Source organism: Kitasatospora sp. NPDC057500, assembly GCF_042802195.1.
GTDB lineage: Bacteria > Actinomycetota > Actinomycetes > Streptomycetales > Streptomycetaceae > Kitasatospora.
In genome coordinates this window covers 1-83,552 of sequence record NZ_JBHVER010000012.1, presented here as the reverse complement: position 1 = coordinate 83,552, position 83,552 = coordinate 1, and the positions used below count along the sequence as shown (strand labels likewise).

The following is an 83,552-nucleotide window of genomic DNA, read 5'->3' as shown; positions in this document are numbered from 1 at the left end:
GGGATGATCGAGATGTTCGCGCCGTCCTTGATCTCCGTCGCCAGGCCCTCGGCGAAGCGCACGTCGTCGTCGTTCACGTAGACGTTGACGAAGCGGCGCAGCTTGCCGGTGTCGTCCAGGATGCGCGCGGCGATCCCGGCGTGGTTCTTCTCCAGGTCGGCGATGACCTCGCCGAGCGTGGCGCCCTCGGCGGGCACCTCGCTGGCGCCGCCGGTGTAGGTGCGCAGGATGGTCGGGATTCGGACGTTGGCGCTCATGGGGGTCTCCTCGTTGCGGGGCGCGCGGGGCGGGGCGGGGACGGGCGGGTGGAGCCTGCGGGGGGGGGGCGGGGGCCCGGGGGTCAGGCGGTGGCCAGGCCGGCGTCCCGGAAGGACTCCAGGGTCGGCCGGATCACGGCGGTCATCCCGGCGTCCGAGACCGCGTCGAGGGTCTTCAGGCCGTCACCGGTGTTGATCGCGACGGTCTCCTTCGACGGGTCCAGCTGACCGGTCTCGACCAGCTTCTTGAGCACGCCGATCGTCACGCCGCCCGCGGTCTCCGCGAAGATGCCCTCGGTGCGGGCCAGCAGCCGGATCGCGGCCACGACCTCCTCGTCCGTCACGTCCTCCACCGCGCCGCCGGTGCGCCGGGCGATGTCCAGCACGTACGGGCCGTCGGCCGGGTTGCCGATCGCCAGCGACTTGGCGATGGTGTCCGGCTTGACCGGCCGGATCACGTCGTGGCCGGCCTTGAACGCGGCCGAGACCGGCGAGCAGCCCGCCGCCTGGGCGCCGAAGATCCGGTACGGCCGGTCCTCGACCAGGCCGAGCTTGATCAGCTCCTGCAGGCCCTTGTCGATCTTGGTGAGCTGCGAGCCCGAGGCGATCGGGATCACGATCTGCTCCGGCAGCCGCCAGCCCAGCTGCTCGCAGATCTCGTAGGCGAGCGTCTTGGAGCCCTCGCCGTAGTACGGCCGCAGGTTGACGTTGACGAAGCCCCAGCCCTCGCCGGCCGGGTCGCCGATCAGCTCCGAGCAGAACCGGTTCACGTCGTCGTAGTTGCCCTGGATGCCGACCAGCTCGCCGCCGTACACCCCGGCCATCACGACCTTGCCCTGCTCCAGGTCGTGCGGGATGAACACGCAGGACCGGAAGCCCGCCCTGGCCGCCGCCGCGCCCACCGCGCCGGCCAGGTTGCCGGTCGAGGAGCAGGACAGCGTGGTGTAGCCGAACGCGCGGGCCGCCTCGATGGCGCAGGCCACCACGCGGTCCTTGAAGGAGTGGGTCGGGTTGCCGGAGTCGTCCTTGACGTGCAGCTGCGCGGTGAAGCCCAGCTCACGGCCCAGGTTGTCGGCCTTCACCAGCGGGGTCCACCCCGGGTTGAGGTTCGGCTTGGACGCGACGTCGGCGGGCACCGGCAGCAGCGGCGCGTAGCGCCAGATGGAGGCGGGACCGGCCTCGATCCGCTTGCGCAGCTCCTCGGCGCCCTCGCTGCCGAACTCGTAGGCGATCTCCAGCGGGCCGAAGCACTCCAGGCAGGCGAAGCTGGGGCCGAGCGGGAACCTGGTGCCGCATTCCCGACAGGAAAGCTGGGCGGCGGGACCGAGGTCGACGGTGACGGGTGCGGCGGTGTCGATAGCCATGAGTGGAGGCCTCTCTCCTCATCTTCCCCGTGACGCGGTCGCGCCCGGGCCGGAATTGGCACCTGTCCCGCCGGGGCATATGCCGACCGCGCGAGAAGGTTGCCGGGACGTCAACGGGCCGTTCCCTCAGTCCCTCTGGATGAGCTCTGTGAAGTTGTGGTCCTGCTCAGCGGCGACCCCGGCGTGCGAAGGTCCGACCGCTGTACGAAGACTGTATCCGAAGGCGTCAACCCCGAACGGCACCGTCCGCCACGCGAGATGCCCCGTCCCACGGACCCCGTACCCGACCCCGCCGAGGAGAGCACCTTGCCCGCCGAACCGACCCCCGAGCTCCTCCCCGAGACGGCGTCCTGGCTGCGCCGTCGCTCGTGGAGCGCGGCCGACCGCCCGGTGCACACCCTGCCGGCGGCCAAGCGGGCGCTCGGCCCGGCCGGCACGGTCAGCGTCGTGCTGCCCGCGCTGGACGAGGAGGCCACCGTCGGCGAGATCGTCCGGGTCATCCGCCGCGAGCTGATGGAGCGGCTGCCGCTGGTCGACGAGCTGGTGGTGGTCGACTCCGGCTCCGCCGACGCCACCGCCGCGGTCGCCGCCGAGGCGGGCGCCACCGTGGTCCACCGCGACGCGATCCTGCCCCGGCTGCCCGCCGCCCCCGGCAAGGGCGAGGTGCTCTGGCGCTCGCTGCTGGTCACCCGCGGCGAGATCGTCTGCTTCGTCGACGCCGACCTGCGCGAGTTCGACCCCGCCCTGGTCTCCGGCATCATCGGCCCGCTGCTCACCGAGCCGGACATCCAGCTGGTCAAGGCGATGTACGACCGGCCGCTGGAGACCGACGGCGCGGTCGTGCCGGCCGGCGGCGGCCGGGTCACCGAGCTGGTCGCCCGCCCGCTGCTCAACCTGCACTGGCCGGAACTCGCCGGTTTCGTCCAGCCGCTCGGCGGTGAGTACGCCGCCCGGCGCTCGCTGCTCGAACGGCTGCCCTTCCCCACCGGGTACGGCGTCGAGCTCGGCCTGCTGGTCGACGCCCTGGAGACGGTCGGCCTGGACGCGCTCGCCCAGGTGGACGTCGGCGTGCGCCACCACCGCCACCAGGACGGCCAGGCGCTCGGCCGGATGGCCGCCACCATCTACCGCACCGCGCTGGAACGGCTCGACCGCACCCACCGGCTCAAGGCCTCCGCCGATCTGGTCCACCCGCGGCTCACCCAGTTCACCCGCGACCCGGGCACCCGCGCCTTCACCGCCCACACCCACCCCGTCACCGCCACCGAACGCCCCCCGATGCACACCGTCCCCGAGTACGCCACCCGGCGCTGACGGGCCCTGTCCCGTGGGCCGGCCCGGGTCCGCCCTGACGCACGAGACGGGCCCGACGGGTTTGCCGCCCCGGACCCCCGGCAACCAACCAACCATGGGCCCTGACACGACCGAGCGTTCGAATCCGACCGGCGCCGCCGCCGTCCTGGTGGCGTCCAACCGGGGGCCGGTGTCCTTCGGCACCGCGGACGACGGCACGCTGACCCTCCGCAGAGGCGGCGGAGGCCTGGTCTCCGGGCTCTCCGCCATCGACGACCCGGACGCCGTCTGGGTCTGCGCCGCCCTCTCCGACGCCGACCGACGAGCCGCCCGGGAGGCCCCGGACGGCCGCCTCGACCGGGCCGGCCACGATGTCGGCGGGCAGGCCGTGCGGATGCTGGACATAGACCCGGAGACCTTCGCCCGCGCCTACAACGGCATCGCCAACTCGACCCTCTGGTTCGTCCACCACCTGCTCTGGAACACCCCGACCGCCCCCGCCTTCGACGCCGGCTTCCGCACCGAGTGGGAGGCCTACACCGCCTACAACGCCGCCTTCGCCGAGGCGCTCGCCGCCGAGGCCGCCCCCGGCGCCGCCGTCCTGGTGCAGGACTACCACCTCTCACTGGTCCCGGCGCTGCTCCGGGCCGCCCGCCCCGACCTGCGGATCGGCCACTTCTCGCACACCCCCTGGGCGCCGCCCGAGTACCTGCGGCTGCTGCCCGACGACATCGCCGCCACCGTCCTCACCGGCATCCTCGGCGCCGACCGGGCGGGCTTCCTGACCCGCCGCTGGGCGCTCGCCTTCGCCGACTGCTGCGAACGGTTCCTCGGCGCGGCGGTCGACCGCGAGGCGCTCACCGTCACGTACGCCGGCCGCACCACCGCGCTCGGCGTGCACGGCCTCGGCGCCGACGCCGGCTTCCTGCGCGAACGCGCCCACCGCCCGGACGTCGAGGAGCGGCTCGCCGCCCTGCGCACCGCCGTCGGCGAGCGCCGCACCGTGGTGCGGGTCGACCGCACCGAACTGAGCAAGAACATCGTCCGCGGCTTCCTGGCCTACCGGCACCTGCTGCGCACCCGCCCCGAGTGGCGCGACCGGGTGGTGCACATCGCCTTCGCCTACCCGTCCCGCACCGACCTCGCCGAGTACCGCGCCTACACCGAGCAGGTGCGGGCGCTGGCCGCCGAGATCGTCGCGGAGTTCGGCACGCCGGACTGGACGCCGCTGATCCTGCACGTCGACGACGACTTCCCGCGTTCGCTGGCCGCCTACCGGATGGCCGACGTGGCCCTGGTCAACCCGATCCGGGACGGCATGAACCTGGTCGCCAAGGAGGTCCCGGTGGTCTCCGACGGGGGCTGCGCGCTCGTCCTGTCCCGGGAGGCCGGCGCGCACGCCGAACTCGGCGAGGACGCGCTGAGCGTCAACCCGTACGACATCGTGGCCACCGCCGAAGCGCTGCACGCCGGGCTCACCATGCCGGCCGGCGAGCGAGCCGACCGCACCAAGCGGCTGGCCGCCGCCTCGACGGCGCTGCCGCCCCAGCAGTGGTTCCTGGACCAGCTCAACGCCCTGCGCTGAGCTCCTCCCCCAGCGCGCCGAGCAGTTCCACCACGCCGGCCGGGCCCTGGACCACCAGGTCCGCCCGGTCGGCGAGCTCGCGAACCGGCGCGTCCGGCACGTCGCCCACCGCGCCGCTGCACACCAGCAGCCCGGCCAGGCCCTCGCCGCGCAGCTTCTCCACCGCCGCGAAGGCCGGGACGTCCCCCAGGTCGTCGCCCGCGTAGAGCACCGAGCGGGCGCCGCGCTCGCGCAGCAGCCCGGTCAGCGCCGCCCCCTTGTCCACCCCCGGCGGCCGCAGCTCCAGCACCAGCCGTCCCGGTTCCACCACCAGCCCGTGCCCGGCCGCCAGCCCCTCCAGCGGCCCGCGCAGCAGCTCGAACGCGGCGGCCGGGGCGGCGGCGCGCCGAGTGTGCACGGCCACCGAGCGGCCCTTGTCCTCCACCGAGGTGCCCTCCGGCGCCCCGAGCTCCGCCAGCAGCCGCGGCAGCCGCTCGCGCACCGCGGCCACGCCCGGGTGCGGCGGCGGCGCGGTCAGCGCGCCGCCCTCCCAGCGCTCCGCGCCGTAGTGCCCGAGCACCACCACCCCGGCGAGGCCGGCGAGCCCGCCGTACTCCACGGCCAGCTCGGCCGGGCGGCCGGTCACCACGGCGACCGTGCCGACGTGCGGTGCCAGCGCGCGCAGCGCGGGCACCACGCCCGGGTGCGCCCTGGCCCGGCTCGGGTCGGGGACGATCGGTGCCAGCGTCCCGTCGAAGTCGAGGGCGATCACGGCGTCGCGCGGTGCGGCGAGCAGCGCCGCCAGCCCCGCGCGCCCGGCATCCGTCAGCGGTCGCGTCATCTCGGCAAGGCCCATGCCTGGCACCGTACCCACCCCGGCCCGAGGTCACCCGTCGGGCCGTGCCGCCCGGCTAGCGGGCCGCCCGGCGGGCGTCCCGCACCCGGCGCAGCCGGTTGACCAGGACCGGCGCGTGCGCCAGCGCCTCCGGCCGGTCCAGCAGGGCGTTCAGCAGCTGGTAGTACCGGGTGCTGGAGAGCCCCAGCTCCTCCCGGACGGCGCGCTCCTTGGCGCCGGCCGTCCGCCAGGAGCGGGCCTCCAGCGCCAGCACGGCCCGGTCCCGCTCGTCCAGGCCGCCGGGCGCGCCCGGCTCCGGTGCCGTCTCCTCGTCCGCGCCCATCGGGCCCACCTCCGTCCATCGCTACGGAGTGTCATTCTCCCCCGCGGACCCGACACACTCTGCGTCCTGTGCGGCCCCGGGCCGGCCGCTAGCGTCGGCCCCATGACCAGCATGCCGACCACCGCCTTCGCCCTGCACGTCCCGACCGCCGCACTCGTCCCCGACCCGCTCGACCCGGCGCAGATCGTCTCCGGGACCCCCGAGGTGTCCGCCCTGGTGCTCACCGGGTCCGCCGCCGGGGAGAGCGGCGTCTGGCAGATCACCCCGGGCGTGGCCACCGACGTCGAGGCGGACGAGGTGTTCACGGTGCTGAGCGGCCGGGCCACCGTCGAGGTCGAGGGCGGCCCGACGCTGGAGCTCGGCCCGGGCGTCTGCGGGGTGCTGCGGGCGGGCGACCGCACCACCTGGACCGTGCACGAGACGCTCCGCAAGGTCTACACGATCAGCTACTGACGCCCGCGGACGCCCGCCCGGCCCGGACTCACTTGCGGAGCCGGGCCGCCTCCTTGACCGCCGCCTGCTGGAGCTCCTCCAGCACCGGCCTGGCGTCGCCGGTCACCGCCGGACCGATGCCGGCCTTGATCCGGTTGGAGACCTCCACCCAGGCCGGGTCGCCGAACGGGTAGAAGCTCGCGTTGCCCAGGCCCGCCGCGAACTGCTTGAGGTCCTCGTGCCCGGGGTCCTCGGTCATCGCGTCGAAGGCGTCCTGGGTGACCGGCAGCAGGTTGTAGGTCTCGTCGAACTTGAGCTGGTTCTCCTTCGTGTAGACGAAGGAGAGGAAGCTGCGGATCTCGTTCCGGTGCCCGTTGGCCTTGAACGCCATCATCCAGTCGGCCACCCCGAGGCTGCCGGTCTTCGCCAGGCCGTCCTTCTTCGGGATCGGCGCGGTGCCGAAGTCGATCCCGCCCTTGGCCGCCATCCGCAGCAGTGTCGGGTGGCCGTTGAGCATCGCCACCTTGCCGGCCGCGAAGTCGCTGAACACCGGGGTGCGATTCATCTTGCCGGGCTCGGGGTAGGTCAGACCGGTGGTGACCAGATTGGTCCTCAGCCAGTTGAAGGTGGCCTGGTTCTGGGAGCTGTCGATGGTGTAGTTGCCGACGTCGTCGGAGAGGCTGCCACCGCCGCTCAGCGTCCAGAGCATCGACTCGGCGGGCGCCTCCTCGGGCCCGAGCGGCAGCCCGTACGGCACCACGCCCGGGACCTTGGCCTTGATCTTCTCGGCGGCCGCCTTGAGCTCGTTCCAGGTGGCCGGCGGCTGGGTGACACCGGCCTTCTGGAAGACCGCCTTGTTGTAGAAGAGCACCCGGGAGGAGGAGACGAAGGGGATGCCGTACGGCGTGCCGAGCACCTGCCCCGCGTGCGAGAACGACTCCTTGAGGTTGGCCTGGGTCTCCAGCGAGAGCACGTCCGCGGCGGGGTACAGCCGGTCGGCGGCGACCTGGTCGGCGAAGCCGCCGGTCTGCACCAGGTCGGGCGACTTGCCGCTGCGCACCAGGTCGTCGACCCGCTTGCCGATGTCGGTCCAGCTCGACACCTCGACGTTCACCCTGATCCCCGGGTTGGCGGCCTCGAAGCGGCGGGCGAGGTCGTCCCAGTACAGCTTGGAGCTGGTCTCCGCGCTCTCGCCGTAGTCGGCCGCGACCAGCCTGAGGGTGACGGGGCCGTCGTCCTGGCCGCCGCAGCCGGTGAGCACCAGTGCTCCGGCCAGGGTTCCGGCCAGCACGACGCCGAACGACCGGGTGGGGACCTGGGCGCGTCTGTCCAACGCGGGTACCGCCTTCGAGGGGGATCCTGGGGTGGAACGAACCGGATCGGAGGGGGGCGGATCCGGCCGTGGGAGGCCGCAAGGGTGCCAAACCGGGCACACGGTGGTCCACACCTCCGGGGCCCGGACGCCGGGTAGTTATCGAAGTGCGGGAGTTGTTGCGCAGCACGCAACGAAATCCGCGGATCCGACCCGCCAAACCCGTCCCCGCCTCCACCCGGGGGCCCGTCGAGGGGTTCGCGCAAAGTGCCTCACACCGCACGCTTCTGCGACAAAGCTCACCCCTTTGGACCAGACCAATCCGACAACTGGACTAGACCTCTTAGACCTGGTCAAGGGAAACTGTCCTCCGTGAAGCACGTCATCGCACTCGATGTGGGGGGCACCGGCATGAAAGCCGCGCTGCTCGCCCAGGACGGCTCCGTGCTGTTCGAAGCACGCCGCCCGACCGGGCGGGAGCACGGCACGGACGCCGTGGTCGCCGCCATCCTCGACTTCGCCGCCGACCTGGCGGACGAAGGCCGCAGCCGTTTCGGCGCCGCGCCCCTTGCGGCGGGTGTCGCCGTCCCGGGGACGATCGACGAGAAGCACGGCATCGCGGTCTTCTCCGCCAACCTCGGCTGGCGCGACCTGCCGCTGCGCAAGCTGCTCGGTGAGCGCCTGGCCGGTCCGGACGGCAGCACGATGCCGGTCGCGCTGGGCCATGACGTGCGCACCGGCGGCCTCGCCGAGGGCCGGCTCGGCGGCGGCCGGGGCGTCGGGCGCTTCCTGTTCATCGCCCTCGGCACCGGCATCGCCGGCGCCATCGGCATCGACGGCCGGATCGAGGGCGGCGCCCACGGCTACGGCGGCGAGATCGGCCACGTGGTGGTCCGCCCCGGCGGGCCGCAGTGCGGCTGCGGCGCCCGCGGCTGCCTGGAGACCCTCGCCTCCGCCTCCGCCGTCTCCCGCGCCTGGGCCGAGGCCGTGGGCGACCCCGACGCCGACGCGGCATCCTGCGCCGTCGCGGTGGACGCCGGGGATCCGCGCGCGGTCGAGGTCTGGCGGAACGCGGTGGACGCCCTGGCCGACGGCATCGTCCTCGCCCAGAGCCTGCTCGACCCGTCCCGGGTCATCGTCGGCGGCGGGCTGGCCGAGGCCGGGGACACCCTCTTCACCCCGCTGCGGGCGGCGGTCACCGAGCGGCTGACCTTCCAGATGCCCCCCGAGATCGTTCCCGCCATGCTCAAAGACACCGCCGCGTCACTGGGCGCGGGCCTGCTCGCCTGGGATCTGCTCTCCATGGAGGTGACCGCGTGACCGCGGACCGACTCGCACTGACCGGCGCCCGGCTGGTCCTGCCCGGAGGCGTCGTCGAGGGCGACCGCCTCGCCGTCGAGGGCGACCGGATCGCCGCTCTCGGCGGCTCCGCCACGCCCGGCGACCTCGACCTCACCGGCTACACCGTGGTCCCCGGCTTCGTCGACCTGCACGTGCACGGCGGCGGCGGCGCGTCCTACTCCTCCGGCATCGCCGAGGAGGCCCTCCAGGTCGCCCGCACCCACCTGGAGCACGGCACCACCACCACGGTCGCCTCCACCGTCACCGGCGAGATCGACGACCTGGCCCGCCAGGCGTCCGTGCTCTCCGAGCTCGTCGAGGACGGCGTCCTCGCCGGCATCCACTTCGAGGGCCCGTTCATCTCGCACAACCGCTGCGGCGCCCACCGCCCCGACCTGCTGCGCGACCCCGACCCGGCGCTGGTGCGCAAGCTGGTCGACGCCGCCCGCGGGCACGCCAGGATGGTCACCCTGGCGCCCGAGCTGCCCGGCGGCCTCGACTCCGTGCGGATGCTCGCCGACCTCGGCGTGATCGCCGCCGTCGGCCACACCGACTCCGACTACGCCAAGACGCTGGAGGCCATCGAGGCCGGCGCCACCGTCGCCACCCACCTGTTCAACGCCATGCCCGGCATCGCCCACCGCGCGCCCGGCCCGATCGTGGCGCTGCTGGAGGACGAGCGGGTCACCGTCGAGCTGATCAACGACGGCGTCCACCTGCACCCGTCCGTGCTCGACCTCGCCTACGGCACCGCCGGCGCCTCCCGGGTCGCCCTGATCACCGACGCCATGGGCGCGGCCGGCATGGGCGACGGCCTCTACCCGCTCGGCCCGCTCCAGGTCGAGGTCAAGGACGGCGTGGCGCGACTGGTCGAGGGCGGCGCGATCGCCGGCTCGACGCTCACCCTGGACGTGGCGTTCAAGCGCTCGGTGACGGTCAACGGCCTCGCCCTGAACCAGGCCGTCGAGTCGCTCTCCACCGTCCCGGCCCGGCTGCTCGGCCTCGCCGACCGGATCGGCAGCCTGGAGCCCGGCAAGCTCGCCGACCTCGCCGTCCTCGACTCCACGACCTACGACCTGGTCGCCGTGATGCGCCGCGGCGAGTGGATCACCGGCGGCGACCGCTTCGCCCCGATCGCGGCCGCCTGACCGACCCCGGCCCCGCAGACGACACGGCCGCCCGCTCCCCTCGGGGAACGGGCGGCTGTTGTTCGCCCGCCCGCCTCCGGCACGGGGCTCGGGGCGGGGTCGCCCGCCCGTCTCCCGCACGGGGCTCGGGGCGGGCCGCGGGACTACGCCGCCTCCAGCACCACCTGGTCGATCAGGATCGTGCCGCTGCCCGGCGGCAGCGAGATCACGATGGTGTTGGTCCCCGCCTGCATCGGCGGGGTTATGTAGGTGTTGAACCAGGAGGAGGCGGGCTCCTTGCCCGGCGAGTAGTTCTTCAGGTTCGCGCCGCTCGGCCAGTCCTTGCCGTTGACCGCCATGGTCGCCCGGACGTCGGCGCCCGGGTTGTTGTAGTGCACGGTGAACTTGTACGTACCCGCCGCCGCCAGGTCGCCGGTCCAGGTGACCGTCCCTCCCGGGTTGAGCGTCAGGTAGCTGCCGTCGGCCGACTTGGTGCCCTTGACGGTGTTCGCCGACGGCGCGTTCTGCCCCTGGAGCTGACTGGCGTCCACCGGGCCGAGACCGCCGGCGGCGGTGGCCGAGGGGGTGGCCGACGCGGCGGCGCCCGTCGGGTCGGCGCTCCCGGTGGCGCCGCCCGGGGTGGCCGGGGCGCTCGCCGCGGTGGTACCGCCCTTGGCCTCCTCGTCCTTGCCTCCGTCGGCACCGCCGGACAGCGCGATGCCGGCGCCGATCGCGATGGCCGCGACCACGGCGACCGCGCCGATCACCGCGCCCTTGCCCCGGCCGCCGCTCGGCGGCCGCTCCTCGCCAGGCTGCGGGCGGGAGTGCTCGGCGTAGCGGGTCTGCTGGGTCGGGGCGGAGCCGAAGTCGCCCTGCGGCGGGTACGGCTGCTGCGGCTGGGTCTGCGGGTAGCCGGGCTGCGGCGGGTAGGGCTGCTGCGGGCGCGGCGGCTGGCCGTACTGGGCGCGGCCGACCTCCATCGGTCGGCTGTAGGGCGTGCGCGGCACACCCTGCTGCGGCTCGGCCGGCTGACCGGAGCCGCCGTCGGCCGGACGGTAGAGGTAGCCGAAGGGATCGTCGTCCTGCGGGGCGCCGTCCTCCGGGCCCTGGGGCGCTCCGCTGCTGCCGGCGGTGGTCACGGTGGTCAACTCCCCCATCGCGGTCGCGCCGCCGGGCTGCCGTGCCGTCGGCGCTGGTCGTGGTCGCTCGTACCCCGGAACCCTACCTGCCGCCGCGGACGCCCCGAAAAGACCCCTTGACAACCGGCGGGTAACCGCCCGCCCCGGACGCTCCCGGAAGGAGCCGCGCGCTAGCCGGCCCGCCGGTGCGAGCGCTCGCCGCGGGCCCCGCGCACCGCGCCGCCGCGGGCCCGCTTCTCGTCGTACATCCGCTCGTCCGCGGTGTGCAGGACCTCTTCGATGCTCATCCCGCAGCCGGCCCAGCCGATGCCGAGGCTGACGCCGACCCGCATCCCCCGCCCGTCTATCCGCATCGGCGGGATGATCGCGTTGCGCAGCCGGTGGGCGAGGTCCTTCGCCTCGTCGCGGCCGATGCCGTCGGCGAGCACCACGAACTCGTCGCCGCCGAGCCTGGCCACCGTGTCGCCGTCGCGCACGGCCGCGCTGAGCCGGCGGGCGACCTCGACCAGGACGGCGTCGCCGGCGTTGTGCCCGAACCGGTCGTTGATCGACTTGAAGCCGTCGAGGTCGCAGAAGATCACCGCGAGCCCCTTCTCCACGGAGGCCACCGCGGAGCCCGAGCGGAACGGGCCGGAGCGCAGCTCCCCGCCCGGACCGTGGTCGGCCGGGACCACCGCGTGCACGTGCTCGCCGTACCCGTTCGCCCCGGTGGCCGCGCCGTCGACGGCGGGCGCCGGGAATCCGTCCGGCGGGCGGTGGCCGGGCACCGCCTCCGGGCCGTCGTGGCCGGCCGCACGGTAGGAGTCGCCGAACAGGCTCTCCGGGTAGCCGGCCGCGCCGTACCCGCCGCTCCCGTACCCGGCGCCGTACCCCGTGCCGTCGTGGCCGGTGTCGGCGGGACCGCCCTGGTGCCCGGCGGCGACGGCCTCCTGCGGCTGTCCGCAGAGCCGGCGCCCCAGTCTGGCCTTGAGCTCGGCGCCGTTCGGCAGGCCGGTGAGCGCGTCGTGGCTGGCCCGGTGGGCGAGCTGCAGTTCGTGCCGCTTGCGGTCCTCGATGTCCTCGACGTGGGTGAGCAGGAAGCTCGGGCCCTCGGCGGCGTCGGCCACGATCGAGTTCCGCAGGCACACCCACTGGTAGCCGCCGTCCCGGCGGGAGAGTCGCAGTTCCGCCCGGCCGCTCTCGGCGCTGGTGCGCTCCAGCAGCGCCCGGTCGTCCGGGTGGACGAGGTCGGCGAAGCTCTGCTGGCGCAGCACCGCCCGGGGGCGGCCGAGCAGGCGACAGAGCGCGTCGTTGACGCGGGTCAGCTGGCCGCGCCCGGCGCCGTGCAGTTCGGTGATGGCCATCCCGCTGGGGGCGTACTCGAAGGCCTGGCGGAAGCTCTCCTCGCTGGCCCGCAGCGCCTGCTGCTCCTTCTCCAGGCGGGCCAGCGCGCGTTGCATCTCGGCGCGCAGCCGGGCGTTGCCGATCGCGATGGAGGCCTGGAGGGAGAACATCTCCAGGGCTTCGCGGGTCCAGGCGCCGGGGCGCTTGCCGCTGCGCGGGCGGTCCACCGAGAGGACGCCGAGCAGGTCGCCGCCGGCGCTGTACATCGGGGCGAGCAGGCCGTCGGCGGGGTGCCAGTCATTGGCGTAGACGGGCATCGGACCGTCCCCGATCCAGCGCGGGATGTCGCTGGCGACCGCCCAGCCGCGGTCGTAGGGGAGGAAGCGCAGGGTGCCCCAGTGGTCGCTGACGCCGAGCAGCCGGTCCCAGGACTCGCGGGAGCCGACCTGGCCGAGCAGGACGGCGGGGCCGCCCATGGCGCTCTCCTCCAGCTCCCAGACGGCCGCCACCACGAGGTCGCCGTCCGGCCGCACCAGGCTGACCGCGGCGGCGTCGAAACCGAGTCCGTGCACCGCGCCCTCGACCACGGCCTGCAGCGTGCCCGCCAGGCTGCGGGCAGCGTTGAGGTCCGCCACGACCCGGTGCAAGGTGCGGAGGGTCGCGAGACGGACGTACGGCTCCGACTCGGCTTCCATGCGGGGGCTCCCCGGCTGCTTCGGATAGGTCTTGATTGGTTATCGTCCGATTGCCAGAAGAACTGAATCACAGGGAGCACAGCGTTCGGCACGCTCGGTCAGCAATAGGTCAGCACTTGTGACTTAAATCACACAAGACTAATGCACCCTTAATCAGTTCATCCGTCCCATATCGGGACAGAGAAGCCCATCGGCACATATCCCGTGGTCGGCCGCGAGGCCCCTCGGCTGTAGCCGACTGACCCCGGGCAGGCCCTCCCCTTCACTCCTCGGAGTGACTCCGGGCGCGGACCGTAACCTTTCCCCGGCCCCGGCGGGCCGAACGGAAACTGCGCCGCTGGTCCTACGACCAGGGCCCGATGTCGCTTCCCCCGGCCGCGGGCTACCGTGCGGTACGTGTACCCGTCCCCGCAGCCCGAAGCTGCCTCCCGAGCGACCCCCGACGAGTTCCGGGCGGCGCTCTCCCAGCTCGCCGCCGGTGTGAGCCTGGTGACCGTCCACGACCCGGACGACGGGGAGGACATCGGCATGACCGCCACGTCCTTCCTCTCCGTGTCGCTGGAGCCGCCGCTGGTCCTGATCTCCGTCCGGGAGGACTCCCGGATGGACGAGGTGCTCTCCCGGACCGACACCTGGGCCGTCTCCCTGCTGTCGGAGGGCCAGAAGGCGCTCGGCTCGCGGTTCGCCATGAAGGGCCGGCTCAGCGACCGGCTGCTGTTCGCCGACGCCGCGCACCACCGCGGCCCGCACAGCGGAGCCCCGCTGATCGACGGCGCGCTCGCCACCGTGGAGTGCCGCACCGAGCAGCGGATAGCCGCCGGTGACCACACCCTGCTGCTCGGCCGCGTCCTGGAGGCCACCGTCCCCGACCCGGGCGGCCGCCCCCTGCTCTACTTCCGCGGCGGCTACCGCACCCTGGGCTGAACGCCGGACCCGGCCTACTGCTCGCCGCGCGGGGCGCGCCGCCCCTGCTTCAGCTCGGAGCGGTGCCGCTTGTTGGAGAGCCGGCGCTCGACCATGCCCCGACTGGGCCTGGTCGCCCGGCGCGTCTTCGGCGGCGGCGCGGTCGCCTCGCCGAGCAGCGAGGCCAGCCGGGCCGCGGCGACCTCCCGGTTGCGCCACTGCGAGCGGTGCTCGGAGGCCCGGACCACCAGCACCCGCCCGTCCACCAGCCGGCCCGCCAGCCGCTCCAGGGCGCGCTGCTTCCACACCTCGGGCAGCGCGGCGGAGGCCGCCAGGTCGTAGCGCAGCTCGACCTGGGTGTCGGAGGTGTTGACGTGCTGGCCGCCGGGGCCGGAGGAACGCGAGAAGCGCCAGACGAGCTCGGCGTCCGGGACGACCACCGACCCCCGTACGCGGATGGGCTCGGGCATGCGCCCATCATCCCGCGCCGGGCCACGCCGGTCACCCGGTTATCCGGCCAGGACCGGACAGCCCCGACAATGTCCGTGTGATCGAGCTCGGCTACTCCCTCTCCAACCGCTTCCCCGACCCCCCGCAGACCGACTACCGGACCGCGGGCGTGCGCGAACTGCGGTACGACCTGTTCTGCGGCGACGTCTACCTCGACGCCGAGGGCGCGGAACTGTCCACAGCCTGGGGATGGGTCCCGGTGCTGGACTTCGCCTGGGCGCTGTGCGACATCGTCGAGGAACTCGACCGCGACCCGGCCGGCGGCCGCGCGGCCCGGGTGCAGACCGCGGACCTCGACTTCACCCAGAACACCGAGCTGCTGCGCTTCGCCCGCCGCTTCAACTGGGTCGAGGTCACCGCCACCTGGCTGCCCGACGAGCCGCCCGCCGTGGTGCGCCACGGCGACCTGCGCCGCGAAGCGCGCGACTTCCTCCAGGACACCCTCGCCGACCTCTTCGACATGCACCCGGACCTCGCCGACAACCCGGCGGTCTGGGAGCTCCAGGGCCGGTTCCGACGGGTCTGACGGGGGAATACCCAAAACCTTGCCAACGGGCCGAAAAGGCCCGGCCGCGCGGAACCATCTCCGCAGGTTCCCGCGTTATCCCCGGCAACAAGCAAATCGAAGGGACTGCACACACCATGCCAGTGAGCCTCTCCAAGGGTGGCAACGTCTCGCTGACCAAGGAGGCCCCCGGCCTGACCGCGGTCACCGTCGGCCTCGGCTGGGACGTCCGCACCACCACCGGCGCCGAGTTCGACCTGGACGCCAGCGCGATCGTGCTGAACGCGGACGGAAAGGTGCTGTCCAACAGCCACTTCGTCTTCTTCAACAACACCAGCACCCCGGACAACACCGTCGTCCACACCGGTGACAACCGCACCGGCGAGGGCGCCGGCGACGACGAGGCGATCAACGTCAACCTCGCCTCGCTGCCGGCCGAGGCCGCCCGGATCACCTTCCCGGTCTCGATCTACGACGCCGTCACCCGGTCCCAGAACTTCGGCCAGGTCCGCAACGCCTACATCCGCGTGGCGAACGCCGCCGGCGGCGCCGAGATCGCCCGCTACGACCTCTCCGAGGACGCCGCCACCGAGACCGCCATGATCTTCGGCGAGCTCTACCGCAACGGCGCCGAGTGGAAGTTCCGCGCGGTCGGCCAGGGCTACGCCTCCGGCCTGGCCGGCATCGCCCAGGACTTCGGCGTCCAGATCTGACGCTCCCGCACCCGCGGGCCGTCCGGCGCCCGTCCCGCCACCCGGCGGGGCGGGCGCCGCGCCGTTTCCGGGGCCCGCCGCCGCTACCGGGAGGCGCGCAGCTCGGGGACCTCGATCTGCTCGGTCTCGTCGTGCGGGGTCAGGTCGACCACCCCGGGGGCGGTGTCCTGGACCTGCGGCAGCACCTGGGTCTCCGCCTCCGCGGCCGCCGCCCGCACCACGGGCCGCTCCCGGGTCTGCTCCTGTGCCTGCTCCAGCGCCTGGGCGGCGATCGCCTCGTCGCCGACCACGTCCGCCAGGTCCGCCCGCTCGCCCAGTTCCTCGACGCTGCGCACGGCCGGCGCCGGAGCCGCCGGGCGGACCGCCGCACCGGAACCGCGGCCGAAGAAGCTGAAGCCCTGCGGACGCGGGGCCGGGGAGGCCGCCGGACGCGGACGCTGCCGCTCGGCCGCCCGCACCGGCGGCACGGCGGGCACCCCGCCGAGCTGGCCGACGGTCGCCGTCAGCACCGGCCGGGCCGTAGCCGCCGGAACCTCCGGCGCGGACGTGGTCGCGGGCGCCGTCCGCGCCCGCAGCGCGACCTCCGCACCCGCCGCGCGCTCCGCCTCCCGGCGGGCCTCCTGCTCCCGCTGCGCCTCCTGCTGCTGCGCCCGCCGCTCCAGTTGCCGCAGGACGGCCGCCGCGCGGACGTACGCGGCCGGGCTGGCCGGGTACCGGGGCCGGCTCGCGGCGAGCGCCCGCTGGGCCGCCTCGGCCTCCTTGAGCGCCTGCTCGGCGACCGTCACGGCCCGCTCCTTGAGCAGCCGGGCGATCTCGGTCTCGGCCTTCGCCAGCCGGGACTTCTCGGCGGTCAGCCGCCGCCCGAACCGGGTGGCCCGCTCCTCGGCTACCTCGGCCGCGTACTCGGCCTCGGCGAGCTGCTCCTCGAACTGCTCCTCGGCCCGCAGCCGCTGCGCGACGGAGACCTCGGCCGCCGCCCGCGCGGCCCGGTCGCGCTGGCGCAGCAGGACGGCGAAACCGAGCGTGGCGAGCACCGCGGCCACACCCACCGAGCGGACCAGCGAGGTGTCCTGACTGAAAAGCAGCGCCCCCAGTGCGGCGACGATGAGCACGCCGGCGGCGGTGGGGGGAAAGACCCGGCCGAGGACGGAGGAATGACGGTGGCGTCCGCGAGACATGCTCAAGAAACTAGCGTGCGAATTGGGGCCGTGTCAGCCCAGGGTCCGGTTCGGCCCTTGACAGCGCGCCGGTTTTACCGGACGCATCCGGAAAATCACTCAAGATCACCGAAAAAGAGCTGGTCAGCGGTGGGTGGCCGCCGGTCCGTGGCCGCCCGGGTCGTCGTGGTTCTCCGGCAGCCGGCAGACGTGCTGCAGCCAGAGCGCCGCCGCGATCACGGCCGCGCCGGCCAGCACCGCGAAGCCGGCGGTGATCGCCTGGTCCTTGCGGGCCGGCACGTCCAGCTCGCCCAGCAGATGGATCCCGGCGCCCGCGTAGACGCCGGTGACCACCGCCGAGACCAGCGCGCTGGCCTGTCCGAGCACCACCGCCCGGGCCGCGCCCAGCGGGTCCACCCGCTTCGCCCCGGGCTGCCGCTCACGCGCCGCCTTGAGCCGCGAGCGCAGCGAGATCGCGGTCGCGAGCAGGATCACCGCCACCGCGGCCAGCACCACCGGCGCCGCGCCCGGCACCGCGGGCAGCGTGTCCAGCGAGGCCCACAGCTTGGCGCCGGCCCAGGACAGCGCCGTCGCGGCGGCGGTGATGCCGATCAGCAGACGGAGGCGAAGTGGCTTCACTCGGACGAGGTCCTTTCCCGGGCGGCGGGTACGGCGGCGTCAGGCCACCGTACCGGGCCCCGGCCCGGGGGGTCCCGGACCGGGGCGGACACCTATGGGTACGGCCGGCGGCCCCGTGCGAGTTCCCCGGCCTGCGCGGATCCGGCGTACGGGGCCCGGCGTGCGGGGGCCGGTGCGCGGGGCCCGGCCGCGGCTACTCCGGCAGGGTCAGCCGGATGTCGTCGCGCCGCCGGACGCCCTGGGCGTCCGGGCCGCCGAGCGCCGCCAGCAGCCCGGCCACCGGGCCGTGGCCGGGCAGCTCGGCGTCCGGCTGGGCGTCCAGCCACGGGGCGAGCACGAAGGCCCGCTCGTGCGAGCGCGGGTGCGGCAGCAGCAGCTGCGGGTCGTCGCTGACGACGCCCTCGTAGGCCAGGATGTCGACGTCCAGGGTGCGCGGGCCCCAGTGGACGGTGCGCACCCGGCCGAAGGCGTCCTCGATCGCGTTGCCGCGCTCCAGCAGGTCGCGGGGCGGCAGCGAGGTGCGGAGGACCACCACCGCGTTGTAGTAGGCGGGCTGCTCGGCGGGGCCGCCCACGGCGTCCGTCTCGTACACCGCGGAGACGGCCTCGACCTTCAGCCCGGGCGTGTCGGCGAGGGCGTCCACGGCCCCTTGCAGGGTGTCCAGGCGGTTGCCGAGGTTGGAGCCGAGGGCGATCACGGCGAAGCGCTGGCTGTGCAGGGTGGTGTCGACCGAGTCCACCCGCTGCTCCAGGTCGAAGGCGCTCGGCGCGGCGGTCGGGTCACTTGCGGTCATCGGACTTCCCCTATGGCTTGGACGGGCCCTGCGGCGGGCACCGGCCGGACGGTGCGGGTCATCCGCGGGTCCGGTGGATGGTCACGGTCACGTCGTCGAACGGCACGGTGATCGGGGCGTCCGGCTTGTGCACGGTGACCTCGACCTCCTCCACCGGCTCGTGCTTCAGGCACTGGTCCGCGATCCGCTGGGCCAGGGTCTCGATCAGCTCGACCGGCTCACCGGCGATGATCGCGGTGACCTCCTCGGCCACGATGCCGTAGTGCGCCGTACGGGTCAGGTCGTCGCCCGCGGCGGCGGGGCGGGTGTCCAGGTACAGCACCAGGTCCACCACGAAGGTCTGGCCCTCGGCCCGCTCGCGCTCGAAGACGCCGTGGTGGCCGCGGGCACGCAGGCCCCGCAGAGTGACGCGGTCCAGCAAACGAATCACTGCTCCCAGTCGGACGGGCCCCGCCCCGGACAAGCGTGGCGGACGGGGCGGGGACGGGCGTCGCGCCCGCCGCTGACCTTTTCGAATCTACCCGCGCGCGCCGACAACACCTGACCGTCCTACCCGGCACGAACCGTCGCCACGCACACCGGAATGGCGATTGACGTGAACGTTCGGTGACCAGTCGGGAATTCCCCGGCCACCACCCGGCCACCTTTTCCGGCGATTTCCCGCCGGAGCCGGGAATCAGTCCTCGTCGTCCTCGTCGGCGCTGGTCAGAACGGGTGAACCGTGGTGCGACCAGAGTTTCCACCCGGCCGGGGTGCGCCGGAAGAGATTGGTCGACACGACCTTTCCGCCGACCAGCGGCCCCAGCTCGCCCTCCTGTTCGGCCTCGCCGCCGGAAAGGATGTTCTCGGTGCACGTGACAAGGGCCACATCGCCGTGCACCTCCGCCTCCTCGTCGGTGAGGATGAACTGGATGTACTCGGTGTTCGCCATGATCAGCATGTACGACCGGGTCACCTGGGCCCGTCCGCGCAGCACCGGCCACCCGGGGTGGACGCAGACCACGCCCCCCTTGTCGTCCGCCTCGCCGGCGCCCAGCCAGGCGTCCTCGACCGCCGCGAGGTCGCCGGTCTCCAACGCCTCGTAGAGCGCCCGGTTGGCGGCCAGGACCGCCTCCCGGTCCGCCCCGCCGGCCCGTCGGCCCGCCGTCTCCCCGCTCAACCTGCCGTCACCCGCCATGACCCTCCCGTCTTCGCCAAGCGCTCACCCCTGCCGGGCGGCGCGCTGCCAGGCCGCGACCACCCGGACGGCATCCGCCGTGCCGGACACGTCGTGCACCCGCACCGCCCAGGCGCCGGCCCGAGCCGACAGCACCGACACCGCGGCGGTCGCGTCGTCGCGCTCCCGGGCCGGGCGCGGTTCCCCGGTTTGCGGGTCGGCGAGCAGCGTACCCAGGAACCGCTTGCGCGATGCGGCGACCAGCACCGGGCGGCCCAGCGCGGTGAGCGCGTCCAGCCGGCCGAGCAGCGCCCAGTTGTGCGCGGAGGTCTTGGCGAAGCCCAGCCCCGGGTCGAGGATCAGCTGCTCCTCCTTGACCCCGGCGGCCAGCAGCGCCTCGACCCGGGCGGCGAGTTCGCCGACCACGTCGGCCACCACGTCGTCGTAGACGGCCAGCCGGTCCATGTCGGCGGACTGCCCGCGCCAGTGCATCACCACGAACGGCGCGCCGGTCTCGGCCACCACCCGGGCCATCGCCGGGTCCGCCAGGCCGCCGGAGACGTCGTTGACGACCAGCGCCCCGGCCGCGACGGCCTGCTCGGCCACCGAGGCCCGCATGGTGTCGACGGAGACCGCCACCCCGGCGGCGGCCAGCTCCCGGACCACCGGGACGACCCGGCGCAGCTCCTCCTCCTCGGGGACGCGCTGCGATCCGGGGCGGGTGGACTCGCCGCCGACGTCGACCAGGTCGGCACCCCGGGCGCGCAGCGCGAGCCCGTGGGCGATCGCCTTGGCGGGGTCGTGCCACAGCCCGCCGTCCGAGAAGGAGTCGGGGGTCACGTTGACCACGCCCATGACGGCGCAGCGGTCGAGCCGCGGCAGTCCGGGCGGCAGCGGGAAGGGCGCCGAATTGCTCATACCCCCATTATCTGACCGCCCCCGCCCGGCCACCCGGCACCCACCCCGGGGACGCGGCCGGCCCCCGCCGGGGAACGTCCTCGACGGGGGCCGGCGCGGTTCGCCGTACGGCTCAGGCGGCCTCCGAGACCTCCGGCCGGGCGCTGTCCGCCAGCAGCCCCTCGCGCTGCGGCTTCCGGCCGAGGCGGGGCATGCCCAGGGTGATGAAGGCCTCCGCCTGCATCGCGGCGAAGCCGATCCGGGGAAGGTCGCGGTTGTTCGGGAAGACCAGGAAGCGCGGCTCCCACTCCGGCTGGAACTTCGCGTTGAACTTGTACAGCGACTCGATCTGGAACCAGCGCGACAGGAAGACCAGCAGCCCGCGCCAGGCGCGCAGCACCGGGCCGGCGCCGATCCGCTCGCCGCGGGCCAGCGCCGAGCGGAACATCGCGAAGTTCAGCGACACCCGGCGCACCCCCATCGCCGGGACGGCCTGCAGCGCGGCGACGATCAGCAGCTCGTTCAGACCCGGGTCGGCCGCCCGGTCACGGCGCATCAGCTCCAGTGAGATGCCGTCCGTGCCCCAGGGCACGAAGTGCAGCACGGCCTTGAGGTCGTCGCCGCCCTCGCCCTCCTCGGGCGCCTTGTGGGCGGTGACCACCACGCAGTCGTCGTCGCCCGGGTCGCCGAACCGGCCGAGCGCCATCGAGAAGCCGCGCTCGGTGTCGGTGCCGCGCCAGCGGGCCGCGGCGTCGGCGATCCGCGCCTTCTCCTCGCGGGTCAGCTCGGCGACCCGGCGGACCTGGCAGGAGTAGCCGTTGCGCTCGATCCGCTTGACCATCTGGCGGACGTTGCGCATGGCCCGCCCGGAGAGCGAGAAGCTCGCGGTGTCGACGATCGCCTCGTCGCCCAGCTCCAGCGCGTCCAGTCCCGCCTCGCGGGTCCAGACCTCGCCGCCGACCTCGCTGCAGCCCATCACGGCCGGTACCCAGGCGTGCTCGCGGGCCTCCGCCATGAACACCTTGATCGCGCCGGGCCAGGCCTCGACGTCGCCGACCGGGTCGCCGGAGGCGAGCATGACGCCGGAGACCACCCGGTAGGAGATCGCCGCCTTGCCGGTGGGCGAGAACAGCACGCTCTTGTCCCGGCGCAGCGCGAAGTAGCCGAGCGAGTCGCGCTCGCCGTGCCGCTCCAGCAGCGCCCGGACCTTCTCCTCGTCCTCGGCGGTCAGCTCCGGCTTCGGCTTCTCCGGGCGCAGCGCCAGGTAGGTGGTGGTGAGGGCGGTGATCAGGCCCATCGCGCCGAGCAGGTAGCCGACCAGGTCCTCGATCCGGTCCGAGTTGTAGTGCACCGGGCCCTCGAAGCCGAACAGCCCGTAGACGACGTGCTCCAGCCGCTGGTACAGGCCCGGGTGCCCCAGCTCGTACTTGGTCCGGGTACTGACGATCAGCAGGCCGAGCAGGATTCCGACGGCCCCCAGCACGACCAGGTTGACCACGGCGCGCCAGCGGGTGCGGGGGTCGGCCTTGGCGTAGAACTCGCGCCGGTGGACCAGCATGACCGCGAACAGCACCAGCGAGATGACCGCCGGGCCGAGCTGGTGCCAGCGCAGCAGGTGGAGCGCCGCTCCGACCGGCAGCAGCACGCAGACCGCGCGCCAGGCGCGCCGCTTGCGCCGGCGCAGCGCGTGCGCGAGCAGCACCAGCAGCAGGCCGATCATCAGGGTGCCGGCGGCGGCCAGCGTGGTGGTGCCGCCGGGCAGCTGTCCGGCGAAGGTGTGCACCTTGGTGTGCCGGAGCTTGGGGAACACCGCGCTGGCGATGTCCACCAGCCCGATCAGCAGACAGGCGTAGCCGACCGCGCCGGGGAGCCAGGCCCTCGGAACGGCGGCCGCTTGGGTACGAAGCGTCTGCAGGCCGCGACGGCGCAGCGGCTGCTCGGGGCTCGGCTCAACGGACACGGGAACGCTCATGGGGATTCAGCGTAGAGGCTGCGTCGGGGTGTCCGGCCGCTCCTGGACGGGAGCCGTGATGGACCTTCATGCCTTTTCCTTCATCTGGCAATACGCACACCGAGGAACCGGCAACGAGGGGTGAACCGGCGCCCTGGGGGCACTGCGAATTGAGCCGAGGGGTGGGCGCCGGAGCCCCTCACCGCGTGGCGCGACGGGCCCCCGCGTACGTCCTACGTACGGTGGACGCCGCATTTTAGGGCGTCGGTTGCGTCTGGGCGCCGTCGGCCTCCCGGGGCCCTCCCGGCGTCCGGACAGCCTAGCCGCGGTGGCCCCCGCTGACGCACCGCCAGACGATGAAGCCTGCACCGACAGTGTCCCACCGGAAGGCCGACGGTATGGAACTGACCAGCGACGCGCTGATGAACTCGCTGCTTGCCCTGGGTTCGGCGGCGCTCCTCACCACCCTCTGGATCTGGCCCAGGCTGGCTCGACAGCGGCCGCTGCCGGTCCTCGGGCGGGTGGTGATGCTGACGGTGACTCAGGCCACCGTGCTGGCGGTGCTGGCGCTCAGCGTCAACAACGCGTTCGGCTTCTACACCTCATGGGACGACCTGCTCAGTCCCGGCGGCACCAAGCTCGCCCTCACCAGCAGCGAGAACCACAGGGGCGGCGTCCCGGCCGACGACACCCTGCTCGCGCCGACCGACGAGGGCGGCATGGAAACGGTGGGGGACCTGCCCAAAGGGGCACCCGAGGAGACCGGAAAGGTCGAGTCCGTCCGGATCAACGGCAAGGAGACCGGACTGTCCGATCAGATGTTCGTCTACCTGCCGCCGGAGTACTTCGACCCCAAGCTCGGCCTGACCCGCTTCCCGGTGCTGCTGGCCATCGCCGGCTACCCCGGCAGCACGCTCAATCTGATGAAGGACCTGCCGGTCATCCAGACCGCCGCGGAGCTCCAGCGCTCCGGGAGGATGCAGCCGTCGATCGTGGTGCTGGCCCGCCCGACCCTCGCCCCGCCGCGCAACACCGAGTGCGTGGACGTCGCCGGCGGGCCGCGCACCGAGACCTGGTTCACCAAGGACGTGCCCGAGGCGCTGCGCTCCGCCTACCGGATCGGCCGCTCCCCCGCCTCCTGGGGCGTCTTCGGCTACTCCACCGGCGGCAGCTGCGCGCTGCGGCTGGCGATGCGCTTCCCGTCCGTCTTCGGCAGCGCGGGCGGGCTGCACGCCGACTTCAAGGTCAACGAGGACCAGTTCACCGGCGGCAGCCTGTTCGGCGGGGACCGGTCGCTGGCCGAGCAGAGCGACCTCGCCTGGCGGCTGCAGAACCTGCCCGCCCCGGCGGTGTCGATGCTGGTGGTCTCCACCCGCAAGGAGGCCGACTACCCGCAGACCGTCCAGTTCGTCGAGCTGGCCCAGCAGGTCGCCGCCGCCAATCCGCAGTTCCAGGCGGAGTCGATGTACCTGGACGACGGCGGCCACAACTTCGAGAGCTGGGTGCGCGAGCTGCCCGCCTCGCTGGAGTGGATGGGCCACCACCTCGGCTGACCCCGGACGCCCCCAGGCGGGTGACTACCGGCGGGTCGGGCACGGTGCCCGCCGCAACGGGGGACGTATCTCGACCGCCCCGGCCGAACGACGGCCGGTGCCGTCCCGGATCCGGGCAGGAGGCCCCATGCTCAGCACCCGATCGCTCTTCGACGAGATCTACCGCAACGACGAGGCCTACCAGCTGTTCTGCAGCATCGCCGCCGGCGGCGAGGACCAGGGCGGGTGGGAGAACGAGCGGATCACCGAGCTCACCCGTGACCCGGTGCTCGCTCCGAAGATCGCCCGGCACGGCGCCGACGAGCGCAAGCACGGCCGGATCTTCGCCCAGCTGCTCCACAAGCGCGGCCTGCCGAAGGTCGACGTCCCCGCCGAGGCCGACTACTGCATGCTGCTGGAGCGCCAGGGCGTCGGCCTCGCCCACGAGCGGCTGACCACCACGGTCCCGCTCACCGACCGCGAGATCATCACCTACCTGGCGCACAGCCGGGTCACCGAGCAGCGCGCGGCCGAGCAGATGCGCCAGCTCGTCAAGGTCTACGGGGACAACCCCGACCTCGGCCGGGCGATGCGGATGATCTCGGCGGACGAGGACAACCACCTCGCCTACTGCCACGAGGAGCTGCTGCGGCTGGCCGCCGAGGGCCACGGACCGTACATCCGGCACGTGCTGGAGACCAGCGCGCGCGGCGAGATCCGCACCCACCGGGACGTCGGCCTGGCGGTGACGTCCCGGATGGCGCGGATCCTTCGGTGGCCGCGCTGGCAGCTGGCCGTGGTCACGGCCGGCGTGCACGCGCTCTACCTGTACGACCTGCTGTACGGCTGGCGGCGGATGGTGCGGCTGCGGATGCCCGAGCGCCGCAACGCGCTGGGCACCCCGGCGCCGCCGCACACCGAACACGGGCACGAGCCCGGGCTGGACCCGGTCAGCGACCGATGATCAGGCTCATCGCCTCGGCCCGGGTGGCCGGGTCGCGCAGCTGGCCGCGCACGCAGGAGGTGATGGTCTTGGCACCGGGCTTGCGGATGCCGCGCATCGACATGCACATGTGCTCGCACTCGACCACGACGATCGCCCCGCGCGGCTCCAGGATCCGCATCAGCGCGTCGGCGACCTGGCTGGTGAGCCGCTCCTGCACCTGCGGCCGGCGGGCGTAGACGTCGACCAGCCGGGCCAGCTTGGACAGACCGGTGATCTTGCCGTTGGTGGACGGGATGTACCCGACGTGCGCGACGCCGCGGAACGGCACCAGGTGGTGCTCGCAGACGGAGGTCAGCTCGATGTCCTTGACCAGCACCATCTCGTCGTGGCCGAGGTCGAAGGTGGTGGTCAGGACGTCCTCGGGCTCCTGCCAGAGACCCGCGAATATCTCCTTGTAGGCGCGCGCCACCCGGGCCGGCGTCTCCAGCAGCCCCTCGCGGTCCGGGTCCTCGCCGACGGCCAGCAGCAGCTCGCGGATCGCGTTCTCAGCCCGCTTCTGGTCGAAGGTGCCGACGGCGGGCGGGCCGTCGAGCGTCACCGGGTCGATCATGCGGGCCTCGCTAACTGGTTGACGAACAAGGGTTGAACAGCACGGATGCCGCGCCTCCAGGGTACAAACCCCGGTGACGCGGCATCCATTCCGGTCAGTGGCTGCCGATCAGTCCTCGGCGGGCGGCTCGACCGGCAGCGGCGGGAGCTTCACCACGTCGGCCGGTCCGGCCTCGGCGGTGGCGGCGGCGCCGTTGGTGAGCGCCAGCTCCTTGGGCGACTGCACCGGCGGGCGGGTGGACGGCGTCCGGCGGGCGGAGCCGGTCCACGCCGGACGGGCCGGGCGCTTGACGATCGGGGCGAAGATCTCGGCGATCTGCTCCTTGTTGAGGGTCTCCTTCTCCAGGAGCTCCAGGACCAGGTTGTCGAGCACGTCGCGGTTCTCGACCAGGATCTCCCAGGCCTCGTTGTGCGCGGACTCGATGAGCTTCTTGACCTCTTCGTCGACCAGCCCGGCGACCTCTTCCGAGTAGTCCCGCTGGTGGCCCATCTCGCGGCCCAGGAACGGCTCCGAGTTGTCGCTGCCGAACTTGATCGCGCCCAGCCGCTCGGTCATGCCGTACTGGGTGACCATGGCCCGCGCGGTGGCGGTGGCCTTCTCGATGTCGTTCGAGGCACCGGTGGTCGGGTCGTGGAAGACCAGCTCCTCCGCCGCGCGCCCGCCCAGCATGTACGCCAGCTGGTCGAGCATCTCGTTGCGGGTGGTGGAGTACTTGTCCTCCTCCGGCAGCACCATGGTGTAGCCGAGGGCCCGGCCGCGGGACAGGATGGTGATCTTGTGCACCGGGTCGCTGTACTGGCAGGCCGCCGCGACCAGGGCGTGACCGCCCTCGTGGTACGCGGTGATCTTCTTCTCCTTGTCGGACATGATCCGCGTGCGCTTCTGCGGACCCGCCACGACGCGGTCGATCGCCTCGTCCAGGATGTTGTTGTCGATCAGCTTCTTGTCCGAGCGGGCGGTCAGCAGGGCCGCCTCGTTGAGGACGTTCGACAGATCGGCACCGGTGAAGCCGGGGGTGCGCTTGGCGACGGCCGAGAGGTCGACGTCGGGCGCGATCGGCTTGCCCTTCTGGTGCACCTTGAGGATGTCCAGACGGCCCTGGAGGTCGGGGCGCTCGACCGCGATCTGGCGGTCGAAGCGGCCCGGGCGCAGCAGCGCCGGGTCCAGGATGTCCGGGCGGTTGGTGGCGGCGATCAGGATGACGCCGCCCTTGACGTCGAAGCCGTCCATCTCGACCAGCAGCTGGTTGAGGGTCTGCTCGCGCTCGTCGTGGCCGCCGCCGAGGCCCGCACCGCGGTGCCGGCCGACGGCGTCGATCTCGTCGACGAAGACGATCGCCGGGGCGTTCGCCTTGGCCTGCTCGAAGAGGTCGCGGACGCGGCTGGCGCCGACACCGACGAACATCTCGACGAAGTCCGAGCCCGAGATCGAGTAGAACGGCACACCGGCCTCGCCCGCGACGGCGCGCGCCAGCAGGGTCTTGCCGGTACCGGGCGGGCCGTAGAGCAGCACGCCCTTGGGGATCTTGGCGCCGACCGCCTGGAACTTGGCCGGCTCCTGGAGGAACTCCTTGATCTCGTGGAGCTCCTCGACCGCCTCGTCGGCACCGGCGACGTCGGCGAAGGTGGTCTTCGGGGTGTCCTTGGTGAGCAGCTTGGCCTTGGACTTGCCGAACTGCATGACGCGCGAGCCGCCGCCCTGCATCTGGTTCATCAGGAACAGGAAGACCAGCACGATGATCACGATGGGCAGCATCGACAGCAGCAGGCTGACGAGGGTGCTCTGCTTCTCCGGGCTGATGGTGTAGCCCTCGGAGAGCGTGCTCTGGTCGTTGTCGTTGATCTGGGCCTGCAGCTTGTCGGCGATCGCGACACCCTGGTCGCCGATGTACGAGGCCTGGAACTTGCTGCCGGACTGCGGCTTGCCGGTGCCCACGGCGGGCAGCTTGGAGCCGTCCTTCAGCTGGATCTTGATGGTGTTCGAGTCACCTGTGGTGATCTGCGCCGACTTGACCTGCTTCGCGTCGATCGCTGCGACGACCTGCCCGGTGTCCACCGTCTTGTAGCCGTTCGAATCCGAAACGACCTGCATCAGCACGATGACGGCGAGGACGGCCAGCACGATCCACATGATCGGCGCACGGAAGTATCGCTTGACGTCCATCCATGCGGGGCGTTGCCGCCCCGTCCCTCCTGCCACTCAACGGCGCCGCGGGGCTGTGGGCCGCCGGCGCATTCGGTCACTGCTCATGTGAAGAGCGGTTTATTGGACCGTACCGCAGTGCCGCCCCCACGTGGCGGGAGCACGGCGATACGACGTTCTTCTATGGTCCCCCGGATCCAACGGGCGGGAACAGGCTCCTGTTCCCGCCCGTCGTCCGAACGGGTCTCAGCCGCCGTAGACGTGCGGGGCGAGGGTGCCGATGAACGGCAGGTTGCGCAGCTTCTCCGCGTAGTCGAGGCCGTAGCCGACGACGAACTCGTTGGGGATGTCGAAGCCCACGTACTTGACGTCGATCTCGACCTTGGCCGCGTCCGGCTTGCGCAGCAGGGCGCAGACCTCCAGCGAGGCCGGGCCGCGCGAGCTCAGGTTGCCGAGCAGCCAGGACAGGGTCAGGCCGGAGTCGATGATGTCCTCGACGATCAGGACGTCACGGCCGGCGATGTCGGTGTCGAGGTCCTTCAGGATCCGCACCACACCGGAGGACTTGGTGCCCATCCCGTAGGAGGAGACGGCCATCCAGTCCATGGTCACCTGCGAGTGCAGGGTGCGGGCAAGGTCCGCCATGACCATCACGGCCCCCTTGAGGACGCCGACGATCAGCAGGTCCTTGCCTGCGTAGTCCCGGTCGATGCGCTCGGCCAGCTCCAGGAGCTTGGCGTCGATCTCGTCCTTGCTGATGAGCACCTTCGCGAGGTCAGCGCCCATGTCGTTCTGGTCCACCGGGGATACGTCCTCAAACGTGTCGGGGTCTGGATGGCCGGCGGCCGGCTCCCCCCGGGCGTGCCCGCCCGTCAGTCGCCCTGTCGCCGAAAGACCAGCGTGCCACACCGCCGGGTCGCTTCGACGCCCCCGGGTAGGTGCAGCGGCCCCTGTCCGCGCCAACCGGTGACCAGCAGGTCGATCGTTTCGAGGTGCCGGGCGAACAGGTCCCCGGCCGGGCAGCCCGCCCGTAGCGCGGCCCGGCGCAGCACCCGGCGGCGCACGGCGGGGGGCAGTTCGCCCAGCTTGTCGGCGTCCAGGGCGCCCTCGCCCGTACGGATGTCGCGCTCGGCCAGCGCGGCCCACTGGTCGAGCGCGTCGGCGTCGTCGCGGAACAGCCGGGCGGTGCGGGCCAGCGCCTCGACCACGCCGCCGCCCAGGTGCTTCTCCAGCACCGGCAGCACCTCGTGGCGGACCCGCGAACGGGTGTAGGCCGGGTCGCAGTTGTGCGGGTCGTCCCAGACCGGGATCGCCTGGGCGGAGCAGGCCTGCCGGGTGGCGGCCCGGTCCAGCTCCAGCAGCGGGCGGCGGTAGCGGCCCTTCTGGGCCGGCATGCCGGCCAGCGAGCGGGAGCCCGAGCCGCGGGCCAGGCCCAGCAGGACGGTCTCGGCCTGGTCGTCGCGGGTGTGCCCGAGCAGGACGGCGACCGCGCCGTGCCGCTCGGCGGCCTCGTCCAGCGCGGCGTAGCGGGCGTCCCGGGCGGCGGCCTCGGGTCCGCCCTCGCGGCCGACCCGCACCGCGACCGCCTCGACCGGGTCCAGGCCCAGCTCGCGCAGCCGGCCGGCGACCTGGGCGGCGCGCTCGGCGGAGCCCGGCTGGAGGCCGTGGTCGACGGTGACGGCGCCGACCCGCAGGCCGATCTTGGGGGCCTCGAAGGCGGCCGCGATGGCGAGCGCCATGGAGTCCGCGCCGCCGCTGACGGCGACCAGGACCAGCGGCGAGCCGGGCGCGGCGGGGGTGCGGGGCAGCCCGGACGGGTGGCGGTGGGCGTTGCCGATCAGCGTGGTGCCGACGGCGGCGGGCAGCGCGGCGGCGGCGGCCAGCGGCGCACCGCCGGTGCGCTCGCGCGGCTCCCGGACGGGCGCGGTGAAGGTGGAACCGGCCTCGGCGACGAGGTCGGTGAGGGTGCGGCGAACGGCCAGGCGTATCGCGGCGACGGCGGGGTGAGGGCCCACGGCGGCGACTCCTCGACGGAGGGGGACAGGACGACGGCGGGCGCGGCGGGGGACCGCGCATCCGTGAGCACCCTGTTACCGGGCGCTCACAGATGGTGGCAGAAAGGAGGCACCCGCTACGCCACCCGCGCCACCGGTACGACCACCGTCCCACGTTCGGGTGAATGAAGAAACGTATCTTCACCCGCCATGTGCACGGCTGGACCACCCGTACGAACGGGTTTGGACCGTGCCCCTCCCGCTGTCGGCCCCCGGGTCAGCGCGCGACGCGGGCCACCCAGGCGGCCGGGTCGTGGATCTCCTCCTTGGTCGGCAGCGTGTTCGGCGAGGTCCAGACCCGGTTGAAGCCCTCCATGCCGACCTGCTCGACCACGCCCCGGACGAACACCGCGCCGTCCTGGTACTGGCGGAGCTTGGCGTCCATCCCGAGCAGCCGGCGCAGCACCAGGTCCAGCCGGTTGGCGCCGCGGTCCCGGCGCTGCTGGAACTTCTCCCGGATCTCGGCGACGCTCGGCACCACCGCCGGGCCCACGCCGTCCATCACCACGTCCGCGTGCCCCTCCAGCAGGGACATCACGGCGGTCAGCCGCCCGAGGATCTCCCGCTGGGCGGGCGACTGGACGATCTCCAGCAGCCCGGCCGAGGAGGCGTTGTCGGCCCGGCCGCCGCCCAGGCCCGGCAGCCCCGCGCCCAGCGAACCGGCCGCGTCCCGCAGCCGCTCCAGCAGCGCGCCCGGGTCGACGTCCGTCTCGGCCAGGAAGGACTGCACCTCGGACTGGATGTGGTCGCGCAGCCAGGGCACCGCGGTGAACTGGGTCCGGTGGGTCTCCTCGTGCAGACAGACCCAGAGCCGGAAGTCGACCGGGTCGACGTCCAGCTCCCGCTCCACGTGCACGATGTTCGGCGCCACCAGCAGCAGCCGCCCGGGGCCGGGGCCCTCGGGACCCAGGCGCGGCTTGTCGAACAGCGCGGCGGGGCTGTCCGGCGCCTCCAGCGAGGGCTCGGCCGGCGCGAAGGTCTCGTACTGGCCGAGCACCTTGGTGGCCAGGAACGCCAGCAGCGCGCCGACCTCGATACCGGTCGCCTTCTCCCCCACCGTGCCGAACACCGCGGCGGCCGACCCGTTCGTGCGGCGCGCCTGGAGCTTCTCCACCAGCGGCTGCACGATGGTCCGGAAGCCCGCCACATTGGCCCGCACCCAGCCGGGCCGGTCCACGATCAGCACCGGGGTCGCGGCCGCCTCGGCCAGACTGCTGGAACGCATGCCGGTGAACTCCCGGACGTGCTCCTCGGCCGCCAGTGCGTGCCGGCGCAACTCGGCGACCACCGCGGCCGCCTCGGCCCGGCTCACCTCCGGCCCCGGCCGCACCAACCTGGTCGCGGTTGCGACCGCGAGATTCCAGTCGACCATGTCAGCACCGCCGCTCGCGCTCGTCATGCCCTCACCGTACGTGCTCCCGCCCCCCTGGGGGAGCCGGAACGGCCCCCCAATGACCACCCGGCCGGGCACACCGGGGCAGCGGCACGCGATGCCCGGGCCGGACCCGGCCCCGTACGCGGGACACTCCACCCCAAAGCACCCCGGGCGGAACCGCCGCCGGCCCACCGCGCGCCGACGAGCCCCCCGTCCGAAACGCCCGCCACAGCACGGACCCACCCTCACCGGGCCACCGGGCACCCGCCGGACAACCTCGCCCGGAGCCCGCCCACAACGCCCGGAACCCGCGCCGGTCCGGGCCACCGGGCACACCCCGAGGCAGCCCCCACCTCCTGCACGCGACACCCGCGCCCGAGCCGCACCCACGGCCGAGCCGACGAAAGACCCCCGCCCGGACACACCACACCGAACTCACCCGACACCCGACCCGGATCAGCCCGGCCCCATCCCCATCCCCACACCCCCGGCCCGAACGACGACCACGCCCACACCGAACTCACCCAATAGTCGACACCCACGCCTGGCCCACCTCCGCACCGGATGGCGGCCACGCCCGGTCCGAGGTCGGCTGGCCGACCCGCTGCGGCAGCGGGCGCACCGGGCGAATCTGTCGGCGGTCTCCCGGATGTCCGGTCCGGAGGGCGGGCTGGGCGGCGTCGGGTGCACGCATCACGGGGCGGAGCCGTTGGGCCGAAGGCCGATCCCGGGCACCACGCAAGACGCGGACCTCGCCCCCGACGACCACGCCGCGCCTGCCCCCCCGGGGGGGCAGGCGCGATCCGGCGGGCGGGAGGCGGGCCCGGATTCTCTAGTGGCAGCCGCAGGCGGCGAGGCGGGCCACGACACGGTCCATGGCGGTGCGGGCGGTGTCGGCGGGGGCGGTGGTGCGGGTCATCAGGGCGAAGGAGAGCAGGCGGCCGTCGGCGTCCACGACGGTGCCGGCCAGGGTGTTGACGCCGCTCAGGCTGCCGGTCTTGGCGCGGACCAGGCCGGCCGCGTCGGCGGCGCCCGAGGTGGAGCCGAAGCGCTTGCCGAGGGTGCCGGTGAAGCCGGCGATCGGCAGGCCGGTCAGCACCGGCCGCAGCGTCGGGTGCTCCGCGGAGGCGGCCAGTGCGAGCAGCTTGACCAGGGCGACCGGCGGGATCGCGTTGCCGGGGTGCAGGCCGCTGCCGTCGTTGAGCACCACGCCGGTCATCGGCACGCCGAGCCGCGCGAGTTCCTGGGTGACGGCGGTGGCGGCGCCCTCGAAGCTGGCCGGCTGGTGGGCGGCGAGCGCGGCCTGCCGGGCGATCGCCTCGGAGAGGGTGTTGTCGGAGGTGGTCAGCAGCCGCTCGACCAGCCGGGCCACGGTGGGCGAGTCGACCCGGCCCAGCACCGGTGCGTCGGCGACGGCCGGGGAGGCGGCCTGCTTCGCCCTGCCCTGGACGGTGATGCCCTGGGCCTTCAGCAGGTTGGCGAAGGCCTCGGCGGCCGCCCCGGCCGGGTCGCCGACGCGGGCGGGCGCGTCCTCGCGGGTCTTCGGGTCGACCTTGCCCTCGTCCACCATCAGCGGCGTCACCGCGGCGATGTTCTCGTTGTCGTGGTTCTTGTGCAGCAGCCCGCCGCTGTAGAGGGAGACGTCGTAGTCGAGCACGACGGTGGTGGCGCCCTCGGCCTTCAGCGCGGTGGCGGTCTGCCGGGCCAGCGCGTCCAGCGAGGCGGGGGCGGTGTCCGCGTCCGCGGGGACGCCGGCGATCTGCACCTGGTCGGCGGGGAGCGCCGTCAGCGTCGGATCGCCACCACCCACGAGAGTGATTCCGCCGGTGGCCGCGTTCTTGACGACCCGGGTGGTCAGCCGGGTGTCGCCGGGAATCAGCGACAACGCCGCGACCGCGGTGGCCAGCTTGGTGGTGGACGCCGGGGTGGCGGCGGTGTTCTCGCCGCTCCCGTAGAGGAGTTCGCCGTTGGCGGTGTCGGCGACGGCGAGGCCGACGGTGCCGAGGTTCCGGTCGGCGAGCACGGTGACGAGCGCCTGCTGGAGGCCCTGGGCGGTGGGCAGTCCGGTGTCCGGTCCGGCCCCGGCAGCGGCCAGCACCGTTCCGACGGGGGCCGGGCGCACGGCCCCGGTGGGCTTGGCGGCGGGCGGCGGCGCGGCGGTGCCGGTGGTGCCGGTGGTGCCGGTGGGACGCGCCGTGGCGGCGGTGCCGGGGGTCCCGGTGGCGCTCGCGGACGGGTTGGGCGACTCGCCGCCCCGGCCACCCGGCCGGTGGCCGTCGTGGTCGCCCCGGTCCCCCTTGCCGCCCCTGTCGCCGTCCCGACGGCCGTTGCCCTCGTCCTCGTCCCCCTGGGCGTTCCCGCTCGGCCGGCCGCCCGGCGAGGCCGATCCGGTCGGCGTCGGGGACGGCTGCGCGTACGCACCACCCGCGCCGAGCACCGTTCCGGCGACCAGCAGCACCGCCCCGAACAGCCCCGCGGCCGTCCCCCCGCGCCGGTTCCCCGACCCAGCCCCTGCTCCCACCGACCGGCCCCTTTCCTGAGCACTCACTCCCGTAGGAGACACTTGGATTCTGTCAGTCCCTACCTTGGAGGAACCGTTGGAGTTCGACGTCCTTATCGAAATCCCGAAGGGCTCTCGTAACAAGTACGAGGTCGACCACGAGACCGGCCGTCTGCGGCTCGACCGGATGCTCTTCACCTCGACCCGCTACCCGGCCGACTACGGCTACGTCGAGGGCACCCTGGCGGACGACGGTGACCCGCTGGACGCCCTGGTCATCCTGGACGAGCCGACCTTCCCCGGTTGCCTGATCAAGTGCCGCGTCATCGGCATGTTCAAGATGACGGACGAGGCCGGCGGCGACGACAAGCTGCTCTGCGTCCCGGCGACCGACCCGCGCTGGGAGCACCTCCAGGACATCCACCACGTGTCGGAGTTCGACCGCCTGGAGATCCAGCACTTCTTCGAGGTCTACAAGGACCTGGAGCCCGGCAAGTCGGTCGAGGGTGCCAACTGGGTCGGCCGTACCGAGGCCGAGGCCGAGGTCACCGCGTCGATCAAGCGCCTGGCGGAGCAGGGCGGTCACTGAGCCGTCATGACCGTCTCGGCGGTCCGGCGGTCCGTCCGCCGGGGCGCTTCGAGGTAGGTCGGGGCAGTCGGAGGCCGGGGTTCGCGGAGTTTTCCGCGGGCCCCGGCCTTCGCCGTTCCCGGGGGCGCGAAATTCTTCCCGACACCTTGTCGGCATGACGGGAGCTTAGGTTAGGCTAACCAAAGCAATCGGGGGTGTTCTCGATCTCTGGAGGCCCGCATGCCCATACCCGAGCAGCCCGTCGTCCCGTTCTCCACCGTGCTGCGCACCGCCAGCAGCGCCGAGCACGAGGCGGCCGAGCAGTCGTCCTTCATGAGCCGCCTGCTCGGCGGGCACCTCGGCGTCGAGGCGTACGCCGACCTCACCGCCCAGCTCTGGTACGTCTACCGCGCGCTGGAGGGCCGGGCGGAGGAGCTGGCACGGCACCCGGTGGTCGCCCCCTTCATCGACCCGGCGCTGCTGCGGACCGAGGCCATCGAGCGCGACCTGGCCCACCTGCGCGGCCCGGGCTGGCGCGAGGGCCTCGCGCCGCTGCCGGCCACCGAGGCGTACGTCACCCGCCTGGAGGAGCTCGCGGACCAGTGGCCGGCGGGCGTCATCGCCCACCACTACACCCGCTACCTGGGAGATCTGTCGGGTGGTCAGATCATCCGGGGCATCGCCGAGAAGACCTGGGGCTTCGAGCGCAAGGGCGACGGCGTGCGGTTCTACGTCTTCGAGCAGGTCGACAACCCGGCCGCGTTCAAGCGCGACTACCGGGCCAAGCTGGACGCCGCCGGGCTGGCCATGGACGAGGTCGAGCGCCGCCGGGTGGTCGAGGAGTGCAAGCGGGCCTTCCAGCTGAACGGCGCCGTCTTCCGCGATCTGGACACCAGGTACCCGCTGAGCGCCTGAGCGCTGCGGCACGGAGCAGGAACACGGAGCAGGAAGTCGATGAGGTCGACTTCCTGCTCCGCGATCAGCTCTCCTCAGGACAGCCCGTGTCCAGATCGATCTCCGCACCCTCTGCCGTCCACACGTTCATCGTGCCCCCGATCGCCGGACAGATGGAGACGTAGTCCGTCCGGCGGGAGACTCCACCGCTACTACCCGGCGGCGATCTGAAGCCGACTGTCAGGTACGAGCCCGCAGGCACCTCGTAGAGCGTGCCCATCGACTCGAGAACCACCGTCAGCGGTTCGTCCGCGTCGGCCGCCACGACGACGCGCTCCTCCACCGGCATCGCATCCCGCGCGGCAGCCCTGCGTCGGCGCCGGCCTCGAACCCAACCGATCACGAGGCCCATTGTGGGCCCCGGTTCAGGTGCCGGTGCGGGGAGCAGGAAGTCGGACCCGCCGACTTCCTGCTCCATCGCCCCCTGATCAGGCGTTGGTGGACTTGCGGTGGCGGGCCAGGGCGGTGGCGCCGCCGCCGAGGAGGAGCAGGCCGCCGGCGGTGGCCAGGAGCGGGGCGACCGGGGTGGAGGAACCGGTGGAGGCCAGGACGCCGGTGTCGGTGCCGGTGGTGGTCAGGGAGGCACCGCCGGTCGTGACCGCGCCGCCGCCGTTGGCCGAGCCGGTGGTGCCGGTGGTGGTACCCGTCGTGGTGCCGCCCGCTGCGCCGCCGCCGGTGTTCGGCCGGGTGGTGGGCAGCTGGGCGTTCTTGTCGAACGCCAGCGAGACGGTGACCGGGTCGAGGGCCTCGCCCTCCTTGTAGTTCGCGAAGGCCGGCACGCCCTCGGCGGTCAGCGTGGCCGGGACGGCGTTCAGCGTCACCACACCGTTCACCGGGGTGAGGTTCGCCTTCGACACGTCCAGCTTGGCGATCCGCGCGCCGGACAGCGAGGTCGTCTTCCCGTCCAGGGACTTGGCGTTGACGTCGGCCGTCAGGAAGGCGCCGTTCCCGTCGATGCTCAGGCCCAGCTTGGAGAAGGTGGTGTCCAGCTGGTAGCCGCCCGCCGCCGGGTGGCCGAGGAAGCGCACCGAGCCGGCGAAGCCCGCCGACAGGGTGTGGCTCGTCGTGTTGTAGCTGCCGTTGCCGCCACCGAAGCGGTAGTCGGCCGCGCCGCCGCCGAACTCGACCTTGCCGTTGGCCACCGGGCTCTGCAGGTACTTGCGGAAGCTCTCCTTGACCTGCCAGTCCAGGGTGCCGTTGACGACGGCGAGTGCACCGTTGCCGATCGGCGCGGTGGTGGACGGGGACGAGGTCGCGGACGGCGAGGAGGTGGCCGTCGGGGACTGTGTGGCGGACGGCGAGGCAGTGGCCGTGGGCGAGGCAATGGCGGACGGCGAGGAGGTGGCCGTGGCCGTGGGCGAGGCGGTCGCGGTGGCGGTGGCGGACGGCGAGGCGGTCGCCGTGGCGGTCGGCTCGGCGGTCGGCGTCGCGGTCGCCGTCGCAGTGGCGGTCGGAGTCGCGGTCGGCGTGGCCGTCGTGGTGGCCGTCGGGGACGGGGTGGCCGGGCTCTGCTTGAGCAGCAGCGCCAGCGGGTCCATGTCCGCCCCGGCCTGGTAGAAGCCCGCGAACGCCTTGGCGCCCTCCTCCGTCAGCTTCGCCGCCGCCGGCACGCCCGTCGTGGTGTCCCGGCCGACGGTGAACGTCACCAGCGGCACGTCGTCCCGCTTGGTGACCTCACTGGCGCTCATCGACTCCTTGGAGGCCGTGTCGGCGGTGAGCGTGCCGGCCGTCCCCGCCGTGGTGATCTTCAGGTCGCTGAGCGCGACGTCCAGCGCCCCGTGGTGGGCCGTGAAGTGCACGCCGCCGGTGAAGGAGGAGCTGAGCGTGTGGGTGGTGAGGTCGTACTTGGCGCTCGCCAGGCCGAAGTGGAAGGTGCCGTCGGCGTTGCGGGTCGCACCACCGGTCAGCTCGATCGCGCCGCCCTGGGAGGCCGGGCTCTCGATGTAGTTGCGGAAGCTGGCCTTCACGCCCCAGTCCAGCGCGCCGGTGTCGTACGTGACGCTGCTCGGCGCGCCGGCGCCGAAGGCCAGGGCCGGGGCGCCGAGGGCGGTCAGGCCGAGACCGGCGGTGACGGCGGCCAGGGCGGCCAGCCGGGTGCGGTTGCGGGACATGGGGGAACTCCGATCGATGAGCAGGGGGGAAGGAGAGTGGGGGTCAGGCGCGACGGCGGCGGCGGACCAACAGGCCGCCGGCCGCGGCCAGCACGGCCGCGAGCAGGCCACCGATCACCACGGCCGCCGTCGGGAAGCCGTCCGAGCCCCCGGAGCCGGTGGCGGCGACCGGCGCGACGGACGGGCTCGCCGGAGCGGTCGTCGGGGCGACCGGCGGGGCGCTGCCGATGTCCGGCAGCGGCGGGAGGGCGGCGGCCGGGTCGAGGGCGACGGCGAAGCTCAGCGGGTCCATCTCGGTGCCCGCGGGGTACAGGCCGCCGAAGGCCTTGCCGCCCGGCTCGGTGAGCGTGAGCGGGAGTTCGACGGCCCTGAGCAGCCCGTCCTCGACCTTGAGGCCGGCCGGGTCGAAGGTCGCCAGCTCGACGCCGGTGAGCTGCTGCGCGGTGCCGTCCGGGGTGCGGCCGGAGACGTCGGCACGCAGCACGCCCTTGCCGTCGGCGACGGTGACGCCCGGGTTGGCCAGGGTGAGGTCCAGGCCGAAGGTCTCACCGCTCTTCAAGCCGGTGAAGCGGACGCTGCCGGTGAAGGCGGCGTCCAGCGCACCGCTCGCCGGGTCGTGGCTGCCCTTGGCGGGCGTCCAGCGGAAGAACGCGCCGCCGTCCGCCGCGCCGCCGGTGGGTTCCCAACGGCCCTGGGCGATCGCACCGGTGACGTAGTCGCGGAAGGTCCGGCGCACGCCCCAGTCGAGCGCGCCGTTGCCGAACTCGGTGGCGGCGGCCGGGGCGGTGGTCGGGGCAGGGGTGTCGGCCGGAGTCCCGGGGGCGGTCGGCGCGGTCGTCGCCGGCGCGGCGCTCGGCGTCACGGACGCGGACGGGGGCGCCGACGGCGGTGCGGTCGCGGTCGGCGCGGCGGGAGCCGCCGGGGCGGTCGTGGGCGCGGCCTGGGTCGGCTGCGCGGCGGGCAGGTTGACCGACAGGTTGACCGGGTCGAGCGCCGTCCCCGCCGTGTAGAACCCGCCGAACGCCTTGGCGCCCGCTTCGGTCAGCGTCGCCGGGACGTTGCTGAGCGTCAGGGTGCCGGCCGCGCCGCGCAGGTCGACGCCGGCCAGCGAGAGGTCGGCCAGCTTGGCCTGGCCCGCACTGCTGACCTGCCCGGTCTCCCGGGACTTGCTGCTGACGTCCGCGTACAGCCCGGCCCCGCCGCCCGCGGCGGCCCGGAAGGTGAGCTTCCCGATGCTGAGGTCCAGCGCGTTGGCGCCGTTCTCCTGGTGCCCGGTGAACCGGACCCCGCCGGAGAACGCGGCGCTCAGCGCGCCGTCGGCCGGGTCGTACGTACCGGTGGCGGAGTGGAACCGGAAGCCGCTGCCGGCGACCGTGGCCGCGCCGCCGTTGAGCGACCACTTCCCTTGGGCGATGGGCCCGGTGACGTACGTCAGGAAGGACTGCTTGATCCCCCAGTCGAGCCGCCCGCCGGACACCCGCCCCTCGGCCGCCGCCGCCTGGCCGGGCAGCAGGGCGACCGTCAACAGGGCCGCCAGGGCGGCCACCAGGCCGGCGGTCAGACGGCGGAGCCGATGGGGCAGAGGCACGCGGATCACTCCTCGGCGCGACAGGGAAACGGCAGGGGAAGGCAGGGCAAGGCAGGGTCGACGCATGGCCGACCCCCTTGCGAGGTTTAGGTAAGGCTAACCTAATATATGAGTCAAGAGCCCCGCCGGGCACCCCCGCACCCCACGCACCGGCGGCGACAACTCCCAACGAAGGGAACGACGTTGAGCAGCAGTACCACCCGACATCGGGCCGCCCGCGGCCCCGCGATCCTGCTGCTCCTCCTCGGCCTGCTGCTCGCCCTGACCGCCTGCGGCTTCACCACCAGCACCGGCGAGGCCACCGGAACGGGCTCGCGCGCCCCGGACAAGGTCGAACCGCTGCCCGACGCACCGACCCCGCGACTGCCCGCCACCGCGACCTCCGCCGACGGCCGGACGACCACCGTCACCAGCGCCGAGCGGATCATCCCGCTCAACGGCAGCCTGGCCGAGATCGTCTTCAGCCTCGGCCTCGGCCCCAAGGTCGTCGCCCGGGACGTCTCCACCACTTTCGAGCAGGCCACCGCCCTGCCCGTGATCACCCAGGCCCACGACGTCTCCGCCGAGGGCGTGCTCTCCCTGCACCCCACCGTCGTGCTCGCCGACCGCTCCACCGGCCCGGCCGAGGCGATCGCTCAGATCCGCGCGGCCGGCGTCCCGCTGCTCGTCCTGGACGACGCCAAGCGGCTGGAGGACGTCGGCCCGCGCATCGACACCGTCGCCGCCGCCCTCGGAGTCCCCGACGCCGGACGACAGTTGAAGGAGCGCACCGAGCAGCGGATCACCGAGGCCAAGGCCGCCCTGCCCGCCGTCGAGCGCCGTCCCAAGGTCGCCTTCCTCTACCTGCGCGGCAGCGCCTCCGTCTACCTGCTCGGCGGCCCGGCCTCCGGCGCCGGCTCGCTGATCGAGGCGGTCGGCGGCGAGGACGCCGGCACCGCCGCCGGACTCAGCGGCGACTTCACCCCGCTCACCAGCGAGGCCCTGGTCAAGGCCGCCCCCGACGCCATCCTGGTGATGAGCAAGGGCCTCGACTCCGTCGGCGGCGTCGACGGCCTGCTCAAGCTGCCCGGCGTCGCCCAGACCCCGGCCGGCCTCGACCGCCGGGTCGTCTCCATCGAGGACGGCCAGCTGCTCAGCTACGGCCCGCGCACCCCGCAGGTGATCCACGAGATCGCCGAGCAGCTCTACCCGAAGGCCGCCCGGTGACCGCCGCCATCACGGACAAGCGCGTCCCGGTAGCCGGCAGACGCACCAGCCGCACCGCCCTGCTCACCGCCGGCCTCGCCGCAGCCCTGCTGCTCTTCGCCCTGCTCGCGGCCGGCATCGGCGCCTACCGCATCCCGCTCGGCGACATCCTCGCCTCCTTCGGCCACCGGCTCGGCCTCGGCGGCCACGAACTCGGCCGCGTCCCCGAGTCGGTGCTCTGGAACGTCCGCCTCCCCCGGGTGGTGCTCGCCCTGCTGGTCGGCGCCTCGCTCGGCTGCGCGGGCGCGCTGATGCAGGGCGTGTTCGGCAACCCGCTCGCCGAACCGGCCGTCATCGGCGTCTCCTCCGGCGGCGCGGTCGGCGCGGTCGGCTGCATCGTGCTCGGACTCGACGCGCTCGGCACCTGGACGGTGACCGCCTCCGCCTTCGCCACCGGCCTGGTGACGGTCTTCGCGGTCTACGCGATGTCCCGCTCCGGCGGGCGCACCGAGGTGGTCACGCTGATCCTCACCGGCGTCGCGGTGAACGCCTTCTGCGGCGCGCTGATCGGCCTGTTCCTGTTCACCGCCGACTCCGCCGCGATCAGCCAGGTCACCTTCTGGCAGCTCGGCTCGCTCTCCCAGGCCACCTGGGGCAAGGTGCTCGCCGTCCTGCCGTTCGCGCTCGCCGGCCTCGCCGTCGCGCCCCGCTACGCCCGCTCGCTGGACCTGCTGGCGCTCGGCGAACGGCCCGCCCGCCACCTCGGCGTGGACGTCGAGCGGATGCGGCTGGTGCTGATCACCCTGGTCGCCCTGCTCACCGCCGCCGCCGTCGCGGTCAGCGGCATCATCGGCTTCGTCGGCCTGGTCGTCCCGCACCTGCTGCGGATGGTCGCCGGCCCCGGCCACCGCTTCCTGCTGCCCGCCTCCGCGCTCGGCGGCGCGCTCGTCCTGGTCGCCGCCGACCTCGCCGCGCGCACCCTGGCCGAACCGGCCGAACTGCCGCTCGGCGTGCTCACCGCGCTGATCGGCAGCCCGTTCTTCTTCTGGCTGCTGCGCCGCACCAGGACCAGGCAGGGAGGCTGGGCATGAGGATCCGTACGCTGCGAAGCCGCCCCGAGGTGCCCGGACGGCCCGCGCCGGGCACCGAGCTGCTCACCGCCGAGGCCGTCCGGCTGACCGTCGGCGGGCGCGACCTGCTGGCCGGCGCGGACGTCCGGGTCGCCGCCGGCGAGGTGGTCGCCCTGCTCGGGCCGAACGGCGCCGGCAAGTCCACGCTGCTCTCCGTACTGGCCGGCGACCTCGTGCCGACCGCCGGCGAGGTCCGGCTGGACGGCCGCCCGCTGGCCGGCTACCGGCCCGCCGACCTCGCCCGGCGCCGCGCACTGCTGCCGCAGGCGGCCGCGCTGTCCTTCCCGTTCCCGGCCGACGAGGTGGTCCGGATGGGCCGCGCCCCCTGGGCCGGCACGGCGGCCGCCGCCGAGGACGAGCGGGTGGTCGCCGAGGCGATGGCCGCGACCGAGTCCACCGCCTTCGCCGGGCGGCCGTTCACCGCGCTCTCCGGCGGCGAACGGGCCCGGGTGGCGCTGGCCCGGGTGCTCGCCCAGCGCACCCCGCTGCTGCTGCTCGACGAGCCCACCGCCGCGCTCGACCTGCGCCACCAGGAGCTGGTGCTGCGGCTGGCCCGCACCCGGGCCGCCGCCGGGGACGGGGTGGTCGTCGTGCTGCACGACCTGTCGCTGGCGGCGGCCTACGCGGACCGCGTGGTGCTGCTGACCGACGGCGCGACGGTCGCCGACGGCCCGGTGGCCGAGGTGCTGCGCGCGCCGCTGCTCAGCGAGGTGTACGGGCACCCGGTCGAGGTGCTGCCGCACCCGCGCACGGGGCTGCCGCTGGTGCTGCCGGAGCGCGGGTGACTCAGCCCTCCTCGTCCAGCCGGAAGCCGATCTTCAGGCCGACCTGGTAGTGCTTGATCCGCCCTTCGTCGAGGTGGCCCCGGATCTGCGTCACCTCGAACCAGTCGAGGTTGCGCAGCGTCCGGGAGGCCCGCTCGACGCCGTTGCGGATCGCGGCGTCGATGCTCTCCGTCGAGGACCCGACGATCTCGGTGACCCGGTAGACGTGCTCGCTCATGGCGGACTCCTCAGCTGTGCGACGGCCCCCGGTCCACCGTGCACCCGGGGGCCGTCGCTCCGCATGCGGAGCGGTCAGAAGGCCGCACGCACCTCGCCGACCGGGACGCCGCCGCCGAACAGCGGGGAGGCTGCGATCCGCTCCAGCGTGCCGTCGCCGGTGCTCACCCCGAGGCGGCGCAGCGCGGCGGCCAGCACCGGGCCGCGGGCCCGCTCGGCACCGTCGTCGATCTTGAAGGCGAGCGCCCGGCCGTCCGGCAGCGCCACCACCTGGACGGCCTCCGCGCCCATCTTGGCGAGCGCGCCGGGCACCGCCCGCATCAGCCGGGTGTCGGCCCGGCGGGTGCCGGCCACGTACTCGGGGTGCGCCCGCATCGCGTCGGCGACCAGGCGCTGCGGGGTGCCGGGCTCGGCCAGCACCAGGGCGCGGTAGGCGCGGGCCAGGCCGGTCAGACCGACGGCCAGCAGCGGCGCGCCGCAGCCGTCCACCCCGGCGTGCGCGGCGGGCTCGCCGACGGCCTCCTCCAGGGCCTCGCGGGCCAGCCGCTGGATCGGGTGCTCCGGGTCGAGGTAGCTGTCGGTGGGCCAGCCGTTGGCGGCGCAGGCGGCCAGCCAGCCGGCGTGCTTGCCGGAGCAGTCCATCAGGATCGGCTCGCGGTCGCCGCCCCAGCGCAGGTGCAGTTCCGCCTCCAGGTCGTCGAGCGGGAGGTCGGCCGGGGTGCGCAGGGCGGACTCGTCCAGCCCGGCACCGGCGAGGATCCGGCGCACGCCGTCAAGGTGAAACGATTCTGCGGAGTGGCTGGAGGCGGCCAGCGCCAGCAGTTCCCCCTCGATCGCCAGCCCGGCCCGCAGCGTGGCCACCGCCTGGAACGGCTTGGCGCAGGAACGCGGGAAGACCGGCGCGTCCGGCGTGCCCAGCGCGAGGTCGACCGAGCCGTCGGCGGCCAGCAGCACCAGCGAACCGTGGTGCCGGCCCTCGACGAATCCCGAGCGGACGACTTCGGCGAGCACGGGCAGGGCGGCGGAATTGGACATGGCGAAAGCCTTCCGGAGGTGAGGGTGAACCGGGGGCGAGCCGGGCCCGTCCCCCGCCCCCGGGCGGCCCTCGCACCTGTCAGAGCGGGCCGCCGGCGAGCAGGTCGTCGACCCGTGCTTCCCCATCACGGTACCTGCGGGTGATTTCGGCGTTGCAGCCGTCCGCCGTCCTCAACAGCCGCTGCCGCCGGCCGGACACCTCCCGCTCGTGCGACCGCAGCCGTTCGAGGGCCGCCAGCAGCTCCTCCGCCGGGTGCGCCGCCAGGTCGGCCAGCTGGACGTCGCCCATCAGCGCGTCCGCCTCCAGCTGGGACTGCTGCCCGCGCGGCGGCCCCAGGGTGACGTGCCGGGCGGAGCGGCGGACGGTGGACGGGGTGTCCGTCAGGATGGCCGGCAGCCGCTCCAGCAGGGCGCCGGCCGGCTCCGTCGGGTCCGCGGGGCGGGCGCCGGGCCGGCGGTCCAGCTCGGCCAGCAGGATGTCCATCCGGCCGTGCAGCAGCCGCCGCAGGTAGGAGAGGTCGGCCTCCTGCTCCAGGGTCTCCCGCCGCAGGATCCGCAGTTGGTCCAGGCCCAATCGTCCGAGGTCCGGCTCGGGGCCGGCCCCGGGCCCCTCGGGCAGCCGCCCGTACCGGTCCTGCGCCGCGCTGATCGCGTCCATCAACCAACCACCTGCCGTCGTCCCGATCCCACCCGCTCGCGGCGCCCCGTCGCCTGCCGCCGGTCCGGCCCGTCAACCACCGCGCGCGCCGATGGCGCGTTCCCGTCCGGAGGCACGCCCGGACGCCCACGAAGGTTCCCGCCCCCGGCCGTGGCCACCCGGCGGGGCGACACGACCAGAACGCCTGACCTACCGGCTCGGCCGCCCGGCCGAACCGGGCCCGGCGCGGCGGACCTCGGCGCCCCGGACCTCGGGCGCGCCGACCGGCCCCGCCTGTGCGGCGGAGCGGCGGGCCCGCCCTCGTACGGTCCCCCAGCGTGCCACCCCGCCCGGCGCCGCCGCACCGCCCGTGCACCCGAACGGCCCCCTGGCGAAGAGGGGTGGCTGATACGACCGAAGCTTTTCGCAGGGAGAACGCCGCCATGGCGCGCGCAGGCGCACGCTACCCGGCGTGCACTCTGGTCAGAAGCGCCCCCAGGAGCGTGCTCGCGCCCCCGACGGCTCCGGCACAATGGCCGCATGCGAGCAGTGGTGCAGCGAGTGACCGAGGCCAGGGTGACGGTGGCCGGCGAGACCGTCGGCGCGATCGAGGAGCCCGGGCTCTGCGTCCTGGTCGGCGCCACCCACGACGACACCCCCGCCAAGGCTGCCCAGCTGGCGCGCAAGCTGTGGACGCTGCGGCTGCTGCCCGCCAATGAGAACGGCGTAGAGGAATCCTGCTCGGACATCGGCGCACCACTGCTGGTGATCAGCCAGTTCACGCTCTACGGGGACGCCCGCAAGGGCCGCCGCCCCACCTGGAACGCCGCCGCGCCCGGGCCGGTCGCCGAACCGCTGGTGGACGAGGTGGTCGCCCGGCTGCGTGCGCTCGGCGCCAAGGTCGAGACCGGGCGCTTCGGCGCCGACATGAAGGTCGCCCTGGTGAACGACGGCCCGTTCACCGTCATCGTGGAGGTCTGAGCCCCTACTGGGGAACGATCACGTCCTGGGTGCCCGGCACCGTGCCGGCCAGCAGCACCGCGTCCACCGGGACGTTGCGCTTCACGATGGCCAGCGCGATCGGTCCCAGCTCGTGGTGGCGCGCCGAGGAGGTGACGAAGCCGAGCGACCGCCCCTCCGGGTCCGAGGCGAGCCGCACCTCCGTCCCGTGCGGGGGCAGCACCTCCTCGGTGCCGTCCAGGTGCAGGAACACCAGCCGGCGCGGGGGCCGCCCCAGGTTGTGCACCCGGGCCACCGTCTCCTGGCCCCGGTAGCAGCCCTTCTGCAGGTGGACGGCGGTGTTCAGCCAGTCCACCTCGTGCGGGATGGTGCGGTGGTCGGTCTCGAAGCCGAGCCGCGGCCGGTGGCCCTCGATCCGCAGCGCCTCGTACGCCCAGACGCCGGCCGCCGGGCCGTAGCCCGCGGTCAGCTCCGCCAGTCCGGCGCGCGGCAGGAAGAGGTCCCGCCCGTACGGCAGCTCACGGACGGCCGCCGCGCCCTCGGCGGAGGCCGTGGAGCCGGCCGGCAGGTGGACCACCGCGTAGTCGGCGGTCACGTCGGCGACCTCGACCCGGTACATGAACCTCATGCTGTCCAGGTAGCCGACCAGCGCCTCCTGGGTGCCCGGCTCGACGTGCGCCCAGGTGGTGGTGCCGTCGTCGACCAGGTAGAGGGCGTGCTCGACGTGCCCGTTCGCGGAGAGCACCAGCGCGTCGGTGGCCTGCTGCGGCGGCAGCGCGCTGACGTGCTGGGTGATCAGCAGGTGCAGCCAGCTCAGCCGGTCCGCCCCGGTGACGGTGACGACGCCGCGGTGCGAGAGGTCCACGAAGCCGGTGCCCCGGGAGAGGTTCCGTTGCTCGCGGAAGAGGTCGCCGTAGTGGGCCGCGACGCCCTCGTCGGTCCCCTCGGCGGGAACGGCTCCGGGCAGTGCAAGCAGCGGGCTCTTCAGACCGGTCATACCGGCAAGCTTACGACCGCTCCGGGGCGCGCTCGGCGGTGCAGTCCGCGCAGCGGCCGAAGATGGCGAAGTGCTTGAGGTCGGTGTCGAAGCCGTGCTGGGCGCGCAGGCTGTCGATCAGCGGCTGGGCGATCTCGGTGGCCGTCTCGGTGACCTTCTCGCAGTCCCGGCAGACCAGGTGCAGATGGTGGTGACGGCCGGCCAGGTGGTAGGTCGGGGCGCCGTGGCCGAGGTGGGCGTGCGAGACCAGGCCCAGCTCCTCCAGCAGCTCCAGGGTGCGGTAGACGGTGGAGATGTTGATGCCGCTGGCGGTCCGCCGCACATGGCAGAGGATGTCGTCCGGGGTGGCGTGGTCGAGCGCGTCGACCGCCTCCAGCACGAGCTGCCGCTGCGGGGTGAGCCGGTACCCGCGCTCGCGCAGGTCGGCCTTCCAGTCGCCGGAGAGCTGCCAGTCGGTGGTGCCGGTGTCCGCCACGGTCCTGTTCCCTGCCAAACGTCGGGGGTCCTGAACCAAGTGTAGGGACCGGCCCGGGGCCGGTCCCTACACCCGTGCGCGCCGCGACCGGCGCCCGTGCCTACTTGAAGAAGGCGATGCCGTCGTCCGGCAGGTCGTTGATGTCCTTGATCAACTGGGCCGGCGAGAGCACCTTCCGCAGCTGGGCGGACATGTACGGCCGCAGCGGGACGTTCGGGGCGGCCTTCTCGCCCACCCAGAGCAGTTCCTCGTTGACGAAGCCGTAGAGCCGCTTGCCGCCCGAGTACTCCGGCGAGCCCTCGATCCGGGCGACCGCGTCGGTGGAGACGTCGATCTGCGGCTTGCCGTCGGCCAGCTCGCCGTACCAGATCTCCACCGTGCCGTCGTCGCGGACGGAGGAGATCTCGACCCCGCGGGCACCGCTCGTGCCGTGCTGGTTGCTGGTGATGCGCCAGAAGGCGTGCTCGTTCTCCAGCGGGCGGACCTTCTCGCCCTCGCCGTTCAGCACCCAGGTGCGGGAGCGGAACTCCAGGAAGGGCCGTCCGTCGTGGCGGATGACGATCTCCTGGCCGAAGTTGCACTTCTCGGTGCCGGGGCCCCCCTCACCCGGCAGAGGGGCATAGACGCCCGCGCCCTCCCAGGTGCCGAGGAGGAAGGCGAGCGGGACGACGTCCTTGTGGAGGTCAGAGGGGATCTCGATCATGTTCCTGGTCGCTGTCGTCGGTGCGGGAGTACTTCAACCGTACGGCAGTGCGCTCAGCGCTGGCCCTGGTAGAGCTTCATCACCGAGAAGATGGCGAACCAGGTGATCAGCACGGCCATGAGGGCCAGCAGACCGTCGAAGAAGATTTCCAGACCGGACACGGGGGGCTCCCATTGCGGCGACAGTGTGGTGGATTTTGCTGCCGCTCACTCTATCCGGCGGGTGGGGGCGGGTCTCGGTGAGCCCCACCACGTCGGCGATCAGGCCTTCTCTTTCGCCCTAAGGTGGCGGCATGTCCCAGAAGAAGAAGCTCGTCATCAAGGTGACCGCCGGGGCGGACGCCCCCGAGCGGTGCTCGCAGGCGTTCACGGTGGCGGCGGTGGCCGTCGCCAGCGGCGTCGAGGTCTCGCTCTGGCTGACCGGGGAGTCCTCCTGGTTCGCGCTGCCCGGCCGCGCGGCGGAGTTCGAGCTGCCGCACGCGGCGCCGCTGCCGGACCTGCTGGAGTCGGTGCTGGCCGGGGGCACGCTCACGCTGTGCACCCAGTGCGCGGCCCGGCGCGGGATCGAGGAGAAGGACCTCGTCGAGGGTGCCCGGATCGCGGGCGCGCAGGTCTTCGTCAGCGAGATCATGGCCGACGGCGTGCAGGCGCTCGTCTACTGATCACCGGTGCTCGTGGTCGGGGCGGTCCCGGTCGTGGCCGGGGTCGTCCCACTTCGGGTCCTCCCAGCGCGGGTCGTCCCACCAGTCGTCCTCGGGGTCGCGCCGGTTGGCGAACACCGCCGCCGCCGGCGGGATGACCATCGCGACCACGCACAGTGCCACGGCCGCCGGGACGGAGACGAACCGGACCGCTCCCCAGGCCAGCACGAAGAGGCCCAGGCAGACGCCCATCATGGCGTAGTAGTAGCGGCGCCGCCGTCGGGACTGCACCCTTCCACGGTATGCCCGGGGGCCCCCGCTCGGCAGGGGCCCCCGGTACTGCTGCTCGTGTCGTCCGCTGACGCCGTCGCCGGTCAGACGGCGATGGCGACCTCGGTCAGGTTGCCCTGGGAGGCGACCACCTGGCGGTCCACGGTCTGGCCCGGGATGAGCGCCCGCAGGGTCCACTTGCCCGGGCGGGCGAAGAACCGGAACTGGCCGGTCGCCGAGGTGGGCACCTCGGCGGTGAACTCGTTGTTCTCGTCGAGCAGTCGGACGTAGCCGTTGACCGGCTCGCCGTCGCGGGTCACCGAACCCTGGATGATCGTCTCGTTCGCCACGTCAACTCCTGCCAGGTCCGGGCCGCCGGCCTTCGCACCGCACATTGTCTTGTTTCCCTTCTGCCTTACGGGTGGAGCCGGTGGCTCAGTTGCCGAGCTCGATCGGCACGCCGACGAGGCTGCCGTACTCGGTCCAGGAACCGTCGTAGTTCTTCACGTTCTCCTGGCCGAGCAGCTCGTGCAGCACGAACCAGGTGAGCGCGGAGCGCTCGCCGATGCGGCAGTAGGCGATGGTGTCCGTCGCCAGGTCGACGCCCTCGGCCTCGTAGATGGCCTTGAGCTCGTCGTCGCTCTTGAAGGTGCCGTCGTCGTTGGCGTTCTTGGCCCACGGGATGTTGCGCGCGGTCGGCACGTGGCCGGGGCGCTGCGACTGCTCCTGCGGGAGGTGCGCCGGGGCGAGCAGCTTGCCGGAGAACTCGTCGGGCGAGCGGACGTCGACCAGGTTGAGGTTGCCGATGGCGGCGATCACGTCGTCGCGGAAGGCGCGGATCGAGGAGTCGGCGGCCTGCGCCTTGTACTCGGTGGCGGCGCGCTGCGGCACCTCGACGACCAGGTCGCGGGAGTCCAGCTCCCACTTCTTGCGGCCGCCGTCGAGCAGGCGGACGTCGCCGTGGCCGTACAGCTTGAAGTACCAGTAGGCGTAGGAGGCGAACCAGTTGTTGTTGCCGCCGTAGAGGACGACGGTGTCGTCGTTGGCGATGCCCTTGGCGCTGAGCAGCGCCTCGAAGCCGGCCTGGTCGATGAAGTCGCGGCGGACCGGGTCCTGGAGGTCGCTCTTCCAGTCGATCCGGACCGCGTTGCGGATGTGGTTCTTCTCGTAGGCGGTGGTGTCCTCGTCGACCTCGACGATGACGACCTTCGGGTCGTCCAGGCGGGCCTGGACCCAGTCTGCGTCGACCAGGACGTCGCTGCGGCTCATGGTGATGTTCTCCATCCGGGGGCGGTTGGCGGAAGGTGCTCGCTGCTTCGGGTGCTGCTGCTCAGCGGTGGTGCGGGTCGCCGTCGGCCACGCGTCCGAATTCCTGTCCGAATGCTGGGACGGAAGGCGGTGTGCGGGACGACCGGGCGGTGCGTGGCGGAGTACGGCGGCGACGCCCGGCCAGGAAGGCCGTCGGCGGTCGCCGGCAGGAATCGGCGGCGGGGGCAACTGCCCTGCCTGAACGCCGAGTTAGCGCATTCGACACAGACAGGCGGCCACGCGGCACAGGTCTACCGCCCGCCGCTTCGTGAGGTCCGTCTGTCGCTTCATGCGGACGATGCTAGGGACACCCGACACCCGCTGTCATCAGCGTATCGAATAGCGAGACTCTATGGCTCACATACTGGTATTTGACCATTTCATGGGCGTCGGGATCCGGCCGGGGCCGTTGCGGCGGGCGTGCGGGGACCGGTCAGGGGGCGGGAACGACACCGCTCCGCGGCCGGCGCTGGACAGCGCGTCTCGCGGAGCGGAACGACGGGAGGGGTGGCGGGGAGAGCGGCGGGAGCCCGCTCGGGAAGCGGCGGGATCAGCCGATGAGCTTGACGTCCTTGCCGTCGAAAGCCAGCTGGAGGCCGTCCTCCTGCGGCGTCACCGAGGACAGGTTCAGCCCGGCCGGCAGCTCGGAGAGGGTGAAGCTGACCGGTTCGAGGGACTTGTCGGACACCCCGACCAGCAGCGAGGCCATCGTGCTCAGCTCGAAACCGTCCACCGTCACCGTGGTGCCCTTGCTGTGCACCGAGGCGTCACCGACCGGGAACGGCCCCAGCGAGGCCTTGATCTTGCCCGGGCCGCCGTAGGAGAGGCTCAGCCGGGTGCCGGCGCCGAGCGAGAGCCGGCCGAAGTTCGGCACCAGTTCCGAGGCCGGCGGCAGCAGGCGGGCGAGGTCCGCATAGGTGATCAGCGCGGAGCCGCTCCCGTGGGCCACGGTGGCGCTGCTCATGTTGCCGCTCACCTCGACACCGGACAGCCGGGCCCGGAACGCGCGCAGGTCCACCTTGTCCTCGCCCTCGCCGACGGTCAGCCCGTCCGAGGAGATCAGGACGTCGTCCAGCTTCCGCGAGACGACCTGGGTGAGGAAGGGGAAGCCCTCGATCGAGACGTCCGGCTTGGGGCTCATCCAGCCGCTCTTCAGGATCTGCTCGGCCGCCTCGTCCTCGGCGACACCGACCGCGATCCGGTCCGCGCCCACCAGCACCCCCGAGAGCACGACCACGCCGATCGTCGCCTTCAGCCAGCCGCGCATCGCTCTCCCCCGTCGTCGCCGGTCGCCGTTGCGGCCGCTTCCGCACGACCGTACGACGTCCCGCCCCGGAGCATGGTTCCGGGGCGGGACGGCGCGGCGGCCTCGTCCTCCTGCGGGAGAGGACCTAGAGCAGCGCGGTGGCGATCCAGACCAGCGGTGCGGAGACCGCCAGCGGCAGGGCCACGCCCGCCGTCATGTGCACGAACCGGGACGGGAAGTCGTACCCGGCCACCCGGCGGCCGATCAGCGCGCCGAGACCGGCCGCCACGCCCAGGAACGGCGGCGCGCCGACCGCGAAGCCCAGGCCGACCGCCGCGAGCAGACCCAGCACTGCGCCCAGCGGGCGCGGCCCGGGCAGCGGCGCGGCCGCCAGCAGGGTCGCCAACGCGACCGCGCCGACCGCCGCCGGCACCCAGTCGGCCAGCAGCAGCGCGGTGCAGAGCACCGTCACCACAGTGGCGGAGCCGAGCACGGTGAGCGCGTAGAACCGTTCCTTCGGATCGGCCGGACGGAACGTCTGCAGCACCATGACCAGCAGGAAGAACCCGCCGAGCGTGCCCACCACCGCCGCCGTGCCACCGTCCGCGTCGGCCAGCAGCACCGCCGCGTCGGCCACCACACCGGCCAGCGCGGCCAGCGCGATGCCCTGGCGGGCCGGCCACATGCCGTTCAGCCGGAACCAGCCGGCCGCCGTCAGGCCCTGGAGCAGGACGAGCACCAGCGCCAGCCCCACCTGGCCGAGCGCGGCGCCGCCGGCCAACAGGGCGGCGGCACCGGCGGTGATCAGGGCCGGCTGGAGGCCGGGGTCGTTGATCGGCGAGCCGGTCCGGACGGGCGCGGCCGGGGCTGCCGCCGGAGCCGGGGACGGGGACGGCTGGACCGCCGGGGCCGCGGCGGACGCCGGGAACGGCGGCGCGCCCAGCGACGGGGCCGGGCCGGGGAACGGCGCGGCCGGACGGGCGGACGCGGCGGGGCCGCCCTGCGCGACCCGGGCGGCGCGCGCGGCGCGGGCCGCGGCCGGGTCGGTCAGCACGGGGGCCGGGGGCTCCGGGCGCTTCAGCGTCATGGTCGGCTGGTCCAGGCCCTGCCCGTGGTCCTGGACCGGGGCGGGCGCCTGGGCCGGAGCCTGGGCGGGCGCGGCCTGGGCGCGCGCGGGGCGCTCCGCCCGACGGTGCGACCGGCCGTGCCGCCCCTGGGGCGGCGCCTGGACCGGCGGCACCGGGCCCGACGCGGGTACCGGCGGGAGCAGCGCGGTCGCGGCGTCGTCCAGCGGCGGGACGGGCGGGAGCAAGGTGGTCGCCGCCGCGTCGTCCAGCGGCGGCACCGGCGGGAGCAGCGCCGTCGCGCCGTCGTCCGCGCCCGGCCCGGCCCCGTAGGGCTGCTGCCCGTACGGCGACTGCCCGTAGGGCTGCCCGCCGTACGGCGCGTGCTGCTCCGCGCCGGGGGCGTGCGGCTGCACCGCGTGCCCCTGCTGCGCATAGGGATCCGGCGCGTACGCCTGCGGTGGGGCGTACGGGTGGGGCGCCTGCCCGGGCGGGGGCTGGTAGCCCTGCGGCGCCTGCTGCTGCGCCGGCGGCGGCGGCTGTCCGTACGGGTACTGCGGCCGGTACGGCGGCTGCGGCTGCGGCTGCTGGTGCTGGGGCTGCTGGGGCTGTCCCTCGGGGGTTCCGTTCATCCCGGTCACGCCGCTCACCCGCCCGCGAACGGCGGGAGGACCTCGACCGTCCCGCCCTCGGTGAGGGCCACGGTCGCGTGGTCGCGGCCGCCCACCGGCGAGCCGTCCACCAGGAAGGAACAGTGGCCGAGCAGCCGGACCAGCTTCGGCCGGTCCGCGTGCCGCTCCTCGGCCTGCGCCAACGCCTCGGCCAGGGTCGCCGCCAGGTACGGCTCCTCGGCCAGCCCGGCCTCCGACTTCGCCGCCGCCCAGTAGCGGATCGTGCCGCTCACCTGAACGGCGGCCGCCGGGTCGTGCCCGGTGGTCGCGCCCATGGCAACCCCTTCTCGTCGTCCTCGCCCGGGCCCGGGTGTCCGGCCGGGTCCACCGCCGGAGGCGTCCGCGCCTCGCCCGGAAGGAGTACGCGCACGGTGCCGCCGATGTGTCCCCCATGATGTCGTGTCCGCCCGCGCGAGCGGCAATCGCCCTGGCCCGGCACCCGGCGCCGCCGTCGCGAAGCCGTGGCCGGGCTCACCGGGGGCGCGCCCGAAAAGGCCGAACCGCCGGATTCCGGCCCTCCCGGCGCGGGGGGCCGGTCGGCTATCCTCGATGCCTGAGGGATCCGGGCAGAGTCGCCCCCGGATCCTTTTGTGCTTTCAGGACGCCAGTACGGACGTCCTTGCGAATCGTCGGCCCACCCCCGGCGTTCCGCAGGGACCGCCCCCGCCACACACGGCACAACGAGGTGCCGGGACCGGGCCGGGGCGTCGGACAACCCCGGCTCCGGGCCGCCGCCCGGGACGGGCCAGGACCGGAAGGTTCGCGGATGAGCAGGGCAGAAACGGTGCACCGGGGGTTGCGGGACCCCCGGCGGGTGCCCCGTCCGTCCGCGCCCACCACCGCCCGGTCCTCCGTCTCCCCCAGGACGTCCGTCTCCTCCCCCTCACCAGCACGTGCGCCATCCGGCTGTGGCGGCAGCCGGAACGCGACCGCGACGACCCGGAAAGGGGACTACCGGGTATGAGTTCTCTGCTCCTCCTCACCAACGCGCTGCAGCCCTCCGCGGAGGTCCTGCCCGCGCTCGGCCTGCTGCTGCACAACGTCAGGGTGGCCCCCGCCGAGGGCGCCGCCCTGGTCGACACCCCCAGCGCCGACGTCATCCTGGTGGACGGCAGGCGCGACCTGCCGCAGATCCGCAGCCTCTGCCAACTGCTGCGCTCCACCGGCATCGGCTGCCCGCTGATCCTGGTGGTCACCGAGGGCGGCCTGGCCGCCGTCACCGCCGAGTGGGGCATCGACGACGTCCTGCTCGACACCGCCGGCCCCGCCGAGGTCGAGGCCCGGCTGCGGCTCGCCCTCGGCCGGCTCCAGGTGGCCACCGACGACAGCCCGATGGAGATCCGCAGCGGCGACCTCTCGGTCGACGAGGCCACCTACTCGGCCAAGCTCAAGGGCCGGGTGCTCGACCTCACCTTCAAGGAGTTCGAGCTGCTCAAGTACCTCGCCCAGCACCCCGGCCGGGTCTTCACCCGGGCGCAGCTGCTGCAGGAGGTCTGGGGCTACGACTACTTCGGCGGCACCCGGACGGTCGACGTGCACGTCCGCCGGCTGCGCGCCAAGCTCGGCGTCGAGCACGAGGGCCTGATCGGCACCGTGCGCAACGTCGGCTACCGGTTCGTCGTCCCCGAGAAGGGGGACAAGGGCGAGCGGCCCGAGCGGGCCGAACCGCCCGCCCGGCGTTCCCCGGCGGTCCTGGACACCTGACCGGCCGGGCCGGACGGGGCCCGCGCCACCCCGCCCGGCCCGCCTGCCCGGCCCGTCCTGATTCGTCCCGACGCGGCCCGGGCCGTCCGCGCGCCGCACCCCCGGCGCGGGTCCCCCCACTGCCCGGCCGCACGCCACACGCGTAGACTCCCCACGTGGCCAAAGTGACGCGCGACGATGTAGCCCGACTGGCTGGTACCTCGACCGCGGTCGTCAGCTACGTGATCAACAACGGGCCGCGGCCGGTCGCGCCCGCCACCCGGGAAAAGGTCCTCGCCGCGATCGAGCAGCTCGGCTACCGGCCGAACAGCGTCGCCCAGGCGATGGCCTCCCGCCGCACCAACCTGATCGGCATGGTCGTCCCGGACGCCCGCCAGCCGTTCTTCGCCGAGATGGCGCACGCCGTGGAACGGGCCGCCTCCGAGCGCGGCAAGCTCGTGCTGATCGGCAACTCCGACTACGTCGACGACCGCGAGGTCCACTACGTCCGCGCCTTCCTCGGCATGCGCGTCTCCGGCCTGATCCTGGTCAGCCAGGGCCCCTCGCAACGGGCCGCCGAGGAGTTCGCCGCCATGGAGGGCGCCAAGGTGGTGCTGCTGCACCGCCGCCCCGAGGCGATCGACGACGTCGCGGTGGTCACCGACGACGTGGCCGGCGCCGAGACCATCGTCCGCCACCTGCTGGAGGTGCACGGGCAGCCGTACGTGGCCTGCTTCGGCGGCCCGGTGGAGTCCCCCGCGCCCGGCGACCCGGTCATCGACCACGTCGAGGGCTGGCAGCGCGCCATGGACGCGCACGGCCTGCCCACCGAGCCGTACCTCGTCGACGCGCCCTTCCACCGCTACGGCGCCTACGACGTCGCACTCGACCTGCTGCGCTCCGACAAGCGCCCGCCGGCGATCTTCTGCTCCACCGACGACCAGGCCATCGGCGTGCTGCGGGCCGCCCGCGAGCTGGGCCTGCGGGTGCCGGAGGACCTCGCGGTGGCCGGCTTCGACGACGTGCCGGAGGCCGCGCTCGCCGACCCGCCGCTGACCACCGTCGCCTCCGACCGCGACGCGATGGCCCGGGCCGCGGTGGACCTGGTGCTGGACGACTCGCTGATGGTGCCCGGCTCGGACACCGAACGGGTCCGCACCTTCCCGTCGCGCCTGGTCGTACGGCGTTCCTGCGGCTGCTCGCCGGAAGGCGCCGACTCGTAGCCTGACCAGGCTTTATGAGAATTCAACGGGCTTCTCGGAGCGTTCTGAGCGGGCTCTCACGCGATTCTCATCCAACGGGCGGACGTTGGTCGCCATGAGCGATCACCAGCAGTGGCGGCACCGCACCGGCAGCGAGCAGTACGACGGCCCGTACGGCTACCCGCAGCCCCGGGTCGTCCCGGGCACCGTCCTCGGCAGCACCACCCACGAGGGCCCCGGCCACGACGGCGCGGCGTACGAGGGCACGGCGTACGAGGGCTTCGGGTACGGCAGCCCCGCCCACCCCGCCGTCGGCACCCCGCCCCCTCCCCCGGCCCCGCCGTCCCCGCCCGAGGCGGCCACCCCGGCCGCCCCCGGCGGTCCCGGCCACCGCGCCCGGCGCGGCCTGCTGCGCGGCCGGCTCGCCCTGGCCACCGCCGTCGCCGCGATCGCCGGCGTCCTCGGCGGGGTCACCGGCGGCGTGGTCGCCGCCCAGGACCACGACTCCGCCGCCCGCACCGGCACCCTCGCCGGCCCGGTCGCCGCCCGCTCCGACGGCAGCGCCGACGTCGCCGCCGTCGCGGCCGCCGTCTCGCCCAGCGTCGTCCAGATCAGCGTGCAGACCGCCGGCGGCACCGCCACCGGCACCGGCGTGGTGCTCACCGGGGACGGCCGGATCCTCACCAACTACCACGTGGTCTCCGGCGCGGCCCGCGGCGGCCCGATCACCGTCACCTTCCACGACGGCTCCACCGCCCGGGCCGCCCTGACCGGCACCGACAAGGACCTGGACGCCGCCGTGATCACCGCGACCGGCGCCAAGGGCCTCACCCCCGCCGTCCTCGGCGACTCCTCCGCCGTCTCGGTCGGCGACCCCGTCGTGGCCATCGGCAACCCCGAGGGCCTCACCGGCACCGTCACCTCCGGCATCATCAGCGCCGAGCACCGCGAGGTCACCGTCCAGCTCGACGAGGGCACCACCAGCGGCAACGGCGGCTTCGGCTTCCCCCAGCTGCCCGGGCTGCGCGGCACCGCCCCCGCCCCGCAGAGCGGCGGCGAGACCGCCACCTACCAGGCCTTCCAGACCGATGCCGCGCTCAACCCCGGCAACTCCGGAGGCCCGCTCATCAACGCCGACGGCCAGGTCATCGGCATCAACTCGGCCATGTACTCGCCCAGCGGGTCCAGCGCCACCGCCGGCGGCAGCGGGGCCGGCAGCGTCGGCCTCGGCTTCGCCATCCCGATCGACGACATCAAGCAGGTGCTTCCGGAGCTGCAGTCCGGCCGGAACGTCTGACCACGTCCGACAATTGACCCGAGCAGGCCCTCCCGCCACCAGAAAGGCAACCACCGATGACCCCGTCCGCCGACGACCGCACCCCCGCCGAGCCCGGGCAGCACGCCTCCGCCCGGCTCCTCGTGGTCGACGACGAACCCGCGCTCCGGGACGCCCTGGAGAGCAGCCTCGCCTTCGAGGGCTACGAGGTCGCCACCGCCACCGACGGCTACGAGGCCCTCGAATCCGTCGAACGCGAGCGGCCCGACCTCGTCCTGCTCGACATCATGATGCCCCGCATGGACGGCCTCACCGCCGTCCGCCGGATGCGCTCGCGCGGCGACACCGTCCCGGTGCTGATGCTCACCGCCCGGGACGCCGTCGGCGACCGGGTCACCGGCCTGGACGTCGGCGCCGACGACTACCTCGCCAAGCCCTTCGAACTCGACGAGTTGCTCGCCCGGGTGCGCGCCCTGCTGCGGCGCAACGCCCTCGCCACCGAGGCCGCCGCCCGGGCGGCAGCCGTCGAGGAGGAGAGCGACGTCCTCTCCTTCGCCGACCTGCGGATGAACACCGCCACCCGCGAGGTCACCCGGGCCGGCCGGACCGTCGAACTGACCCGCACCGAGTTCATGCTGCTGGAGATGTTCCTCGCCCACCCCCGCCAGGTGCTCACCCGCGAACAGATCCTCAAGGCGGTCTGGGGCTTCGACTTCGAGCCCTCTTCCAACTCGCTGGACGTGTACGTGATGTACCTGCGCCGCAAGACCGAGCAGGGCGGGCTGCCCCGGCTCATCCAGACCGTCCGCGGAGTCGGCTACGCGCTCCGCCCCGCCGCCGGTTCACCCGCGTGAGCCACACCGTCCCGCCGCCCCCGCTCACCCCGCCGCGCATCCCGCTCCGGATCCGCCTCACCACCTGGTACCGCGCCCGCTCCCTGCGCACCCGCCTCACCTTCCTCACGGCGGCGGCGGTGGCGGTGGCGATCGCGCTCTCGGCGCTGGCCTGCTGGTTCATCGTGGAGAAGCAGCTCTACGGCCAGGTCAGGAACGACCTGCTCGACGCCCAGGGTCCACCGAAGCTCGATCTCGACCTCTCCTGTCCCCGCACGCCCGAGGCCGCGCTGGAACAGCTCCTGTCCGCCCAGAAGGCCGGTACGCTGCCGGACCTTCCCGGCGGCCCGGCGGCCCGTGACACTCAGTTCTTCTGGACCGACCTGAAGTGCGTCTCCCTGCCGAGAGGATCGTCCAAGGCGATCGTGATCCAGCCAGGCGACACCGGCGCCCTCGATCTACGCCCCAATGAATCGATCATTCGCAACGGCCGCTACACCAACGGGGACCCCGCGATGGTCCGGATCTTCGCGAACCGCGGACCCGGCCACCCGCCGGTCCTGGTGATGATCGCCAGCCCGACCAAGGCCGTCGACGAATCCCTGCGCCAACTCGCCTTGGTCCTCGGCGGGGTCGCCCTCGGCGGCATCGCCCTCGCCGCCGTCGCCGGGCGGCTGGTCGCCCGGTCGGCGCTCAAGCCCGTCGACCAGCTCACCGACGCCGTCGAGCACATCGCCCGCACCGAGGAGGTCGGCACCACCATCCCCGTCCAGGGCGAGGACGAGATCGCCCGGCTCTCCACCTCCTTCAACTCCATGAGCACCGCGCTCGCCAACTCCCGCGAGCGGCAGACCCGGCTGATCGCCGACGCCGGACACGAGCTCCGCACCCCGCTCACCTCGCTCCGCACCAATGTCGACCTGCTGATCCGCAGCGACGACACCGGCCGCCCGCTCCCGCCCGCCACCCGCACCAAGCTGCTCGGCAACATGAAGGCCCAGATGCAGGAGCTCACCGTCCTGATCGGCGACCTGCTCCAGCTCTCCCGCCCGGACTCCCCCAAGCCGGTCCGCACGCTCGCCGTGGTGGCCCTGCACGAGATCGCCGAACGGGCCGTGGAGCGGGCTAAGTTGCGCGGCCCGGGGCTGGTCTTCGAGACCGCCGTCGCGCCCTGGTACGTGCACGCCGACGCCGCTTCCCTGGAGCGCGCGGTGATCAACCTGCTGGACAACGCGGTGAAGTACAGCCCGCCCGGCGGCACCATCGCGGTCCGGCTCGACGGCGGTGTGCTGACCGTCCGCGACCACGGTCCGGGCATCCCCGCGGAGGAGCTCCCCTACGTCTTCGACCGCTTCTGGCGCTCCCCCTCCTCCCGCCAACTCCCGGGCTCGGGGCTGGGGCTGTCGATCGTCGCGCAGAGCGTCCGGGAGGCCGGCGGCGAGGTGTCGCTCGGCCCGGCCCAGGACGGCGGCCCGGGCGCCCTCGCCACCGTCCGCCTGCCCGGCGGCCCCACCCCCGCCTAGCCAGTAGCCCCGGGACACGGAAGAAGGGCGGGGCGCCCCGAAAGCGCCCCGCCCCCCCTACCGGCTCACGGCCGGTCCGCCGCCGGCTCAGCCGGTGGTGGCACCCGCCGCGATCACCTTGATCCGGTCCTGCGCCGGGGCCTTCAGCGGCGCGGAGGCCGAGCTGTTGGCACCGAGGTAGGCGGCAAAGACGTCCAGGTCGGAGGCGCCGACGAGCTTGTCGGTGCCGGCCGCGAAGGCCGGGAAGCCGTCGCCGCCGCCGGCCAGGAACTCATTGGCCGCGACCCGGTACTTGGCGGCCGGGTCGATCGGCGCGCCGTTGAGACGGATCGAGTCGACGACGACCCGGTCCGCGCCCTTGTTGCGCATGTCCAGGGTGTAGCTGAGGCCCTTGGACGGCTGGAGGATCTTCGGCGAGGCCTCGTTGGAGCCGCTGACCTGCTGCTGGAGCAGCTGGACCAGCTGGGCGCCGGTCAGCGTCTTGACCTGCATCATGTTGGTGAACGGCTGGACGGCGAACGCCTCGCCGTAGGTCACCACGCCGTCGCCCTCGGCGCCGCTCGCCTTGTGGACGAGGTCCGAGCGGATGCCGCCGGGGTTCATGAAGGCGACCTGCGCGCCGCCCTTGTCGGCGGGCGCCAGGCCCGTCTGCTGGGCGTCGGCGATGACGTCGCCGAGCGGCTTCTCGGGGTCGCTGTTGCCGCGGCCGTTGATGTCCGAGGCGATGTAGCCGATCGGACGGTTGGCGATCGGGGCGGCCAGCTTCGAGTAGCGGTCGATCAGCTGCGTCATGTCCGGGGCCTTCTCGGCCGTCCGGCGCACGATGTGGTTCTCGGCCTTGACCGACGGGCGCACGATGGAGCCGCTGGTCCTGTCGAGCTTCAGGTTGATCTCGGTGTACAGCCGGCCGAAGGAGGCCGCGCTGGTGACCGAGCGCGGCACGCCCTGGGGGTCCGGGATGGTGCAGGCGTACGCGTTGTGGGTGTGGCCGGTGACGATGGCGCCGACGGCCGGGTCGACGTTCTTGGCGATGTCGACGATCGGGCCGGAGATGCCCTGCCCGGCCGCGCCGCAGTCGTAGTTGTAGGTGCTGCTGGCCGGCAGGCCGCCCTCGTGGATCAGCGCGACGATCGAGTTGACGCCCTTGGCCTTCAGCTCGGCGGCGTACTTGTTGATCGTGGCGACCTCGCCCGCGAACTTGAGGCCCTTGACGCCCTCGGCGGTGACGATGTTCGGCGTGCCCTCCAGGGTGACGCCGATGAAGCCGACCTTGACGCCCTGGGACTTGGTCACCCAGTACGGGGCCAGCACCGGCTTGCCGGTCTTCTCGCTGGTCACGTTGGCCGACAGGTAGTTGAAGTTGGCACCCTTGAAGGTGCGCCCCTCCTCGTAGCAGCCGTCGGTCGGGTGGCAGCCGCCGTTCTGGAGGCGCAGCAGTTCGGCCGAGCCCTCGTCGAACTCGTGGTTGCCGACCGAACTGACGTCCAGGCCCAGCTTGTCCAGCGCCTCGATGGTGGGCTCGTCGTGGAAGAGCGCCGAGGTCAGCGGCGAGGCGCCGACCAGGTCGCCGGCGGCGACGGTGATCGAGTCGTCGGCGGGGATGCGGGCCTGGCGCAGCGCGGTGGCGAGGTACTCGATGCCGCCGGCCGGGGTGCTGACCGGCTGGCCGGTGGCCGGGTCGATCTCCCGGATGGTGCCGGACGAGCCGGCCGGGGGCTCCAGGTTGCCGTGCAGGTCGTTGATGGCCAGCAACTGGAGGTTGACGGTCTTGGGCTTCTTGGCGGTCGCGGCCTGGGCCGCGGACGGCACGGCCACCGTGCCGACCAGGCCGGCCGCGGCGACGACGGCCAGCGCCGACCGTCGGGTTCTGACGGAGAGCATGTAGGGGGTCCCCTGCACCTGTGAGAGCGCCCACCTGTGGACAGGCCCGGGCGCGCGAGACGAGTGTCGTTGCGCGAGTGCAGCCTAGGGTCAACGCGCGTAGCTGTCAGGCCCCCGGACGTAACGACAGGGTTACCTACTGACGAATCGTCGTCGGACTTTCCGCACCGGCCCCACCCCGGCGGCGCCGCCGCCGGGCCCGCCCGGGGTCAGCCCGGCGGCCCGGCCTCAGACCCCCGGCTCGGCCGCCAACTGCCGCTCGGCGCGCACCCGTTCGGCCACCGCGTCCTCGGTCATCGCGCGGTCGGTGTAGACCAGCGGACGCTCCGCCTCGGTGATGATGTGCTTCACCACCTGGACGTTGCCGTTGACGTCCCAGACCGCGATGCCCGGCGAAAGCGTGGGGATGATCTCCACCGCCCAGCGCGGCAGGCCGAGCACCCGTCCGGTGGCTCTCGCCTCCTCGGCCTTCTGCATGTAGATGGTCCGGGTGGAGGCCATCTTGAGGATCGCCGACGCCTCCTTGGCCGCCGCCCCGTCCACCACGTCCGACAGGTGGTGCACCACGGCGACGAAGGACAGGCCCAGCCGGCGGCCGAACTTCAGCAGCCGCTGGAACAGCTGCGCCACGAACGGGCTGTTGATGATGTGCCAGGCCTCCTCGACCAGGAAGATCCGCTTCTTGCGGTCCGGCCTGATCCAGGTGTGCTCCAGCCAGACCCCGACGATCGCCATCAGGATCGGCATCGCGATCGAGTTGCGGTCGATGTGCGACAGGTCGAAGACGATCAGCGGCGCGTCCAGGTCGATGCCGTCGGTGGTCGACCCGTCGAACATGCCCCGCAGGTCACCGTCGACCAGCCGGTCCAGCACCAGCGCGACGTCCAGGCCCCAGGACTGCACCTCGTCCACCGCCACGCCCAGCGACTCCACCGACGACAGGTCGGGGTTGCGCAGGGTGTCGATGATGTCGTCCAGCACCGGCTGGCGGCCGTGGACCGTCGCCACCACGTGTGCGTGCGCGGCCTTCAGCGCGAAGCCGGCCCGCTCCTCCAGCCCGCGCCCCATCGCCACCTCGACGATGGTGCGCAGCAGCGACAGCTGCCCGGTCTGGGTGATCGCCGGGTCCAGCGGGTTGAGCTTCACCCCGCCGTCCCGGGCGGCCATCGGGTCCAGCCGGATCGACTTTATGCCCAGCGCGTTGGCGATCAGGTTCCACTCGCCGACCCCGTCCTCGCCCTGGGCGTCCAGCACCACCACCTGGCGGTCCCGGAACCGCAGCTGGCGCAGCACGTACGTCTTCTCCAGCGCCGACTTGCCGTTGCCGGACTCCCCCAGCACCAGCCAGTGCGGGGCCGGCAGCTGCTGGCCGTACAGCTGGAACGGGTCGTAGACGTACCCCTTCCCGCTGTACACCTCCCGCCCGATGATCACCCCGGAGTCGCCCAGACCCGGCGCGGCGGTCGGCAGGTACACCGCCTGCGCCTGCCCGGTGGACGTGCGCACCGGCAGCCGGGTGGTCTCCACCTTCCCGTACATCAGGCTGGTGAACGCGTCGGTGAGGTTGCCGATCGCCATACGGGGGCCTCCAGATCAGTCGCTCGGCCGGTGTCCGCTCAGCGGCGGATACCGGTGGCGAACGGCAGGGTGTTGACGAACGCGCGGTGGTGCTCGCGGTCGCACCACTCCAGTTTCAGGTAGCTCTTGCCCGCCGAGGCCCGGATCGTCCGCTTGTCCCTGGCCAGCGCGTCGGGATTGCGCGAGGAGACCGTGATGTAGCCGACCAGGTTGACGCCGGCCGCGCCGGACGCCAGGTCGTCACCGCGCTGGTCCACCCGGCCGCTGTGGGCCAGGTCGCGCGGGTCGACGGTGCGGTTCATCTTGGCGGCGCGGCTGGCCTCCGCCTCGTCGTTGGTCTTCTCGGTGAGCATCCGCTCGATGGCGACGTCGGTGGGCTCCAGGTCCATCGTCACCGCCACCGTCCGGATCACGTCCGGGGTGTGCACCAGCAGCGGCGCCAGGAAGTTGACGCCGACCGGCGTCAACGGCCACTCCTTGACCCACGCGGTGGCGTGGCACCACGGCTCCCGGGTCGCCGACTCGCGGGTCTTCGCCTTCAGGTACTGCGGGTGGGTGGCGTCCAGCTCGGCCGGCCAGGCGTTGCGCTTCGACATCGCCTGGATGTGGTCGATCGGGTGGTCCGGGTCGTACATCGAGTGCAGCAGCGAGGAGAGCCGGGCCTGGCCCAGCGGCTGCCGCACCCGGATGTCCGCCTCCGCCAGCCGCGCGCAGATGTCGGTCAGCTCGCGGGCCATCACCGCGGCCAGCCCCTCGTCGTCCCGGGCCCGCCGCCCGGTCGCGGTACGGCCCATCGCGTGCGCCTCGGCCGCGAGGTCCCGGGTGTAGTGCATGCACGCCACCAGGTACGCGCGGTGCTGCTCCGAGGAGGTCGACACCATCGACTGCAACTGGTCGTACGACTCCTGCAGCCAGCGCGGCGCGTCCGGGTCCCCGCGCCGCTCCACGTCCTTGGCGTGCGCGTCCGGATCGGCCGGCAGCGTGCGGGCCAGGATCTGCAGCCGGGTCACGAAGCCGTCCCCGTTCGCGACGTGCTTCAGCAGCGTCCCGAACCGGTCGACCAGCGCCTCCTGGTCCTCCGAATCGCGCAGCCCGACGCCCGGACCCTCGATCTCGATCGCCGCCGTCACCGTGCGCCGCTCCAGGTGCATCAGCACCCCGACCTCGTCCGGCCCGAACGGCGCCGACAGCCAGCGCAGCCGCCCCACCCCGGGCGGCGGCCCGATCTCCACCTCGCGGCCGTCCAGCCGCGTCCCGGCGTCCATCGCGTCCGACTTCCACACCGCCCGGCCGCTGCGGACCGTCCGCCGGTAGGTGCGGTTGATCTCCACCCACTTGTAGAACGTCCGGCGCCGGTACGGCACGTACACCGCCGCGATCGCCATCGCGGGCAGGCCCACCAGGCCGCCGAGGCGCAACGGCAGGACCGGCATCATCAGGCCCCAGACCATGCCGAGGAAGGCCCCGAAGATGATCAGCACGATCTCGCCGGACTCCCGGTTCCGGCCGATCGGCGCGTTCGGGCGGGCCTTGCCGATCAGGTAGGTACGGCGCTGGTGCACATACGGCTGGGCGTACTGGGCACCGTACTGGCCGAGCGGTTCGCTGCTCACTTACCCGTCACCCTCCCTTCGCTGGATTGCTGTCGCGCATCGGAGCCGCGGACTGGGCCGGCGGCCCGGCCTGCGGCGGCGGCGCGGGCGTGCGCGCCGCGTGGGCGGCGATGCCCGGGGCGACCGAGCCGCCCCCCGAGCCCGAGCCGCCCCCGCCGCCGCCCGGCTGCGGGCCGCGGTCGCCGTGCGTGCTGATGCCCTGCCGCATGAAGTTCGCGGTCCCGTTGATCATCGCCGATCCGGCCGACACCGCGCTCGCCCGGGCACTGCGCATGCTCATGATCTCGTCGCCGAAGCCCGGCACGAACCGGTACACGGCGGCGCTCGCGAAGATCGACAGGAAGAGGATCGCCAGCCCGGACAGCACCCGGGCGAAGTCGTCGCTCGCCCCCGCCCCGGCCGACACCGCACCGGCCAGCCCGAGGATGACCACGATGATCGGCTTCGCCAGGTCCACCGCCACCATCACCCCCGCCCAGCGGCGCACGTGCTTCCACAACTGCTTGTCCACCAGCCCCGCGTACACCGCCGTCCCCAGCAGCGCGCCCACGTACAGCATCGCCGCCCGGATCAGCAGCTCGATCCAGAGCACCGCCGCCGCCAGCACGGCCACCAGCGAGGTGATGATCAGGATCAGCGGTCCTCCACCCATGTCACCCTTCTCCAGGGTGTCCGCGAACCCGCCCAGGTACGTCCCGGTGTCCGACTTCGTCCCCACCGCGATCGCCTTGGTCAGCCCGTCGGTCGCGCTCACCACCGTGTACAGGACCAGCGGCGTGAACGCCGACGCGATCACCGTCAGCCACAGGAACCCGATCGCCTCCGAGATCGCCGTCGCCAACGGCGCCCCGCGCACGGCCCGCTTGGTCACCGCGAGCAGCCACAGCACCAACGTGATGATCGTCGACGCGGCGAACACCACCGCGTACTGCTGCAGGAACGACGCATTGGTGAAGTCCACCTCCGTCGTCCCGTCGATCGCCCCCGACAACTTCCGCACCACCCACGCCGCCGCCTGCGCACACCCCTTCGCCAACGACCCCAACGGATCCGTCACCGTCCCCACGGTCCCGCTCCCGGGCAACGACGCCCCGCCGCCGGGCCTGTCCACGCAGAGGATGCCGTTCCCGGAGATCGGGAGATCCGGGCAGTTCGCATTGGGGGTTGCGGTCGGATTGCCGCTCGGCGTTCCACTCGGGGAAGCCGTCGGAGAGGGCTCGGCGAAGACCCGCTGGGCCGCCAGCAGGGCGCCCAGCTGAAGGGTCGCCAGCGCACCCGCCAGCGTCCCCGCGCGGCGGACGGCGGGCCGCGCGGCGCCGCCGGAGGCGGCGGGCCGACGGGCGCCGCGGCGGGACTCCGGCGGGGTGACGGTCGTCTCAACGGGCATAGCGGAAACCCCCGAACTGCTGGACGGCGCCGGTGATCTCCTCGGCGGTGGCGGCCTGTTCATCACCCGGCATGGGGGCGGGCCCCTGCCGGCTCGTGTAGTCCGTGAGCTTCCAGTCGCCGCCCGTCCAACGGAGGGAGAGCGTGAGCGTGAACCAGCTCGCCACCACGGGCTGCAGGGAGCGCTCGCCCGCGAGACCGGTCAGACCGGTGCACCAGACCTCGACCTTGGTCTCCGCCTCGGTGTAGCCGACCGGCTTGGTGCCGACCGGGACGGTGCGGCTGACGAAGGTGAGGCCCTTGGGCGCGCGGCCCTGGGCGTCCAGGCCGTAGCGGGTCACGGTGTCGCCGCCGAACCCCTGGTCCAGGCGGGACTGGAGGGTCGGGGCGGCGGCCGGGTCGGCGATGGTGGTGACGATGGTGTGGCGGGTGTCGGTGCGGAACATGTCGGTGGAGCCGATGGCGACCGCGTAGTTGGCGGCGGCGGACTGGGCGCCCTGGTCGGTGTGCGGGAAGCCGGAGGCGATGCCGTTGACGGTGGTGGTGACGGGCTGTTCGCCGCTGGGGGCGGGGCCCGCGCCGGAGGCGGGGGTGGCGGCGGCCCGGTCGGCGGGGCGGCCGGCGGTGCCGCTGCCGGGGTCGGGCTTGCCCCGGTTGGCGATGGAGATCGCCAGTACGAGCAGCGCGACGACCAGCACGACGGTCAACAGGGTCCGCAGCGGCCGCGCCTGACGGGTGCCCGGCTGGGAGAAGGGCTGTTCGCCGACCGGCAGCCGCGTACGGGTGTGCGGCTGGTCGTCGGACAACGGCACGGCGGCCCTCCTGGTGCGGGGAGCCGGCTGGCGGCTCCGGGGGCCCCTCCGGCCGTGGGCGGGCGCGGAGGGAAGGGGTGGTGGATGGATTCCCGGCGGGACTCCGGGCATTCACGGGTGCCCGGACAGGCTGGTCGGACGGTCAGACGATCGGACAGGCCGGTGGGCACGTGCGGCGCGCCGTCCGCCACCTCGCCGCGGTGACCCGGGGAGCCCGGGGACCCCGGAGAACCCGAACCGCCGGATTCACCGGATCCACCCGGTTCGCCGGGTTCACCGCATTCGCCGGTTCCGCCCCGACTGTCCGATCTGCCTGATCGTCAGATCGCCATGCCGTACACAATGGTGAACAGAGTGCCGAGTGATCCGATGATGAACACGCCGGTCAGCCCGGCGATGATCAGCCCCTTGCCCTGCTCGGCGCCGAAGCTGTCGCGCATCGCGGTGGCGCCGATCCGCTGCTTGGCCGCACCCCAGATGGCGATGCCCAGGCAGGCCAGGATGGCCACGGCCATGACGACCTGGACCATCACCCGGGCCTCCGACCCGAGGCTCGCGAACGGGCCCCAGTCCGGGGCGATCCCGCCGATGATGGTGTCGATATTCGGCTTCTTTGGTGGGTCCTCGGCCAGGTGGCCGATCGCGATGCTGTGCACGCTGCTCTGGTTCATTTCCATCTCACCGCCCGATCAGGCAAATTCAAGGGCCCAGACCCCACCCGCGCGAAGGGTCGGTACCTATTCTTGGCCAGATCTGATGTCGACTTGGCTACTTCTCGCGGATTGGTCGTGAGGCATCGGACACGTACGCGAGGATGTCCACCGTACGAAGGATAGCGCTCACTCTTTGTATCTCTGATGATTGCGGTGAGCAACGCCTTCCGGGACACTTCGACTGACGATTCGTCGGGATGGTGCTGATGGTACTCCGGAAAGGCGGTACTGCCGCCGCTGTCGCGGGAGTTGTGCTCGCCGGCTTCGTCGGCCTGGTGACGGTCGGGACGTACGCGGCGAGCGGGACGCCCCAGCAGCAGGGGAATGCCGCGGGGCTCTCCCCGGGAACCGTTCCGGCCGCGTACCAAGGGCCGATCGAGCAGTGGGGGCGGCTCTGCCCCGACCTCTCCCCCCCGTTGCTCGCGGCGCAGTTGTACCAGGAAAGCGGTTTCAACCCGCGGGCCCGTTCCGGTGTCGGGGCGGAGGGGCTGGCGCAGTTCATGCCGGGCACCTGGGCGTCGTACGGCACCGACGGCAACAACGACGGCCGGCGGGACCCCTGGGACCCGATGGACGCCATCGCCTCGGCGGCGACCTTCGACTGCGCGCTCGCCAGGGACGTGGCCAAGGTCCCGGGCGACCGCCAGTCCAACATGCTGGCCGCCTACAACGCCGGGCCGGGCGCGGTGGCGAAGTACCAGGGGGTGCCGCCGTACCGGGAGACCCAGGGGTACGTGCGGAACATCCTGGCGACGGCCCGCAGCTTCGCCGCCCCGGCCGACCCGGCCGCCCCGGTGGAGGTCTCGGCGCAGTCGGCGGGCGCGATCTACTTCGCCCAGACCAAGCTCGGCACCCCGTACCTGTGGGGCGGTGACGGGAAGGCCTGGCAGAACGGGCGGTTCGACTGCTCCGGGCTCACCAAGGCGGCGTTCGAGAGCGTGGGCATCATCCTGCCCCGGGTCGCCAACGACCAGTGGTACGCCGGGCCGCACCCGTCGCGCGACCAGTTGCGTCCGGGGGACCTGGTGTTCTGGGCGACCGACCTGACCGATCCGCGGAGCATCCACCACGTCGGCATCTACGTGGGCGGCGGGTACATGATCGACGCGCCGCACACCGGCGCGGTGATCCGGTACGACAAGATCGACACCCGGGAGTACATCGGCGCCACCCGGGTCACCTCGGACGGCGCCCAGGCCCTGCCCTCCCGCAACGAGGACGACGGCCAGGTGATCGCCCCGAGCCGCCCCGGCGACCCGGCGCAGACGACCCCGGCCCCCGCCCAGCCGCCGGCCGCGCCGGCCCCGAACGCGCCCGCCCCAGCGGCGCAGGCGGCGGCGCAGGCCGCCCCGGCCGGCCGTCCCGCCGCCGTCGCCGCAGGCGCCGGCACGGCAGGTTCAGGTCAACTCCCCGCAAAGAACTGATCCCCGTTCGCCCGCCGGGTGTGCGCGCGATGTGGACGCTGAGTCAAGTTTCCATAACTGCGCGTTTCCGTGGAACGCTGTACACCACTGATGACGTTGTGTCCGGTGGTTCCCCGTCAACCGTCCCCGACAGGACGGCGGCGGGCGGGCCACGGAGCGACGACCACAGCGACGACCAGGTGCAGCGGACCCAGAAGGAGGTGCGGCGTGTCGACGCCGCTTGCCGACACGACCAACCCCGACCTCGACCTGCTCTACGCGGTCAACGGCCTGGCCAGACACGCCCCGGCGGCGTTGGACCACCTGGTCTCCTGGATCGGCGAGTACGGCATCCTGATCGGCCTCGCCCTGCTGGGCCTGGTCGGCTGGCTCCAGGCCCGTCGGCGCCCGGACGCCCCGGTGGCGGTCGCCGGGCTGCTCTGGGCGCCGCTGGCGGTCGCCATCGCCGAGCTGGCCAACCTGCCGATCTCGGCGATCGTGGACCGCCCGCGGCCCTTCGTGGACCACGCCGGCCTGGAGGTGCTGGTCGAGGGCAAGGCCGGCACCCACTCCTTCGTCAGCGACCACTCCACGATGTCGATGGGCATCGCGGTGGCGCTGTTCCTGGTGAACCGGCGGCTCGGCTGGATCGCCGGCGGGCTGGCCCTGCTCCAGGGCTTCTGCCGGATGTACATGGGCGTCCACTACCCGACCGACGTGATCGGCGGCTTCGCGCTCGCCACCGCGGTGGTGCTGCTGCTGGCGCCGATCGCGATGGCGGTGCTGGTGCCGCTCTGCCACGCGCTCGCCCGCACGCCGCTGGCCCCGCTGATCCGCGCCGAGCGCGGCCCCGGACGGGACACCGGGCGGGGCGGCGGCCGCCCGGACGGGCGGGGCCGGCGCGGGGGGCGGGCCAGGAAGGCGGTCCGCGCCGAGGAGCAGCCGCGGGAGTCCGACCTCGCCGCATGAGCGTGAGCACGCGCGCGGGCACGGACGCGGGCGGCGGCCTACCCCGGGTCCACCGCCTCGTCGGCGGCGAGGTGGTCGTCCGCCTCGCGCCGGGTGAGGTCGCGCGAGCGCCGGGCCGGGGAGTACCAGCCGCAGGTGCAGGTCGCGTAACAGAAGGAACCGCGTTCGCTGATCGCGACGCGGTGCTCGGGCATCCGGGTGCCGGGAACCGCCGGCAGCTCACTGTGCACGTGCTTCACCGTAACGCGCCGGACCGCCCGCGCGCGACGGGTGTGACGCACGGGACCGCGCCGCACCGCGCGTAACCCCTCGCCCCCCAACTCGTTTGCCCGGAAAGAGCTCTGCCCACCCGCTGACGGTGGCCGGCGGGGCAGTCGGGCCCGAGGGGGTTGTCGCGAGGATGAAGATGACCGACCAGCAGCGCACCGGCCGGACGGACGGCCGCCCCGGGCGGCGGGTTCGTCCGGCGGCGGGTGCCGCCCTGCTCGCCGCCGTACTGGCCGGGGCCGCCGCCCTGACCGGCTGTTCACCGGACGCCGCCGTGGACGGCGCGGGCGACGCCGCGGCCGAGCAGCAGGTGAGCGGCGCCCCCGACCAGCTCTCCGCCGACCCGCTGACGGCGGTCCGCGGCGCCGCCGACATCACCGGCCGGTCGGGCTCCGCGCGCGCCGCCACCGAACTGGTGACCGAGTCCGCGGAGAAGAAGGCCGTCTTCACCGGCACCGGCGGCTACGACTACGTGAAGCGGATCGGCCGGCTGGAGGTGCAGGTGCCACCGGGCGCCGCGACCACCGGCAAGATCGTCGAGGTGCTCCTGCCCGGCACGGTCTACCTGCAGAACAGCGGCGCCAAGGTGCCGGAGGGCAAGTGGGTCAAGCTGGACGTCCGTCAGCTGCCGGACGGCAACCTGGTCAGTGGCGGCGCCACCGACCCGTCCTCCGCGGCGGGCGCGCTGCGCGGCGCCCAGAAGGCCGAGCTGGTCGGCCCCGAGACGGTCGGCGGGGTGGCGCTGAAGCACTACCGCGGCACCCTGGACCTCGCCAAGGCGGCCGACGCCACCGGCGGGCGCGGCGGCGACGGCCTGCGGATGGGGGCGCAGACCTTCACGGTGAAGGAGGTCCCCTACGACGTCTGGCTGGACGACCAGGGCCGGCTGCACAAGGTGGTCGAGGTCTTCACCTTCGCCGGGGTGGCCGGCTCCAAGGAGGCGAAGGACCAGGTGAAGGTGGTCTCGACCACCACGCTGAGCGACTTCGGCGCACCGGTGGAGGCGGCCGAGCCGCCGGCCGCGGACATCTTCGCGATGAAGCCCGGCGAGAGCCCGAAGTAGCGCGCCGAAGCAGCGCGCCGAGGGGGCCTGCGCGGGCGCCGCGGGCGCGGGCGCGAGGGAGGCCGCCGCTCCGGGTGGGCCCCGAAGCCCCCGGGCCCACCCGTTTCGGCGGCGCCGAGATGGCCCGTCCGTGCCATGTGGACGGGCTCCGAAGTGCCTAGGCTGGACGTCGGGTGGCTGCCGCCCGGGCTGGCGAGGCGCTGAAGGGGTGGTGCAGGTGATGGCGTCCACGGGCGGTCGCAGCGGCGGCCACGACGACGCGGCCCTCGACGAGATCGAGCTGGCCGGCGAGCTGATGATCGCCGCCACGGCCAGCATCGGCGACCGGCTGCCGACCGAGCGGATCGACGAGGTGCTGCTCGACCGGCCCGACGGCGGTCCGGCCGCCGGGCCGGTCCGGGCCCCGCAGGCCTCGCCGGACCTGGAGCGCCCGCAGGACCTGGAGCGCCCGCAGGAGCTGGAGCGCCCGCAGGACCGCGCGGACTAGGCCCTCTCTTTCGGATCACGTCGGACCAGTGGGCGTCGCTGGAGGGCGTGCATCGGCGGTGCGGAGGAGGGAGTCCATGCGGTGGGGGCACCTCCCGGCCGCCAGGCTGGGGGCCATCGGCGACCGACGACAAGCCGGCGAGGTGCGTGCTCCGGCGGCGACCGCCTGGCGTGATCCGAAAGAGAGGGCCTAGACCGGGGTCAGCTGCGCAGCAGCCGGCCGATCGCCGCGGTGGCCTCGGCGACCTTGGCGTCCAGCTCGGTGCCGCCCTCCTCGGCCGCGGCCGCGACGCAGTGCCGCAGGTGCTCCTCCAGCAGCGAGAGAGCGAAGGACTGCAGCGCCTTGGTGCTGGCCGAGACCTGGGTGAGCACGTCGATGCAGTAGACGTCCTCGTCGACCATCCGCTGGAGGCCGCGGATCTGGCCCTCGATCCGGCGCAGTCGCTTGAGGTGCGCGTCCTTCTGGGCGCTGTACCCGTGCGGGCCGTGGCCGCCGTGGGCCCCGTGGCCCGGCTCGGCGTCCGGCGCCTTCGGGAGTGCAACGTGCTCTCCGTGCGGTTCCGCCCCGGGCGCCTGCTCCGGCTCGGTGCGCGCTTGCGTGGTGGTCATCGGCCCGCCTTCGTCTGAGTGCCTGGTGGCTGCGTCGGCCTCCAGTGTCCAACACCGGGGCCCTTCGTGGTGTTCCTCCGGCGTGCCCGACCGCGAGCGGACGCGTCCGGCGCGGTTCCCCCGTCCGGGGAACACCCCGCTCTTCCCGCCGCACGGCAGGGGCAATCCGGGCGAGGTTCCGTCAGACTGGGGGCTCATGCCCGCACCTGTGGTGCGGATCGGATCCACTGCTGCGGCAGCCGAACGGAAGGGGAGGTTCCGGCTCCTCTTCGAGCACCCCATTTGCGTGATGGCGCTCGGTTGCACCTAGCATCGTTCAGTCCCCTACCCCGCACATCGGAGATTTCCGTGCGTTTTAGCCTGACCCCGAAGGAGACGAGCTTCTACGACATGTTCGCCGCAGCCGCGGAGAACCTCGTCGTCGGCTCCAAGCTCCTGCTGGAACTGCTGGGATCAGACGTGTCGGCCCGCGCGGAGATCGTCGAGCGCATGCGCGCCGCCGAGCACGCCGGAGACGACACCACCCATGCGATCTTCCACCAGCTGAACTCGTCCTTCATCACGCCCTTCGACCGCGAGGACATCTACAACCTCGCCTCGTCGCTGGACGACATCATGGACTTCATGGAGGAGGCCGTCGACCTGGTCGTCCTCTACGACATCCAGACCCTGCCGAAGGGCATCGAGCAGCAGATCGAGGTCCTGGCCCGCGCCGCCGAGCTGACCGCCGAGGCGATGCCGAACCTGCGGAGCATGTCCAACCTGACCGAGTACTGGATCGAGGTCAACCGGCTGGAGAACCAGGCCGACCAGATCCACCGCAAGCTGCTCGCCCACCTCTTCTCCGGCCAGTACGAGGCCATCGAGGTGCTCAAGCTGAAGCAGGTCGTGGACGTCCTCGAACAGGCCGCGGACGCGTTCGAGCACGTCGCCAACACGGTGGAGACCATCGCGGTCAAGGAGTCCTGACCCCCGTGGACATGGCAGCACTCATCGCCGTCGTCGGTGTCGCGTTCTTCTTCACCTACACCAACGGCTTCCACGACTCGGCCAACGCGATCGCGACCTCGGTCTCCACCCGGGCGCTGACGCCCCGGGCGGCCCTGGCGATGGCCGCGGTGATGAACCTGGCGGGCGCCTTCCTGGGCAGCGGGGTGGCGCACACCGTCTCGCAGGGCATCATCGAGACCCCCACCGGCGACCGCGGCATGGCGATCCTGTTCGCCGCGCTGGTCGGCGCCATCGCCTGGAACCTGGTGACCTGGTACTTCGGTCTGCCGTCCTCCTCCTCGCACGCGCTGTTCGGCGGCATGGTGGGCGCGGCGCTGGCCGGCGGCACCGAGGTGATCTGGAGCGGCGTCATCGACAAGATCGTCATCCCGATGATCGTGTCGCCCGTGGTCGGCCTGGTCGGCGGCTTCCTGGTGATGCTGGCGATCCTCTGGCTCTTCCGGCGGGCCAACCCGCACCGGGCCAAGCGCAACTTCCGGGTCGCCCAGACGGCCTCGGCCGCCGCGATGGCGCTCGCGCACGGCCTGCAGGACGCGCAGAAGACCATGGGCATCGTGGTGATGGCCCTGGTCATCTCCGGCCACCAGACCCAGGGCGACCCGATCCCGGTCTGGGTGAAGATCTCCTGCGCGACGATGCTCTCGCTGGGCACCTACGCCGGCGGCTGGCGGATCATGCGGACCCTGGGCCGGAAGATCATCGAGCTGGACCCGCCGCAGGGCTTCGCCGCCGAGGCGACGGCCTCGACGGTCATGTACATCACTTCGTTCGTCTTCAAGGCGCCGATCTCCACCACCCATGTGATCACCTCGGCGATCATGGGCGCCGGCGCCACCAAGCGGATCCGCGCGGTGCGCTGGGGCGTCGCCAAGAACATCGTGCTCGGCTGGTTCATCACCATGCCGGCGGCCGCCGTCGTCGCCGCGCTGATGTACTGGTTCGTCCACCTGTTCTGGGGCTGACCGCACGGCACGCCGGCGACAGGGCCGCCCGCGGCAGGGCCGGACACGACAGGGCCCGCCCCCCACATCTCGGGGGGCGGGCCCTTCTCATGCCCCGCGGCGGCACCGCCATGCAGCACCACGGAGCAGCTTGTGGAGCGCCGCCCGGGGACCGGGCGGACCGGTCACCCGAAGCGGCCGGAGATGTAGTCCTCGGTCGCCTGCACGGACGGGTTGGAGAAGATCCGCTGGGTGTCGTCGAGCTCGATCAGCTTGCCCGGCTGGCCGACGCCGGCCAGGTTGAAGAAGGCGGTGCGGTCGCTGACGCGGGCCGCCTGCTGCATGTTGTGCGTCACGATGACGATGGTGAACTGGGACTTCAGCTCGCCGATCAGGTCCTCGATGGCGAGGGTGGAGATCGGGTCGAGGGCGGAGCAGGGCTCGTCCATCAGCAGGACCTGCGGCTCGACCGCGATGGCACGGGCGATGCACAGACGCTGCTGCTGACCGCCGGAGAGGCCGGCGCCCGGCTTGTTCAGCCGGTCCTTGACCTCGTTCCAGAGGTTGGCGCCCTTGAGCGACTTCTCCACCACGCCGTCCAGCACGGACTTCTTGCGAACGCCCGCGAGCTTCAGGCCGGCGACCACGTTGTCGTAGATCGACATGGTCGGGAACGGGTTGGGGCGCTGGAAGACCATGCCGACCGCGCGGCGGACGGCGACCGGGTCGACGCTGGAGCCGTACAGGTTCTCGTCGTCCAGGAGCACCTTGCCCTCGACGCGGGCGCCCGGGATGACCTCGTGCATCCGGTTGAGGGTCCGCAGGAAGGTGGACTTGCCGCAGCCGGAGGGACCGATGAAGGCCGTCACCGAGCGGGGTTCGATGGACATCGAGATGTCCTCGATGGCCTTGGTGGAGCCGTAGTAGGCGGACAGTCCGCTGACGTCGATGCGCTTGGCCATGATCGTTCGTCTTCTCTCAGTCTTCGTCGTACGTCAGTCGGTCGCTCAGTGTCCGGCCTTGGGCGAGCGCCAGCGGGCGATGCCCCGGGCGATGAGGTTGAGCCCCATCACGAAGGCGATCAGCACGAGCGCGGCACCCCAGGCGCGGGCGTAGCCGTAGTCGTTGTTCACCACGGCGTACTGCTGCCAGATGTACATCGGCAGCGACTGCTGCGGTCCGTCGAACGGGTTGTTGTTGATGTAGGCGGCGCCGAAGACCAGCATCATCACCGGGGCGGTCTCACCCGTGATGCGGGCGACCGCGAGCATCACACCGGTGGTGATGCCGCCGATGGCGGTGGGGAGGACGATCCGCAGGATGGTCTTCCACTTCGGCACGCCGAGCGCGTACGACGCCTCGCGGAGCTCGTTCGGGACGAGCTTGAGCATCTCCTCGGTGGAGCGGACCACGACCGGCATCATCAGGATCGCCAGCGCGAGGCTGCCCGAGAAGCCGGAGTAGTTGAAGCCGAGGGCGATGTTCCACAAGGACAGGATGAACAGACCGGCGACGATCGACGGGACACCCGTCATGACGTCGACGAAGAAGGTGACCGCCTTGGCGAGCGTGCCGCGGCCGTACTCGACCAGGTAGACGGCGGTCAGCAGACCGATCGGGGCCGCCATCAGGGTGGCCAGGCCGACCTGCTCCAGGGTGCCGATCAGCGCGTGGTAGATGCCGCCGCCGGGGCCGGCCGACCGCACGCCCATCATCGAGTGCGTGAGGAAGTTGCCGTCCACGACGCTCGCGCCCTGCTGGATCGTGTAGACGGTCAGCGAGAGCAGCGGCACCACGGCCAGGATGAAGGCGACCCAGACCACCGAGGTGGCGAGCCGGTCCTTGGCCTGGCGGCGGCCCTCGACCTGGGCCGAGAGCACGTAGCTGATGACGACGAAGAGGATCGCGGAGATCAGGCCCCACTGGAGCTTGCTCTCCAGGCCGCCGACCATGCCGATGCCGACGCCGAGGACGATGGAGCCGGCGGCCACCGCGGCCGGGGTCCACTTCGGCAGCCGGTTGGCGGTCAGCGGACGGCCCACCGGGCGGGCGTCCGCCGGAACCGAGGTCGTAGCGGCGCTCATGCGTTGGCCCCCGAGTACTCCTTGCGGCGGGCGACGATCAGCCGCGCGGCACCGTTCACCAGCAGGGTGATCACGAACAGGACGAGGCCGGAGGCCATCAGCGCGTCCCGGCCGAAGGGCTGGGCCTCGTTGAACTTCAGCGCGATGTTCTGCGCGAAGGTGCCGCCGCCCGGGTCCAGCAGGTGCAGCGAGAGCACGTTGCTGGAGGAGAGCACGACGGCGACCGCGATGGTCTCGCCGAGCGCGCGGCCGAGGCCGAGCATCGAGGCCGAGATGATGCCGGGGCGGCCGAACGGCAGCACCGCGGTGCGGATCATCTCCCAGCGGGTCGCGCCGAGGGCGAGCGCCGCCTCCTCGTGCATCCGCGGCACCTGCCGGAAGACCTCACGGCTGACCGCGGTGATGATCGGCAGGACCATGATCGCCAGCAGGATGCCGACGGTGAACAGGTTGCGCGGGGTGGTGCCGGTGCGGGACTGGTCGAAGATGTACGTCCAGCCGAGGTACTCGTCCAGCCAGCTGTTCAGGCCGCTGAGGTGCGGCACCAGGAAGAGCGCGCCCCACAGGCCGTAGATGATGCTGGGCACGGCCGCCAGCAGGTCCACCAGGTAGGCGAACGGCTGGGCGATCCGGCGCGGCGCGTAGTGGGAGATGAACAGCGCGATCCCGATGGCCACCGGGACGGCGATCAGCATCGCGATCAGCGCGCTGACGATGGTGCCGAACGCCAGGACGGCGATGCCGAAGACCGGCTCCGGGGCGTCCGGCGTCCACTCGAAGGTGGTGAGGAAGTTGCCCTCGTTCTTGCTCAGCGCGATGGCCGAGCGCCAGGTCAGGAAGCCCGCGATGGCGGCCATGACCACCAGCAGCAGGATGCCCGACCCGCGGGACAGGTTCATGAAGATCTTGTCGCCGACCCGGCTGTCGCGCGGACGGCGTTCCCTGCCCCGCGGGGCGGCAGGGGTGGATGAAGTCATTGGTCTACTCCGGTCTGGTGGTGCCGCTGCCCCGAGGGGGCGGCACCCTGGCGGCGGTGCCCCGGACGTGGTGCTTTGCTCGTCGGTACTTCCCGCTGGGGCGGCCCCGGCCCCCCTCGTTCACGGGGCCGCCCCAGCGGAGGTCCTACTGGGTCAGGCGAGCGAGCCGATGACGGTGTTCACCTTCTCGGTCAGCGACTTCGGCAGCGGGACGTAGCCCGCGTCGCCGATCGCCTTCTGGCCCGCGTCGCTGGCGGTGTACGCCAGGAAGGCCTTCAGGGTGTCGAGGGTGTCGGCCTTGTTGCCCTTGTCGCAGGCGATCTCGTAGGTGACCAGGACCAGCGGGTAGGAGCCCTCTTCCTTGGTCGCGTAGTCGAGGGTCAGCGCGAGGTCGCTGCTGTTGGTGCCGGCGATCTGCGCCTTGGCGAAGGTGTTGGCGGCGTTGGCGGCGGTGGCCTCGACCGGCTTGGCGGCGCCGGTGTTGATGGCGGCGCTCTTCAGGTTGTTCGTCTGGGCGAAGGACAGCTCGGCGTAGCTGATCGAGTTCTTGACCTGCTTCACCTGGGCCGCGACACCGGCCGAGCCGTTGGCGCCCTGGCCGCCCTTGCCCGCCCAGGCCTTGCTGGCCGGGTAGGCCCAGGCGCCGCCCGAGGTCTTGGCGAAGTACTTGGTCAGGTTCTCGGTGGTGCCCGAGTCGTCCGTGCGGTGGAAGGCCTGGATGTCGGCGTCCGGCAGCTTGGCGCCCGGGTTCAGGGCGGCGATGGCCGGGTCGTTCCACTTGACGATCTGCGAGTCGAAGATCTTCGCGATGGTCGGGGCGTCCAGGACCAGGTTGTCCACGCCGTCCACGTTGTAGACGATCGAGATCAGGCCCGCGACGAGCGGCAGGTTGATGCCCTGGCCACCGGTGCAGGCGGCCTTGCTGGCCTCGACCTCGGCCGGCTTCAGCGCCGAGTCCGAGCCGGCGAACTGGATCTTGCCCTGGTTGAACTGCTGGACACCGGCACCGGAGCCGCCGCCACCGTAGTTGACGGTGGCGCCCTTGCAGGCCGCCTCGAAGTTGTTCTTCAGGATGTCGATCGCGTTGCCCTGCGCGGTGGAGCCCGCGGCGACCAGCGCGGTCGGCTTCGAGCCACAGTTGATCGCGGCGGGGGCCGCGGCGCCGCTGGAGCCCGCCGGGGCGGCGTCGGTGTTGTTATCGTCCGAGCCGCACGCGGCGAGCGACAGCGAGCCAACGAGCGCCATGGCACCGATCGCGAGGGCCTTGGAGCGGCCGTTCCGCTGGAGCTTCACAGGGTGTCCCTTTCTGTGGCATTGCCCGGCACGAGCCCCGCAGAGCAGGGCGAAGCACGGGTTTTGCTGAGGTCCGGGGCCCGTTCGGCCCGCCGGTGCTACTGAAGTTAGGCCGGGTAGGTGACGCGTCAGCCGGTCGGAAGTGAACGGGGAGTGAACCTCGAACGGATGACAGGAAACTACGTCAGGTAGTAACGGTTGCGTCACGGCAAGAGCGCAGGGAGATCACTTCCACTGTTCCTTCACGTCTCCCGGCCCCGCAACCGCACTGGCCTGGCGCCCAGCAGTTCGAGCAACGCGTCGACCAGCAGCCGGTCCTGCTCCCGGCTCAACCGCGCCCGCGCCTTCCCGGCCGGCAGCCACTCCAGGCGGTCCACCTCCCGGCTCGGCCGGAACCCGCCCGCCGTCGGCACCGCCGCCCAGTACCGGACCTCCTTCGGGCGGCCCTGCGCCACGTAGTGCTGGGTCGGCAGCTCGGGCCCCAGCACGCAGCAGAACCCCGTCTCCTCCCGCACCTCGCGCAGCGCCGCCCCGACCACGTCCTCGCCGGGGTGCAGCTTCCCCTTCGGCAGGCTCCAGTCGTCGTACTTCGGCCGGTGGATCACCGCGATCCGCGGCCGGCCCAGCCCACCGCCCTTCTTCGGGCGCCCCGGCAGCCAGAGCACCGCCCCCGCCGCCAGCACCACCGGCCCGCCGTACACCGTCCGGTCGGACCCCGCCCGGCCGACCGGACGCTCCCCCGCGCTCCGGCCCTCCTCCGGCACCGGCCGCCCGCCCACCTCAGACCGTCCGCGATTCCGCCGCCGCCCCCCAGCCCTCGGCCGGCGGCAGCTCCAGCCACGCCTCCGTACCCGGCGGCAGCTCCGGCCACCGCCGCCCGAAGGCGTACCGCGCCGCCTCCACCTCCAGCCGCTGGTCCGCGTGCACCACGCCCAGCACGTACGCCGTCGCCGGGGTGATCCGCGGCGTGCGCGCCGCCGTCGCCGCCGTCACCGCCGCCTCCGACGCCTCCTGGTGCCGCAGCAGCACCCGGTCCAGCTCGTCCAGCACCGCCGACGGCCGCCCGCACACCTCCAGCGCGTACCGGGCCCGCTTCACCAGCCCCCTCGTCCGGTGCCACGGCGCGTCGTCCGCCGCCAGCGCCGCGTCCGCGTCCAGCGCGCCCCGCGCGCTCGGCACCGCCCCCAGCCGACGCAGCCCGTCCCCGCCGTACGGCGTCGACGCCCGTTGCAACGGCAGCTGCTGGGCGCTCGCCGCCAGCGCCCCGAACGCGGCCGCCGCCTGCGGCACCAGCACCGCCCCCGCCCGGCCGTCCGCCGACTCCGCCAGCGGCGCCTCCGCCACCAGCAGCGTCATCCGGTCGGCCAGCGCGTGCAGCCGGGCCGAACGCAGCTCCTGCAGCACCGTCGAGTGCGCCCTGGTCCGGGCCAGGGTCAGCTGCCGGTCCAGCAGCGCCCGCGCCTTCGGTGCCCCCGCGTGGCCGGCCAGCATGCCCGGCCCCTCCGCCTCGCTGCCGCTCAGCCCGTCCAGCGCCCCCAGCAGCCGGGCCGACCGCCGCACGTACCCCGGCTCCAGCGCCAGCAGGTTCAACAGCCACGCCAGCTCGGTCCGCGACTCCTGCGCCCAGACCGGCTCGAACGAGGCGGAGAAGGTGGTCAGCAGCCCGCTGATCCGCCGCACCGCCCGCAGCAGGTCCGCCGTACCCGCCGACGGGACCACGGACGCACCCGGTCTCGCACCGACCTCGCCCACCGCCAGCGGCAGAGCGCGCAGGAACGCGCCCGCCAGGGCGGTGAGATGGCTGGAGAGGATGTCCCCGGCGGTCGCGGTGGAGGCCGCCTGGGCCGTCATCGGCGCATCGGTCATGGCTAGGTAGATCCCCGTTCCCCCGGGGCCGTCCCCGGGGCTGGTGGCCGACCGCTCAGCGGGTCCCTACCGCTCAGCGGCTCGCGTCGGTGGGTCGCGCGGTCGCGTCGTCGAGTCTCGTCCCGTCGTGTCCCCCGGCGGCGGGGCCCGCACCGGTCGGTGCGGTGCGGGCCCGCCGCGCGGCGTCGCGGCTCACGTCGGCACGTCTGGCGTCGTCACGTCTGGCATCAGCGGGGTCGTGGCGGCGACCGGCGGTCATCGGGCGGTGGCGGCCCGACGGCGCTGACGCGAGTCGATGAGCAGGTCCTGGACGTGGCGCAACGGCTTGCCTTCGCCGTCCTGGGCGTGCCGGGTCCAGGACCCCTCCGCCCCCAGGTGCCAGGACTCCGTCTCGTCCGACATCCCGAGGTCGAGCAGCCCGGACAGCTCGGCCCGGTGCGCCGGGTCGGTGATCCGCAGCAGCGCCTCGATCCGGCGGTCCAGGTTGCGGTGCATCATGTCGGCGCTGCCGATCCACACCTCCGGATCGCCGTTGTTGCCGAAGACGAAGATCCGCGAGTGCTCCAGGAAGCGCCCCAGGATGCTGCGCACCCGGATGTTCTCGCTCAGCCCCGGCACCCCCGGCCGGATCGCGCAGATTCCGCGCACCCACACGTCCACCGGCACCCCGGCCTGCGAGGCCCGGTACAGCGCGTCGATCACGGCCTCGTCGACGATCGAGTTGACCTTGAGCTTCACGTGCGCCGCACGGCCGGCCCGGTGGTTGGCGATCTCGTTGTGGATCCGCGCCACCAGGCCGTCGCGCAGTCCGCGCGGGGCGGTCAGCAGCCGGCGGTAGGACTCGCGGCGCGAGTAGCCGGAGAGCCGGTTGAAGAGGTCCGAGAGGTCCGCGCCGACCTGCGGGTCCGAGGTCAGCAGACCGAGGTCCTCGTACAGCCGGGCCGTCTTCGGGTGGTAGTTGCCGGTGCCGACGTGCGAGTACCGGCGCAGGGTGTCACCCTCCTGCCGGACCACCAGCGACAGCTTGCAGTGCGTCTTCAGCCCGACCAGGCCGTAGACCACGTGGCAGCCGGCCTCCTCCAGCTTGCGGGCCCACTTGATGTTGGCCTGCTCGTCGAAGCGCGCCTTGATCTCGACCAGCACCAGCACCTGCTTGCCGGACTCCGCCGCGTCGATCAGCGCGTCCACGATGGGCGAGTCGCCCGAGGTCCGATACAGCGTCTGCTTGATCGCCAGCACGTCCGGATCGGCCGCGGCCTGCTCCAGGAAGGCCTGCACCGAGGTGGAGAAGCTGTCGTACGGGTGGTGCAGCAGCACGTCCCGCTCGCGCATCGCGGCGAAGATGTCCGGCTGCGACGCCGACTCGACGTCGGTCAGGCCGCGCGCGGTGCCCGCCACGAACTTCGGGTACTTCAGCTCCGGCCGGTCCAGCCCGGCGATGCCGAACAGCCCCGTGAGGTCCAGCGGGCCGGGCAGCGGGAAGACCTCCGCCTCGGTGATGTTCAGCTCCCGCACCAGCAGGTCCAGGATGTAGGGGTCGATCGACTCCTCGACCTCCAGCCGCACCGGCGGGCCGAAGCGCCGCCGCATCAGCTCCTTCTCCAGGGCCTTGAGGATGTTCTCGGTGTCGTCCTCCTCCACCTCCAGGTCCTCGTTGCGAGTGACCCGGAAGGCGTGGTGGGCGAGCACCTCCATGCCCGGGAAGAGCTCCTCCAGGTGCGCCCCCATGACGTCCTCCAGCGGCACGTACCGCTGCGGGGAGGCCTCCAGGAAGCGCGCCAGCGACTGCGGCACCTTCACCCTGGCGAAGTGCTTGTGCCCGGAGACCGGGTTGCGCACCACGACCGCCAGGTTGAGGGAGAGTCCCGATATGTAGGGGAAGGGGTGCGCCGGGTCCACCGCCAGCGGGGTGAGGACCGGGAAGATCTTCTGCCGGAACAGGGTGTGCAGCCGTGCCTGCTCCTTCTCCGCCAGCTCGGACCAGCGGACCACCTCGATCCCCTCGGCGGCGAGGTCCGGCAGCACCTCCTGCTGGAAGGCGGCGGCGTGGCGGGCCATCAGCTCGCGCGAGCGGGTCCAGATGAGGTCCAGCACCTCGCGCGGCTGGAGCCCGGACGCGCTGCGCTGGGCGACGCCGGTGGCGATCCGCCGCTTGAGGCCGGCCACCCGGACCATGAAGAACTCGTCGAGGTTGCTCGCGAAGATCGCCAGGAACTTGGCGCGTTCCAGGAGTGGTATCCCCGGATCCTCCGCCAGTTCGAGCACTCGTTCGTTGAACGCCAGCCAGCTGCGCTCACGGTCCAGGAAGCGGCCCTGCGGCAGCTCCTCCAGGTCCTGCTCATCGGTGACCGTCAACTCCGGCGGTATCCCGAGCGCGCTGGACATCCGCGCGGGCGGGGACAGCGGGGCAGGGACGGGGCGGGGGATGCTCATGGGCTCCAGCTCCTCCAGCAGGACGGCGTCCGGACGCGAAATGCTTTTCGGGCCGTCGCCCTCGCCCATCACCAACGCCCAACCACCCGGCGCGGTCGTCACAGAACCGGTCGGCACGTGCCGACCGATGCTGCACGAGCGAGACACTACGGACTTCATCCTGTGATCTTCGCGGCATTAATTGAATCCACGGTAAACACCGCATGGCCAGGAGGAAAGCTGAGGCGGTCAGGGCCGGGGCGACAGGCGCACGCCCGTTGCCCCGGCCCCGTTTTCTCCGCTAGGCGGCGCCGGAGCGCGCTGTTCTCATGGTCACCCTCGGTCACCGGGACTCGGCTACCGGGAATTCTTCCCCGCGACGTCCGCGCGATACATCAGATCGACTTCGTGGACGGTGAATCCGAGCCTTTCGTACACCCGGACGGCCGCCGGATTGTCCGCGTCGACGTACAGCAGAACGGTGTCCAGACCGCGCTCGCCGGCGGCGGTGTCACCGCCCGTCAGGTGGCGCAGGCCGGCTGCGGTCAGCGCCCGGCCGAGGCCGCTGCCCTGCTCCGCCGGATCGACGCCCACCACGTACACCTCGCCGAGCGCCGGCTCGGCCGCGGTCGCCGGGTGCACCTTGGTCCAGTGGAAGCCGACCGGCTTGCCGTCCCGGGTGGCGATGAAGAAGCCGGCCGGGTCGAACCACGGCTCGGCCAGCCGGTCGGCGAGGTCACGCTCGGTCCAGGAGCCCTGCTCCGGGTGGTGGGCGAAGGCGAGGGCGTTCAGCCGGAGCCACTCCGCGTCGTCCGCACCGGGCCGGAACGTCCGCAGCTCGATCCCGTCCGGGAGCGGGACGACCTCGGTCTGCGGCCCGGTGCGGCGCATCTGCCGCAGCTCGCGGACCAGCTCGGCCCCGTAGCGCGCGGCCAGGTGCCGGGCTGCCGGGTGTCCGCCGTGCACCCAGAAGTCGACGTGCGGCCGGCCGGCCCGCCCGGCCTCGGCGAGCACGGCGTCCACCAGGGGCCGCCCGAAGCCCCGCCCGCGGGCGGCCGGCGCCACGACGAGCTCGGCGGCCGGGTTGGCGTCACCGCTCCCCGGGACCTCCAGCTGGCCGTAGCCGACGGTGTCGGTCCCGGCGGCGCCGGTCGCTGCGAGGAAATGGGTCACCCCGGTCCGCGCCGTCTCCGAGGAGCGCAGGCGAAGGCGCCCCTGCTCGGACACGGCCTCCCGGCCGTCCGCGGCCTGGGCGTCCGCCAGGACCCGCAGGGCCTCGTCCCGCTGTGCCGGCCGCAGTACGTCGGAGGCGAGGACCGTGATCGCGTCGCCCGTTGTTGCCGTTCCATCGTCCATGCTTTGACGATACGTCAACCGTGAACGCGAAGAACCCCCGCCGGAATACCGGCGGGGGTTCTTCTCAAAATTTGTTCGGCGGCGTCCTACTCTCCCACAGGGTCCCCCCTGCAGTACCATCGGCGCTGTGAGGCTTAGCTTCCGGGTTCGGAATGTAACCGGGCGTTTCCCTCACGCTATGACCACCGAAACACTATGAAACTGTCAACCGCACCCACCCGTAAAAGGCGGGGGTCGTTGTTTCAGAACAACACAGTGGACGCGAGCAACTGAGGACAAGCCCTCGGCCTATTAGTACCGGTCAACTCCACCCCTCACAGGGCTTCCATATCCGGCCTATCAACCCAGTCGTCTACTGGGAGCC

At 73.1% G+C, this 83,552-nt stretch carries 80 protein-coding genes, 2 rRNA genes, 1 pseudogene and 1 riboswitch; of the genes and pseudogenes, 28 read left to right on the top strand and 55 right to left on the bottom strand.

Annotation, left to right across the window (positions count from 1 at the left end):
• Both ACFU74_RS04790 and thrC read right to left on the bottom strand, forming a co-directional pair.
• On the bottom strand, positions 1–257 hold a 257-nt coding region (locus ACFU74_RS04790), incomplete at its 3' end, for a MoaD/ThiS family protein (protein WP_380751731.1).
• A gap of 83 nt (positions 258–340) precedes the next feature.
• Positions 341–1,621 carry a threonine synthase gene (gene thrC / locus ACFU74_RS04785; RefSeq protein ID WP_380751729.1) on the bottom strand — a complete coding sequence of 427 codons (1,281 nt, stop codon included), beginning with the start codon at positions 1,619–1,621 and terminating at the stop codon, positions 341–343.
• Between the two features lie 15 nt (positions 1,622–1,636).
• A riboswitch (SAM riboswitch) is annotated at positions 1,637–1,767 on the bottom strand.
• A gap of 160 nt (positions 1,768–1,927) precedes the next feature.
• Here thrC and ACFU74_RS04780 point away from each other — a divergent pair.
• Complete coding sequence (locus tag ACFU74_RS04780; protein WP_380751726.1) at positions 1,928–2,935, top strand: glucosyl-3-phosphoglycerate synthase; 1,008 nt, start codon at positions 1,928–1,930, stop codon at positions 2,933–2,935.
• Positions 2,936–3,029: 94 nt separating this feature from the next.
• Positions 3,030–4,499: a trehalose-6-phosphate synthase gene (locus ACFU74_RS04775; protein ID WP_380751723.1), complete on the top strand. Its 1,470-nt coding sequence runs from the start codon at positions 3,030–3,032 to the stop codon at positions 4,497–4,499.
• Here ACFU74_RS04775 and otsB read toward each other — a convergent pair.
• Positions 4,483–5,334, bottom strand: coding sequence for a trehalose-phosphatase (gene otsB / locus ACFU74_RS04770; RefSeq protein ID WP_380751721.1), 852 nt, complete (start codon positions 5,332–5,334; stop codon positions 4,483–4,485). The genes ACFU74_RS04775 and otsB overlap by 17 nt on opposite strands.
• 55 nt (positions 5,335–5,389) lie before the next feature.
• Positions 5,390–5,656, bottom strand: a complete 267-nt coding sequence (locus ACFU74_RS04765) for a DUF3263 domain-containing protein (protein ID WP_380751719.1) — start codon at positions 5,654–5,656, stop codon at positions 5,390–5,392.
• Between the two features lie 102 nt (positions 5,657–5,758).
• On the opposite strand from ACFU74_RS04765, the gene ACFU74_RS04760 reads away from it, so the two are divergent.
• Complete coding sequence (locus ACFU74_RS04760) at positions 5,759–6,109, top strand: cupin domain-containing protein (protein ID WP_380751716.1); 351 nt, start codon at positions 5,759–5,761, stop codon at positions 6,107–6,109.
• Positions 6,110–6,137: 28 nt separating this feature from the next.
• Here the strand turns inward: ACFU74_RS04760 and ACFU74_RS04755 are convergent, their stop codons facing one another.
• Positions 6,138–7,421: an extracellular solute-binding protein gene (locus ACFU74_RS04755; RefSeq protein ID WP_380751713.1), complete on the bottom strand. Its 1,284-nt coding sequence runs from the start codon at positions 7,419–7,421 to the stop codon at positions 6,138–6,140.
• Between the two features lie 351 nt (positions 7,422–7,772).
• Here ACFU74_RS04755 and ACFU74_RS04750 point away from each other — a divergent pair, with 351 nt between their 5' ends.
• Together ACFU74_RS04750 and nagA are read left to right on the top strand one after the other, a co-directional pair.
• A complete protein-coding gene (locus ACFU74_RS04750; protein ID WP_380751710.1) occupies positions 7,773–8,720 on the top strand; it encodes an ROK family protein in 948 nt (315 codons plus the stop codon).
• Positions 8,717–9,889, top strand: a complete 1,173-nt coding sequence (gene nagA, locus ACFU74_RS04745; protein ID WP_380751708.1) for an N-acetylglucosamine-6-phosphate deacetylase — start codon at positions 8,717–8,719, stop codon at positions 9,887–9,889. The genes ACFU74_RS04750 and nagA overlap by 4 nt, the downstream gene beginning before the upstream one ends.
• A gap of 143 nt (positions 9,890–10,032) precedes the next feature.
• On the opposite strand, the gene ACFU74_RS04740 is transcribed toward nagA, so the two are convergent.
• Together ACFU74_RS04740 and ACFU74_RS04735 are read right to left on the bottom strand one after the other, a co-directional pair.
• Positions 10,033–11,016, bottom strand: a complete 984-nt coding sequence (locus ACFU74_RS04740; protein ID WP_380751705.1) for a hypothetical protein — start codon at positions 11,014–11,016, stop codon at positions 10,033–10,035.
• Between the two features lie 161 nt (positions 11,017–11,177).
• Entirely contained in the window at positions 11,178–13,025 is a 1,848-nt protein-coding gene (locus ACFU74_RS04735) for a diguanylate cyclase domain-containing protein (RefSeq protein WP_380751702.1), read from the bottom strand.
• Between the two features lie 387 nt (positions 13,026–13,412).
• Between ACFU74_RS04735 and ACFU74_RS04730 the strand changes: the two genes are divergently transcribed.
• Positions 13,413–13,949, top strand: a complete 537-nt coding sequence (locus ACFU74_RS04730; protein WP_380751699.1) for a flavin reductase family protein — start codon at positions 13,413–13,415, stop codon at positions 13,947–13,949.
• A 14-nt stretch (positions 13,950–13,963) separates the two neighbouring features.
• On the opposite strand, the gene arfB is transcribed toward ACFU74_RS04730, so the two are convergent.
• On the bottom strand, positions 13,964–14,398 hold the full coding sequence (arfB, locus tag ACFU74_RS04725; protein WP_380751697.1) for an alternative ribosome rescue aminoacyl-tRNA hydrolase ArfB: 435 nt from the start codon (positions 14,396–14,398) through the stop codon (positions 13,964–13,966).
• A 77-nt stretch (positions 14,399–14,475) separates the two neighbouring features.
• Here arfB and ACFU74_RS04720 point away from each other — a divergent pair, with 77 nt between their 5' ends.
• A complete protein-coding gene (locus ACFU74_RS04720; RefSeq protein WP_380751694.1) occupies positions 14,476–14,964 on the top strand; it encodes a hypothetical protein in 489 nt (162 codons plus the stop codon).
• Positions 14,965–15,080: 116 nt separating this feature from the next.
• Complete coding sequence (locus ACFU74_RS04715) at positions 15,081–15,656, top strand: TerD family protein (protein ID WP_380751691.1); 576 nt, start codon at positions 15,081–15,083, stop codon at positions 15,654–15,656.
• Between the two features lie 83 nt (positions 15,657–15,739).
• On the opposite strand, the gene ACFU74_RS04710 is transcribed toward ACFU74_RS04715, so the two are convergent.
• The 7 genes from ACFU74_RS04710 to ACFU74_RS04680 form a co-directional block, all read right to left on the bottom strand.
• On the bottom strand, positions 15,740–16,834 hold the full coding sequence (locus tag ACFU74_RS04710; RefSeq protein WP_380751688.1) for a hypothetical protein: 1,095 nt from the start codon (positions 16,832–16,834) through the stop codon (positions 15,740–15,742).
• Between the two features lie 123 nt (positions 16,835–16,957).
• Complete coding sequence (locus tag ACFU74_RS04705; protein WP_380751685.1) at positions 16,958–17,452, bottom strand: DUF3180 domain-containing protein; 495 nt, start codon at positions 17,450–17,452, stop codon at positions 16,958–16,960.
• A 193-nt stretch (positions 17,453–17,645) separates the two neighbouring features.
• Complete coding sequence (folK, locus tag ACFU74_RS04700; protein WP_380751682.1) at positions 17,646–18,245, bottom strand: 2-amino-4-hydroxy-6-hydroxymethyldihydropteridine diphosphokinase; 600 nt, start codon at positions 18,243–18,245, stop codon at positions 17,646–17,648.
• 58 nt (positions 18,246–18,303) lie between these two features.
• A complete protein-coding gene (folB, locus tag ACFU74_RS04695; RefSeq protein WP_030309935.1) occupies positions 18,304–18,663 on the bottom strand; it encodes a dihydroneopterin aldolase in 360 nt (119 codons plus the stop codon).
• 258 nt (positions 18,664–18,921) lie between these two features.
• A complete protein-coding gene (locus ACFU74_RS04690; RefSeq protein WP_380295698.1) occupies positions 18,922–19,422 on the bottom strand; it encodes a nuclear transport factor 2 family protein in 501 nt (166 codons plus the stop codon).
• Positions 19,423–19,446: 24 nt separating this feature from the next.
• Positions 19,447–20,319, bottom strand: a complete 873-nt coding sequence (gene folP / locus ACFU74_RS04685) for a dihydropteroate synthase (protein WP_380751679.1) — start codon at positions 20,317–20,319, stop codon at positions 19,447–19,449.
• 112 nt (positions 20,320–20,431) lie between these two features.
• Positions 20,432–22,270 carry a phosphatidylglycerol lysyltransferase domain-containing protein gene (locus tag ACFU74_RS04680; RefSeq protein WP_380751676.1) on the bottom strand — a complete coding sequence of 613 codons (1,839 nt, stop codon included), beginning with the start codon at positions 22,268–22,270 and terminating at the stop codon, positions 20,432–20,434.
• A gap of 377 nt (positions 22,271–22,647) precedes the next feature.
• On the opposite strand from ACFU74_RS04680, the gene ACFU74_RS04675 reads away from it, so the two are divergent.
• Both ACFU74_RS04675 and ACFU74_RS04670 read left to right on the top strand, forming a co-directional pair.
• Entirely contained in the window at positions 22,648–23,802 is a 1,155-nt protein-coding gene (locus tag ACFU74_RS04675; RefSeq protein ID WP_380751673.1) for an alpha/beta hydrolase, read from the top strand.
• A 127-nt stretch (positions 23,803–23,929) separates the two neighbouring features.
• Positions 23,930–24,745: a ferritin-like domain-containing protein gene (locus ACFU74_RS04670; protein WP_380751671.1), complete on the top strand. Its 816-nt coding sequence runs from the start codon at positions 23,930–23,932 to the stop codon at positions 24,743–24,745.
• On the opposite strand, the gene folE is transcribed toward ACFU74_RS04670, so the two are convergent.
• From folE to dacB, 6 genes are all read right to left on the bottom strand, one after another.
• Positions 24,732–25,337: a GTP cyclohydrolase I FolE gene (gene folE / locus ACFU74_RS04665; RefSeq protein ID WP_380751668.1), complete on the bottom strand. Its 606-nt coding sequence runs from the start codon at positions 25,335–25,337 to the stop codon at positions 24,732–24,734. The two genes, ACFU74_RS04670 and folE, sit on opposite strands and share 14 nt — an antisense overlap.
• Before the next feature lie 108 nt (positions 25,338–25,445).
• Complete coding sequence (gene ftsH, locus ACFU74_RS04660; protein ID WP_380751665.1) at positions 25,446–27,500, bottom strand: ATP-dependent zinc metalloprotease FtsH; 2,055 nt, start codon at positions 27,498–27,500, stop codon at positions 25,446–25,448.
• 225 nt (positions 27,501–27,725) lie between these two features.
• Positions 27,726–28,280 (bottom strand): hypoxanthine phosphoribosyltransferase, encoded by a 555-nt coding sequence (gene hpt, locus ACFU74_RS04655; RefSeq protein WP_350553213.1) that lies wholly within the window; start codon positions 28,278–28,280, stop codon positions 27,726–27,728.
• A 71-nt stretch (positions 28,281–28,351) separates the two neighbouring features.
• Positions 28,352–29,494, bottom strand: a complete 1,143-nt coding sequence (tilS, locus tag ACFU74_RS04650) for a tRNA lysidine(34) synthetase TilS (protein ID WP_380751662.1) — start codon at positions 29,492–29,494, stop codon at positions 28,352–28,354.
• A gap of 256 nt (positions 29,495–29,750) precedes the next feature.
• The gene (locus tag ACFU74_RS04645; RefSeq protein ID WP_380751660.1) at positions 29,751–30,932 is read right to left on the bottom strand and encodes a zinc-dependent metalloprotease; all 1,182 of its coding nucleotides are present in this window, start codon (positions 30,930–30,932) and stop codon (positions 29,751–29,753) included.
• Between the two features lie 808 nt (positions 30,933–31,740).
• On the bottom strand, positions 31,741–33,429 hold the full coding sequence (gene dacB / locus ACFU74_RS04640; RefSeq protein WP_380751657.1) for a D-alanyl-D-alanine carboxypeptidase/D-alanyl-D-alanine-endopeptidase: 1,689 nt from the start codon (positions 33,427–33,429) through the stop codon (positions 31,741–31,743).
• Positions 33,430–33,505: 76 nt separating this feature from the next.
• Between dacB and ACFU74_RS04635 the strand changes: the two genes are divergently transcribed.
• Both ACFU74_RS04635 and ACFU74_RS04630 read left to right on the top strand, forming a co-directional pair.
• A complete protein-coding gene (locus ACFU74_RS04635; RefSeq protein WP_344344657.1) occupies positions 33,506–33,997 on the top strand; it encodes an inorganic diphosphatase in 492 nt (163 codons plus the stop codon).
• Positions 33,998–34,216: 219 nt separating this feature from the next.
• Entirely contained in the window at positions 34,217–34,891 is a 675-nt protein-coding gene (locus ACFU74_RS04630) for a heme oxygenase (biliverdin-producing) (RefSeq protein WP_380751655.1), read from the top strand.
• A gap of 64 nt (positions 34,892–34,955) precedes the next feature.
• Here ACFU74_RS04630 and ACFU74_RS04625 read toward each other — a convergent pair whose 3' ends face one another.
• The 3 genes from ACFU74_RS04625 to ACFU74_RS04615 form a co-directional block, all read right to left on the bottom strand.
• A complete protein-coding gene (locus ACFU74_RS04625; protein WP_380751652.1) occupies positions 34,956–35,213 on the bottom strand; it encodes a hypothetical protein in 258 nt (85 codons plus the stop codon).
• A gap of 145 nt (positions 35,214–35,358) precedes the next feature.
• Positions 35,359–37,041 carry an HtaA domain-containing protein gene (locus ACFU74_RS04620; RefSeq protein ID WP_380751649.1) on the bottom strand — a complete coding sequence of 561 codons (1,683 nt, stop codon included), beginning with the start codon at positions 37,039–37,041 and terminating at the stop codon, positions 35,359–35,361.
• Between the two features lie 43 nt (positions 37,042–37,084).
• Positions 37,085–38,629 (bottom strand): HtaA domain-containing protein, encoded by a 1,545-nt coding sequence (locus ACFU74_RS04615; RefSeq protein ID WP_380751646.1) that lies wholly within the window; start codon positions 38,627–38,629, stop codon positions 37,085–37,087.
• Between the two features lie 108 nt (positions 38,630–38,737).
• Between ACFU74_RS04615 and ACFU74_RS04610 the strand changes: the two genes are divergently transcribed.
• The 3 genes from ACFU74_RS04610 to ACFU74_RS04600 are packed head-to-tail and all read left to right on the top strand — an operon-like array spanning position 38,738 to position 41,729.
• A complete protein-coding gene (locus ACFU74_RS04610; protein ID WP_380751643.1) occupies positions 38,738–39,835 on the top strand; it encodes a hemin ABC transporter substrate-binding protein in 1,098 nt (365 codons plus the stop codon).
• Positions 39,832–40,905, top strand: a complete 1,074-nt coding sequence (locus tag ACFU74_RS04605) for a FecCD family ABC transporter permease (protein ID WP_380751640.1) — start codon at positions 39,832–39,834, stop codon at positions 40,903–40,905. The genes ACFU74_RS04610 and ACFU74_RS04605 overlap by 4 nt, the downstream gene beginning before the upstream one ends.
• Entirely contained in the window at positions 40,902–41,729 is an 828-nt protein-coding gene (locus tag ACFU74_RS04600; RefSeq protein ID WP_380751638.1) for a heme ABC transporter ATP-binding protein, read from the top strand. The genes ACFU74_RS04605 and ACFU74_RS04600 overlap by 4 nt, the downstream gene beginning before the upstream one ends.
• A 1-nt stretch (position 41,730) precedes the next feature.
• Here ACFU74_RS04600 and ACFU74_RS04595 read toward each other — a convergent pair whose 3' ends face one another.
• From ACFU74_RS04595 to ACFU74_RS04585, 3 genes are all read right to left on the bottom strand, one after another.
• Positions 41,731–41,946, bottom strand: a complete 216-nt coding sequence (locus tag ACFU74_RS04595; protein ID WP_380751635.1) for a dodecin — start codon at positions 41,944–41,946, stop codon at positions 41,731–41,733.
• A gap of 74 nt (positions 41,947–42,020) precedes the next feature.
• Positions 42,021–42,980: an asparaginase gene (locus tag ACFU74_RS04590; RefSeq protein ID WP_380751632.1), complete on the bottom strand. Its 960-nt coding sequence runs from the start codon at positions 42,978–42,980 to the stop codon at positions 42,021–42,023.
• 79 nt (positions 42,981–43,059) lie between these two features.
• Complete coding sequence (locus ACFU74_RS04585; protein WP_380751630.1) at positions 43,060–43,638, bottom strand: ABC transporter substrate-binding protein; 579 nt, start codon at positions 43,636–43,638, stop codon at positions 43,060–43,062.
• A gap of 519 nt (positions 43,639–44,157) precedes the next feature.
• Here ACFU74_RS04585 and dtd point away from each other — a divergent pair.
• On the top strand, positions 44,158–44,598 hold the full coding sequence (gene dtd / locus ACFU74_RS04580) for a D-aminoacyl-tRNA deacylase (protein ID WP_380751628.1): 441 nt from the start codon (positions 44,158–44,160) through the stop codon (positions 44,596–44,598).
• Between the two features lie 4 nt (positions 44,599–44,602).
• Here dtd and ACFU74_RS04575 read toward each other — a convergent pair whose 3' ends face one another.
• The 3 genes from ACFU74_RS04575 to ACFU74_RS04565 form a co-directional block, all read right to left on the bottom strand.
• Positions 44,603–45,565, bottom strand: a complete 963-nt coding sequence (locus ACFU74_RS04575) for a YgfZ/GcvT domain-containing protein (protein ID WP_380751739.1) — start codon at positions 45,563–45,565, stop codon at positions 44,603–44,605.
• Between the two features lie 19 nt (positions 45,566–45,584).
• Positions 45,585–46,049: a Fur family transcriptional regulator gene (locus ACFU74_RS04570; RefSeq protein WP_380751625.1), complete on the bottom strand. Its 465-nt coding sequence runs from the start codon at positions 46,047–46,049 to the stop codon at positions 45,585–45,587.
• A 100-nt stretch (positions 46,050–46,149) separates the two neighbouring features.
• Positions 46,150–46,752, bottom strand: coding sequence for an FABP family protein (locus ACFU74_RS04565; RefSeq protein ID WP_380751623.1), 603 nt, complete (start codon positions 46,750–46,752; stop codon positions 46,150–46,152).
• 292 nt (positions 46,753–47,044) lie between these two features.
• On the opposite strand from ACFU74_RS04565, the gene ACFU74_RS04560 reads away from it, so the two are divergent.
• On the top strand, positions 47,045–47,413 hold the full coding sequence (locus ACFU74_RS04560; protein WP_350553178.1) for a DsrE family protein: 369 nt from the start codon (positions 47,045–47,047) through the stop codon (positions 47,411–47,413).
• Here ACFU74_RS04560 and ACFU74_RS04555 read toward each other — a convergent pair whose 3' ends face one another.
• The 7 genes from ACFU74_RS04555 to ACFU74_RS04525 all read right to left on the bottom strand — a co-directional run bounded on the left by ACFU74_RS04555 (position 47,414) and on the right by ACFU74_RS04525 (position 52,226).
• Positions 47,414–47,647 (bottom strand): hypothetical protein, encoded by a 234-nt coding sequence (locus ACFU74_RS04555; protein ID WP_380751736.1) that lies wholly within the window; start codon positions 47,645–47,647, stop codon positions 47,414–47,416.
• Between the two features lie 119 nt (positions 47,648–47,766).
• Positions 47,767–48,057, bottom strand: a complete 291-nt coding sequence (locus ACFU74_RS04550; protein ID WP_344343425.1) for a DUF1416 domain-containing protein — start codon at positions 48,055–48,057, stop codon at positions 47,767–47,769.
• A 40-nt stretch (positions 48,058–48,097) separates the two neighbouring features.
• On the bottom strand, positions 48,098–48,931 hold the full coding sequence (locus ACFU74_RS04545; RefSeq protein WP_380751620.1) for a sulfurtransferase: 834 nt from the start codon (positions 48,929–48,931) through the stop codon (positions 48,098–48,100).
• A 249-nt stretch (positions 48,932–49,180) separates the two neighbouring features.
• Positions 49,181–49,261, bottom strand: a complete 81-nt coding sequence (locus ACFU74_RS04540; RefSeq protein ID WP_350517234.1) for an Ms5788A family Cys-rich leader peptide — start codon at positions 49,259–49,261, stop codon at positions 49,181–49,183.
• 259 nt (positions 49,262–49,520) lie between these two features.
• Complete coding sequence (locus ACFU74_RS04535) at positions 49,521–50,237, bottom strand: DUF2993 domain-containing protein (RefSeq protein ID WP_380751619.1); 717 nt, start codon at positions 50,235–50,237, stop codon at positions 49,521–49,523.
• A gap of 124 nt (positions 50,238–50,361) precedes the next feature.
• Entirely contained in the window at positions 50,362–51,921 is a 1,560-nt protein-coding gene (locus ACFU74_RS04530; RefSeq protein ID WP_380751616.1) for a hypothetical protein, read from the bottom strand.
• Between the two features lie 5 nt (positions 51,922–51,926).
• Complete coding sequence (locus ACFU74_RS04525) at positions 51,927–52,226, bottom strand: MoaD/ThiS family protein (protein ID WP_380751614.1); 300 nt, start codon at positions 52,224–52,226, stop codon at positions 51,927–51,929.
• Between the two features lie 685 nt (positions 52,227–52,911).
• Between ACFU74_RS04525 and ACFU74_RS04520 the strand changes: the two genes are divergently transcribed.
• The 5 genes from ACFU74_RS04520 to ACFU74_RS04500 all read left to right on the top strand — a co-directional run bounded on the left by ACFU74_RS04520 (position 52,912) and on the right by ACFU74_RS04500 (position 58,468).
• Positions 52,912–53,655: a response regulator transcription factor gene (locus tag ACFU74_RS04520; protein WP_380751611.1), complete on the top strand. Its 744-nt coding sequence runs from the start codon at positions 52,912–52,914 to the stop codon at positions 53,653–53,655.
• 155 nt (positions 53,656–53,810) lie between these two features.
• Positions 53,811–54,857 carry a LacI family DNA-binding transcriptional regulator gene (locus tag ACFU74_RS04515; protein WP_380751608.1) on the top strand — a complete coding sequence of 349 codons (1,047 nt, stop codon included), beginning with the start codon at positions 53,811–53,813 and terminating at the stop codon, positions 54,855–54,857.
• 94 nt (positions 54,858–54,951) lie between these two features.
• Positions 54,952–56,133, top strand: coding sequence for a S1C family serine protease (locus tag ACFU74_RS04510; protein WP_380751605.1), 1,182 nt, complete (start codon positions 54,952–54,954; stop codon positions 56,131–56,133).
• A gap of 56 nt (positions 56,134–56,189) precedes the next feature.
• Positions 56,190–56,966, top strand: a complete 777-nt coding sequence (locus ACFU74_RS04505) for a response regulator transcription factor (protein ID WP_380751602.1) — start codon at positions 56,190–56,192, stop codon at positions 56,964–56,966.
• Positions 56,963–58,468 carry a sensor histidine kinase gene (locus ACFU74_RS04500; protein WP_380751599.1) on the top strand — a complete coding sequence of 502 codons (1,506 nt, stop codon included), beginning with the start codon at positions 56,963–56,965 and terminating at the stop codon, positions 58,466–58,468. Before ACFU74_RS04505 ends, ACFU74_RS04500 begins: the two co-directional genes overlap by 4 nt.
• An 87-nt stretch (positions 58,469–58,555) precedes the next feature.
• Here ACFU74_RS04500 and ACFU74_RS04495 read toward each other — a convergent pair whose 3' ends face one another.
• The 6 genes from ACFU74_RS04495 to ACFU74_RS04470 all read right to left on the bottom strand — a co-directional run bounded on the left by ACFU74_RS04495 (position 58,556) and on the right by ACFU74_RS04470 (position 66,409).
• On the bottom strand, positions 58,556–60,349 hold the full coding sequence (locus ACFU74_RS04495) for a bifunctional metallophosphatase/5'-nucleotidase (protein WP_380751596.1): 1,794 nt from the start codon (positions 60,347–60,349) through the stop codon (positions 58,556–58,558).
• A 228-nt stretch (positions 60,350–60,577) separates the two neighbouring features.
• Positions 60,578–61,927, bottom strand: a complete 1,350-nt coding sequence (locus ACFU74_RS04490; protein WP_380751593.1) for an ATP-binding protein — start codon at positions 61,925–61,927, stop codon at positions 60,578–60,580.
• Positions 61,928–61,965: 38 nt separating this feature from the next.
• Complete coding sequence (locus tag ACFU74_RS04485; protein WP_380751590.1) at positions 61,966–63,540, bottom strand: SCO6880 family protein; 1,575 nt, start codon at positions 63,538–63,540, stop codon at positions 61,966–61,968.
• Between the two features lie 7 nt (positions 63,541–63,547).
• Positions 63,548–64,927, bottom strand: coding sequence for a hypothetical protein (locus ACFU74_RS04480; protein ID WP_380751587.1), 1,380 nt, complete (start codon positions 64,925–64,927; stop codon positions 63,548–63,550).
• Positions 64,917–65,738: a hypothetical protein gene (locus ACFU74_RS04475; RefSeq protein WP_380751584.1), complete on the bottom strand. Its 822-nt coding sequence runs from the start codon at positions 65,736–65,738 to the stop codon at positions 64,917–64,919. The genes ACFU74_RS04480 and ACFU74_RS04475 overlap by 11 nt, the downstream gene beginning before the upstream one ends.
• A gap of 320 nt (positions 65,739–66,058) precedes the next feature.
• On the bottom strand, positions 66,059–66,409 hold the full coding sequence (locus ACFU74_RS04470) for a hypothetical protein (RefSeq protein ID WP_380751581.1): 351 nt from the start codon (positions 66,407–66,409) through the stop codon (positions 66,059–66,061).
• A 248-nt stretch (positions 66,410–66,657) separates the two neighbouring features.
• Between ACFU74_RS04470 and ACFU74_RS04465 the strand changes: the two are divergent.
• Both ACFU74_RS04465 and ACFU74_RS04460 read left to right on the top strand, forming a co-directional pair.
• A pseudogene (locus tag ACFU74_RS04465) lies at positions 66,658–67,665 on the top strand (NlpC/P60 family protein); the annotation flags it as partial.
• Positions 67,666–68,082: 417 nt separating this feature from the next.
• Positions 68,083–68,823: a phosphatase PAP2 family protein gene (locus tag ACFU74_RS04460; RefSeq protein WP_380751578.1), complete on the top strand. Its 741-nt coding sequence runs from the start codon at positions 68,083–68,085 to the stop codon at positions 68,821–68,823.
• Between the two features lie 38 nt (positions 68,824–68,861).
• Here ACFU74_RS04460 and ACFU74_RS04455 read toward each other — a convergent pair whose 3' ends face one another.
• Positions 68,862–69,053, bottom strand: a complete 192-nt coding sequence (locus tag ACFU74_RS04455; RefSeq protein ID WP_380751576.1) for a hypothetical protein — start codon at positions 69,051–69,053, stop codon at positions 68,862–68,864.
• Between the two features lie 176 nt (positions 69,054–69,229).
• Here ACFU74_RS04455 and ACFU74_RS04450 point away from each other — a divergent pair, with 176 nt between their 5' ends.
• Together ACFU74_RS04450 and ACFU74_RS04445 are read left to right on the top strand one after the other, a co-directional pair.
• The gene (locus ACFU74_RS04450) at positions 69,230–70,153 is read left to right on the top strand and encodes a hypothetical protein (RefSeq protein WP_380751574.1); all 924 of its coding nucleotides are present in this window, start codon (positions 69,230–69,232) and stop codon (positions 70,151–70,153) included.
• A gap of 217 nt (positions 70,154–70,370) precedes the next feature.
• On the top strand, positions 70,371–70,640 hold the full coding sequence (locus tag ACFU74_RS04445; protein WP_380751571.1) for a hypothetical protein: 270 nt from the start codon (positions 70,371–70,373) through the stop codon (positions 70,638–70,640).
• Between the two features lie 200 nt (positions 70,641–70,840).
• On the opposite strand, the gene ACFU74_RS04440 is transcribed toward ACFU74_RS04445, so the two are convergent.
• Positions 70,841–71,248 carry a metal-sensitive transcriptional regulator gene (locus ACFU74_RS04440; RefSeq protein WP_380751568.1) on the bottom strand — a complete coding sequence of 136 codons (408 nt, stop codon included), beginning with the start codon at positions 71,246–71,248 and terminating at the stop codon, positions 70,841–70,843.
• 348 nt (positions 71,249–71,596) lie between these two features.
• Here ACFU74_RS04440 and ACFU74_RS04435 point away from each other — a divergent pair, with 348 nt between their 5' ends.
• Positions 71,597–72,217, top strand: a complete 621-nt coding sequence (locus ACFU74_RS04435) for a DUF47 domain-containing protein (protein ID WP_030312623.1) — start codon at positions 71,597–71,599, stop codon at positions 72,215–72,217.
• A gap of 5 nt (positions 72,218–72,222) precedes the next feature.
• Positions 72,223–73,221 carry an anion permease gene (locus tag ACFU74_RS04430; RefSeq protein WP_380751565.1) on the top strand — a complete coding sequence of 333 codons (999 nt, stop codon included), beginning with the start codon at positions 72,223–72,225 and terminating at the stop codon, positions 73,219–73,221.
• Between the two features lie 164 nt (positions 73,222–73,385).
• Here the strand turns inward: ACFU74_RS04430 and pstB are convergent, their stop codons facing one another.
• The 10 genes from pstB to ACFU74_RS04380 all read right to left on the bottom strand — a co-directional run.
• Positions 73,386–74,162: a phosphate ABC transporter ATP-binding protein PstB gene (gene pstB / locus ACFU74_RS04425; protein ID WP_380751563.1), complete on the bottom strand. Its 777-nt coding sequence runs from the start codon at positions 74,160–74,162 to the stop codon at positions 73,386–73,388.
• A gap of 45 nt (positions 74,163–74,207) precedes the next feature.
• A complete protein-coding gene (gene pstA / locus ACFU74_RS04420; RefSeq protein WP_380751562.1) occupies positions 74,208–75,284 on the bottom strand; it encodes a phosphate ABC transporter permease PstA in 1,077 nt (358 codons plus the stop codon).
• A complete protein-coding gene (gene pstC, locus ACFU74_RS04415) occupies positions 75,281–76,261 on the bottom strand; it encodes a phosphate ABC transporter permease subunit PstC (protein WP_380751560.1) in 981 nt (326 codons plus the stop codon). Before pstC ends, pstA begins: the two co-directional genes overlap by 4 nt.
• Before the next feature lie 153 nt (positions 76,262–76,414).
• Positions 76,415–77,554: a phosphate ABC transporter substrate-binding protein PstS gene (pstS, locus tag ACFU74_RS04410; RefSeq protein ID WP_380751558.1), complete on the bottom strand. Its 1,140-nt coding sequence runs from the start codon at positions 77,552–77,554 to the stop codon at positions 76,415–76,417.
• A 242-nt stretch (positions 77,555–77,796) separates the two neighbouring features.
• Positions 77,797–78,255 (bottom strand): NUDIX hydrolase, encoded by a 459-nt coding sequence (locus tag ACFU74_RS04405; protein ID WP_380751734.1) that lies wholly within the window; start codon positions 78,253–78,255, stop codon positions 77,797–77,799.
• Positions 78,256–78,334: 79 nt separating this feature from the next.
• Positions 78,335–79,420, bottom strand: a complete 1,086-nt coding sequence (locus ACFU74_RS04400) for a CHAD domain-containing protein (RefSeq protein ID WP_380751555.1) — start codon at positions 79,418–79,420, stop codon at positions 78,335–78,337.
• Between the two features lie 255 nt (positions 79,421–79,675).
• Positions 79,676–81,853: an RNA degradosome polyphosphate kinase gene (locus ACFU74_RS04395; protein ID WP_380751553.1), complete on the bottom strand. Its 2,178-nt coding sequence runs from the start codon at positions 81,851–81,853 to the stop codon at positions 79,676–79,678.
• 336 nt (positions 81,854–82,189) lie between these two features.
• Entirely contained in the window at positions 82,190–83,188 is a 999-nt protein-coding gene (mshD, locus tag ACFU74_RS04390) for a mycothiol synthase (RefSeq protein WP_380751551.1), read from the bottom strand.
• A gap of 73 nt (positions 83,189–83,261) precedes the next feature.
• Positions 83,262–83,378, bottom strand: a 5S ribosomal RNA gene (rrf, locus tag ACFU74_RS04385).
• A gap of 81 nt (positions 83,379–83,459) precedes the next feature.
• Positions 83,460–83,552: ribosomal RNA gene (locus ACFU74_RS04380) — 23S ribosomal RNA — on the bottom strand; the annotation flags it as partial.

What these genes read in the sequence shown, in the direction of transcription:
- ACFU74_RS04630 (WP_380751655.1), top strand. Translation starts at nt 34,217, where the DNA reads ATGCCCATACCCGAGCAGCCCGTCGTCCCGTTCTCCACCGTGCTGCGC.
- pstC (WP_380751560.1), bottom strand. Translation starts at nt 76,261, where the DNA reads ATGACTTCATCCACCCCTGCCGCCCCGCGGGGCAGGGAACGCCGTCCG.
- mshD (WP_380751551.1), bottom strand. Translation starts at nt 83,188, where the DNA reads ATGGACGATGGAACGGCAACAACGGGCGACGCGATCACGGTCCTCGCC.
- pstB (WP_380751563.1), bottom strand. Translation starts at nt 74,162, where the DNA reads ATGGCCAAGCGCATCGACGTCAGCGGACTGTCCGCCTACTACGGCTCC.
- ACFU74_RS04735 (WP_380751702.1), bottom strand. Translation starts at nt 13,025, where the DNA reads ATGGAAGCCGAGTCGGAGCCGTACGTCCGTCTCGCGACCCTCCGCACC.
- ACFU74_RS04450 (WP_380751574.1), top strand. Translation starts at nt 69,230, where the DNA reads ATGACCGACCAGCAGCGCACCGGCCGGACGGACGGCCGCCCCGGGCGG.
- ACFU74_RS04680 (WP_380751676.1), bottom strand. Translation starts at nt 22,270, where the DNA reads ATGAGCGTTCCCGTGTCCGTTGAGCCGAGCCCCGAGCAGCCGCTGCGC.
- ACFU74_RS04470 (WP_380751581.1), bottom strand. Translation starts at nt 66,409, where the DNA reads ATGAACCAGAGCAGCGTGCACAGCATCGCGATCGGCCACCTGGCCGAG.
- ACFU74_RS04590 (WP_380751632.1), bottom strand. Translation starts at nt 42,980, where the DNA reads ATGTCCAATTCCGCCGCCCTGCCCGTGCTCGCCGAAGTCGTCCGCTCG.
- ACFU74_RS04595 (WP_380751635.1), bottom strand. Translation starts at nt 41,946, where the DNA reads ATGAGCGAGCACGTCTACCGGGTCACCGAGATCGTCGGGTCCTCGACG.
- ACFU74_RS04495 (WP_380751596.1), bottom strand. Translation starts at nt 60,349, where the DNA reads ATGCTCTCCGTCAGAACCCGACGGTCGGCGCTGGCCGTCGTCGCCGCG.
- ACFU74_RS04490 (WP_380751593.1), bottom strand. Translation starts at nt 61,927, where the DNA reads ATGGCGATCGGCAACCTCACCGACGCGTTCACCAGCCTGATGTACGGG.
- ACFU74_RS04510 (WP_380751605.1), top strand. Translation starts at nt 54,952, where the DNA reads ATGAGCGATCACCAGCAGTGGCGGCACCGCACCGGCAGCGAGCAGTAC.
- otsB (WP_380751721.1), bottom strand. Translation starts at nt 5,334, where the DNA reads ATGGGCCTTGCCGAGATGACGCGACCGCTGACGGATGCCGGGCGCGCG.
- ACFU74_RS04675 (WP_380751673.1), top strand. Translation starts at nt 22,648, where the DNA reads ATGGAACTGACCAGCGACGCGCTGATGAACTCGCTGCTTGCCCTGGGT.
- ftsH (WP_380751665.1), bottom strand. Translation starts at nt 27,500, where the DNA reads ATGGACGTCAAGCGATACTTCCGTGCGCCGATCATGTGGATCGTGCTG.
- ACFU74_RS04670 (WP_380751671.1), top strand. Translation starts at nt 23,930, where the DNA reads ATGCTCAGCACCCGATCGCTCTTCGACGAGATCTACCGCAACGACGAG.
- ACFU74_RS04620 (WP_380751649.1), bottom strand. Translation starts at nt 37,041, where the DNA reads ATGTCCCGCAACCGCACCCGGCTGGCCGCCCTGGCCGCCGTCACCGCC.
- ACFU74_RS04645 (WP_380751660.1), bottom strand. Translation starts at nt 30,932, where the DNA reads ATGACGAGCGCGAGCGGCGGTGCTGACATGGTCGACTGGAATCTCGCG.
- ACFU74_RS04480 (WP_380751587.1), bottom strand. Translation starts at nt 64,927, where the DNA reads ATGCCCGTTGAGACGACCGTCACCCCGCCGGAGTCCCGCCGCGGCGCC.
- ACFU74_RS04555 (WP_380751736.1), bottom strand. Translation starts at nt 47,647, where the DNA reads ATGATGGGCGTCTGCCTGGGCCTCTTCGTGCTGGCCTGGGGAGCGGTC.
- ACFU74_RS04400 (WP_380751555.1), bottom strand. Translation starts at nt 79,420, where the DNA reads ATGACCGATGCGCCGATGACGGCCCAGGCGGCCTCCACCGCGACCGCC.
- folP (WP_380751679.1), bottom strand. Translation starts at nt 20,319, where the DNA reads ATGAGCAATTCGGCGCCCTTCCCGCTGCCGCCCGGACTGCCGCGGCTC.
- ACFU74_RS04565 (WP_380751623.1), bottom strand. Translation starts at nt 46,752, where the DNA reads ATGATCGAGATCCCCTCTGACCTCCACAAGGACGTCGTCCCGCTCGCC.
- ACFU74_RS04765 (WP_380751719.1), bottom strand. Translation starts at nt 5,656, where the DNA reads ATGGGCGCGGACGAGGAGACGGCACCGGAGCCGGGCGCGCCCGGCGGC.
- ACFU74_RS04535 (WP_380751619.1), bottom strand. Translation starts at nt 50,237, where the DNA reads ATGCGCGGCTGGCTGAAGGCGACGATCGGCGTGGTCGTGCTCTCGGGG.
- dtd (WP_380751628.1), top strand. Translation starts at nt 44,158, where the DNA reads ATGCGAGCAGTGGTGCAGCGAGTGACCGAGGCCAGGGTGACGGTGGCC.
- ACFU74_RS04505 (WP_380751602.1), top strand. Translation starts at nt 56,190, where the DNA reads ATGACCCCGTCCGCCGACGACCGCACCCCCGCCGAGCCCGGGCAGCAC.
- ACFU74_RS04525 (WP_380751614.1), bottom strand. Translation starts at nt 52,226, where the DNA reads ATGGGCGCGACCACCGGGCACGACCCGGCGGCCGCCGTTCAGGTGAGC.
- ACFU74_RS04600 (WP_380751638.1), top strand. Translation starts at nt 40,902, where the DNA reads ATGAGGATCCGTACGCTGCGAAGCCGCCCCGAGGTGCCCGGACGGCCC.
- pstA (WP_380751562.1), bottom strand. Translation starts at nt 75,284, where the DNA reads ATGAGCGCCGCTACGACCTCGGTTCCGGCGGACGCCCGCCCGGTGGGC.
- ACFU74_RS04440 (WP_380751568.1), bottom strand. Translation starts at nt 71,248, where the DNA reads ATGACCACCACGCAAGCGCGCACCGAGCCGGAGCAGGCGCCCGGGGCG.
- ACFU74_RS04775 (WP_380751723.1), top strand. Translation starts at nt 3,030, where the DNA reads ATGGGCCCTGACACGACCGAGCGTTCGAATCCGACCGGCGCCGCCGCC.
- ACFU74_RS04520 (WP_380751611.1), top strand. Translation starts at nt 52,912, where the DNA reads ATGAGTTCTCTGCTCCTCCTCACCAACGCGCTGCAGCCCTCCGCGGAG.
- ACFU74_RS04760 (WP_380751716.1), top strand. Translation starts at nt 5,759, where the DNA reads ATGACCAGCATGCCGACCACCGCCTTCGCCCTGCACGTCCCGACCGCC.
- folE (WP_380751668.1), bottom strand. Translation starts at nt 25,337, where the DNA reads ATGATCGACCCGGTGACGCTCGACGGCCCGCCCGCCGTCGGCACCTTC.
- ACFU74_RS04690 (WP_380295698.1), bottom strand. Translation starts at nt 19,422, where the DNA reads ATGGCGGGTGACGGCAGGTTGAGCGGGGAGACGGCGGGCCGACGGGCC.
- thrC (WP_380751729.1), bottom strand. Translation starts at nt 1,621, where the DNA reads ATGGCTATCGACACCGCCGCACCCGTCACCGTCGACCTCGGTCCCGCC.
- folK (WP_380751682.1), bottom strand. Translation starts at nt 18,245, where the DNA reads ATGACCGCAAGTGACCCGACCGCCGCGCCGAGCGCCTTCGACCTGGAG.
- ACFU74_RS04610 (WP_380751643.1), top strand. Translation starts at nt 38,738, where the DNA reads ATGAGTCAAGAGCCCCGCCGGGCACCCCCGCACCCCACGCACCGGCGG.
- ACFU74_RS04710 (WP_380751688.1), bottom strand. Translation starts at nt 16,834, where the DNA reads ATGTCTCGCGGACGCCACCGTCATTCCTCCGTCCTCGGCCGGGTCTTT.
- arfB (WP_380751697.1), bottom strand. Translation starts at nt 14,398, where the DNA reads ATGCCCGAGCCCATCCGCGTACGGGGGTCGGTGGTCGTCCCGGACGCC.
- ACFU74_RS04395 (WP_380751553.1), bottom strand. Translation starts at nt 81,853, where the DNA reads ATGAGCATCCCCCGCCCCGTCCCTGCCCCGCTGTCCCCGCCCGCGCGG.
- ACFU74_RS04585 (WP_380751630.1), bottom strand. Translation starts at nt 43,638, where the DNA reads ATGGACGCGATCAGCGCGGCGCAGGACCGGTACGGGCGGCTGCCCGAG.
- ACFU74_RS04715 (WP_380751691.1), top strand. Translation starts at nt 15,081, where the DNA reads ATGCCAGTGAGCCTCTCCAAGGGTGGCAACGTCTCGCTGACCAAGGAG.
- ACFU74_RS04550 (WP_344343425.1), bottom strand. Translation starts at nt 48,057, where the DNA reads ATGTGCGGTGCGAAGGCCGGCGGCCCGGACCTGGCAGGAGTTGACGTG.
- ACFU74_RS04540 (WP_350517234.1), bottom strand. Translation starts at nt 49,261, where the DNA reads ATGAAGCGACAGACGGACCTCACGAAGCGGCGGGCGGTAGACCTGTGC.
- ACFU74_RS04545 (WP_380751620.1), bottom strand. Translation starts at nt 48,931, where the DNA reads ATGAGCCGCAGCGACGTCCTGGTCGACGCAGACTGGGTCCAGGCCCGC.
- ACFU74_RS04560 (WP_350553178.1), top strand. Translation starts at nt 47,045, where the DNA reads ATGTCCCAGAAGAAGAAGCTCGTCATCAAGGTGACCGCCGGGGCGGAC.